The following is a 115,343-nucleotide window of genomic DNA, read 5'->3' on the forward strand; positions in this document are numbered from 1 at the left end:
CGCCCTTTTCCTTCAGGCGGATAGCTTCCTCAACCGCGATCTCGTCGAACGGGTTCATGCTCATCTTGACGTTCGCCAGGTCGACGCCCGTCCCATCCGCCTTCACTCGTGGCTTCACATTGTAATCGATAACCCGCTTCACGGGCACAAGGATCTTCATGTCCGTCTCCTCAACAATGGTCGGACCATTAATTTGCAATTTGCCGCTGTCAATAGCATTCGGTCTGGCCATTGCACCTTTTGAAAGGCGGGCTATAGATTTTTTCGATCCTAGCCGGAGTGAATGACATGGTCTCGTCCCCCTCACCAAAGCCGAGCTTTGAACCCATCAAGACACGGCGGGCTTTCGAGGTAATTTGCGAGCAGATCCGGATGCAGCTGGCCTCCGGGACGCTCAAGGCTGGGGACAAGTTGCCTGCCGAACGCGAACTGGCGGTCGAGTTTCAGGTCAGCCGTAGCGCGCTTCGCGAAGCGCTGCGCAGCCTGGAGGTCGCCGGTATCATCCGCAATGTGAAAGGTGCGAAGGGTGGGGCCTTCGTCCAGACGGCGGAGCCCGACCGGATCATGCAGGCGATGCAGGATTATGTGCATCTGGGCGACATCTCTCTGGGCGAACTGACCGAGGCCAGGCTGGCGTTGCAGGATATCATCATCCGGCTGGCGTGCGAGCGCGCGACGGAGGCGGACCTCGCCGACCTGGAAGCGGTCGCCGAGCGGACGAAACGGGAAACCAGCGTAGAGGCGCGTTACCAGTGCGCGGTCCAATATTATGGCGTGCTGGCGCGGGCGACCAAGAACCGGATCTTCGGCATCTTCGTTGATTCCCTGTCGGCGATCCTGCACGAATTCGTCCAGGGTCCGGATTATGAGACGTTGCAGCAGTCGCTCATCGAATCGCGCTTCAAACTGGTGCGGCACTTGCGGGCCAGGGATGAGGCGGCGGCGGTGGCGGAAATGCGCAAGCATTTGGAACGGGTGCACCGGCATGTCCGCAAGAACAGCAAGGCCGCCCAGGGCTGAGGGCCGGTCCTTTCACTATCGAACGCAACAGCAAAGTGGACAGCTGCAACGATTGACGTCTGGTTTCCATCATGCAATAGGTCGGACCATTAAATATTCAGTCCTATAAGTGGGTGAGGCGATGACGGACGGGTCCGAAGCGGTGACTATTGGCGCGCTCGACGGGGTGCGGGTGCTGGATTTCACCAGCGTCATGGCGGGCCCGTTCGCCACCCGGATGCTTGCCGACCTCGGGGCAGAGGTCATCAAGGTAGAGTCGCTCGAAGGCGACCAGGTCCGTGCGCGGCCGCCCAAACGCGATGGGTTCAGCGCCTATTTCGGTACGCTCAACGCGGGTAAGCAGTCGATCGCCTGTAACCTCAAATCGCCGGACATCATCGCCCTCATCAAGGAACTGATCGCGACCTGCGACATACTGGTCGAGAATTTCCGGCCCGGTGTGATGGCGCGGTTCGGGCTGGACTTTGCGGCGTTGCGAGAGGCCAATCCGCGGCTCATCTACTGCTCGATCTCCGGTTATGGACAGACCGGGCCGAAGGCACTGTTCCCAGCCTATGCGCCGGTGATCCATGCTGCCAGCGGTTTCGACATGGTCAACCTGCGTTATCAGGACGGAGCGGATCGGCCTGCGACCAGCGGCGTATTCATTGCCGACGTGTTGGGAGGCACCCACGCTTTCGGTGCGATCCAGGCTGCGCTTTACCAGCGAGAGAAGACGGGGCAGGGACAGCATATCGACCTGTCCATGCTGGAAGCGATGGTGGGGATGCTGGTGTTCGAGACGCAGGAGGCGCAGTTTCCAGGTGATGCACGTCGGCCGCTCTATACGCCGCTCAAGACCAGCGACGGCTTCATCATGGTCGCGCCGACATCGCCGCGCAATTTCGAGCAATTGTCGGAGGCGGTCGGCCATCCCGAATGGCGCGACGATCCACGGTTCCGCACCAATGCCGACCGCAACGCCAATTGGTCGACGCTGCTGGGGTTGACCGAATTGTGGACGCAGGAGCGGAGCGCGGCAGAGGCCGAGACGATCCTGACGCGCCATGGCGTGCCCTGCGCCCGCTATCGGGATATCGGCGAACTGCTGGATGACCCCCAACTGGAAGCGCGGGGGGCGTTCGCTCGGGTGCAGGATGGCGCGGGCGCCTTCAAGGTTCCCAACCCTCCCTTCCGCATGAGCGGATCGCGGGTCGAGGCGCGGGACCATGTCGCGCCATTGGGCGCGGACGGCGCGAATGTGCTGGCAGCGCTGGGAGTGAGCGCGGACGCGGTAGCAGCGCTGCAGGAGCGTGGCGACCTGGGGTGAGGCGCAGTCGCGACGGGGCGGCCGCAGGCCACTGTGACCAATATGGGGGCGACTAAAGGTCCTTCAGATCACGATCCATCGATGCGCCATCGAAAGGAATCACTATCACCTTGCTCCCATGACCATTATCGCCGGTTTGGCTCTCTTTTGACGTGTCGACGACTGCAAAGCTCATCGCGATTACGTGTCCATTTTCCATGACCACGGCTGGGCGTTCCAATTTATTCCAGGTGTTGATGGTCCCGTCGGCATACCGGATGAATTTTGAATTTGGCTCATAAGCCAGGCCTTGGAAGCGCCAGTCCACAATGCCATCGCGTGAGATAAGGTGGTAAGCGCGTCGGCTACTCCAGTGATTGACGACGACATGGTACCATCCGCCGCTATACCATATCACAGGGTCTTCATAGGCGCGCATCTCGGTCTGCGGGATGCCGGCGATGCCACGATAGATGCTGTCGCCCATGACTTTGTAGGGGCCCAATACCCCGTTCTTGCTGATGAGAATTTGTCCTGAACGCTGGATGATCATGAAGCGCCCATCCGGGCGTGCGATCAGGCTCAAATTCGACGCTTTCCATGTCGCCTTGGAGGCAGTGTCCAGTCGATCGCCCGGCGTCTTCAGCGATGTGAAAGCGCTCTGGTCCACAATGATGCTGCCCAGATTTTTCCAAGGACCGTCGATGTTCCTGGACACGAACACATCACCATTTCTCGTTTCGCTGACCACGACCGCATAGCGTTTGTCCGGCAATTGCAAGGCAATGACATTATGACCTTTGCCGCCCTCATCATCGGGCCAGATAAGGCCCCTGTCCCTGTAGGGGCCGTACAGCCTATCGCTGATCGCAGACACAGCGAGCGAACCGCCCCATGCCATATGCCCAAGTGACTGATCCCATCGGCTTGCGAACATTCTGTATTTGCCATCAGGTCCCTTAAGGATTTGGCCGTCCCAATAGTTCCATCGGGCCAGGGTCGCGTCTTCCAGGCCGTTCGACGGATCGCGTGGGCCGACTTCGGCAGCGCCCCAAGCCGATCGAGACAAGGACGCATTTGGCAGGGGTCTGAAGTAGGAGATGAACGGCCTGGGCCCCAAAACCAGAAAATTGCCCGGCGATCCAGTGCTGGGTTCGGCGGAAGAGAAGGATGTGGCTTGGGACGCCGGCAGGGCCGCCGACATTAGGAGCGTCAATACTCCAATAGCATTTTGGGCCCGAGGCAGCACATTTGTCTCCCGTCACCGCTTTGCAAACTTACGCTAACGCCGGCCGTCATTTATATCAATATGAAATGAAGTTTCACTATGCGGGATTGCGACAATCACCACTGTCGGAAGCCCCAATTCCTTCTCTTAGCAGTCAGGTGTGTGTCCCTCAAAATTATGGTTTTGAAGACGAGGTCCGGGCGACCGGTCTCAAGCATTATGAGAAGGGACGGTCGGCCGCATTTCCGTGCGCTGAGCGAATGTTCAATTCGAAATGGCACAGCGCGCGTATGATCAGATATATGGCGGCGAGGCGGGTTCCGGTAAATTGGTGGCTCCGCGGCAGATTTGGGCAACGCCGAAATAGAAGGCTCGCGGTTTGACGCCTAAGCCGGGTACAGCTACCGGCGGAACCATGATCGTTCTGCTTTCTCCCGCGAAGACGCTTGACTTCGAGCGTGCGTTGCCGCCGCTTGCTGTCACGAAGCCCCATTTTGCCGAGGAAGCGCAGAATCTCGCCAGATCCGCCGCCAACCTCTCGCAAAAGCGGTTGGCAGAGTTGATGCATATCTCCCCGCGCCTTGCCAAACTCAACGCAGACCGCTTCCGCGACTTCGCCGACCTGCCTGAGAGACAGGCGCTCTATGCCTTTGCAGGCGACGTCTACTCGGGTTTTGAGGTGGACACGCTGGATGAGCCTGGGGTCGCCTTTGCTCAGAACCATGTGCGAATGCTGTCGGGCCTTTACGGGCTGCTCCGCCCGCTGGATGCGATCCGTCCCTATCGTCTGGAAATGGGCACCCGCTGGGCGCCGCGTCACAAGAAGCTGACCGACTGGTGGGGCGACCGGATCGCCACGCTGTTGCGCGCGCAGGTGGCGGACGAGGGATCGGGCGTGGTGCTCAATCTGGCGAGCCAGGAATATTTCGCCGCCGTCGAGAACAGGCTGGAGGGATTGCGCGTGATCCATGTCGAGTTCCGCGAGCCGGGCCCGAACGGTCCGCGCTTTGTGAGCTTCAACGCGAAAAGGGCACGGGGCATGATGGCGCGGTGGATGTGCGAACATCACATCACCGACGTGGAGGCCATGCGCGGCTTTGACAGCGACGGATATCGGTTCGACCCGGACGAAAGCGAGCGCGACCGTTGGCGCTTCACCCGATCATGAGCGGTGCGATCGAAGCGTCAGCCATCGTCGTCGGTGCATCTGGCGGCATAGGTGCGGCTTGCGAGGCCGCGCTGATCGAGGAGGGGGCATTCCGGGTCGTCCACGGTTTTGCGCGGTCACGGAAAGGGCCGCTGCATCTCGATCTCCTCGACGAGGCGAGTATTGCCGCAGCGGCCGCCTATGTTGCGAGTGGCCCCGCGCCCACCCTTGTCATCGTTGCAACCGGTCTATTGCACAAGGAAAGCCACGGTCCAGAAAAGGCGCTGTCAAACCTCGACCCGGCCTGGCTTGCCGAAGTCTATGCGGTGAACGCGATCGGGCCGGCGCTCGTCGCCAAACATTTTCTGCCACTCATGCCCAAAGGCAGACGGGGGGTTTTCGCGGCGCTGTCGGCGCGCGTTGGCTCCATCAGCGACAATCGGCTCGGTGGATGGCATGGCTACCGCGCGTCGAAGGCGTCACTTAACATGCTGGTGCGCAATTTCGCGATTGAGGAGCGCCGCCGCAATGACCGCGCGATCGTTGTGGCGCTGCATCCTGGCACCGTTGATACCGGCTTGTCCCGACCCTTTCAGGCCAATGTCCAGCCTGGACGCCTGTTCGATCCCGAGCGTGCCGCGTTGCAACTGCTCGACGTTGTCGAAGGGCTGAAGGTGTCCGATAGCGGGAAACTGTTCGACTATGAGGGGAATGAAATCCCGTTTTAGTGGCGCTCGTACAAAGCTTGCCTATCATGGACGTTGTCGGGCACGCTTGTAGTCAAGTAGGCGAAATATCTCATACAGGGGACGAAGCTCGACGTGCCAGCGTCGACGTGACGATGGTTTCTTCGCGTCTGCGTGAAAAACCTCCCATGCGCGAACCTGCAGTCTTGGCCGACTGTGCTATGGGAATTGAGCCTCCGGCTTTTGGGTTGACGAGATCATGGCGTTAATTGACGCGCGACGTCCGCAGCCGCTGGCGTTGCTGGGCTGTGACGGCATCTCCGCTCCCTTTGCGTTCAAATGCACTGCCTGCCCTCACTCGAAAGGCGACCGGAGGTCCAGACCCAGCGCATCTTCGTCAGCCGTCGCCGCCGCCAGCTCGGCCCGGGCAGCCGCGATTCGTGCATTCGCCTCAATCAGCTTTACTTCGACACTGGTTGCGCTCTCCTCGCGCTGGTTCACCAGGAAGAAGTCACTCGACCCCAGGTCGAAGCGCCGCCGCTCGGCACTCGCCAAACGCTGAGCCAGCGTGCGTTCCCGTTCGGCTGCATCGACAAGCTGGCTGGCTGTTTCCACCTCTATGCCGATGGACGTAACCTCGGCCTGGATCTTTTCCGCCAGATATCGCTGCTTTACCGTGAGTTCGTCGATCTTCGCCTGGGTTTCAGCCAGCTTGCCTTTTGCCTTGCGGTTCTGGAGCGGTATCTTGAACGTCACGCCCACGATCATCTCGAGCGGTGTGCGGCTGTATCCCCCAAGCCCTTCGCGCCCGACATCCTTCGCGATCTCGCCTGTAAGGTCCAATCGCGGCTTCATGTCGTTGCGCGCCAACGCCAGCTTGACCGTTGCCTTGTCGATTTCCTTCAGCAGAACGGCGAAATCGGGGCGACCCGCCAGATTGAAGGCCGGATCGGTCCTCACCCTACCGAATGCGTTTGCAGCTTCGGGCAGTCGCCCTTCTTCAACCAGGATAGGCAGCCCCTGCTCGTCGCGATAGAAGAGCGATAGTTTCACCGCCGCAGCGCGAAAGGCTTGCCGCGCCTCGATAACGAAGGCCTGCCGCTTGACCAGGCTTGCCTCATTCTCGATCAGCAATATGTCCGGCTTGGCGCCCATCTTGACCTGGCGCTGGATTCCATGGGTCCGATCCTGCGCCAGCGCCAGCAGCGCCTGATAGGCTTTGAGCTTCAATCCCGCCGCCACCCACTTCTGATAGGCGTCGATCGCGCGCGCCTGAACGCCGATGCTGGTGGCCTTCGTTTCAAACCGGGTGATGTCGATGTCGTTGGCGGCCAGCCGATAATCCGACCGGCGTGCATCGATCAGGCGGTCGCGCAGCAGCGAATAGAGCGCGCCGACCTTCACCTCTCCCAGCCGATTGGTGTAGGCCTTGTCTTCATAAACCGGGAACTCCCCGCTAGAGGCTCGATAGTGCCCGTAGACATAGCCGCCATTATCCATGAAGGGCTGCTCGGCCTTTCCGGTCAATTCCGTTCCGTCATAATAGCCAGCGATCCGGCTGCGTCCTTCCACCGCAAAGACGGTGTCGAACGCCCCCTGCGTGGTCAACGCTCGCGCTTCAGCCTGGCGATTGCGCGCCAGCGCCGCGATAATGTCTGGCGCGAAACGGGCAGACGATTGCAGAACCGCCTCTAGCGTCAAGGAACTGCGCAGACTTGACGGTGCTATCGATGCCGCCGGACTTTCCTGCCCGTGCACGGCAGATGCGGCTGTAACAATCAACAGCGCTCCGACGCCGATGCTGATGCGCATCATCACTTTTTCTTCTTTTCGATCGAGCTCTCGGTCTTCCCCCCTTGCTTCTGAGCGGCCTGATCCTGCCCGAAATTTAGAGGAAAATCGTTGAGCTGGCGCCATAATTCATATCCAACGGTCACATTCTCGCCCTGAATCCAGCCCAGCACCTTGCTGCCTTGGCGCAGGAAGCGTCGATCCGGCCACACGGGTTTGCCGGGCCTGGGTTCGACCAGCACGCGGAACAGTCCATCGGCGCGGGGTGTCGGATCGACCGACACTACCTGACCATCATAAATGCCCACCGCAAAGGCGGGCCAGCCGCTGAACTGAACCGCGGGAAATCCTTCGAATTCGAGGCGCACCGGGCGGCGTTGATCGACCAGCGGGATGTCCCGGCCATCGACATAGAGTTCGACTGCGCGCTCGATCTGTTCGGGGGCGATCATCGCCAGCACGGTCCCTGCGGAAATCAATGCGCCGCCCGCCGCGGCGTTGAGTTCCAGCACCCGCCCGTCCCGTGGCGCGGTAACGACCTGCGCCGACTGTCGCCTTTGCCGAACCTCGATCTGCTTCAGCTTCGCCCGCGCCTCAGCCAGCTTGGCGTTGGCATCGGCGACCTTGATCTGGGTCTGCTCATAGTCCCGCCGCGCGGCGAGCCCTTCGGCGTAAAGCTGTCCGGTGCGCCCTACATCGATCGATGCGACCGCGCGGGATTGCTCGATCGCCGCGATCTGCGCCTCGACTTCCGCTTTCTCGGCGGCCAGGCGCTCAAGAAAGTTGGGATCGACGTCGACAACCTGAACGATGGGATCACCGGCCTTCACCAGCGCACCATCTTGTACGAAAAAGCGTTCGACGCGACCATCAACCAGCGATGACACCTGCTGTGGTCGATCATCGGGGTCGAGCGCGATAACCTGCCCGCTACCCTGCGCGGTTTGACGCCATGGCACGAACAGGATGGCAAACGCCACGCAAATTCCCAGCAGGATGAGCCATGCCACAACCACGGTTGCCCGTGGCGGCTTCAGGCTTGCAAGCGATCGGAAATGTGTGAGCTGCGGCGGTTCGATCGTCACGCCTCTGGCTCCTTCCGCGCAAGGAAGCGCACCAGCCCATCCTGATCCGCGAAACGGTGCTGCTCCCGCACGCCCAACCAATAACATGCGTCGAGATCCAGCGCTTCGGGGCGACCGGTAAACAGCAGGACGGTCGTTCCATGTTCCCGCAACATCCTGAGCGACGCGCGCAACGGTTCGGCCGGCATCATGTCGTAAAGTTGCGATAGCAACAGGACCTTTGGGCGGCCGAGCAAGGCATTGGCCAGCTTCAATTGCATAACCTCCACGATCGACAGCGGCGAGCCCGAGCTGGCTAGTTGCGTATCCAGCCCGTCGGTCAGGCTCGACACGCGCGCAGCGAGGCCAACCAGGTCAAGCGTGCGTATGATCATTGCGCCGTCAGCATTGCGGCCTGCCGCCAGATTGAGATATTCTCGGATGGTGACGTCGACGATCGTGGGTCGGTTCAGCACCATCACGGCGGAGCGCAGAAGATACATGTCGAAGCTGCCAAGTTCGCTTCCTCCGATTGACAACAATCCTCTCTCGGGGCTTGCATGACGTTTGAGGAGAAGCGCGATCTGGTTTTCGACGCCCGGCTCTGCCACGATCACGACCTGCTCGCCGCTGTGGATCGCGAAGTCGAAATGCGATCCGGCCAGTTGCACGGCGCGAAACCGCACCGATCCATTCGGTGGAGCCTGTCCGCTGAGCCCGGCGGGTTCCTGCGGAATGGCAAAAATCTGGGACAATTCTTCCGAACTCGCGATCAGATCGTAGAAGGTGTCGAGATACCAGCCCAGCTGATAAATGCCGTAGAAGACGCCGGACAGGATAAGTTCGGCCGCCACTAGCTGACCGATTGAAAGCTGCCCCGCCAGGATGAGATTGCCCCCCAGCGCCAGCAGCGCCGCAGCAGCGAGCGCGTAGACGAGGAAATAACCTAGCGCCTGCGCGAAGCTGTACCGGAAATAGCGACGATGTGCCTTGATATAGTTGGCCGTAACCGCCTCGGACCGATCCATGGCAAAATCAAGATGTCGCGCGGATTTGTAGAAGCCATTTGACGCGCCAACGCTCTCCAGCCAGTGCGCGGCTTCATGCTTGGCGTGCGACACGCCGACGGCACCTGTGATCGCGCCCTGGCGCCAGACCAGCCAGATCAGCAGACATGCCGCCACCAGGATGATGTTGAACGCCAGGAAGAAAGGATGATAGAAACTCGTCACCATCAGGCCGACGGCCCCCTGCAGGATGATGGTGAAAGCGCCGATCACCAGGCTGGGTACCGCCTTCTGGACGACCACCATGTCGAAATAACGGTTGAACAGACTGCCGCGGCTTTCATCTGCGAAGAAGGGATTTTGCGCATGCACGGCGCGCACGGTGACCTCCGCTACCACTCGGGCGAAGATGCGACGCTCGAACATGGCCAGCAGGTAGATGCGCAGCGCGCTGAGGCCCGCGACGAGCAATAACAGGGTGAGCAGCACGCCTGATAAAATCCAGAGCGGCGCCACCAAGGCGGTGCGAGCCACAGAATTGATCAGCAACTGCACTGAAATGGGTGTCGCCAGCGATAGCAGAGTGATCGCCAAGGTGTAGACGATGCCTACATTCACATAGGCCTTGTCGGGCCCCACTATCTCCGCGAGCCACGCGGCAGCCTGCCGCAGACCCAGACGCTCCCCAGCCAATTTGGACCTCATGGATATGTGCCTTTCCGGCGGTATAATCGGACCGGGTTGCAAGACAAGTTCTGACTGTTGCGTTGCAACATAAATTCACAAAGCCGTAACGTGCTTAGGGCTTCTTTCCGTTCTGCGGCATGACAGCGTCTGGCGCTGTGACCCCTCGGCGATTTCGAAACCACAATCGTCGCCTGGCGGAAACATCCGGCCAGATTAGATGGCTCAATCGAAAGCTGCCCGTCTGTTCCTGAGGAGAATCAAGCGCAACTGAGCGGTTCAAAATGTCAAGGGTTGGGGTGCTTGCATATGACAGCCTTCCATGCGGGAATTCGCGGCCTGAGCACCAGCCTTGGGTGGATTTCAGCATTGGCTAGTTTGAAGCGAGCCGCAGGTGGCGAAGGAATGACGCAACATGTGTGGGGTTTGATGCGCTTGGGGATCCCGGCGACCTCGGCCGCCTCCTGGACCATAGGGTGTAGGAGGCGGGTAGTGATCGGGTCAGCCATATTCTGGCGAGGAACAGCCAGCCATAAGGGAGCAGGGCTCTGCATTTTCCTGGCTTCGCGCCACCACATCCGCAGCAGTTCGAACAACTGCGGGGAGAGCATGGCATCGCCGTTCTTGCCGCTTTGCTCAGTTCGAGCGGTTCATCTGAACATGACGACCAGCGTGCAAGCCTAGCGCCACAGTTTTTATGCGAACTTCGGCCGGGACATGACCAGCGAAATGCCAGTAAGGGCATGAGTCAGAACTGCATTTTGACCTGCCCCCCCAGCGCCAGCGCATCATTGATTTCGCGATAGGCGAAGGCACCGGGATCTATAATATATTGCACATCTGGCCGGATGCTGAGCCAACTGCGCAATTGGATACCATAGCTCAATTCGATGGCGGTCTCGCCTACCGGTAGTGCGGTATAGCTGCCGGGAATATTCTGCTCATCAACCACTGCTGCTCGGCGCAGTCGCGGATTTACCTGCGCATGCACGATGCCGATCGAAATGCTGTCTGCATCCCGATCGGAGAAGGTTCCGGTCTTGACCAAGCCAGCCGCATACCAATGTGTGATTTGCGCTGAGGCTTTTGGATTGGCGGTAAACTGGCCAAAGACCGAAAGTCCGCGATTGCCCGTTCCTGCCCGCATTATCATCTGGTCGGCCAGGATATAAAGGCCATAGCGACCGCGTAACGAGCCTTGCCCGCCAGGCCGGCCCGTACGCGAACTGTCGTAATAAACGCCTAACTTGTAATGACCCGGCAGCACGCGACTGTCGGCCGCGATGCCAGGATCATATTCCAGCTCCAGTGGCAACAGCACACCGGTCGTGCCGCCGGCGAAGGGGCGAAAGGCATTGTCGGGATCGTTAAGGCGTGGGTTGACCTGATAGACGCCTGCGCGCAGCGTCAGGTCGTGCCGGATGCGATAGCGCACGGCGGCTCCCCAGCGGGCATTGGGATAGTTATACCAGCCACTATTGCCAGATTCCGAGAGCGGATGGGCGCAGAAGGCCGCGTTGATGAGATTGCAGCCGAGAAGCATGCCGCCCAGATCATTTCCCATGGCGAAATAACCTAGGCGCAGGTTGAACCGGCCATTGTCGATATTCTGTTCGTAGCTGAATTCTGAGAGACGAGTATAATTTCCTCCCGCTGCCTCTTGTATCGGCAGGCGGTTGCCAACGAAATCGGACGAGATCCCGACGCCGCGCCGGTCGTTCAACGTGACATGCATGATCCCACCCGATAGGCCCAGGATATGGTCCATATCGAAATCGAGGCCTGCGCGCAGCTGCTGGGTGTAGGCACTACCCCGCTTCTGGCCTCCATCCACCGCCGTGAACGCCTCGCCCACATAATCGACGCGAACAGTCACGCCCGCCTGCTTCAATCCTGTACGCAGTTCGCCCCAGTCACCAGTAAGCGTCTCGCGGACCGGGGCCGCCGCCTTTTCCACTGCTGGCATCATTTGCTGCGCGCCGGCTGCAGTGGAAGGCAGGAAGAAAAGCGGTCCTGCCACGATAAGGTGGGCGAACGGATGAACGATCTGGGCCAAAAGACCTTCCTTTCCGCACGCCCATCGGTATGCGGCAATATGACTTATGAAATTATGGGGCGGATCGGTACCAGGCCGCTCTGCCACCGTTCAGGGCAGCGCGTAAGCGATTACATAGTCGCCCCTGTCGGGTGACTGGCGCGCGCCGCCTGCCGTCACAACCACATATTGCTTGCCGCTTCTGGGCGACTTGTAGCTCATCGGTCCACCTTGGCTGCCAACCGGCAGACGTGCTTTCCAGATTTCCGCTCCGCTCGCGGCGTTGTAGGCGCGCAGATAGAAATCCTGCGTACCGGCGATGAAAACCAGCCCACCTTGGGTAGCCAGCGTCCCACCCAGAGTGGGCATCCCGATCGGGATCGGGAGGCCCATGCGGATGCCCATCGGCCCGGTGTCGCGCACCGTTCCTACAGGAACCTGCCATTTTATAGCTCGGCTCTTGAGGTCGATCGCTGTCAGAGTACCATAAGGCGGCGCCTGGCAGGGTATGCCAAGCGCAGACAGAAAGCGGTCCTTGACTACGGAATAGGGTGTGCCCTTCAGTGGGACACTGCCCATTCCGGTGTTGATCGCTTCGCCGGCGCTGCCCGACTGGCCGCGTTGCGCCGCTGTTTGCGGGAACATCTGCACCCATAGGCCAAGGCGCATGTCGTTGATAAAGACAGTGCCGGTGGTCGGATCGGTCGAAAGGCCGCCCCAGTTCATGCCCCCGAGCGATCCGGGGAAGCTCAGCGACTTGTCCGTGCCGGGCGCGGTGAACAGGCCCTCATAGCGCATACCCTTGAACGCGATGCGGCAGAGCAACTGGTCGAAGGGGGTGGCTCCCCACATGTCGGCTTCGGTCAAGGGGCCGACGCCGATCTGCGGCATCTCGATCGACTTGGGTTGTGTCAGCGAATAGGGTTCGCCCTTGATGTCGGCGGCCTTTACCTGAACTTCGTCAACTCGGGTCAGTGGTTTGCCGGTGCTGCGGTCGAGGACGTAGACTTGCCCCGCCTTCGTGCCGAAAATCAATGCGGGGACTTTGCGCTTCTCATCGAGTGGAAAGTCGACGAAGCTGGGCTGCATCGGCAAGTCGAAGTCCCACAGGTCGTTATGCACAGTCTGGAAATGCCATTTTTCCCGGCCGGTGGTCGCGTCAAGCGCCAGCATTGAGGCGCCATATTCATGGTCAAGCGCGCTGCGCGTTACGCCATAGAGATCGACCGAGGAACTACCCACCGGCATGAATACCGTATTGGATAGAGGGTCGTAGGACATCGCGGCCCAGACGTTGGGCGTCGAGCGAGTATAGGTAGTACCGGCCAGTGGCATACCCGTGATAGCGGGATTGCCGGGATCAAAGGCCCAGCGCAGCTTGCCAGTGATAACATCAAAGCCGCGTATCACGCCGCCAGGCATGTCGACTTGAACGTTGTCAGCGACGCGACCGCCGATGACGACTGTGGTGCCAGCTAGGGTCGGCGCGGAGGTTAGCTGATATTGCGGATCCGGCGCGTTGCCCAGGCCTGCCTTCAGATCGACGACGCCATTGTTGCCGAAGTCGGCGCAATATTTTCCGGTATCGGCGTCGAGCGCGATCAGGCGGGCGTCGATCGTGTTCATCAGGATGCGGCGTCGGCATTCGGCGCCAGTTGGGACCGTAACGGGCGTGACTGGTGTCGCGCCGGGCAGACTGGGCTGGATCGGCGACGTGCTGGCATCGAAATAGGCAAGACCACGGCAACGCATCCAGACCGAAGCCTTGGCATTGACGAGCGTCTTCCACTTTTCACGGCCGGTGTCGACATCGAGTGCGATGACGTTATTATGCGGGGTGCAGATGAAGAGCGTATCGCCAACTTGCAATGGGGTATTCTGGTCCTCCGCGCCGTTCCCGTCGCTCAACGCCACGTCGCCGGTACGGTATGTCCAAGCAACCTTCAACCTGTTCACATTGTCGCGAGTGATCTGATCCAACGCGACGAAGCGACTGCCGCCCGATGTGTTGCCATAGGCCGTCCAGTCCTTTTGCTCCTGACTCGGATTTACCGGTATCAGGGGTTCAGGCTTGCCGACGAAGGAAACGGTCGGATGCGCCGTGAACATGCCGGCGATGCCGCCTGCCGAACACATTCCGAACAGCGCAGCCACCATCAAGGCAGGTCGCCAGACGGACGCCGAGCCACCCTTGTGCCGCAGTAGCGGATAGGACAATGCAATGATGGTCGCGGCGACTCCCATCGCTAGCAGGCGGGAAATCAGCGGCCAGAAGGTGAAACCCACCTCCCATAGTGCCCAGAGGATAGTGATGAGGAACGTGGCGCCAAACAGCCAGGCGCCGCTTGGTTTGCGCGATGCGATAAGGAGGCCTGAACCGATCAGAGCGAGACCGGCGACCAAGAAATAAGGGCTGCCGCCTAAACCAAGGAGCTTTACCCCGCCGACCGTGAAAAACAATCCGGCGGCCAGAATCACTATTCCCAATAGAAGCAGCCAACCGCTAACGAACGGCTGGTCGTGCATTTTCGTGCCTGACACGCGGCACCTCCTTCATCTCTTATGGTCGTCGGAGAGCGCCGCTGTAAGGTCGCATGGCAACTAAGTTGCCGGACTGCCGCGGCCGCGACGTTGTGTACTATATAGTACATTTTATCGCTTTTTCAAGTTCGCTCAGATTCGTGCCGAAGTCGGTCGCTTAGCGGAATCTCGTACAAGAGATGCGCTGGCGGCGCTCGAGTTCGCTTTTCACGGCCGGGAGATGATAGAGGTCGGTATGCGTTACCGAAATCCGATGAGGAGGAGCGCGGCTTTGCGGCCATGCGCAACCGCCAAGCCGAGGAGATTGGTATCTGTGCTAAAGCCGAGGTCAGACAAGGCGATCGTCGGTCGACAGCTGTGGCCAGGCAGTTGCCGCATCGGCCAGATGATTCGCGCTATCACTGTCGCGGAATCGGATGATGAAGTATATTCGACATCTCCCACGATCCGCATAACCGCGTCTCGTGTGATCGGGCGCTTGCCAACGCTATGGCGCTGATGATCTCGGGTGTACCGCGACGCTCAGCTTCGCGGCAAACGTGGCGATGTCTTTTCGGGTTGTATGCGGCGTGGGGCGTGCGTGGCGAACGCCGTGCCAGATCGTACAACCTGGCCGATCAAACGGTCCTGATCCCCCGCGAGGCCGCGATCCGTCAACCCAAGCGGACCCCCGCGCATACGTCATGCTCGGTCGTTACGTTGGTGAAATCAGACGTGCGGTCGGGAGGGCGTTTGTACCCTCCCGACCGGCCCTTATCGCAATAATTCCCGCGCGATCGTGTTCTTCTGAATCTCAGATGATCCTTCGTAAATCCGCGTGATGCGGATGTCGCGATAGAGGCGTTCGATCGCGAAGCCGCGACAATAGCCAGAGCCCCCGAAGATCTGGACCGCGGTGTCGACAGTGCGGCTGCCGGCTTCGGTCGCAAAGAGTTTCGCCATGGAGGCGAGTTCACGCTTCTTTTCACCCTGGTCGTAACGCCAGCAGGCGTCGAGCAGGATAAGGCGGGCGGCGCGCATGTCCGTCGCCATGGTCGCGATATAGTGGCGGATCGCCTGGAAATCGGAGATGACGCCGCCGAAGGCAGGGCGCTGCCTCGATTCCTCAATCGCCAGTTCGAGCGCATATTCACCCATGCCGATCGCGGTCGCACCGACATTCATGCGGCCCTCGTTCAATCCTTCGAGTGCATAGTGGAACCCGCGGCCGAGTTCACCGATCAGGGCGTCGGGGCCGACCTGGCATTCGTCGAAGGTCAGTTCATAGACGCCCGGCGTCGCGGTGCCCATCAGTTCGATCGTGCCAGTGACGGCGAAGCCCGGCGTATCGGCGGGCATCAGGAAGGCGGAGATGCCGCCGCGCGGCCCGGCCGCCTTGTCTGTATAGGCGTAGACGATGACATATTTGGCATTCTTGCCATTGGAAATATAGGTTTTCGAGCCGTTGATGACCCAGCCGTCGGCATTGCGGACGGCGGTTGTGCGCATTGAGCCCGGATCGGAACCGCTATTGGGTTCGGTCAGCGCAAAGGCGATCGGGATTTCTCCGGTGCACATGCCGGGCAGTAGCGCTTCCTTCTGCGCGTCCGAGCCATGATAAATGATATTCTTCGCGCCCGGCCCCATCAACGGGCGCAGTTCGGTCCAGAATTGGGGGGGGAGGCGGGCAAGTTCGATCTGCACCGCCGCCTGGGCGAGGGCGCCAAGGCCTAGGCCACCATATTGTTCGGGCAGTGCCATGCCGAAATAGCCGTTGTCGACCAGGGTTTGGCGGACGATCGGCGGGACTTTGCCGGTCGCCTGAAATTCCGCTTCATGGGGCAGCAGATCGCGCACGATGGCGCGTGTGACGTCGCAAAATTCCTTGATGTCGTCGGGCAGTTCAAAGTCCACGAGGTGCCTCCTTCTTATTGGAATCCCTGGCGCGCTCTCCGCGCTCCTCCACATTGGTCCTACCATTACCATAATGGTCAGTCCATTGAATTTTTCGCCATTCATAGCTGCGACGGCGTCTGTCCTTTGGGGAATCTGTCCTGTAGAGGTGGCACCGCCCGGCGACACGCAGGTCGCGGGGGGAGGGTAACAAGAGTAAGCCGCATGGCGACCGATCCATTCGACCTCAATCTGCGCCACCTGCGCGCGCTGCTGGCGATCCGCGAGCATGGCAGCATCACGGCTGCTGCGGACGTGGTCAGCCTGTCTCAACCGGCACTGACGCAGGGCCTCGCCAAGCTGGAGCGGCAGTTTGGCTACACATTTTTCGAGCGGCGGTCGGGGGGCATGGTGCCAACGCCCATGGGCGAAATCGTGATCGAGCGGGCCCGCGCGGCACTCGATCATCTGTCGCAGGCGGCCAAGGGGCTGTCGGGCGTTTTTCACTATCCCGAACGTCTGATGACGATGACGCAGCTTCGCGCTTTCCTGGCGCTGGCGGAGGCGGGCAGTTTTGCCGCGGCGGCGCATGGCAGTACCTTGTCGCAGACTGCGGTGCACCGTGCGGTCGGCGACCTGGAACAGATGATCGGTGGCAAGCTGGTCGAGCGGCGGGGGCGGGCGGTGTGGCTCAATCCGGCAGGCAAGCGGCTGGCGCGCGGCACCCGGCTGGCGGTGGCGGAGATCGTGGCGGCGCTGGCGGATATTGGACGGGACAGCGGTAGCGGGAGCGAATTGATCGCGTTCGGCGCGCTGCCATTGGCGCGGCCCTATCTGGTTCCGGCGGCCATGGCGCGAATGGCGCGCAGCGATCCGCGCGCGGCGTTCAAGGTGCTAGAGGGCAGCTGGCGCGAACTGGTCGAGCCGCTGCGCGATGGGGTGATCGACATGGTGGTCGGCGCGCTGCGGCCGTTCGAGATTGCCGACCTGTATCAAATGCCCTTGTCGGAGGACCGGCTGGTCATCGCGGCGGGGAGCCAGCATCCGCTGGCCGGAGTGGCGCGGCCGACGATGGCGCAGCTCGCGTCCTATCCCTGGATCGTGGCCCCGGCCAATTCGCCGCTGCGCGAGCAATGGGAGAAATTGTTCGGCGATGAAAGCGTGCCGGCGACCCCGATCGAGTGCGGGTCGGTGATGATTATCGGTCGGCTGCTGACCGAAGGGGATTTTCTGACCCTGTTGTCGCCCGATCAGGTTGCGCTCCAGATCCGCAGCGGGTTGCTGGCGCAGATTGGCCCGCCGTTGGAGGACAGCAAGCGCGTGGTGGGGATCACGACGCGACGCAGTTGGCGCCCGACCGCTACCCAGCGCCGTTTCCTCGACATGCTTAGCGAAGCGGCGAAGGGCGAGCGGGTTGCGGGTGGACCGCCCGATTTGCGAGAATCGGGCTGGGTCTGATGCGGGCCTACTCGCGGTCGGAGGCCTGAAGCGCCGCGATCCGGAGCTTTAGCCGGTCCGCCAGTGATGGCCGGATCGGCTGCCCAGCGAGCAATTTGCGCCACGTATTGTAGCTGATGCCGAAACGGGCGTTGAGCGCCTCGTCGGTGCGCCCGGTGGTCAGGCGCTGCATCTGGAGAAGCATTTCCTCGTCGAGGTGCACGGCGGTGTTGCGGATCTGCTGCATCTTGCGCGCCTTCAGTCCAAATTGATCCAGACCGCCTTGGTCTCCAGATAATCCTCGATATGATGCGGCCCGGATTCGCGGCCGAAGCCGCTCATGCCATAGCCGCCGAAGGGGACGCCGGGATCGAGCATCTGGTAGCAATTGACCCAGACCGACCCGGCGCGGATGCCGCGCGCCATGCGGTGTGCTGTGGCCAGGTCGCGGGTCCACACCCCACTGCCCAGGCCGAATTCGGTGGCGTTGGCCCGGGCGAGCACTTCTTCCACGGTCTCGAAACGGAAGGCGGAGAGAACTGGGCCGAAAATCTCCTCGCGCGCGATAGTCATGTCGTCGGCGACATGGGTAAAGATGGTGGGTTCGATGAAATAGCCGCCGTCATAGCCTGCGCCACTCATGCGGGTGCCGCCGGTGAGCGGGCGTGCACCCTCCATGTTGGCGCCTGCGATGAAGGCGAGGATCTTGTCCATCTGGGGCGCGGACACGACCGGTCCCATCTGCGTGGTGGGATCGAGCGGGTCGCCGACCTTGATGGTCCGGGTGAAGGCGGCAAGGCGCTCCATGAATTCGTCGTGAATCGCGCTTTGCACGAACAGGCGGGTGCCCGCGCTGCAAATCTGCCCCGCATTGGCGAACACCGCCATCGCGGCGGCGGGCACCGCTTTGTCGAGATCGGCGTCGGCAAAGACAATGTTGGGCGACTTGCCGCCCAGTTCGACGGTGACGCGCTTCATCGATGCGGCGGCGGCGTGGAGGATCTTTTCGCCGACGCCGGTAGAGCCTGTGAACGCGATCTTGTCGACGCCGGGATGAGCGGAAAGGGCCGCACCCGCGTCGCCCAGGCCGGTCAGGATATTGACGACGCCGTCGGGAACTCCCGCTTCCAGGCACAATTCGCCGAAGCGTAGCGCTGAGAGGGGCGTTTGTTCGGCGGGTTTCATGACCAGGGTGCAGCCGGACGCGAGGACGGGGCCGGCCTTCCACACGGACATGCCGATCGGACCGTTCCAGGGGTTGATCGCGGCGACGACGCCAATCGGTTCCTTGAGCGTGTGGGATAGGACGTCGCCGGGCGCGCCGTTGGGTAGGGTTTCGCCCGCGATCAGCGTCGCCTGCCCGGCATAATATCGCAACAACGCACCGGCGCGCGCCTTCCCCATAATGGTACGGCTGTAGGGTGCGCCGAGGTCCAGCGTGTCGAGCATCGCCAGTTCTTCGAAATGCTCCTCCACAAGATCGGCGAGGCGCAGCATGATACGCTGGCGTTCCACCGCCTTCATCCGGCCCCACGGACCGGCGAGCGCGGCGCGGGCGGCTTTCACTGCGCGGTCCACATCCTCCGCGCCCCCATGCGCGATCGTGGCGAGCAGTTCGCCAGTGGCGGGGTTGCGGGTTTCGAACCGCTTGCCCGACAGGGCGGGTACGCGCCGCCCGTCGATCAGCATGTCGTGTTCGAGCGTTTCGAGCAGGATGGGGCGGGGCGGGATGGTGAGCTGCATCATGAAGGACTCTTTCAAGCGGCGATGTTGGATGTGACGGCGTCTTCAAGAATGAAGCGGGCGGCGCGCTCGGCGATCATCATGGTAGGCGCGGAGGTGTTGCCGCTGATAATCTCCGGCATGACCGAGGCGTCGACGACCCGGAGGCCGGACACGCCGCGCACGCGCAGGCGGCCGTCGACCACGGCCATGGGATCGCTGTCTGGCCCCATCTTGGCCGTGCCGGTCGGGTGATAGGCGGTGTTGACGATCTTGCGCAGGGCGTCGTCGATCTCCGCGTCGCTTTGATGCTGGATGCCTGGTTCGATCTCCGCCCCGGTCATGGCGGCCAGCGCGGGTTGGGCGAAGATGCGGCGACATTCGCGGAAACCGGCGATCAGCGTTAGCATGTCATAGGGATCGGCGAAGAAATTGGGATCGATCACCGGCTTCTCCTCCGGCCGGTTGCTGGCTAGGCGCACCGATCCCGCGCTTTTGGGACGCAGCAACTGGATGAGGCCCATATAGCCGTGGCGGCGGGGGATCGAACGGGCATCGAGCTTCAGCCCAGCAAGGAAAGTGATCTGGATGTCGGGTCGACCGCTGCCGTCGGTACAGAGGAACCCCCCGGCCTCGGCGACATTGGACGCCAGCATCCCCTCGCGGTTCAGCAGATATTTGATCGGGCTTGCCAGGATACGGGGCAGCACCTTGGCCGATACGGCGTATGATTCGGCGGATGGATTTTCCATCGCGACATGGACGGTCGGATGATCCTGCAAATGCTGGCCGACGCCGGGCAGGTGGTGGACGACGTCGATGCCCATCTCGCGCAGATGATCCTGCGGGCCAATCCCTGAGAGCATCAGCAACTGGGGCGAATTGGTGGCGCCGGCGCAAAGGATGATTTCCCGCTTGGCGAAGATGGTGCTGCGCGCGCCGTCCTTCTCTATCTCCAGACCGACCGCATGGCCGCGGTCGAACAGGATGCGGCGGACCATGGTTTCATCAAGGACGGTGAGGTTGGCCCGCTTGAGCGCGGGATGGAGGAAGGCGCGGGCGCTCGACAGGCGTGTGCCGTTGCGCTGGTTCAGGTCATAGCGGCCAAAGCCATCCTGCCGATCGCCCGCGAAATCATCATTGCGGCGATGGCCTGCCTGTTCGGCGGCGTCTACGATGGCGGTGCTGACCGGGTTCCAGCTTTTGGGCTTCTGGACATCCAGTTCGCCGCCCTTGCCGTGCCAGGGCGTGTCGGGACCGGCGTAATTTTCGACCGCCTTGAAGGCGGGCAGGACGTCGTCATAGGCCCAGCCGTCATTGCCCGCTTCAGCCCAGGCGTCATAATCCGCCTTCTGTCCGCGAATATAGACGCCGCCATTGATGGCGCTGCATCCGCCCAGCAGCTTGCCGCGTGGGAAATTTATAGTGCGGTTGTTGACCGCCGCGTTACCGATGAGTGCTTGCTTCCAGTTGTATTTTTCGTGCGGTAGCAGGAAGATGTTGCCGACCGGCATGGCCGTCTTGATGTTGACCGGCCATTTCCGGTCTGACGGCCCCGCCTCTATCAGGGCGACGCTGTTGGCGGGATCGGCGGACAGGCGGTTGGCCATCAGGCTGCCGGCCGATCCAGAGCCGATGACGATATAGTCGAAAGCATTCATCACAGCGCATCCTTGCGGCCGAGCGCGGGCACATGGCCCCGCACGGCGATGAAACCCAAAGCGTTGATGAGCATCAGGGCGGCGAGCGCGCCGAAGAAGCCGAGATTGCCCCAGTCGATAAGCAGCGCGCCCGCGACCGCGCTGACGATGGCGCCGATCCGGCCCGCCGCGCCCATGAGGCCGAGGCCGCGTGCACGAAGTCCGGTGGGGAAGGCATGGGCGCCGACCGCGAACATGGCGGACTGGGCAGCGCTGGCGAAGAGGCCGAGCGCGCCAAGGCAGGTGAGGACGGCGGCTTCGTTACGGCCGCCACTGATCGGCAGCAGGGCGAGGGTGGCGCAGACGGCGGCGCCGACGGTCGCCATCAGGATCAGCACCGGGCGCGATCCGAAGCGGATGATGGCCAACGACGCGATCATCGCGCCGATCGTGCCACCCATGTTGAAGCTGGTGAGACCAAGGCTTGCCGTCTGGAGGCCGAACCCCGCGCTGTTGAGCATCGTGGGCGCCCAGTTGAACATCAGATAGATCATGAACATGCCCGAAAACATCGCCACCGACAGCGCCAGCGTGTCACGCAGCAGCGCCGGCGCGAACAGGTTGCGCATCGGTTCGTAGCGGAGGGCTTCCCCGACGGCGAGGGGCAGATGGGCGGCGGACGCGGGATCGGGATGGCCGATGCGGCGCAGGATGCAGTCGAGTTCGGCGGCACGATCCGGGCGTTCGGCGAGGTAGCGAGGCGATTCGGGCAGCACGAACCAGAGCCAGGTGACAAAGATCATCGTCACGGTCCCGCCGATATAGAAGAGCCAGCGCCAGCCAAGGCCTGGCAGGATGAGCGCGGCGGCGACCCCGCCTAATATGCCGCCGATGGACACGCACACGACGCCGAAGGTGACGGCGACGCTGCGCCAGCGGACGGGCGTAAATTCCGCGATCATGGCGCTGGCAGTGCCGGGGACGCCGCCCAGCCCCACGCCCGCCAGCGTCTTAAGGGCGGCGATCTGCCACAGCGCGCCGGAAAAGCCGGTCGCCAGGGTCGCAATGCCGAAGATGGCGACGCCGATGATGAGCGCGCCGCGCCGTCCGAAGCGGTCGCCGACCCAGCCCGATGTCAACGTGCCGACGGCCATGCCGACGAAGCCGAGCGCAAATACCGATCCCAATGCCTCGCGTCCGATGCCCCATTCCTTGAGAAGCGACGGCGCTGCAAGGCCTAGCATCTGGTTGTCGAGGCCGTCGAGAACGACGGTCGCGGCTATCATCAGTACCGCCCAGATCTGATAGGACGACAGGGGTATGTCGTCCAACATGCCCCTTGATCCCGCCGGACTGCTGCTGCCTTCTATCGTGGCGACCGCCAAGACATTCTCCTCATTTTTCGGGCCGTTTGCGGCCACTTCATTCATTTGCCGGCGGGAAACTGAAAAACCGGAATATCCCAATCAAATGTCGAGGACGAGGTTTGCCGTCTTTGATCCCGAACAGCAGACCATGATGGAACGGTTGGCCGCCTTATCATCGTCACTCAGAAAATGGTCGCGATGGTCTGGGATGCCGTCGAGCACCTTCACTTCGCATGTGCCGCAAATCCCCTCGGAACAGGCGAAGCCGACATTGATCCCGGCGCTGAGCAGCGCGTCTAGCATCGTTTCGCCTTCCTCGACCGCGATGGTTTTGCCGCTCTTGGCGAGTTCCAGCGTGTAGCCGCCCTCGGTCGCCATTTCGGTTTCGGCCGAGAAATATTCGATATGTGCGTGCCCCTTGGGCCGACCGGCATTGAGGGCGACGAACGCATCGAGCATCCCTGACGGGCCGCAGCAATAAAGATGGGCGTCGGCAGGCGCAGCGTCGCAGATGCCCTTCAGGTCGAGGCGGCGACCGCCGGGGATACCGTCATAGGCGATTTCGACTTGGGGATACTCGGACAGGCGATCGACATAGGCGGCGCGCTCCGGGGAGGCTGCAACATAATGCAGCTCCCAGCTTTTGCCCAGCTTTTCGAGGCGAGCGATCATCGGCAGCATCGGCGTGATGCCGATCCCGCCGCCGATCATCACGGTGTGGCTGGCATCCTCCACCATCGGGAAATTATTCTTCGGCTCGGTGATGTCCAGGATCTGGCCGACCTGCCATTTTTCATGGATGTGGCGCGATCCGCCGCGGCCGTCGATCGCGTGATGGACGGCGATCTCATAATAGCTGCGGATTGCGGGGTCGTTGACCAGCGAGTAGCTGCGGGCCAAGCCAGGCGAAAGCTGGACATCGACATGGGCACCCGGATCGAAGGCCGGCATCAGCCCGGCATCGACGGGTTCGAGGATGTAGCTGTTGATGCCTTCGGCTTCCCAGCGAATATTCTTCAGTCGTGCGCGCATCGCCCTCTCCGTCCGGTGCGATGCGTCTCTTGGCAGGGCCGGGGCGCCATGGATCGGCGCGCCGGACAAACCGCAATGCGTTTCGTCACCTCTATCATCCTTGTCCGAGGCACCGGGGCATGGATCGCCCCGGCGCTTGCTTGCATGTCACTCAGCCACTTCGACCTTGTCGGGCCAGCGGACCGCCTTGGCCAGCGCCGCTTCATAGGCGTTGGCGAGGGTATCGTTGGGGTTGTGCAGGAACGATCCTGCGCGCGCCCGGTAAAAGATGCTGGGGTCTTCGATCCCCGGCGGCAGCGTGCCCTTGTTTGCCAGTGCGCGCGCGGCCATCAGCACGCGCCGGCGGACGCGGGCGATCATCTGGTCGGTCGGGGCCAGATTTTCAAAGCTGTGGTCGGTGATCGGCCCCATGCTCTCGGTTACGGCCTGGTCCTGCATGGTGATGTTGGGAATGCCGGTGAACTGGGTGCCGTTGCGCTGGGATTCGCGGTCGATCGCCCAGTCGTTCGCCTGGCTATCGGGTGAGCGCCAGCGCCCGAACCAGTCTGTCGTGTTGGGCGCATATGCGAGCGGCGCGAACAGAGGCGTGCCGTCCTTGAGCGTCGATGTGTAGGCCGGATTGCCGGCATCGACGCCGCAGGTGATGTCGAACAGCATCGAATGTTCGTCGTCCATCGGTACCCAGGCGCGGGCAATGGCACGGGTGGCAAAGCGGTTGTTGGGCGTCTGCGTCCAGAAGGGGAACATATAATGGGCGACGCGCCAGCTCATCTGCCCGTCGTCGTTCGGGCGATAGCCGCCATACATGACACCCCAGTCGGCCTGCGCGACTTCATAATCGGGCGCGCGGTTGAGCACGGTCGGACGCATCGGATGATCCTCGTCCAGATCCTCCGCGTCGATCGATCCGACATGGAGGAAGCCGACATGGCTGGTGTCGATGTCGCCTTCCAGGGCCTGGAGCCAGTTGCAGTCGCGTTGCAGGCACCAGATTTCCGCGTCCGGGTGCATCGTTGCCTCGATTTCGGGCAGCGGCGGCGGGGTGGACTGGTTTTCGCCCATGTAAACCCATATCAGGCCATTGGCTTCGTGTGTCTTGTACGCCTTGGCATGGACTTTTTCCTTGAAGTCCATACGGGCGGGGACGGAGGGCATATCGACGCACTTTCCATCCACATCGAACTTCCAGCCATGATAGACGCAGCGTATACCGTTTTCTTCGTTGCGGCCGATGAACAAAGACGCACAACGATGCGGACATCTATGATCCATGATGCCCACCCGGCCGCTGCTGTCGCGGAAGGCTATCAGCTTTTCGCACAGGATCATCAGGCGGAGCGGATCGCCATCGGCCTTCACTTCGGAGGACAAGCAGGCGGGCAGCCAATATTGGCGCATCATCGTGCCCATGACCGTGCCCGGTCCCACCCTGGTCATGTCGGCGCTATCAGTGGACTGCATGAGTTTTTCAGCCTCTTCCTTGCTTCTTGTTGTCAGCGTGGCTTGAATCGAGCCAGTGCCATTCCCTGAGTTCTAGCTAGAGGCTCATGACCCGCCGCCCCAATCGGAATGTGGTCAGACCATTCAATAACCGGGACGATACTATTGCGCCGGCGGGCTTTTTGCTGCTTCACGCTCCTCAGGCGGCATCAAGCCGTGTCGTTAAGGGAGAGTCCGGGAAATGCTTTTCAGCTTCAAAACATCCTGCGCGCTAGGGGCGATGGCTGCGGCGATGGCCGCCATGCCCGCCATCGCGCAGACCGACCAGGCAACGCCCCAGGAGGCTGCCCAGCAGGGCAACCTGCTCCCGGAGGATATTGTCGTCACCGCCGAACGGCGCGAATCGACCGTACGTGAAGTGCCGTTCTCGATCGCAGCTTTCGGCGGCGAGTTGCTGAGAGAGGCGCAGGTCTACAGTCCCGCCGCGCTGACCCAGCAGATGCCCGGCATCACCGTTAACACCGCCGACAAGTCGCTCTCGATCGTTGCGATCCGCGGCAATGTGTCGACCTTCCGCACCGCCACGCTGGACACGCCGGTCGCCTATTTCATGGACGACGTCTATTATGTGTTCAACAATGATCTTAATGCCAATTTCTTCGATACCAATCGGGTCGAAGTGCTGCGCGGGCCCCAGGGAACGCTGTTTGGGCGTAACGTGGTGGGCGGCGCCATCGCGGTCATTACCAACAATCCGGAGTTCAAGGAAGATTATTACGCTCAACTGACCGGCGGGAATGGCGGATATTTGCGGACCGAAGGCATGATCAATGCCACGCTGGTAGACGACAAGATCGCCGGCCGTTTCGCCTTCAGCACGGAACATAATGACGGCCTGATCGACACACCGAACCAGTCGGGCAGCTACGGTAAGTCGGACAGCTATTCGGCGCGCGGCAAGGTGCTGTTCCAGCCCACCGACACGCTCAAGATCATTCTGTCGGGCGACTATAGCTACACCAAGGGCAATGGAGGCGCGATCCAGCTGGGTATCGGCGGCAATCGGGTGATCCCGGACACCTTTGGCGATTTCAGCGACGACAAATGGACCAACAATGACTTCGTGCCCTCACCCTATCGGCAGCGTCTGCGCGGCGGCTATCTGCGCGGAGATCTGGACCTGCTGGGCGGCACGCTGACGTCGATCACGGGCTATCGCATGAACGACAGCCGCGCGATCAATGACGACGTGCCGGTCGGCACCGAAGTGCCGGTGTTCGACCGCCGCCAAGTGGTGAAGAACCGCAGCTTCACGCAAGAAGTCCGTTTCGCGTCTGCGCCCGGTCGCTTTTCTTATGTAATCGGTGCCTATTTCCTGTCGGCAGACGTTTCGACCACCAACATCTTCTTCTACAGCCCTCTACCCGGTTCGGCCGTCAACGCCAGCGTGCGGCGCAACCCGGACGTGACCAACATCACCCGCGTTCAGGAAGGCAATGTCCGCAGCCTGGCCGTGTTCGGTGAGGCAACCTTCGAGATCACCGACACGCTGGCCGTCGTGGCCGGTGGCCGTTACACGTCGGACCGCAAGAAGATCGACTATCACGCCTTCTCGACGACGGACGCAGGTGCGATCCCTGGGTTCGGCTTCCCCGGTGAAGTGTTTGCGTCGGGCGGCAAGACCTGGGATGCCTTCACCCCGCGCTTCACGATCAAGTTCGAGCCGATGGACAAGATCAACATGTATGCGACTTATGCCAAGGGCTTCAAGTCGGGCGGCTTCGTCGACAATGCGTATCGGAATCCGACCATCCCGCTGGAGCCCGAAAAAGCCGAAAATTACGAAATTGGCGCCAAGTCGCGCCTGTTCGACAACAAGCTCGACCTGAATATCGCGCTTTTCAAGCAGACGACTAAGAATCTCCAGAATTTCTCCGGCGCCGGCGGCATTGCGCATACCTATAACGGCACGCTCAAGATGAAGGGGCTCGAGGTCGAATCCGTTATCCGTCCGGTCGAGGATTTGCGCCTGACCGCCAATTACACGCATCTGGTGGGCAAATATACAGACCTGCGCGATCCCCTTGTGAATCTCGACTATTCGGGCAATCCGGCCAAGTTTGCGCCGCGCGACAGCTTCACCGTTGGTGCGGCCTATACCGGCCGTTTGGCCAATGGCGCGACGCTGACGCCGCAGGCGGACTTCAACTTCTCGACCCGGATATCGACCGACGACGCCAACACGCTGCGCCTGTACGACAATCTGCACAGCGATACGCGGGGTCGGACGCTCAACGCGCGGTTGAATTACGAGACGGCGGACGGGCGTTTTCAGATCGGCCTGTGGGGCAAGAACCTGACCAACAACTACCAGATCGTGAATGCGGATGACATCACGGCCTTCCTCGCGGTGCCCGGCAACGGCACCACCTATTGGAAGATCTTCACCAACACGCCGCGGACCTACGGCCTGACGCTGTCGTTCCGCCACTAATGCCCTTGGGCGGGGATGGCGATGCCTTCCCCGCCTTTTCCTCTGCCAATTTCAGGACCGATATATGACCGATCAATTCACCCTTCCCGCCAATGGCAGTTTTTCCTTTGCAGGGCGCACCGCGCTGGTGACGGGCGGCGGGCGCGGCGTTGGGGAGGCGGTGGCGCGCGAAATTCATGCCGGCGGCGGGCGCGTGGCGGTGAGCGACGTGGATATCGAGGTTGCACAGGCGGTGGCGGCGTCGCTTGATCCGTCGGGTGAGACGGCGATCGCGCTGGTGCTGGATGTGCGGGAAAAGGATCATTTCCTTGCCGCGCGGGATAAAATTGCGGGCCTGTGGGGCAAGGTCGATATCGTCGTGAACAATGCAGGCTTCGGCAAGCGCACGCCGACGCAGGATATTAGCCCGGAAGAATTTGATGCGATCGCCCAGATCAACATGCGTAGCGTGTTTCTGAGCTGCCAGATTTTTTCCGAACATATGCGGGAGAATGGCTATGGGCGGATCGTCAACATCACCTCGCTAGCCGGGCAGAATGGTGGGACGGTGGCGTCCCCCCATTATGCTGCGTCGAAGGCGGGAGCGATCATGCTGACCAAATATTTCGCCCGCTATCTGGCCGGAACGGGCGTGACGGTGAACGCCATCGCGCCAGGACCGATCGACACCGCCAAAGCGCGGCTTTCCGCAGAGCAGATCGCGCGGGTTGAGAACGAGGTGCCGGTAGGACGCTTCATGGCAGTGGGCGAGATTGCGGCTGCGACCGCGCTGCTGGCATCGGATCGCGGCGGCTTTTTCGTGGGCGCGACACTGGACATGAATGGCGGGTTGTATTTGCGGTGATCCCGCTTTGCTGTATCCAGTTCCCGCTTTTCTTATGGCGTTACGGGATTGCGATTGGCGCTGGCGCGCCGCCTATCCATAATCGCCCCCAACAATAGTGTAGCGCCGGCGCCATCAGCCGCCCGGCCGGACAATGGAGAGCAGCATGTTCATTTATAATGCATGGTATGTGGCCGCCTTCGCCGCCGATATCGAACCGGGCAAGACGCTGGGGCGCAAATATCTGAACAAGGCGGTCGTGCTGTTCCGCACGGAGAGCGGCGAGATCGCCGCTCTGGAGGACAGGTGCAGCCATCGCGCCATGCCGCTGTCCGCTGGGCATGTCGACGGCAACGTCATCCGCTGCTGCTATCATGGCGTTGAGTTCGATGGGAAGGGCACCTGCACCCGCATCCCCAATCAGGCCCGTATCCCCGCCGCCGCCAATGTCCGCCATTATCCGGTGGTGGAGAAGGATCATCTGATCTGGATATGGATGGGTGAACCAGCGCTGGCGGACCCGTCGATCATTGTCGATAGCCCGGAGCATAACGACCCCGAATGGTCCTGGCGCCCCTACAATTTCCCGGTGAAGGCCAACTGGCAGCTAATCATCGACAATATCATGGACCTGACCCATGTCCCTTATATCCATGCGCGCACGATCGGCGGGAACCCGGAGCAGCATTATAATGCCGACACCAAGGTCGAGTTCGACGGCCGCAAGGTGACACTGCTGCGCAAGATGCCCAATTCTATCCCGCCAAAATCCTATGTTGATGCAGGCGGGTTCAAGGGCCGGGTGGATCGCTGGCAGGAGGTGCGGTTCGAGCCGGGCATCGGCATGACCTGCCGGGTAAACGCGGGCGGCTGCGACGTCGGCACCGGGGCCTATGAAGGCAAGCGCGATAATGGTTTCATGCTGGCCAACAATCATTTCATCACGCCGGAAACGGAGACGACCAGCCATTATCTGTGGACCATCTGCACCACCGCGCCCAGGGACAGCGGGGTCCCCGACACGCTGTTCGACCAGTTTTTCGACACCATCACGGAGGATGAGGAAACGCTGCAAGCACAACAGGCCCGGATCGACGACGAGCCTGAGCGACCCTTCATCGGCATCGCCAGTGATGGGGCGGTCAACCAAGCCAGGCGCCTGTTGAGCGCAATGCAGGAAGCCGAGGAAGGCGGTAAGGTCGCGGCCTGAGCGACGCGACCCTGCGTATCTCTTTAACATAGCAGCTTGGTCCGGCCATGGCCGGCGCCTGATGGATTTGGTACGCAATTCATACCGCCGGGCAGGAGCACTGCGCCGCTGTATCGCCCGCCTTGACATTAATGATATGGGTGGCGCCCAGGTTAGGCGCCATGGCGTGGTACAACTTCAGCGGATCGGCGACGATGATCACGCCGGCGCCCGGTGCCTTCCCTGCCATGGCGGCGCTCAGGCCTACCAGACCGCCACCGGTGGGCAGGATGGTTCCGCCGGCCTGAGCCTCAGCGCGTTCATTGCAGCGGCATCTCCGGTCAGGATGCCGCAGCCAAGCGGGTCCATTGGCGCGCTGGCGCATACCTTCACCACATTGCGGGCAGCATTGGTCCCGCACGGCGATGTCGTTACGATACGATCCCGTAGCGATAATCCATACGCGTACTTCGTCTGGGCGCAATTCGCTCAACGTGAACCGCGCGACGGGCTGCAACCCTGATACAATGGCGACGGCTGGTGTCTAAGATGCAGCAGCACAGCGTGCCGGACTTTATCGCCCGCGGCAAGACGAGTGGCGCGCACCTCGTCACAAGTGGCGGGACGGGCGACCGGGTTGGCTATTTCGTCGAGTCAACGATCTTCGCCAATCCCGACTCAATATGATAGGATTGAAATAATAAGCGTGGATTGATATATGAATGATCCATAGATTTCACTATGGAGCTAGCGATGCTGAACGGCAGAAGAATTCTTATCACCGGAGCGGCCAGGGGCCTGGGTGCGGCTTTCGCCGAGGCCTGCATCGCCGCCAATGCCAGTGTCATCGTAGCAGATGTCGATGCGGAGCGCGGGGAAGAAACGGCTCTCCGACTTAGCGGGCAAGGGGACGCGCGCTTTTTTCATGTCGATGTCGCAGACGCCGGATCGATCGTCATGCTCGCGTCTCAGGTCAGTGAACAATTCGGTTCGATCGATGGACTTCTGAACAACGCCGCTTTGGCCACTGGTATTGGCGGCAAGACGTTCGAGGAGATCGACATCGAAACCTGGGACCGGGTTATGTCGATCAATGTTCGGGGAACTTGGTTGATGACCAAGGCTTTTGCGCCATTGCTCCGGCGGTCAAAGGTCGGCGGGCGCGTGCTTAATCTGGCTTCGGACACCGCTTTATGGGGTGCTCCGCGCCTGCTCCATTATGTGGCCAGCAAGGGTGCCGTAATCAGCATGACGCGCTCCTTGTCGCGGGAACTTGGCGGGGATGGCATTACCGTCAACGCGTTGGCGCCTGGACTGGTTCGTGTCGAAGCGACGGACTATGTGCCGCAGGAGCGCAAGGAGCTTTACGTCAACGGTGCAGCCATTCAGCGTCCGCATATGCCAGCCGATACAGTCGGCGCAGCAATATTTCTTTTAAGCGACTCGGCGGGCTTCATTTCCGGTCAGATCCTGCCGATCAACGGCGGATTCATCTCCGCCTGATTGGTTCCATTGCGCTCTATTCCGCTCATTTTCAACGGGAAATGAGCGGAATAAAATCTCGGTTCGACATTTCGCGTGAACCCGATTGACAGGATGAGCATTTTGCGGTTTGATCCACCATGAAACTAGCAGTTGAAATATAAAACATGTAGCAAGGGGTTAGGTTGATGGTGGTGCTTAAGAAATCGGTATTCCTCTGGACTGTCGCGGGCCTCCCGCTGGCGGCTGCGCTCGCTTCCCCCGCCTGCGCGCAGGGTGCGTCGGCCGAGCAGGGCGGTCTGGGCGAAATTGTCGTGACCGCGCAGAAGCGTTCGGAAAGCTCGCAGAAGACCGCGGCCGCGCTGGAAGTCTACACGCCCGATCAACTGCGCAAGAGCGGCGTGACAGACGTGTCGGGCCTGACCACCGTGTCACCCAGCCTCAACATCGGCGCCAGCAGTGGCGCTGCCTTCCTTTCGGTGCGCGGCGTCGCCAGCCGCGATTTCACTGAGATTGGTGACTCCGCGATCGCCGTCAGCATCGACGATCAGTATCTCCAGCGTCCGACCGGCATCAATGCCAGCTTCTACGACCTGGAGCGCATCGAAGTGCTGCGCGGCCCGCAGGGCACGCTCTATGGTCGCAACGCCACGGGCGGCGCGGTCAACATCATTTCCAAGAAGCCGGTTGACCATGAGGAAGGCTATGTCGCCATCGACGCCGGCAATTACGACACGATCAATGTCGACGGCGCGGTCAACATGCCGGTCACCGACGGTGTCGCGATGCGCGCGTCGTTCGTCAGCCGCTACAATGAAGGCTATCGTGACAATGGCCCGGCGGGTCGAGGCGACAGCACCAATGTGAAGGGGGGGCGCCTGTCCTTCCTGCTGAAGCCCACCGATCGCATGAAAGTGCTTTTGAGCGCCGATTATATGGACATCGGCGGCACGGGGGCGGTCTATGACGGCGTGAAGCTGACCACCGTCAACGGCGTCGTGACGACGCGTCCCAAGACCGACGCTTATGACGCGACCCATTTCGACCTGAACACCCGCGGCATCATGGACACGCAGAATCTGCGGCTCCTTGGCCGGATCGATTATGATCTCGATTTCGCAACGCTGACCTATATCGGCGGTTTCGTGCGCCAGGATTTGTACAACAAATGGGACAATGATGGGCAGGTGGATAAGGCGTTCATCTATACTCGGGATGAACTTTCCAAGGACATCAGTCATGAACTGCGGATCGCGTCGAATAACAGTCGCGGCCTGATCTGGCAGGCGGGTCTCTATTATTTCAAGGAAGACCTGAAGCTCGCCAATTTCTTTGATCTGGCGCCACTGGGTACGCCCATCAATGTCCGTGAATATCATTATGATGTGGACACCAAGTCCTATGCTGCGTTCGGCCAGCTGTCCTATGACCTGACCGACGCCCTACGCGTGTCGGCGGGCATCCGCTACACCAAGGACAAGAAGAGCCGGGTCGGTGATTCCTATGTCGGTTCGCTGACCCAGGACGTAACCGATGGCGTGGCGGAACGCACTTACGCCACCGACGACACACATGAGTCGTGGAAGAAGGTGACCTGGCATGGCGGTCTGGAATATCGCCTGAGCAACGCCAACATGCTCTATGCCAAGATCGACAGCGGCTACAAGTCGGGCGGTTTCAACAATTTCGGGCTTGGCAGCTATGATCCCGAAACGCTGATCGCCTATGAAGTAGGATCGAAGAACCGCTTTTTCAACGATGCGCTGCAATTCAACCTCAGTGGCTTCCTATATGACTATAAGGACCAGCAGGTTTCGCAGCTGATCGGTGCCAATACGGTGGTCGTCAACGCGGGCAAGTCGCGCATTTGGGGCATCGAGCCGGAATTCGTCGTCGCCCCGACGCGCGATGACCGGATCGACTTGTCGGTCACCTATCTGAACGCCGAGTTTACCGATCTTTGTACTGCCGTGTCGGCGGCTGGTGTCTGCACGACCTCCTATTCCGGCAACACGCTGGTGCAGTCGCCGAAATGGTCGATTAATGCCGGCTATCAGCACATCTTCCATGTGCTGGGGGGCGAGCTGACGGCGCGGGCGCAGACGCAATATCGGTCGATGCAGTGGATGACCTTCCTCAATCGCGCGACCGAGCGGCAGGATGCCTATACCCGCACCGACCTCAGCCTGGAATATCGCCCTGACGGCACCGATCTGTCGGTTCAGGTTTATGTCCGTAACCTCGAGAACAGCGTCGTCCTGACCGAAGCGTCGCAGAGCGGCCTTTACGGTGCGATCCGCAGCCAATATGCGCCGCCGCGAACCTATGGCGCGCGGTTGACCTTCCGCTGGTAAGATTAGGCGGGGTGGGAGCCTACCCGTTATGCTCCGCCCCGTTTCCAGCGCTGACTTTTTCGAGGTTCCCATGCCCAGCTTCCTTCGTGCGACATCTGCCATTTTTCTGGTGCTCTTCGGGTCGCAAGTCGAAGCGCGGGAGGCGCAACCCGTGCTGCAAAGCCGGGTTGCGTCCATTTTGTCGGCAGATGGCCTGAAATTCAGGGATCTCAACAAGAATGGCCAACTGGACCCTTATGAAGACTGGCGGCTCACGGCGGAGCGGCGGGCGAGCGACCTGACCGACCGGATGACGGTCGAGGAAAAGGTGGGCCTCATGATGTTCGCTTCGTTGTCCGGTTTTGCCGGGCCGGGAGGCGAAGTCATGGAGAAACTGGCACCGCCACCCCCGGGGGTTCTTAAATCCCCGGTCAATGTGCCTGGCGTTCCGGGCTTCGACCGCGTGGACAAGCCTTCGCCGCGTGCGCTCATCCTGGGCAAGCATGTCCGCTGGCTGGCGACTGCACCTGTCGGGTCGCCCGCCGATGCGGCGCGCTGGTCCAACGGCATTCAGGAAATGGCGGAGCAGGACCGCCTGGGTATTCCTGTCGTGATCGGGTCCGACCCCACGCACACGACCAACCGTATGCCAGGAGGGGCCTTGCCGCCGCCGGATCGGATCAAGCCCATGTCGAGTTGGCCCGACCAGATCGGCTTTGGCGCCATCGGCGATCCGCAGGTCGTAGAGAAGTTCGGCAGGATTGCGGCGGCGGAATCCCGCGCGCTGGGCTATCGCGTCGTCATCAATCCGATGGCCGATACGGTGACCGAGCCACGCTGGAACCGCATTCCGGGCACTTTCGGCGAGGACGCCGACCTCAACGCCCGCCTGACCGCTGCTTTCATCAAGGGATTTCAGGGCGAGCGGATCGGCAGGGACAGTGTCCTGACCGTGGTCAAGCATTTCCCCGGTGATGGCCCGGTGGACGACGGGCTAGACCCGCACAACCCCTATGGCAAGAATTTCCAATATCCCGCCGGGCTGCAGGCTCTGCATCTCAAACCCTTTGCCGCCGCGATCGAGGCGGGCACGGCGTCGATGATGACGGCCTATGGCGTGCCTACTGGGCTGGACACGGTTGCGAGCAGCTTTTCCAAGGCGGTCGTAACCGATTTGCTCCGCAGCAAGATGGGCTATGACGGCATCGTCGTCAGCGACTGGCTGCACGCCATGCCGTGGGGCGTGGAGCATCTGACCAAGCAGGAGCGCGAGGAGCGGATGGTGGCCGCCGGCGTCGACCAGTTCGGCGGCGAGCATGAAACCAGCTATATCGTCTCGTCGGTCAAGGCTGGGCGGGTGAGCGAAGCGCGTATCGATCAGTCTGCGCGCCGTATCCTCACGCCCATGTTTGCCCTTGGCCTGTTTGAAAATCCCTATGTCGACGTCGAACAGGCGGGCCATATCGTCAACGCGCCCGATTTCGTGGCGGCGGCGAATGATGCCCAGCGGCGCGCTGTCGTCCTTTTGAAGAACCGGCGCGGCGTGCTGCCGCTCAAGCCGGGCGCGAAGCTGCTGCTCAAGGGGTTCGCCAAGACGCCCGCCGTCTTCGATGGACGCATCGTGACCGATGCGAAGGCAGCCGACGTGATCATCGTCAAAGTGAACGCGCCCTATGTGGTGAACAAGAGCGGCGAGGCCTTCTTCAAGGAAACCCACGAAGGGCCGCTGGTGTTTGCCGGAGCCGACAATGCGGCCGAACTGACGATGATCCGCGAGGCTGCGGCAACGAAGAAGCCGGTGATCGTGGTCATGAGCATGGAACGCCCGGCCGTTCTGTCCGAATTTCTGGACAAGATCGACGGAATGGTCGCGACTTTCGGATCCGACGACGCCGCCGTCGCCGATGTGCTTTCCGGCAAGTTCGATCCCACGGGCAAGCTGCCGTTCGACCTTCCCGCCGATCAATCCTCCGTCGAAACCCAGAAGGAAGACGCGCCGCACGACTTCGCGCGGACGCTTTTCCATCAGGGATTCGGCCTTTCCTACACTCAGCATCAGAAAAAGGGGCGATAGTCCGACATGCAGAATTTAGCCGCCGTCATGGATGACAACGCGGGTGCGGAACAGGCGGTCGAGCAGTCCACCGTTGGCGACGTGATCGTCCGTCTGCTGGAACATTGGGGCATCAGCCACGCCTTTGGCGTCATCAGCATCCATAATATGCCCATCCTCGATCCGCTGGGGGAACGCGGCAACATCCGCTTCATCCCGGCGCGGGGCGAGGCAGGCGGCCTCAACATGGCCGACGCCCATGCGCGCGTCACTGGCAATCTGGGCGTTGCCTTCACCAGTACCGGGACGGCGGCGGGCAATGCCGCGGGCGCCATGGTCGAGGCGCTGACCGCCGGCTCGCCGGTGATGCACATCACCGGGCAGGTGAAGCTGGAGCATCTGGACCGCAACCGCGCCTATATCCACGAAGCGCCCGCGCAGATGGACATGCTGCGCGCCGTGTCGAAGGCCGCCTATCGCATCACCTCGCCCGACCAGCTGGTCGCGACGATGGTGGAGGCGGCGGAAAATGCCCTGTCCGCGCCGACCGGGCCGGTCAGCATCGAAATCCCGTGGGATGTGCAGGGCATGGCGATGGCTGTGCCTGCGGAGCTGCCCGCGCTGCAACCGCGCCGTCCCGCGCCGCTGGAGGCGGACATCGATGCGCTGTTCGAAAGGCTGGCGAAGGCGCGCCGCCCGTTCCTGATGCTGGGCGGCGGCGCACGTGGCGCGGAGGAAGAGGCCAGGGCGCTCGCCGACCTTGGCATCCCCGTCGTCACCACGACCCAGGGGCGCGGCATCCTGTCCGAACTTCATCCCATGTCGCTGGGCGCGTTCAATTGCACGCCACAGATCCAGGCGCTTTATGACAGCGCTGACCTGATGATCGTCGCCGGGTCGCGCCTGCGCGGCAACGAAACCTGGACCTACAAGCTGCGCCTGCCCCGTCCGCTGGCGGTGATTGACGTCGATGCGACGGCCGACGGCCGGACCTATGAGAATGACCAGTTCCTCCATGGTGACGTGAAGGCCGTGCTGGCAGGGCTGGTCGCTCGCGCGCAGGGCAGGCTCGACATCGACACCGCGCTGGCGAGCGAGATCGCTGTGGCCCGCGATGAGATGCAGGCTGCGCTGCGCAAGGGACTGGGCGCCTATGACGCGCTGGTCGATGCGCTTCAGGCGCGGATGCCGGCCGATGCGGCATGGGTACGCGACGTAACCGTGTCGAACAGCACCTGGGGTAACCGCTATCTGCGCGTCGGCCACAGCCGCGCGGGCGTCCACGCCGTGGGCGGCGGCATCGGCCAGGGCCTGCCCATGGGCATCGGCGCGGCGCTCGGATCGCAGGACGGCGCGGTCGTGCTGTCGGGCGACGGCGGCCTTAACCTTTGCCTGGGCGAACTGGCGACTATGGCGGAAGAACAGCCCAACATGGTCCTCGTGCTGATGAACGATGCGGGCTATGGCGTCATCCGCAACATTCAGGACGTCGACTATGGCGGCCGCAAGCATTTTTCCAACATCCTGGTTCCCGACTTTGGCGGGATCGCGGCTTCCCTGGGCCTGCGGCATGAAAAGGTGACGTCGGTGGAAGATTTCGGCGCTGCGTTCGACCGCGCGAAACTGGCGGGCGGCGCGGCCATCGTGGAGGTCGACATGGTCGCGATCGGCCCTTATCCTGTCCGCTTCGCCGGTCCGCCCAAGCTGGAGAAGTGACCATGGCAGCGCGCGCGCCCATCCGGATTGCCTTCATCGGTGACGGCGGCATTTCGCGGTCCGTCCGCGAAACACTGGCGGAAACCGGGACGCCCTTCACCGTCTCAGCGATCCTGTCGCATCGGACCGAGGGGCAGGGCATCGAGCAGGGCGTCGGCACGCTGGCGGCGTTGTTGGAAACCCGGCCCGACCTGGTCGTGGAATGTGCCGGCCATGGCGCGGTCATCGCCCATGCCGCCACGATCCTGGAGGCGGGTGTTCCGCTGATGATCGTGTCGATCGGATCGCTGGCCGATGCCGACCTGCTGGCCCGGCTGCGACAGGCAGCCGAAGCGGGGAACAGCCGTATCATCCTGGCGGCCGGCGCGATGGCGGGGATCGACGCCCTGTCGGCGGCGCGACTCGGCGGCCTCAGCCGAGTGGTCTATCGCGGTCGCAAGCCCCCGGCAGCCTGGTGCGGCACACCTGCGGAACAATTGTTCGATCTGGATAATCTGGACATGCCCAAGATTTTCTATCGTGGCTCAGCGCGAGAGGCGGCGCTCACCTATCCCAAAAACTCCAATGTCGCGGCGACCATCGCCTTGGCCGGCATTGGCTTCGACCGGACCGAAGTGGAACTGGTCGCCGACCCAACGGTGGAAAAGAACATTCATGAACTGATGTTCGAGGGCGAAGACGGCCGCTTCGACATCACCATCTGTGGCGCCCCGTCCAAAGCCAATCCCAAGACGTCGGCCTTGACCGCGCACAGCATCGCGCGCCTGATTGCTGGCATGGCGTCGCCCATCGTCATCTGAAACGGACTCAAGCGCAAATGATGGATTTTTCGGAAATCTTCGTCGGCGGCCAATGGCGTGCTGGCGGCGGCGGCCAGGCCGACAGCATCAATCCCGCAGACGGATCGCTGGTAGCGCGTCATGGCGTCGCCAGCGTCGCGGATGTGGCGGAGGCGGTCGAGGCGGGACAGCGGGCGGTCGCCGACCCGGAATGGCGCACCATGCTGCCCCATGTTCGCGCACGGTTGCTCCACCGGATCGGCGACGCCATCGAAGCGCAGGCCGAGCACATCGCCGCTTTGCAAACCGCAGATACCGGAAAGACGCTGACCGAAACCAGGGCGCTGGCTCTGTCGGCAGCTGGCACATTTCGTTATACCGCTGCGGCGCTCGAAACGCTGGACGATGCGCTGACCACGCCGCGCGGTCCTTATCTCACCATGTCGGTGCATGAACCGATCGGCATTGTCGGGGCGATTACCCCTTGGAATTCTCCTATCGCCAGCGATGCGCAAAAGGTCGCACCGGCGCTGGCGGCGGGCAATGCCGTGCTGCTGAAACCCGCCGAATGGACGTCGCTTGTCTCGCTCAAATTCGCGCGCATCGTAGAAGAGGCGGGCCTGCCGCGAGGGCTTCTGTCGGTGCTGCCCGGGCCGGGTGCGACCGTGGGGGATGCTATCGTCCGTCATCCCGGCGTGGGCAAGATCAGTTTCACTGGCGGCACAGTGACCGGCAAGCGCATTGCCGCTATCGCAGGTGGAAAGCTGATGCCGGTATCCTTGGAGCTGGGTGGCAAGTCGCCCACCATCGTCCTGCCCGACGCCGACATTGATCATGCCATCGCGGGCATACTGTTCGGCATCTTCAGTTCAACGGGGCAATCCTGCATCGCCGGATCGCGGCTGTTCGTGCACCGGTCCATATATCCCGATTTCATGGCGCGGCTGGTGGCGGCGACGCAGGCCCTGCGCGTCGGGCGCGGCACGGACGGCAGCACGCAGGTCGGGCCGCTGGTTGCCTTCGCGCATCGCGACAAGGTCGCCGCCCATGTCGAGGCGGCGAAGGCGGCTGGCGCCACCCTGCTGTGCGGTGGTCAGGCACCGCAGGGTGAGGGCTATGACAAGGGCGCCTTCTATCTGCCCACGATCCTGGCCGATGTCGATCATGGCGCGGCTATCTGTCAGGAGGAGGTGTTCGGGCCGGTATTGGTCGCTATCGCTTTTGATGACGAGGAGCATCTGATCGCGCAGGCCAATAACAGCGTTTATGGCCTGGCGTGTGGTATCTGGACCCGCGATTTCGCGAAAGCCTATGCGCTCGCTCGCCGGATCGCAGCCGGCACGGTCTGGATCAACACCTACAAGCAATTCAGCATTTCGACGCCCTTTGGCGGCGTCAGGGAAAGCGGCCTTGGCCGGGAAAAGGGGCGAGAGGGAATCCGCGCCTACATGCAGCAAAAGAGCCTCTACTGGGGCCTGAACGACCAACCTTTGCCTTGGGCCACGCCCAAAACTGCTCTATAGCCCGCCTGATTTTGTAGATGAACAGGGGTTTTGCAGGAATGGACTCTGAGGACGCGAAGGCTGATCTGGACGAGCGGTATATCGTGCCTGGTCTTCAGCGAGGGCTCCAGATGCTGCAGACCTTCACCCGCGACCGCCAGCAGCAGACTGTCGCGGATATGGCCAAGGCTGTAGGAGTAACCCGTTCAACGGCATTCCGGATCGTCTATACGCTGGAGGCCCTGGGATTTCTGCGTCGGCTGCCCGACACGCATCGCTATCATTTGGGTAGCCGGGTGCTCGAGCTTGGCTACAGCTTTCTGGCCGGTAAGGATCTGATCGAGATCGCCAATCCCGTGCTGAAGCATTTGCGCGACGAAACCCAGGCATCGTCTCATCTGGCCATCCGCGAAGGTCGGGACGTTGTCTATGTCGCTCGGTTTCAGGGCAATACCAGCCTGATCAGCGCCATGACGGTGGGTTCGCGACTGCCCGCCCATGCGACGGCGCCCGGCCGAGTGATGTTGACGGGCTTGCCGCTGGCGGAAGTCGTGACCCTGTATGGGGATTATGACTTCGAAACTTACACCCCGCAGACGCCCAAGAGCATGGGCGAATTGGTCAGCCTGGTCGAGCAGGACCGGAAGCAGGGTAGCGTAGTAAGCTGGGGTTTCTATGAACCAGACGTTGCCAGCACCGCTGCACCGGTCTTCAACGCGGCCGGAAAGATGGAGGCCGCCGTGTCAGTCGCGTGCCCGATCAAGACCTATGACCGCGAGGCCTTCGAAGTGCGTGTCCGCCGCAAGGTGGAGGAGGCCGCTGCGGAAATCTCGCGGGCGCTGGGCTATCGCGCCGATGAGGCGGCCTGAAGCCTAGAACTGATCGATCTGCGCCTTCAGGTTTTCGAGAAAGCTGAGCATGGAGGCGGCGGGGTCACTCGCCTTCTGGTGCAACACGGTGATGCCCCAATGTTCCAGCACGGTGTCCTGAACCGGATCTTCGCGCGCAGTGAAGACGAATGACGCCGGGCGATCCCGCTCCCGCCCGGACTCGCGCCATGTCTGCCATAGTTTGTACAGCGTCATGCGGATGTTGAGGTCCGATACGCTGTAACCGATGAATAACAGGGTGCGGCCAAAAGTATCGGCTTTGAACTTGATGTCGAGCGGCGTTTCGGAAATCAGCCGTTTGAAATAGTCGGTTTCGGCCAGGACCAGGGACTCATCGTCGTCGAAGTCGCCATGAAACTTCACGATTTGGGGAAGGCCGTTGTCGGCGTTCACAATGTCACTGGTGTTGGCGACCTTCACAAAATCACGTTGCGCCAGCCGATAGGCGATTTCCAGATTATTGTCGTAATTGGTGGTGTAGATGATCGGAAAATCAAGTTCCACGATGATGTCATGGATGCGCGATTCGCGCACTCGTTCCGCCGAGACGGTCCAGGTGCGGTCCATCCAACTGCGCAGCGGACCAATGCTGCCATGTTTGAGCCGGTAATATTCGGCCAGCGTCTGATAGGTCCAAGCCGGCTTCTCGGCATAGGGTAAGTCGAGGTCCGCTCGCATATGGTCTATCAATTCCGACCAGGATGGAAGGCCCACGCTCATCGAAACGCCAGCGCCGGCAAACAGGATGGCGCGCCGATCCTTGACTGCTTTGGCCAGCTTTTCCATCGTTGATGTCATGCCAGTGCCTTTTTCGACCTGTGCATGGTCGGAACGAAGCGAACGGGATAGGGGGCAAGCCGGCTGAGCAGCAGGCACGCCATCGCCATCGCGGCTGAGCCGGCGATCATTGGCGCCTGATAGCCGCCGGTAAGATCGCGGCCGAAGCCGAACAGGGCCGGCCCGGCCGAAGCCCCGATCAGGAAGATGGCGAGCAGGTCGCCATATATCGCGCCGAAGCAGCGCTGACCGAAATAGCGCGAGATGAAGAGGGCGATCACGTCGCTTTCTGCGCCGAAGCCAAGGCCGATGGTCAGGGCCACCAGCGCCAGCAGGCCGACTGAATGGGTGTCGCCTACAAAGGCCGCCAGGATGAATCCCGCTGCGGACATGGCGAAGAAGCAGATCGCAACGCGCGGGACGAAGAAGTGGTCTGCCAGAGCGCCCACAAGCACGCGGCCGAAGATGGTGGACAGGCCATAGGTCGACGCGACAATTGCCGCCTGCGCGGTCGGCAATCCGCGATCGAGCGCCAGCAGGGCGATATGGGGCACTACTCCGGTCAGTGCCATCGACGCCAGCAGGATCGCGCTCGCCATGAGCCAAAAACTTCCGGTGCGTCGCGCTTCCGACAGGCTGAGGCCGTCGCCGTCCCCCTGTTTCGCAACAGCGTTCATATTGGGATGCGATAGCAGCAAATTCAGTAGGAAGGGAACGATAAGCAACGCGGCCATGGCGCACAGCGCCGGGCGCCAATCCATGACCGCAAGCAGTTGGGCGACCAGCAACGGAATGACCGTATAGCCAAGGCCAAGGCCAGCCGCCGCGATGCCGACAGCCAGCCCGCGGCGCTGGATGAACCAGCCGGTGATCAGCTTGGTATAGCTGATGCTCTGCGTGCCAACCGTGAGCGCGCCCCAGAGAAATGTCAGGCCATAGAACGCAAACAGCGACCCGCCGGTCAGCGAAAGGCCGAGAAATCCGGTCGCCAGCATGATCAGCGAGGGAAAGAGGACGGTCCTGACGCCCAGCCGGTCGATCAGCTGGCCGGTAAAGGATGATGCCAGCACGCCAGCAATATTGAAAAAGGTGAGACTCAGCATGATGGCGCCGCGACCCCAGCCGAAGCTGTCCGCCAGATGCGGTGCGAACAGACCTAGAGACCCGAAGATCATCGGCCCGGGACTGAATGCCAGCCCAACAACGGCTGCAAGAAGCACGCGCCAGCCCGGAAAGGACAGAGAGGATTCGCGGACGGGATAGGAACTATTCATGGGGCTGCTGCTCATAAATCAGATGCCAGTTTTATCGATTGGGTGCGAGAGCAGCAGATCGCCAGATCGCGATTTGGTGCGTGGGAGCTTGAGGTGCGAACCGGGATCCCGTCGAGTCGCTACGCGATCACGCCGGCGATCGAGGGCCGTGGCGCCATGTAAAAAGCGCGTAGCGTAGAGCATGGCCGGACGCCAAGGCGAGAAATCTGCGCCTACCTCAGCCATTTCGTGGCCATCGGAAATGCCGGTTTCGCTCATCTGGTCCACTCAACCTTCAGTTCACAATTGATCCGATGTCTCATATGCGAACTATCCACATTCCGTTGTCAAGCTGCATATGGCTGCGTTCGAATGATATGGCCAAAAAAAATCGATGTTGACCCGGTTTGCCAAAAAGGCATAGGATCATTTTTGGCACATCGTTTCATATATAAAGCGAGGGTAGAGTGTCGGAGTTTAATTCTTTCCTGATCTTGCCAAGCTGCGAAGCGGCCAAGGGCGGCGGCCGCTACATCGAGGAGCCTACGAGGGTTGAGAATATCGTGTTCCAGACCCGCCCCGGAGCGCTGACCGCGTTCGAGGATCGGTTCGCGGATGCGTTAATGTCGGTTTTTGCCGAAGGACATGACGAGCTGGAAAGCGTGGCGGCTGGGCTCAACAGTAAGGGCAGTACCGACCCGCAGGGGGCGTCCTGGTCTGCCGATAGTCTCGCACGAATATTGTCGGTGCTGGGTAAGGCTGTGTTTGCAACCGTCGAAGAGGAACGGGTCCGTGGCTAAGGAAAAGATCGTTCCTACCGCTGAGCAGCGGCTCAATGCCGGGCTTCGTAACCTCTGGTATCCCGTGGCGGCTAGCTGGATGGTAGCCAAGGCGCCGGTCGGTTTGATCCGATTGGGCGAGAGGATCGTGCTCTGGCGCGACGAGGGTGGGCAGGTTCATGCGGTTGAGGATCGCTGCCCGCATCGCGGCGCTCGCCTGTCCATGGGGTGGAATCTGGGCGAGCGGGTGGCTTGCTGGTATCATGGCGTAGAAGTCGATGGCGAAGGGCGGATGGCGCGCGTTCCCGCGCTCGCCAAATGCGGCATTGAGGGCCGCAAGTTCAATATCGCCTATCCGGTCATCGAAAAGGCCGGCGCGATCTTCCTCTGGTTTGGTGACGAGGGGGTCGAGCCGAGGCCGCTGACGCTTCCCGAAGAGATTGACAGCGAAGAATGGGGCCAGATCCTGTGCACTGCGCACTGGAACTGCAATTATCGCTACGCCGCTGAAAATGTGATGGACCCGATGCACGGCGCCTATCTTCATGCTGTGTCGCACTCCATGGCCGAAGGGGACAAGACCGCGACCATGCAGGCTCGCGCGACAGACCATGGATTCATCTTCGAGAAGACCAACCAGTCCGGAGTGAATTTCGACTGGACCGAATTCGGCGACACCGGTGCCCACTGGCAGCGCCTGTCCATCCCCTACCGCAAGTCAGCGGGGCCGGGCGGTTCCTTCAGCATCGTGGGCATGGTCGTACCGGTCGATGAGACCAGCTGCCGCGTTTTCTTTTGGCGCTGCCGCAAAGTACAGGGTTGGCAGCGCGACGCGTGGCGCTTTCTCTATCGTGCCCGGCTGGAGGGGCTTCACTGGGACGTGCTGGAACAGGACCGACTGATCCTCGAGGGCATGAAGGACGATGCGCGCGATCATGAGGCGCTCTACGCCCATGATGCGGGCTTGGTCCGCCTGCGTCGTTTGATGCAAGCGGAAGCGAAGAAGCAGGTTGAGGCCTTGGCGTTCAAGGCGGAAACGGTCGTCTGATGTCGGTGCCGGGCCTTGCGCGGGGGATCGCGGTGTTGCGCCTGTTCAGGCGCGATCGCGCCATGCTGTCACCAGCCGAGATCTGCTCGGAACTCGACCTGCCTCGTTCGACGGTTCATCGCCTGCTGACGGAGCTGATCGATCTCGGTCTCATCCGTCGCGAATGTGACGGCCGCTACGCTTTGGACAGCGGCGTCCTGACGTTGGGATTCGAGTATCTGGCGTCCAACGACCTTGTCGCCCTGTCGGCGCCCATCCTCGAAGAACTCCGCGACCGCACCAACTGGTCCACCCATCTGGCGGTGCGCCAAGGGACACGGGCGCTCTATCTCAGCCGCTACCCCGCACAGGCTGCGGTAACGCGTAATGTGGTGGTGGGCAGTTCCCTGCCCGCCCATGCGACGGTGATGGGACGGGTGCTACTGTCAGACCTGGAGCCGACGGAATTGCAGACGCTCTACGCCGATGGCGCATCGCTGGGCGGGGGACAGGGGGTGCCGGCGTCGCTGAGCGAATTACAGCGGATGATCGATGTCGACAGGAACAAGGGCTACGCGGCGGCGGACGGCTTTTTCGAAAGTGGCGTGATCGCGATCGCCGCGCCGGTCCGGGATATGTCCCTGAAGGTCGTGGCGGCCATCAACGCCATTCATGCGGGTGTTGCAGGTGAGAACATGACGGCGATGGCGTCTGCAGTTGTCGCCGCGGCGAATGCCATTTCCAGATTATTGGGCGCGCCGGCGCAGATGCCGGTGGTCCCCCATGCTTTCGAAGGAGAAGAAGCGTGACGATTACGGGCGTCGATGCCGTCCTGTTCGGTGTCGAGGAGTTTGAAGAAGCCCAGCGCTTTCTGCTGGATTGGGGCCTGTCGGCTACCGATGAAACCGATGGGATGGCCCATTTCCGGACCCGCGATGGCACGCAGGTTGTGGTCGCGCGGGCGGATGACCCTTCGCTGCCCCCGGCGATGCAGGACGGGCCGACGCTCCGCCAAGTGATTTGGGGCGTGGAGAAGGCCGCCGACATCGATGAACTGGCCGCGCGACTAGGTGGCGACGGCGTGCGCGAGGGCGATGCGCTATCCGTCATCGATCCCAACGGACTGTCCCATGCCTTCCGCGTGACTCGCCGCGCGGCGGTGATGGCCGACCCGCAGGATGTGAATGGTCCCGGCCTTGCCCGTCGGGTGGACGCGCGCTCGACCATCTACGAGCAGGCGCTGCCGATCTCGGTGGGGCATGTCGTGTTGTTTGTCGATGATCTCGACAAGACGCTGTCCTTCTTCCTCGACCGGCTGGGCTTCACCGTCAGCGACAGCTATCCGGGCCACGCCGCGTTTCTGCGCGCCCGCACGCCGGGCAGCCATCACGACGCCTTCGTTCTGCGCCGTCCCGGTAAGCCTGGACTGAACCATGTCGCCTTCACCGTCAGCAATATCCATGAAGTATTCGGGGGGGGGCTGGCGATGAGCCGCAAGGGATGGACGACCGACATTGGACCCGGCCGCCACCCGATTTCATCCGCCTATTTCTGGTATTTCAAAAGCCCGTTCGGCGGCTCGCTCGAATATTATGCCGACGATGACTATTGCACCGAGGCATGGGAACCGCGCGAATATGAGCGTTTGCCCGAACTGTTCGCCGAATGGGCGATCGCAGGCGGCATAGACGGCAATACCCGCCGCCAGGCGCGCGCCGCCTGACCCGAATTTCCGATAACAGGAGCGATCAATGACCGACGCCGTGGTCTCCGACCAGTCCAACAGCATAATCCCAGAAGGCAAGACGCTGCAGCAATGGATCGACAGCCGCCTTGCCCGCTATGAAACGCGCAAGCTGGACTGGGACGCCCTCAAGTTCCAGGCCGATTTCGATCCTAAGTACAAGCGCGCGCAGATGCGTTATGTTGGTACCGGCGCCACCGGCGTGGCTTCCGACACCAATACCGTCGCCGCCGAACATTTCACCTTCTCCACCATGGTGCTTCCGGCCGGGTGCGAAGGGCCGCTCCATCTGCATGACGATGTCGAAGAAGTCTTCTTCATCCTCAAGGGCAACAAGGTGAAGCTGATGTTCGAAAGCGAGGGCGAATATTATGAAACCTATGTGCGCGAACGCGATCTGGTTTCGGTCCCCGCCGGCGTCTATCGCGGGCTGGTGAACGAAGGCATTGAGGAAGCGCTGATGATCGTGTGCCTTGGTACGAACGTCCCCGAAACGCCGACCTATCCGCCCGATCATCCGCTGTCCAAGATCAAGCGTCCCAAGCCTGCCGTCGTCGAAGGCTGATGTCCCTTTATCTGGAGCCGTCGCTGCGCAGCGCCCGCATTTCCGGGCGGGTTCAGGCGTGGCGCGAGGCGGGTGAGGGGCCTGCGCTCCCGCTCGTCCTGCTGCACGGCATCGGTTCCAACGCCCGCGCCTGGGCCGGTCAGTTTGCCGGTTTCTCGCAAGAGCGGCGCGTGGTGGCCTGGAATGCGCCGGGCTATGCGGGCAGCGATCCGCTGTCGAACTTCTGGCCGCTGTCCAGCGATTATGCTGACGCGCTGGGCGCGTTGCTCGATCATCTTGCAATCAAGCGGTGTGTGCTGGTGGGACAGTCGCTGGGCGCGGTCATGGCGACCGCCTTCGCGCTGGCCGCGCCGGAACGCGTGGCCGCAATGACGCTGACCAGCCCTGCGAGCGGTTATGCCGTGCCGGTGGGCGGGGTCTTGCCCGAAGGCGTGGCGAAACGCATTGCCGACATCGAAGCGCTAGGCCCGGAAGGATTGGCGGTGGCCCGCTACTCGCGGTTGCTGGCCCCAGGCGCGAGCGCGCAGGCACACGCCATCGTCCGGTCCGCCATGGCAGAGGTCGTGCCCCAGGGCTATGCTCAGGCCGTGCGCCTGCTGGCGTCGGCCGATCTTCCCTCTGCCGTGACCGCACTGCGGGTGCCGACCATGACGCTGTGGGGTAGCGAAGATGTGGTGACGCCGCCCGCCGGTTGTGCGCGGGTCGCTGCCGCTACTCCTGGCGGCCGGTTCGAGAGTATCGAAGGCGGCGGCCATGCGGTCGCGACCGAGCGGCCGGAAGCATTCAATCAGACACTGCGCCGCGTCCTTGATGAGGCTGACGCGGCCGAGGGGGTAGCATGGAACTGAAGCTGGAAGACCGCGTCGCGATCGTGACTGGGGGATCATCGGGGATCGGACTGGAAACAGTTCGGCTGTTGCTGGCCGATGGTGCGTATGTCGTAAGCTGCGCCCGCCGCGCAGAGGGGCTGGAGCAGGCCCGTGCGATTCTGGCGGCGCAGGGCGCGCCGGTCGATCGACTCGTGTCGCAACCCTGCGACGTACTGGATGAGGCCTCCGTCGAGCGCCTCACTGAAACCGTGCGGACGCGGTTCGGTCGAGCCGACATCCTCGTCAACAATGCGGGACAGGCGCGGCTCAGCACCTTCGCCTCGACGTTGGACGCTGATTGGGAAGCGGAACTCAACCTCAAATTCTTCAGCGTGATCCGGCCGACCCGGGCTTTCCTGCCGCTTCTGCGCGAAAGCGATGCCGCGGCGATCGTGGTTGTGAACTCGCTGCTGGCGCGCCAGCCCGAGCCCCATATGGTCTGCACCTCTGCCGCGCGGGCGGGTGTCCAGAATTTGGTAAAGTCGCTGAGCGTCGAACTGGCGCCTGCGATCCGCGTTAACGCGATCCTGCTGGGCACGGTCAACAGCGGGCAATGGGAACGGCGTTTCAAGGAGCGGGCCAAGCCCGGCCAGTCGATGGAAGATTGGCTGGTCGAATTGGCACGTGAAAAGCACATACCGCTGGGTCGCTTCGGAAAGCCGGAAGAGGCGGCGGCGGCGATCCTGTTCCTGGCGTCACCGGTGGCGGGCTTCATCACTGGCGCCGCGCTGGAGGTAGCCGGGGGGGTGTCGCGCTTCGCATGATCTTGCCCCTGTTCTCCCGCTGCGCCTTTGCTGCCTGCGCCACGCTGTTTCTGATGGGGGCGAGTCCGCCCCCGCCTGAGCCGTTCGTTTATCTGCTGCCCGCGCCCAAGGAAGCAATCGTTTTTGCACCGCTACTGCTGGCCGACGCGAATGGCGCCTATGCTCGCGAGGGGCTGGCCGTCCGGTTCGAACGGGTTGCAGGCGGCGGCATGAAGGTCGGTGAGGCGCTCGGCGGCGGCAAGGGCGACGCCGGGGGCGCCCTGGGCGATACCGCGATGATCCTGCGTGCCAGAGGCATACCGGTCCGGGGCGTCGCGCTGCTCGGCCGTCATTCGTTTCTGACTTGGATGAGCGTGCAGGGCTTGGCTATCAATGCGGCTTCGCTTCGCGGCCAGGCGATCGGCGTCCCTTCGCAGCAGGATGTGTCCTATTATGCGTTGGAAGCGCTACTGCGCCAGGTCGGTCTGACCCCCGACGATGTGGAGGTGCGCGTCGCTGTGCCAGATGATCTGATCGCCGCAATGGGGCGTGGCGAACTGAAGGCCATGATCGGGACGGTCGATTGGGGCGTGAAAGCCGAACGAGCTGGCGTTGTCCTCGATTACCAGTCACTCGATGCCTATTATCCCGCGTTGGCCCAGGCGGTCATGGCGGCCGATGGGCAAATCGCTAATCGGCCCAAGGCGCTTCAGGCTTTCACCCATGCAACGTTGCAGTCGCTGCACGCGATTGCGCGCGATCCTGCGGGAGCAGCGCGGCGTTATGTCGATCTGGTGCCCGGTTCAGGTTATGATAAAGTCGAGGTCGAACGGATATTCTGGCTACTATCGCGCTTCGTTTACGGCGTAGATGCTGGAAAGTTCGATCCGCGCACAATGGAGCGGGCCGCAAAGGCTGCGTCTGCCGAAGGACTGATCCCGCCACGGGGCAAGGCAACCGACAGCTTCACCAACAGATTCTCCCGCATCTCACACGCTACACGTTAATTGTGGTGCGACAATTTGACCTGCTTACCGAAATTTCCTCATTTTTGATTTAGAGCGGTTTCGAAATTCACGCTGATAGCGCCAATCTGCGGATCATGAGCATGGCAGCGGCGGCGTGGAGGAATGCAGCGGCGGACTTGAGGGTTGCCTCGACGTCCTTGGCGAGCCGGAGATTTCGGTTGATCCATGCTAAGAAGCGTTCAACGAGCCAGCGCCTTGGCAGGACGACGAAGCCGGTCTGCCCGGTGATTTTGCTGACGATTTCAACGGTGATGCTGGTAGCTTGCGTGGCGCGCTCACGACGCCGGTGGAAAGCACGGCGGCAGCATCCGCCAGGGCAAGCTACCATACAAAAGATAAAAGATGGCTTCGACGATCCGGCGCATCTTCCATTTGCGTGACCGGCCGGCCGGTCGGTGCAGGTGGAGGCAAAAGAGGCTCGAACAGCGCCCACTTGGCGTCGGCTGAATATGTTGGCAATGACAGCCCGCTTAGCGGATGCAGCGTGCGATTGGTATCGGTCCACATCGTTGATCCTTGGTGGTTTAGCAAAAAAAACCTGAATCAACTATCGGCCAAGCCATCAAGCTAACCTGCTGATACCACTAACCTTAGTTTCGGATCGGGCACTCAGGATCCCGCAAACGCCCAGACTGCCGACAGCAGGCGGGGGAGACATTGTGCTCAGTCTGGTGTTGCGCGACAAGGCCGGCAAGACTGGCATTCCCGCAATTTCACGACCACCAGCCCCCGGGCAGCGCAAGTCGTCGTTAACGTTTTGTTAGAGGTTTTGCAGGGACTGTATCCGGGCGCGTATCGAGTTGATCGTACCAAGATTTGATCTTCCGCTCATGGAGGAAAGGTGATGGCAGTCGATAAATTGGCAGTCAAGTTGGACCGGGGGCGGCAGTCACGCTATGTTCCGGCTTTAGGGCTTATTTGCCTCAAAACGATGAACGCCGAGCGGTAATCGTCGGCGATATTCTGCAGGTGGCTAATTGCTGGAGGATAGCCGACGCTGCCCCTTCGGTCGTCCAGTGCATCTGAGTGCGATAGGATTGGAATCCCGGATTATGGCGGTCTGGGGCAACGTTCGCAGGGTTCGCTTCACTCGCATTGTTCATCCGTTTTAGATTATTCAGGATAATATGACGGCGTTTACACCATTGGCAGGCCTCATCGGAACGCTGTGCTTCGAGCACGATGCTGCCGTATTGCAACATTGAGAGCGATGGCCCTCTAGCCGTTCATGCGCCTGTCGCTCCGGCTTAGCGCTCGTCAATCAGGCTTCTGCGACCGCGAACCTTTGAACTTTTCACTTTTAAGGCGTAGTCTTTTCTCATGCGGAACCGAGCATCCCAACCTGGCCGCCCCCCTTTGACGGTGGAAGGCGGACTTACAAGCGGGGGATGGGGGCGTTGAACTTTTACTTTACACGCTTCGAGCATCGGCGCCCACCTGATCCGCTTCCCCGCTCGGCTGTCGTGGAAAAAATATGGCAGGGGCTGGCAATCGTAAGCCTTCTGCTTGGCGCGCGCTACATGGTCTGGCGCTGGACGGAGTCGCTCAACTGGGATGCGTTGTGGTTCGCCATTCCGCTGGTGGTAGCCGAGAGCTGTGCCTATTTTGGTTTGGCGCTGTTTACACTGAACCTCTGGAAAACCCGTGATTATCCGATGCGAGAGCCGCCTGATCGGATTGGCCAGTGCATCGTCGGAGATGCAGCGGATGATCGTCCTGTCACAGTCGATGTGTTCATAGCGACCTATAATGAAGAAGAAGAATTGGTTCGCCTGAGCATCCGCGATGCCAAGGCGATGCGCTATCCGCATCCGATCGTTTTGCATATCCACGTGCTGGACGATGGCCGTCGTGCAACCATGCGCTCGGTCGCGAAAGAAGAGGGCGTGGGATATATCAGCCGCGACAATAATATGGGTTTTAAGGCGGGCAATCTGCGAAATGCCATGGAGCAGACCAGCGGCGATTTCATTTTGATCTGCGATGCCGACACTCGGCCGTTCCCCACGCTGCTGGAGCGCACGCTCGGCTATTTTCGTGATCCCGATGTTGCATTCGTCCAGACACCGCAATGGTTCTACGACTTGCCCGAAGGCGAAACGCTGCGCCAATGGCTGGGGCATCGGATCGGGGCGGCTGGCCGCTGGGTGGGCGGCACGATCGAATGGCTGTTTGGCGAAATCCGCATCGGCGAAGACCCGTTCGCCAATGATCCAGGCATGTTCTACGATATCATCCAGCGCCGGCGGAATCCCTATAATGCTGCCTTCTGCTGTGGCGCTGCGTCTCTTCACCGGCGCGAAGCGGTGATGTTCGTCGCGCTGCGCGCCTATGGCGACGCCATCGCCAGGGCCAGCGGCGAAACTCGATCCCGACTGGCACGCCTCACCCGGCGAAAGGCCAGTTCAGAAGGGCAGGCGCTTGCGCGTTGGCAGGCGGCGCAGGCTGAGGAACTGACACCCTACAAATTCCATGTGTCCGAAGATATTTATACGTCGATCGTTCTGCATCAGGACCGTCATCGTCGCTGGAAATCGGTGTTGCACCCGCACATCGAATCCAAGATGCTTTCGCCCCAAGATTTGCTGACCTGGACGATCCAGCGCTTCAAATATGCAGGCGGCAGCCTGGACATTTTCTTCCACGACAATCCGGTGACAGCACCTGGCATGTCGCTCGGTCAACGGCTGATGTATTTGACCACCTTCTGGTCTTATCTGGGCGCTGTCTGGAACCTGGCCTTCCTGGTTGCACCGTTGATCTACATGTTTTTCGGCATTGCGCCCGTCAGCGCCTACACCGGCGATTTCTTCGGCCATGCCCTGCCCTTTCTGATCGCAAATGAATTGGCGTTTATGGCCGGCACTTGGGGCATGTCAGGCTATAAAGGCAAGGTCAGCTATCTAGCATCCTTCCCCATCTCCCTGCGGGCGCTCTGGGCGGTGCTGCGCAAGCAGAAGATCAAGTTCCCGGTGACCCCAAAGGAAAGGCAGGATGGCAATTTCCTGCATCTTGTCTGGCCCCAAGCAGCCATAATCGTCGCAACCCTGGTGGGCTTTTGCTGGTCGGGCATCGCGTTTTGGTTGGGTTTGGGTAACTATAGCCTTGGCGGCCTGATCGCCAACGGGCTGTGGGGCCTCAATAATATCCTGGCAATGTGGGTCATGGTGCGTGCCGCCTTCTGGAAGCCGGAGCAGGGTGCATGAGTTGGCGCGAAGGTCTACGCAAGGGGCGCAGCCATTTGTTGTTCGCCCTCATATTGGCGGTGGCGGGGACGCTTATCGTCCATATCGAAGACAATAATCTGGAGCGGGAGACGGGCCATCGTCCAGTCGCGCGGGCAGGCGTGCCGACGGTGAAGGGTAGGATTACGCCACCTGTTACTGCACTTTCTGCCAAACAAACCCCAGCGCCCGACACGGCGCGTCCGACAATCGATGATGCGGCGCAGTTCAAGGCCTATGTGCAAGTCGGCGCATTTCGGGATCGCCACCGTGCTGAACAAGCCGGCGCCAGCGCCTTGCGTAGCTTAAACGGCCAGCCTGCGCTGGCGGTGCGCGTCAAACCGTTCGCCAAGATTTTCCGGGCGGAACTGGGACCGATAGATCCATCCGCCGCAAAACGCCTTTGCGCGCGCTTGCTCGCGCTTGGTCATGAATGCCGACCGATCATGCCGCGCTCGGCTAAGGACTAAAGAATTTTACCAAAGTAAGATGGTTGACCCCATTTTGGCTATGATAGTCGATGCAGTCGATACAGGATTGAATGATACCGATACCGCGTCCGCTCTCTCCCTCCAGCGAAAAAGGGCGACAGGCCGACAGCAGGCCTTTCTGCATGGGCGCTCCGTCATCGCTAAGCTTCAGAGTCACCGCGCCATCCTCTAGTCGCACTTGGAGATGGATCACGCCGTCGCTCCGTCCGGCATAGCCGTGGAGAACGATATTGTTTGCGGCCTCCACCAAGGCGAGTTCCAGGTCGATCAAAGCAGCATCGGGAATATGTCCATCTCCGCAGCGATGCTTGAGGTGGGTCGTGAGATTATGCACCTTCTCCAGCCGACCGGGACAACTGAAACCCGGAGGGTCAAGCACGGAGAGCCGCCTTGCCCTCTTCCACTCCGTCGGTCAGCCGAAACACGGTGTCGAGGCGGGTCAGTTCGAACAGGCGCCGCACCGATGGCTGCGCGCCCGCGACGGCCAGGGCGCCATCTTTTCCGAGCATTTTGAGTAGCGAGACCAACACGCCCAGGCCGGTGCTATCCATGAAACTGACACGGCGCAGGTCCAACAACACCTTGCGCGCTGCGCCGTCGATATGTGCTTGCAGATCGGCCTTGAAGGCAGGCGCCGCAGCAGCGTCCAGCCGTTCGGCTCCAACCTCGATGATCGCCAGGTCACCGTCCATGCTAATCGCCGTCACCCGTCTCCACTCCTTCTATTATTTCCAACGCGAGCAAGGAAATATCGTCCTCAAAACCTGCGCGGCCCCGACGTGCGCTCAATTTCGCTTCCACACTGCGCACTATCGTAGCGATCGGTTCGTCCGCGGCCATCGCCAACAGGTCGCATAATCCTTCCAATTCCAGCGCACTGCCGTCCCGGTCGCAACATTCGGTTACACCGTCAGAATATAGAACCAGTCGCGCTTGGGGGGGAAGCACGAAGTGGGACGGTTCGAATTCGGCATCGTCGAACCAACCTAGCGGAAATGCTCCCGGCACGGCCATTGCCTTGATCCTGCCAGGCTGCAGCAGCAATGGGGGTGGGTGTCCGGCGCGAATGATCCAGCCTTCCCGTGAATGGGGGAAGAGCAGTCCGCAAATCAGCGTTGCATAGCTTTCCGAGTTCTGGCTCGCGATTTCGCGATTGAGATCGACTATCGCGCGGGCCATCGCGGCGGGTGAGTCGGGGGCAAGTTGCGCCAGTCGATGGTGGATGTGAAAGGAGGCCAGGGCAGCTGGAACGCCATGGCCCTGCACGTCGGCCAGGAAGAACAGGCGTCCGCAGTTGCGTAGCGGAAGAACGCCGATCGTGTCGCCACTGATATGTTGAGCCGGGCGATAGGCCCAGGCCACTCGCAGGCCGTCCGCCATCTCCCATTCGGGCAGCAGCCGGCGATGCAGAGCCGCTGCGGCATCAAGATCGCCCTGCACGCGCCGATACGCATTGCGCGTGCGCGTGTGCGCGGCCGCCAGATGGTGATTGCGGCGCTGGAGCCGGTGATGCAGCATGACGTTGCGCCGCGCCGATGCCATCGCAAGTTCGAGTTGAAGTCGGTCGAGAGGCTTGAAAAGGAAGTCATCGACGCCAGCCTCCAACGCCGCGCGCACCGTTTCGGAATCCCCTCGCGCGGTTGTCATGACGACATGGAGGAAACGATCCTGACTGTGCAACGATCGGACGCGCTGCACCAGAGCAATGCCATCCATCCCCGGCATCTGCCAGTCGGTGATGAACATGTCGAACAATTGTATGTCCAGTAAGGCCAGGGCCTGCGCCGCGTCAGGGACGCCTGTTACCGAACAGTTCAGCGTTTCCAATTCCCAAGTGATATAGTCGAGAAACAGATCATCATCATCGACCACTAATATGTTAAGCGGACGGTCAATCCCTCGCGGGCTGGATATGTTCGCCAATGGGGCTGTCTCCTTGCTCGAAAATTCGGTTCGGTCCCAGCCATTGGCACGACGTTGCGAACAGGCGTAGCCGCTTGACCTTGCTCAAGAAACGGTTAATCGAACTTAGCGGAAAATTAATCTGTCGCATCGCAACATGACCACGTTATGCTTTTTTGCGAAGCGGGCGGATTGCTCGCTCGAACGCGGAGCCAAGATGTGACGATACGGCCCATTTTATGCGGAATGACGCTGTTGTTTTCGAGCGGCGTCGCGGAAGCTCAGGACCGCGGGGTGATTTACGCTGGCGGCAGTGCAGGGGATGGCGCTGGCGGCTATGCTGGCGGCCTCGTAGCCTTGCCCGGCGACTCGTTGGGTCATGGGCTTGCGGTTCGTGCCGGCGTCAACGGCGGCACCTATAGGTATAGAGCCAGCGAACGCATCGAAGCGACTTACCTGGGTGCCGAGATTGCGCTGGTATACCAGTTTTCGGGCGATTGGGGCTGGGCTAACCTCTCGGCCGGTCCGCGCATCACCGATACCGATCTAGACCCGGATGATCCGGGCAACAAGTTGCGGGGCACCCGCTTCGATGCCGGGCTCCAGTCCGATGGCGCGCTGGGTAATGACTGGCGGCTCGGCTGGTTCGGATCCTGGGGCGTACGCAACGAATCCTATATCGCGCAGCTTCGGCTGACACGACTGCTGGATGAAGGAAGCCAGACCCGGGTGGGTCTTGAGGGCATTTTACAGGGCGATCCCACCTACAAGCGCGGCAGCCTGGGTGGACATGTTTCCACCGCTCTCGGTAGCAACTGGCAGGGACAGGTTTCGATTGGCGCCAGCGAGCAGGCTGGGCGAAAGGCCAAGCCCTATGCGTCGTTGGGCGTCAGCCGGGTCTTCTAGGGCCGTTCTGCGATGGCCAAAGGTCGCATCGTCCCGATCGGCCTTTTGTCGGGAATCCTGGCATTGATCGGGTGTATGCCGGCGGGTCAGCCCGCGGTGTCTGGGCCGCCGCCATCATTGCTGGAACTGTCCGCAGGTTATCGTCTCGCCTGGTCGGATGAATTCGATCAGGGCGCGGCGTCTGATTTCCTCAACTGGAGCTATGATGCCCATCGCAACCGCAAGAGCTGGTATAATGGCGAGGCACAAACTTATACTCGCCACCGCGTGCGGAACCTTCGCATTGAGGACGGCCGCTCGTTGATCGACGCTCATGCGCTACCGCTCAACCGCACCAACTATCATTATTGGGGCGGAGTGGCCTATAGTCCCGGCCGACTGATGCTCTGCGGTCATCGGAGTTGGATGCGCGGCCATCAGCACGCGCCGGCGCATGTCCTGCGTTCGGGCGGTCGATCTGCGTTTGATCCGATACATCCATGTGTCTCATCCTCAATCGGGCGATCCAGCGACTGGGGGGTGGGATCAAGGGCATCGACGCCGCCGCCCGCCAACGCTGCTGGCTCGGCCGTGTTCGCGTCTGCGAGGAGGAGAGACCATGATCGCGCGCGCTGATTGGCGACGATGGGCCGTAATCGCGGCCGTCTTTGGCGTTGCGCTGCTGATCGTCGGCGTTGCGGTCATGCTGGTTGCCCAATCCAACGAGAGCAGGAATATGCAGCAGGAGGTCGAACTGTCGCACCGTCGGCGCGCACTTCTCCAGACCGTGCTCTCGGAACATCAAGACATGGAAACCGGCCAGAGAGGCTACATTCTTTCCGGCCAGCGCAGCTTCCTCGAGCCTTATGACGACGCGCGACGTCATATCGGCATCAGCCTTAACGAACTCGAGCGATTGCCTGCCGCGCCGGGTGCTCGGGCGGATATGGCGCTGCTCCGTCGACTCTCCAAGCAGAAGCTGGCGTTCGCGACGCGCACCATAGCCCTTCGCCGCAAGGGCAATGTGACGGAGGCTCAGTCCGCTGTGAGTGCTGGCGAAGGTAAGATTGTCATGGACCAAATCCGCGCCGAGATAGGCCGACAGCGCACCGCGGAGGAACAACGATTGACGCGCGTCACGGCACAATCGCGACTGGCGCAGGACAGGCTCCGGCTTAACAGCCTCTTGCTGCTTGGTATCCTGACCCTGTTGTTGATCATCGCTGGGTTGATCATTCTGCATACGCTGCGTGCAAGAAAGCAGGCGTTTGAGAGACTGGACGACATCTCCCGCCGACGGCAGGCGATACTCGACGGCGCCATGGACGCTATTTTCATCCTCAATCCGAGTGGTAGCATCGAGGCCACCAACCGCGCCGCTACGCGCATCTACGGTTACACCTTCCAGGACATGCTTCGACGCGATATCGGCATGCTCTTCGCCGACCCACCCCCGAACGGTCAGGTTGCGGCCTATCTACGGAGCATGCGTCTGGTAGAGGGTGAGCCGGGCCATATGCAGGAAATTATCGGCAGACGCAGCGACGGCACGGTGTTTCCCACTGACGTGGCGGTAACGGCCATATCACTGCGGGACGGAACACATTATGTCGCGGTGGCGCGGGATATATCCGAACACAAGCGTGCCGAGCGAATGAAAGCAGAGTTCGTCGCCAGCGTCAGCCATGAACTGCGCACTCCCCTCACCTCGATCGCGGGATCATTGGGTCTGCTGATTGGCGGGGCGGGCGGGATGCTGCCCGACAAGGCGCAGCGGCTGATCGTGATCGCTCGGGACAATGCGGAACGTCTGGTGCGCCTGATCAACGATATATTGGACATCGAAAAAATAGATTCTGGCCGCATGACCTTCGCAAATCGCTATGTCGATCTGGCCGTCATCCTGCGCGAGGCAGTCCAGTCGAACCAGGGCTATGCCGACAAATATGGCGTTATGCTCCACATGCAGAGCTTGCCTGACGCTGCGGTCGTCTGGGCCGATCCCGACCGCCTCATGCAGGTGTTCGCCAATCTCATCTCCAATGCTGTAAAATTCTCGCCGGCCGGTGAAGCGGTGGACATCGTCGTCCGGACGGAACATAGCCGTCACCGGATCAGCGTCTGCGACAAGGGGCGCGGAATCGACGCCGCATTTCGGTCACGCATCTTCAATCGTTTTGCACAGGCTGACGCCTCCGATTCGCGCGAAAAGAGCGGCACCGGGTTAGGGTTGAGCATCGTCAAGGAAATCGTCACTCGGCTTGGAGGCGCGGTGAGTTTCGAGTCCGAGCCGGGTGAAGGCACGCAATTTCACGTCGATCTGCCTGCAGCACAGCCCGACGAAACCAACGGGGCGGTGGACCGGCTCCTAATCTGCGAACGCAATGTGCACGTGGCTGGGCAGATGGCTGAAGCGCTTGCAGATACCGGCTTGGCGTGTGACGTCGTCAACAGCACTGCGCAGGCGATGAAGGCGGCGCAGGAACGACGATATCGGGTCATATTGGTTGACAGCAATCTGCCAAGTGGCGGCGGCATCGCTCTCGTCCGCAGTTTGCGGCAGGTTGATGGCTTGGAAGCCGTTCCTATCCTCATGATCTCGGCAGACAATCGACATGGCGGGATAGAAGCAGAAGCGTTACGTATCGTCGATTGGCTACAAAAGCCCTTGCCGCTGGACCGGCTGGTCGCGTCCGTCGGTCATTTGCTGGAGGGCGAGCGTCGGACCGAGCTTCCCCACGTGCTGCATGTCGATGACGATCCTGATGTTCTGCGTCTCGTGGCTGCAGCGCTCGAAGGGCAGGCGGATCTCATCTCGGTGGACAGCATCGGCACCGCGCGAGCAGTTCTTGCTGCTGGCAGTTTTGACTTGGCGATACTCGACTTGGGCTTGGCGGACGGCTCTGGATTAGACCTGCTGCCGGACCTGCGCCGTCCCGGGGCGTTGCCAGTCCCGGTCATCATTTTTTCGGCGCAAGACGCCGACCCGGCCGTTGCAGCAACGGTCGAGGCCTATCTCACAAAGTCGCGCACGCCTATTGAACGCCTGACTGCGACGGTGCAGCATCTTTGGCAACAGGCCGGACCAAGGATCGGCACATGATTCGCATTCTCTATGTCGACGACGAACCGGATCTTCGCGAGATAGCTGAGATTGCGCTCGGTCTTGACCCTGAACTTGACGTCAGATTGTCTTCGTCGGGCTTGGAAGCGATTGCCATCGCCCGTGATTGGCAACCGGCGCTTATCCTGCTGGACTTCATGATGCCGATAATGGACGGTCCGGCCACTCTTCATGCGTTGCGCGACCAGGCGGCGACCGCAAATATTCCGATCGTCTTCATTACCGCTCGCAGTTCGGAAAAGGATATCGAACATTTGCTGGCCCAGGGTGCTGTCGGCGTGCTGGCCAAGCCTTTTGATCCTATGGCGCTTGCGGCAGAGGCCAGGCAATTTTTATGACCGGCGTCGATGTACGGCTGGAGCAGCTTCGCCTCCGCTTTCTGGCTAGATGCCAGGCGGACTTGGTAAATATCCGAAATCCATCCCTGCCTATGGAAGACCTTCAGAAAATTGCCCATCGCATTGCAGGCATGGCCGGCACAGTAGGTTTAGGCACGCTCGGCGACGCGGCGTTCGCTCTCGACCAAGAATTCCGACATGGCAAAGAAGGTCACGCAGCGCAACGGGTACTGGCAGAGCGCTTTGCTGATGCCTTGGAAATCACCTTGGAAAGACACAGTCCGAAGGCATAATCTCGGTACGATTGTGTTGTGGATTTGTAACGGTTTTGCGCCGGTCGCTTGAGAGTTTAAGGCTCGTTCGAGGAGACCGACGATGCGATCAAACAGAGTGATATGGGGGTGCGCCTGCAAAATCCGCCGCATGGCTGCATTTTCCATTCCGATCGCGGCAGCCAATATTGCTCCTACGCCTATCAAAAGAAGCTGCAGGCCTATGGCCTGCGTCCATCACTGAGCGGAAAAGGTAATTGCTACGACAACTCTGCGGTCGAGACCTTCTTCAAATTCCTGAAGGCAGAAATGATCTGGCGGCAGCGCTCGCCAATCCGGCGGCAAGCTGAAGCTGCCATCTTCCAGTACATCAACGGCTTCTACAAGTCCCGGCGGCGCCATTTACACCTCGGTAGTATCAGCCCGCTCGCCTTTGAGGCCAAGGTGGCAAAATGAAATAGGCGACCGGCGCAAAACCGTTACAGGTCCAGTCCGGGACTTAAACTCGCTCGCGCGCAAGCGCGTATCGCGTTCGAGACGCTGCTTCCAGCCATGCGGAACATCGTCGTTGAAACCGACAGCGTCGAATGGCTCCAGAATGATTTTCTACGAGGGGCCGTGACCATTGACCTGCGGTTCAAGCCTCATGGCGACGGCGTCACTTTTCGCGGAATCGGTCGCTGCCACCGCGGATCGACGCCGGAATAATTGGAGACCGCCCAGCCACACCACGTGTCTTGAGCCACGACCTCAGAAAACAGCGCGACTTGAAATTATGCTAGGACGCGCTTTCCGAGCCGCACCACCGGTTCAAGTCGCCGTCACTCGATCGCAATGATCCAGTCATCAAACTGACCATCGGTCAAACTAGATGGCCCTGTCCATGGGCGATCATCCACTCGAACAGACGCATATGCGATCGCGGCCACTGTGGGCGGGATGGAGCAGCCTGCTCGCGCAGGTCGAGCGGCTGACCCGGCGCGCCGATAGCGAGGATTTGTTGCACGATGCCTATGTCCGCATGGCGGCCCGTGCCGACCGGCCCGACAATGAGGAAGCCTTTCTGGTTCGTGCGGCGTTCAATCGCGCGCGCGACTGCTATCGCCGGGAAAGGATACGCGGGCCAGCGACCGGGGACGACGCGATCGCGCTGCTTCGCGACGGCGCGCCGTTGCAGGACGAGGTCCTGATGGCGCAGGCGCGGCTCCAGCGCGTGTCGGAGGGGATAGACCGCCTGCCGCCCCGGACGCGCGAGATATTCCTGCTCCAGCGGATCGACAATCTCAAATATCGCGAGATTGCCGAGCGGCTGGAAATCAGCCAGAGCGCGGTCGAGAAACATATGGCCAGGGCCATGACATTCCTGGGCGAATGGACGAAGGATTGGTGAGGCCCGATATGTCCGGTGAGCGCCCCTTACCCCGGACCGCCGCCGAGTGGATTGCAAGGCTGAATGCGGACGGACGGACGGCGGAAGACGAGCAGGCCTTTCGCGCTTGGCTCGCCTCCGATGCCGTCCATGCGGCCGATTTCGAGCGGGCGACCGATATCTGGGCACTGGTGCCCGGCATCGACGCAGCATCTCGTCCGGCGGCGCCGCCGCGTTCATTGTCTCGACGGCGGATGCTGGCCGCCTGTGCCGGAACGCTGGTTGTGGGTGGGAGCGGCGTCGCCGTGATGCAGACGGCCATGGCTGGCACACGCTATCGTACCGGCATTGGCGAGCAGCGCCGGCTGACACTGGCGGAAGGGTCGGCGCTGTTCCTGGACACCGATACCGATGTGCGCGTGCTGGCCAGTGCCAGCCGGCGGCGCCTATGGCTGGAACGGGGGCGCGTTGCGTTGACCGTCAGGCCGGCGGCCGCGCCCTTTACGATCGATGCCGGCAGGAGCCGCTTCGTGGCGCGCAGCGGCCGGTTCGACGTGCGGCGTGATATGGATGACAGACTGGCTATGACGGCGCTGGCAGGACAGGCTGAGGTGGCGATCGGCGGCGGGCAACGCAGCCTGTCATCCGGGCAGCGCATCCGCGCTAATGCGGCCGATGTCGTGGAGGTCGATCGACCGGATGTCGAAGCAACTCAAGCCTGGCTGAGCGGCCGGGCCGCCTTTCATGATGATCGGCTCGATGCCGTGGCGGCGGAGGCCAATCGCTACAGCCTGATCCGGCTGGTGATCGCCGATCCGCACACCGCCACCCTGCGGGTAAGCGGCATGTACCGGATGGGCGATAATGTCGCGCTTGGCCAGGCGCTGGCGCAACTGCTGTCCGTGCCGGTTCGTCAGGTCGATGATCGAGTGCTGCTGGGCGGCTGAAAAAATCTGCCATGGCTGGGGTGGGGTAAAATCCTGCTGGCGCGTCGGGGAGGCGCGGCGCCTTCTGCCGCTGTCCACGGGGGATGATCGTGACCGTTTCTTCTTCGCGCACTTTGCGCCGTTCTCTGGTGCTGGGCGCCGCTCTTGCCGCCTTCTGCGCCGTCCCGGTCCAGGCGCAGCAGCGCCAGGCGTCCGTCCAGATCGCCGCGCAGCCGCTTGCGCCCGCGCTGGAAGCACTGGCCCGCCAGACCGGCACCGACATATTGTTCGCGCCGCAACTCGTCGCGGGCATGAGCGGTCCTTCGCTGAGCGGCCGGATGGACGCGATGGCGGCGGTCGAACGGCTGATCCAGGGCAAGCCGCTGGCGGTGCGGCGGCAGGGTAATGGCGCGCTGCTGATCGTGGCGGCGCCGGTCCAGCCGCAGGAGACGGTGGCCGCGGGCGGCGCGGAGGTCGCGCCCGACATCATCGTCACCGGCTATGCCGCCAGCCTGTCCGGCGCGCTGGCCGAAAAGCGCAAGGCCACCAATGTGGTCGATGTGGTCAAGGCCGAGGATATCGGCAAATTCCCCGCCCAGAACATCGCCGAAGCGCTGCAGCGCGTGCCGGGCGTGTCGATCGTGCGCGATCGCGGCGAGGGCGTGTTCGTCCGTATCCGCGGTTTGGGCGCCAATTTCCAGGTCGTCACCCTCAATGGTCGGTCGGCCGCGGTGAACGAGAATGTGCGCGACAGCGGCCAGAGCGGGCGCCAGTTCCGCTTCGACACGCTGCCGTCCGAACTCATGTCGGCGGTGGAAGTCATCAAGAGCCCGCGCGCGGACCTGGCCGAAGGCGGGATCGGCGGCATCGTCAACCTGCAGACCTTCCGCCCGATCGACCTCAAGAAGCCGGTGCTGGCGCTGTCCGCCACCGCCAGTTCGCCGCGCCTGGCTGACACGGTCGATCCGCGCCTGTCGGGCATGGCCAGCTGGGTCAATGGCGAGGGCACGTTCGGCGCGCTGATCGCGGCGGTCTATGACGAGCGCACCACGCGGCAGGACCGCGTCACCGGCGTCGGCTGGGCTGACGGGCGGATCGACGCCGATGGCGACGGCACGCTGGACAGCGACACCATATTGGTGCCGACCAGCACGCGCCCGACGCTGGAACGCGAAAAACGCGATCGCATCGGCCTCAACGGCGCGATCCAGTGGAAGCCCGACGACCGGTTCGAGCTGAACGTCGATGGCCTGTGGAGCCGGCTCAACATCGATTATGACGAACTGACCTATTCGACCGATTTTTCCGCGACCACGCCGGGGGCGATCGTGCCGGGCACGGCGGTGATCGAAAATGGCGTGCTGACCGCCGCGACCGTGACCACATCGACCCAGATCGGCCGCGAGACGTCGCGGCTCGAATATGAGAATTGGCTGATCGGCGCGAACGCAAAATGGTCGGCCAATGGCTGGACGCTGGCCGCCGATGCGAGCCTGGGCCGGGCCTATTCCAACACACCCACGCCCATCTATCGCACCCGCCTGCTCGGCAGCGTCGGCCAGGTCGCCTTCGACTATGGCAAGGTGGGCGAAAGGTTGCCGAACCTGGAGTTCCTGACGGCCGACCTGACGGAATCGACCACGTTGCCGGGGCGCCGGATCGAATATCGCGTCAATGACTCGCTCGATCGCCAGCGCGCGGCGACCTTCGACGTGACGCGCGAACTGAGCGGCGTGGTGCAGGCGCTGCGCTTCGGCGCCAAATATGAAAAGCGCGACCGCACCTATAACCGCCGCGACATCAATTTCACCAGCGGCATCGCCGGCCAGCGCTTCGACGACAGCTATTTCGAAGCTTTCCCGGTCGATGATTTCCTCAGTGGCGTGGGCGGCAGCCTGCCGACCATCTGGGTCATGCCCGACCCCGACCGTTTCCTGGACGCGGCAACCGGCAAGCAGGCGCTGCTCGATGCGCCGCTGACCCGTGGCGACCGGCGCAACAGCTATGCCATCGAGGAACGGATCATCGGCGGCTATGGCATGGCGGAATTCAGCTTCCCCCTGGGCGGCGTGACCATCCGGGGCGATACTGGCCTGCGTTATGCCCATACCCGCCAGACATCGTCGGGCTATGCCGATAATGGCAGCGCGGCGCTGCCGGTCAGCTATGAGCGCAATTATGGCAATCTGCTGCCCTCGCTCAACCTGGTCGCCGAATTCACGTCGGACCTGCAGATGCATCTGGCTGCGTCCAAGGTCATCACCCGGCCGTCGCTGGCCGACCTTGCGCCGCGCCTGACGATCAATTCCAACCCGACGGTGCTGACGGCGGTAGGCGGCAATCCCGAGCTGCGGCCGTTCGAGGCTTGGCAATATGACGGCACGGTCGAATGGTATTTCGCGCCGGGCAGCGCGCTGATCGGTGGCGCCTTCTACAAGGATATCACGACCTTCGTCTTCCAGCAGACCCGCAATTTCGACCTGGACGGGCAGGTCTATCGCCTGACCGCGCCGCAAAATGGCGGCAATGCCTATGTCGCGGGGATCGAGATCGCCTATCAGCAGCTGTTCAAGATGCTGCCGGCGCCGTTCGACGGCCTCGGCTTCCAGGCCAATTATACCCATACCAAGAGCAAGGGCACCTATGCCCTGTCCGACGGCACCACCTTCCGCGACGACCTGACCGATGTGGCTGGCGACAGCTTCAACCTGACCGCCTTCTACGAGAAGGGGCCCGTCGGCGCGAGGGCCAGCTATAGCTGGCGCGGCAAGGTGCTGCGCGATGTCGGCGGCGCTGGGCTGGCGGCGAATAATGACGCGGCGTTCGGCAGCCTGGACTTCGACATTTCCTACAAGGTCACGCCCAATGTCACATTGGTGGTGCAGGGCATCAACGTGGCCGGCGGCGTCCAGTGGCAATATGTCCGGGACGATCGCTTCGCGGGCTACACCGATTATGGCACCACGCTGATGGCCGGCGTGCGGGCCCGTTTCTGAACGGAAGGACGGCAATGACGATGCGATCGATCGGGATCATGCTGGCGGCGGGCACAATGCTCGCCGCCGCTCCGGCGCAGGCCCAGGACAAGGCAAAGGACGGGGTCGCGCCACAGCGGGCGCGCAACATCATCCTGTTCCTGGGCGACGCTGGCGGCGTACCGACGCTCAATGCCGCGGGAATCATGGCCCATGACCGCCCGCAATCGCTGTTCATCCACTCCATGCCCCATGTCGGCCTGTCCGACACATCGGCGCTCGACAATTGGGTGACGGATTCGGCGGCCGGAATGACGGCGATCATGACCGGTCACAAGACCAATAGCGGCATGGTGTCGGCGCTGCCGGGGGCGGATGGAGCGATCACGCCGGTCAAGAGCTTCCTCGAATATGCCGAGCAGCGCGGTCTTTCCACCGGCGTCGTCACCAATATGCCGATCTGGGACGCCACCCCTGCCGCCTGCTTTGCCCATGTCGCCAGTCGCAAGGACAAGGACCAGATCTTCCGCCAGATGTTGGCGCCCCGCTTCGGCAACGGCGTCGACATATTGATTGGCAAGGGGCACGCAGATGCGGTCGCGTCCTTCGCCAAAGATGGCACCACGCCGCAACAGGCCTTCGCCGAAGCCGGCTACCGCTTTGGCAATGATACGGTGCTGGTAAAGGAAGCCGGCCGGGCGGCGGTGCTGCGCGACGTAGAGTATGCCCCGATCCCGGCGGTCGAGGCGACAATCGGCGAGTTGGCGCGCAATCCCAAGGGCTATTTCCTGATGGTCGAATGGGACATGCACACCGACAAGCCGGAAAACGGCCTGAAGCATGTGCTCGAGATGGACGATATGATCCGCCGGGTGAGCGCGATCGCTGGCGAGGATACGCTGATCCTGTTCACCGCCGATCATAGTTTTGGCCTGCGTATGAACAGCGGCAAGCGCAACGCGCCGATGGGCCAGCAATATGCGGCCGCCGCCGCCAAGCCGGACGCAACGGTCGCAAGCAATGCGATTATCGGCGTGGAGGACAATCACACCGGTGAGGAGGTGATCGCCGCCGCCGCCGGGCCGCGCGCCGATCAGGTCCATGGCTTCTTCCCCAACACCCGCCTGTTCGACGTCATGCTGACGGCGATGGGCTGGAACAAGGAAGATTGATCCTAGACGGCATGATCATCCAATGGGGCCACGCGCTTCCCTGCACGATTTTTCAAGGGGGCTGATGTCCCAAACCAATGCCGGTGCCAAGGGCAGGTCAGTCGGTAAAACGGACGGCCTGCGCTTGACGATCGACAATAGGGGGATTCGCACCGCGAGCGAAACCGGGCGTCATATGGAGTAGATCGCGAACGTTGGCAAAGCGGCGAGGCGACCGGCGGGTTTTGATCAGGGCCGGCCATCCTTCCGCTGCCTTGGCCGCGGGCATCCTGTCACCACACCGACCGTATCCGCCACGCACGGTGTCCCGTTGGTCGAACGGCTCGCCGCCGTTGGACGTCAACCCATGACCTGCGCGGCGGCGACGCGACCGGCGATCTTGCCCAGCGTCGTCGCGGTCAGAAGCCCGTTGCCCGCGATATAGCCCGCCGCGTCCGACCCTGACACGCCCCGTGCCGCGCCGCCCCCGGCGAACAGGTTGGGGAAGGGCGTCCCGTCGGCGCGCAGGACGCGCGCGTCCCGGTCGACCTCCAGCCCGCCCTGCGTGTGGTAGAGCGCGCCCGTGACTTTGACGGCATAGAAGGGGGCGGCGAGCATAGGCCGGTCGGTCAGGAACTGGCGGCCGAAGCGGTCGGGGTGTCCTGTGGCGCGGGATGCTTCGGCTTCGCCGAAGCTGGCGGCGAGCGCGCCCACGGGCAGCCGGCATGCGGTCGCCAGTTGCGCAATGTCCTGCCCCATGAGGATGGCGCCAGCGGCGATCGCTTGCTGGAAATCCTCGAACTGGGTCATCACGTCGTAACAGCGCTGGTCGAACACGGTCCAGGCGACGTGATCGGGCTGGGCGATGATCTTGACCGCCTGTTCGGAATAGCCCTTCGATTCGTCGGAGAAGCGTTCGCCGCGCACATTGACCTGAAAGCCGCCTTCAAGGATCGCGGGCCAGTTGATCGTAACCGCATGGCCGACCGCCAGCCCGCCATGGCCCTGATAGGCGGCGACGTCGCCGATCGCGGCGCCCAGGTCCAGTCCCCAGAGGATGGCGTCGCCCTTGTTGCCCGGATGGCCGTTGAAGACCGCGCCGTCGAGTTCGGGAATGTAGCGCGCCACCATGTCGACGTTGCCGGCAAAACCGCAGCAGGCCAGAATGAGAGCGCGGCAACCGATCGCCTCCATGCTGCCATCGGGTCGTTCGATGCCGACGCCGGTCATGACCTCTCCATCGGTGTAGAGCGTCGTGACGACCGCGTCGGTCAGGATATCCGCGCCGGCCGCGACCGCGCTTTCCTCCAGCTTCGCCATCAGTTCGGCGCCCGACCGGTGCGGCATTCCATACATGCGCCGGACGCTGTGGCCCGGATAGGTGAAGCCGTCCACCAGCGTCAGGGGCAGGCCGTGACCGTCCTTCAGCCATGCCACCGTCTCCGCCGACTGCGCGGCCAGATGGTCGACGATCACCGGGTCGGCCCGTCCCCTGGCCTTGGCCTGGATGTCCGCCGCGAAGAGGGCGGGGCTGTCCTCTATGCCTTGCGCCGCCTGTTCGGGCGTGCCGGCGGCGGGGATGAGGCCCGTGGACATGGAAGTCGTGCCCCATGGCTTGGGATCGCGCTCGACCACCAGCACCTCCGCGCCGCCATCCCGCGCCGATAGCGCGGCGCTGAGGCCGCAGCCGCCACCGCCTACGATGAGGACGGGCATGATGAAATCGAAATCGTCGGCGCGACGCTGTTGGATCGGCATGTCTGTTATCCGCTGGAAAAATGGATGGCGCAGGCCTAGCCGAACGCGGAGCGGCTTGCAGGCGGGCCGGCCAGTTTGATCGCCCTGCGAATAGCGCGAAAGGGATGAAGGACCGTGGCCGGCTTTGCGATAGTAAGGAGGCAAGGCTTCGGGTCAGGACAAGGGACGAGATATGCTGCTGAACAGGGCGCGCGCGATCGAGGTGATGGAACGGCACGGGCTGGACGGCCTGGTCGCGGCCTTCCCGGAGAATATCTATTATCTGAGCGATTATTGGGGACCTATGTTCCTCATGTCGCGCAACTACACGCTCTACGCGTTCCTGCCGCGCGATCCCGAACTGCCCGCCGCGCTCATCATGCCGGGAACGGGCGTCTATCATCTGGAGCATGTGCCGACATGGATGCCCAACGTGTCGACCTACATCACCCGGATCAAGCCCGGCCAGCCCATCCCGCCGCGCGATTTCGAGTTCACCACCGAGGAAATAGACGAGGGTGACCGCGTCGTTACGCCACAGAGCGCGCAGGGTCAGCGGCTTACCCCTTATCCGATCCGCGAGGGTGTGGAGATGGCGCCGCGCGATCAGCAATTGCTTGCCCGCTATGCGATGCACAGCAGCAACCCCGAAATCACCGCCACACGCGCGCTGAAGGCCGCGATCGAGGCGGCGGGGCTGGGCAAGGGGCGCATCGGGTTCGACGATCCGCGCGTGCTGGGCTGGCTCAATGCCGTGGGCCTGCCGGATCTGGGCGGGGTGGATGCGCTCAACATCTTCAAGGAAATCCGCATGGTGAAGAGCCCTGCGGAAATCGATTTGCTGCGCACCGCAGGGCAGATGAGCGAAAATGCGATCAACGCAGTGATCGCCGCGATCGAGCCGGGGATGCCGCTGGACGATATCGGCCGCATTCACGCCCGCGCCATGATCGAGCAGGGCGGCAAGTCGGAATGGATCATCGCCAATGTGCGCGGTCTTGCCACCGGCGTGGTCGAGGCGGGCGAACTGATGAAGCTCGATTCCGTCGGCAGCTACAAGGAATATCGCGGCGATGTCGGCCGCACGGTGATCTGCGGCGAACCGACCAGGGAAATGCTGGACCGCAATGTCGCCGTGACGCGCGCGCTCCAGATCGCCTATGAGAATATCCGGCCGGGCAAGACGTTCAAGGAGATCGTCGACCTGACTCTGAAGGCGGTGCATGATGAAGGCTTCCCCGGCTTCGTGATTGCCGGGCCCCACTCGGTCGGCCTGGAGCATACCGATCATCCTGTGTCGGTGGGCGACCAGATGCCCGGCCATCATGAGTTGCGCTTCCTGGAGAATATGGTCTTCACGCTGGACATGCCGTACCATGAGTTCGGATGGGGCACGTCCCATGTCGAGGACATGATGCTGGTCACGAAGGACGGGTGCGAGGCGCTGACGTCGATGGATACATCGCTTCGGGTCAAGCCCATCCGGGCGACGGCGGCGTAAGGCGGATTGACGACCATGGCACAGCCTTGATGATAGGCGATTCGCCTGTGGGCAGGACTGCGCCTGCGATCGGACGGGGCCGTAAAGTGACAAAGACGCCGCAAAAGACCGGCTGACATGTCACCTTATGTCGCCTTTGGCTGCGGCATAAGCGTGCACGCGGGCAGCCGTCGGACGATACGCTGTCATCCGACAGTCTGGAGCAGATGAAATCCTACATTGGAAGGTTTTTTTGCGCTGCCGCGCGGCGGCCTATCAGGTCGATTGCCTCGGCCTCGCCGACGACTTCGGCAATCTTTGCTGCCATATCGAAGAGATTCTGTTCCTGGGGGCGGACGTCCCGGTCCCCGCACGCCTCGCGCACGACGAAGGGGGCAAAGCCGTGGCACAGCGCGTCGAGGGCGGTGGCGCGGACGCAGCCGGAGGTGGAAAAGCCGGTGATGAGCAGCGTGTCGAATCCGGCGGCATGAAGGGTCGAGGCCAGCGGGGTGCCGAAGAAGGCCGATGGATATTGTTTGGAGAGGACGAGGTCGCCCGGCAGTGGCTGAAGCGCGGGCGGGAAGGCGCCCGCCGGCGATCCGCGCTCGAACGCTTTGAGGGCAGGCACCTTGCGGAAGAAAAGGCCGCCGTCGATGCCGCCCGGCTGATAGACGACATTGGTGAAGATGACCGGCACGCCCGCGGCGCGGGCCGCCGCGGCCAGGCGGACGTTGGACGCCAGCGCGTCCTCCACCCCGGCATAGAGCGGCGAGGTGGGGTCGAGATAGGCCATCACCACGTCCACGATCAGCAGTGCGGGACGCTGACCGAAGGCGAGCTTGCCGCCGAAGCCGGCGGTGGTGTAATCGGCGGCGAGATCGGGCTGTTCAGGCGTCATAGCGTTTTCCAAGGTCGATGAGGTCGGATGCGCCCAGCAGGGCGTTCATGTCGGAAAGCCGGGCGATGTCGGCCGACAGACTGGCGGTGCCGCGCTCGCGCGCCAGCGTATCGAGCCAGCGCGGCCCCTGCGCGGCGAGGCCGTGCAGCAGCAGCAGGGGATGCAGCGCGATGGCGAAGCCCAGCTGTTCGAGCGCCGCGCCATTGTCCACCGGCGTCACTCCGCCTTCGACCAGATTATGGACCAGCGGCACGCGCCCGGCGAAACGGCCGGCGATCCCTGCCAGCTCTGAAAGGGTGCGGGGGCCTTCGATGAAGATGAGGTCTGCGCCCGCGTCCAGATAGGCTTCTGCGCGCTCGATTGCGGCATCATAGCCTTCGACCGCCAGCGCATCGGTGCGGGCGATGACCAGCATGTCCTGCCGCGCGTCGAGTGCCGCCCTGATCCGACCGACCGACTCGGCGAGCGGCACGACGGTCTTGCCCGCCATATGGCCGCAGCGCTTGGGGAAGCCCTGATCCTCGATCTGCACCGCGCTGGCGCCCGCGCGTTCGAAGGCGCGCAGTGACCGTTGCAGGGTCAGCGCATTGCCAAAGCCGGTGTCCGCGTCGACGATCAGCGGGATCGCGATGCGATCGCGGATGACCGCGACCGCTTGCGCCACTTCGCTCGCCGTGACCAGCCCCATGTCCGGGCTGCCGTAGCGCCCCATCGACAGCGCCCCGCCCGACAGGAAGGCGATGGGAAAGCCGGCACGCTCGACGAGCAGCGCGGTAAGGCCGTCCCAGCAGCCGGGCACGCTATGCAATCGCCGCCCGTCGGGGCCTGCGTGCAACAGGCCCTTCAGTGCGGCGACATGCTCCCTATGGTTCATCCGAGCTGGCCGGGGATGTGGCTTTCATGATTCTGAAGATACCAGTCGGCGATCTCTTCCCGCGTGGCCCACCAGACGCCGGGCAGGGACTTGGCATGTTCGATGAACTCGCGCAGCGCCCGGATGCGATGGGCGCGGCCCGACACATGGGGGTGGAGGCCAAGATTCATGATGCGGCCGGTCTTCGCGCCCTCTTCGTAAAGGACGTCCAGTTCCTCGATCAGCACGTCGCGATATTCGTCGGTCGTGTAATTCTTGCGCGTGATGAAGGTGAAATCGTTGATTTCGTTGGAATAGGGCACCGACACGATGGGCCCGTGCGGCGTGCGCAGCAGATAGGGCTGATCGTCGTTCATAATGTCGCAGTAGAAGGTGCAGCCATATTCGGCGAGAATGTCCGCCGTCTGCAGCGTGCCGCGCAGCGAGGAGGAGAGCCAGCCCTTGGACTTGCGGCCGGTGAATTTTTCGAACTGGTCGAGCGTGCGCAGCACGATCTCGCGCTCCTTGGCCGGATCGCCCGCGAAATTGGTGAGCAGTTCGCCCTGTTCCCAATTATGGGTCAGCAATTCCCAGCCGCGTTCCAGCACGGCGTCGGTCATCGCCTTGCGCCGGTCGAAGGTGACGGCGTTGGTGGTGCAACTGGCTTTGACGCCGAGTTCGTCGAACAGGTCTATGAGGCGCCACAGGCCGACGCGCTGGCCATATTCGCGCCAGGTGTAATTGGGGAAGTCGGGCGTGTTGCCCGGCAGGATGTCCGGCAGGATCGACGGGCCGCCGGCATAATAGGGCTTGTCGGTGTCCTTGGTGAGATCCCAGGTTTCAAGGTTGAAGGTCAGGATGAGGGCGACGCGGGCGCCATTGGGCCATTTGAGCGGCTGGCGCTGGGGCAGCGGGATATAATCATAGTCCATGTGAGCGACCTTTCTTTTTAGAAGCGGCTGAGCAGCGCGCCGAAACCATCCATCTGATCGTTCAGTCCCATGCTGCGCAGGGCGTGCCAATAGGTGGCGGTATTGATGGCGATGACCGGCTTTTCCAGCCAGAATTCCGCCATGGCGGCCACTTCGGCGAAGGCGAGGTTGGTGCCGGCCTGGATGATCGCGTCTACGCCCTCGCTCACGGCGATGGCGGTGCGCTTGAGTTTCTGCTTGTCCTCATGCGCGATCATCATGGGGGAAGGGGATTTAAGGCCCTCTATATGGACGACCTCATAGCCCTGGTCCTCGAAGAATTTCTTGACGTTGGCGTCGCCGACCGGGGCGTAGGGGGTGAGGATGCCGATTTTGCGGATTGGGCCGGTTTCACTTTCATAGGCCTTGATCGCGGCGTCCACGGCGGTCGATCCCATGATGACGGGGATGCCGCCGGTCCGCTCCAGCATCTTGCGGTGCAGCCGCTCGGCCCCTTCCGCGCCGTCCCAGAAGGTTTCGGCCGACATGCCCATGATGACGCAGCCCGGTTCCATCGACATGGACACGTCGACGGCATCGAAGGTGGCGGCGCGGATATTTTCCAGCATCACCATGAAGCTGTCGTCATCGCTCACCCTGGTATCGGGGATGGCGATGCGCGAGAAATGATTGGTGACGCCGCGCGGGCGCATGGCGGCATATTCCGGCTCCACGCTGGTGTTGGTCGACGGCGCGACCACCGCGAACTTCATGCGATACCCCAGGGAATCCACCACGGCCTGTCCTTTTCATGCAATGTCTGTCGAACGCCATAGTGCGGAGCCGGCAGGCGGCGGGCCATCGGCAGGGCGCGCATTTATCGACAGGCGGATAGATTGCACCGATCCCGGCGCGGCGGCGGGCGGTAGCTGGCACACAGTCGGTCATCGCAGGAAACAGGGAGCAGGTCATGGCGGCCTATATCGTTGCAACCGTTCGGGTGACCGACGCCGAAAAATTCGCGGCCTATGGCAAGGGCATCGCCGGACTGTCCGAACAATTTGGCGGAGAGTCGATCGCCAAGGGGCCGGTCGCCGAATGGCTGGAGGGCGAGGGCCCGGCGGGCGAACGGGTCGTCGTCAGCCGTTACCCCGATGCGGACGCCGCGCGCGCCTATATCGCCAGCGCCCAATATCAGGCAGCTGCCGCGCTGCGCGCCGGTGCGGGCGAGGTGGTAATGCGCCTGCTCGTCGACCCGGCCTGACCGCACCCAATCCCCTTATCGCAGGACCCAAGAACATGACGAAGAAGACGCGCGTCCTCATCGCGGGCGCCGGCCCGGTCGGCACCGTCGCGGCCTATCGCCTGGCGCAGATGGGCATCGATGTCATCCTCATCGAACCCAACAGCCATTGCCCCGAAGACATGCGGGCGTCGACGCTTCATCCGCCCAGCCTGGACATGCTGGAAGAATTGGGCGTGCTGGACGAACTGATCGCCGACGGGCTGAAGGCGCCGGTCTATCAGTATCGCAACCGGCGCAGCGGCAGCGTCATCGCCCTCGACATGACCGAGATCGGCGATGTCGTGCGCCATCCCTTCCGCCTGCAATGCGAACAGTTCAAGCTCGCCCGGCTGCTGGCCGGTCGACTGGCGACGCACGATCATGGCCAGATCCTCTTTGGCCATCGCCTGCTGTCCTTCGAGCAGGACAGCGATGGCGTCACCTGCCATGTCGAAAGCCCGATGGCGGTCGAGACGATCCGGTGCGACTATCTGATCGGCGCGGACGGCGCGAGTTCGACCGTGCGCAAATGGACCGGCATCGCCTTTGAGGGCTTTACCTACCCCGAACGCTTCCTGACGTTGTCGACCGACTATCCGGTCGAGGCCCATTATGAAGGGCTGGCCAATGTCAGCTACATGTCGGACGCGGCGGAGTGGTGCGTGCTGCTGCGCGTGCCGGGCCTGTGGCGCGTGTTGGTGCCCTCGCATGAGCAGGAAAGCGACGCCAGCCTGCTGTCCGACGCGAAGAAGACGGCCGTGTTCAACGGGCTGGTGCCCGATGGCGCGGCGGTTCAGACCCATCATCGCACGCTGTATCGCGTGCACCAACGGGTCGCCGCCAGCTTCCGCCATGGCCGGGTGCTGCTGGCGGGGGATGCCGCGCACCTCAACAACCCGCTGGGCGGCTTCGGCATGAACTCGGGCATCCATGATGCCTGGAACCTGACGGGCAAGCTGCGCGACATCCTGCTGGACGGCGGCCATGCTGACGCGCTTCTTGACCATTATGACCGGCAGCGGCGCACCGTCGCCAAGGAATTCGTGCAGGCCCAGACCATACGCAACAAGGCGGCGATGGAAGCCGATCCGGGTTCGGCCAAGAGCGCGCAGGAAATCCATATGGAAAAGCTGGCCGCCGACCCGGCGCTGCGGCACGAATATATGCTGCAGCAAGCCATGGTCCGGTCGATCGAACGGCAAGCCGAAATTCTCTGACGGTCAGCCTGCCGGCGCCGTCATTCCGATGGCGCCGGCGGATTGGTCATTTCCTCGCCGATCCGCCGGGCCGCCGCCTTGAGCGGTTCGAGGCATTGCGCCAGCGCATCCGACATTTTGAGCGCGGTCGCGAAGAAGGCCAGGGTCAGCGTTCCCGCGACATGGCCATGCGCCATGATCGGCACAGCGATCGAGGAGGTCTTTCCCGGATTGCGGGTGAAGGTGTTGTAGGCGCGGGTCGCATGGCCGTCGCGCAGGATCTGCTCGGCCAGCCCCTCCTTCTCGAACAGGTCGATCACATGGTTGGTGATCTTGTCGGGCATCAGCTTGAGCGCGTCGAGCAGGCCCTGCCGCTCGTCATCCGGCAGATAGGACAGGTAGACGAGGCCCGCGGCACATTCAAGGACCGGCAGCGCATAGCCGGGATAGTAACTGTTGAAGGTGAGCGTCGTCAGCGAATGGGTGGAATCGCGGATGATCATCGAATGGCCGACATGGCTGGCGAGCGAGATCGGCCAGCCCAGCTTGCGGGTTAATTCCACGATGTGCGGGCGCGAGAACTGGACCAGTTCGGCATGGCCCTGAAAACCATGCGCGAGCGTCTGGACGAGCGCAGTCGGCCGGTAATTTTTTCGCGATGGCTCGCGTTCCACCAGCCCTTCATGCACCAACGTCTGCACCAGTCGGCACGCGGTGGGATAAGGAACATTGGAGGTGCGCGCGATCTCCATCATCGAAATCGTGCCGCCTCGATTGATAGCCTGCAACACGGCAATGCCGCGGCTGAGGGATCGTATCGGAACGCCTTTTTCCATGACGGGATGATGACAGATATAGGGCCGTATGCAACGGCATTTTATCCGACAGGCGGTTAAATATGGGGAAGCGCGGCCTCCACCAGGGCGTCGCCGCGCGCGAACCACAGGTCGTTGCGAGATGCCATGCGGGCCAGCAGATCCTCGAACGCGCCCATGCGATAGGGCAGGCCCATGATATAGGGCGTGACATGGAGCGGCAGCATCCGACCACCGCCATGCGCCGCCGATTCCGCAGATAGCCAGTCCAGCGCGTCGACAACCTGCTGCGCATAGCTGTCGGCCGAATTCTGCTGCACGGTGATGATCTGGCGATCCGACAGTTCATGGTTGAGGGGCAGGTTGACGATGTCGCCCGCCGTCGTGGCGAAGCGATAGGGCAACTCGTCATTGGCCCAGTCGCACATGTAGGTCAGGCCCGCTTCCTTCAGCAGCCGGGGCGTGGCGAAGCTTTGCGACCGGGCGATCGACAGCCAGCCCGTGGGGCGGGTGCCTGCGACCCGTTCGATCGCGTCGAGCGAGCGGGCGATGAGGTCGCGTTCCTCGGCTTCGGGCAGGCCGGTCGCGATCGTGCCGTTCATGTCGGTCGAATGAGCGATGATCTCATGCCCGGCCGCGACGATGTCCCGGACGATCGAGGGATAGCGTTGGGCGATGGCGCCGTTGCAGGCGATCGACACCTGCGCGCCGACCTTCGCGAAGGCGTCAAGCATCCGGTAGAAGCCGACTCGTGTGCCATATTCGCGCGACGTATAGTGGCGATAGTCCGGATAGGCGGTCTGCATATGGCCGGGCGCGCGGAAGGGTTTGTCTTCGGCCAGGATCGGGAACCATTCCAGGCTGACGACGAACCAGGCGGCGACGGCCCTGCCGGTCGGCCAGGTGATCGGGGGGCGATCGAACAGGCTGGACCAGGGGTAGAGGTCATGGTCCATGCCCTTGCGGCGCATGGCATAGGACAGATAATCGGGGTCGAGCGCCATCAGCGGGCCTCCGTCGCGTAGCGTGCGGCGTCGGCCGCAGCATCGTCATAATGATGGGCGAGATAATGGTCGGCGATGTCGCCGCTGCGCGTGATCCAGGCGCGGCCGTCCGCCGCGATGTGGCGCAGCACCTCCTGAAAGGCGCCGATCCGGTGCGGCTGGCCAATCAGATAGGCGTGGAGCGGGATGCACATCACGGTGCCCGATGTCGCGCCTTCCTGCGCGAGCCGGTCGAACTGACGGATCAGCGTGTCGGCATAGTCGCGCGGCGACATGTTGTAGACGAAGAAGCCATAATGGTCGTTCACCTCCAGGCTGTAAGGCATGGAAATGAGCCTGCCGCTCTTGACATGGACCGGCCCCGGTTGGTCGTCATGATAGAGATCGCAGGTGTAGGTCAGGCCATATTCGGCGATCAGGTCCAGCGTGCGCGGCGTGTGGGTGAGGGCCGGGGCGAGCCAGCCCTTGATCGTCTGGCCGGTCGCGTCGCGGACGGTGCGGATCGCATCCTCGATCAGCGCGCGTTCCTGAGCTTCGTCCATGCCGTAGCTGTAGCGGGTGTTGTAGACGCCATGGCTGAAGAATTCCCAGCCGAGCGCGTTCACCTGGTCGATGATCTCCGGGCAATGCTGGCACATGGCGACCGAGAGGGACACCGATCCCTTGAACCCGTGGCGCTCCATCACCTCGGCCAGGCGATAATGGCCCACGCGGTTGCCATGGTCGCGATGGCTGTAGCCGACAACGTCGGGATGCGGCTTTGTCCAGCTCTTGCGGTGCGGGTTGGCGGGCGGATCAAGCTCGTAAAACTCGATATTGGGCGATACCCAGACCGCCACCGTCTTGCCGCCCGGCCATTGCACCTTGGCCCGGTCGCGATAGGGGCGGAAATCGTAGAGCCCCGGATCCATTTCCCCCTCGCGCATCAGCGGGCCTCCAGCCAGTCGATGACGGCCTGCACCGGCTCCACATCGGCATATTTGATCTGGAGGTCGGTCAGGTTGGCGAAATGATAGCTTTCATGCTTGTCCGCGCATGTCTCGATCGGCACGATCGCGCGGAAGCCGTAGGACAGCGCATCGACGGCGGTGGCGCGCACGCAGCCCGACGTGCTGCCTCCGGTCACGACGACCGTGTCGACCTTATGCCAGCGCAGATAGGAGTTGAGCGGCGTTTCGAAAAAGGCCGAGGGCATCCGCTTGGTATATTGCAGGTCGTCGGGCTCGATCTGGCATCGGGGATCGAAGGCGTGGCGCTCGCTGCCATATTTGATGTTCTGGAGCGAATCCTCCGTGTTGGTGCGGGTGCCCCAGACGCCTGCGTCGCCCGCATCGTCCTTGTAGCCGACCCGGCTCCAGATGACGGGCATTCCCTTGGCGCGGGCGAGGCGGGAGATGCTGTTGGTGTATTCGATCTGGCGCGGGTCGGTTTCATAGGCGGTCTTGAACATGTCGATCCGCGTATAGGCCTGCTGAAAATCGACGTTCACGATCGCGAGCTTTTCGCCGAAGCCGAATTTCCGGCGCGCCGGGTTGGCCATCACTTCCTCGAACAAGTCGCGCGCAGTGCGGCCATCGCTGACCATTTTCGTGCCGATGATGCTCATGCGATTGCCTCCTTCATGGTCGCGGGCTGGAAACCGAGCGGGACGCCCGCATCGGGAATGAAACCGAACATCTCCTCGTTCGGCAGGGCGTCGCGCACGATCGTGCGGACGGCGGTGAGGGCGGCGATGTCGATGCCGGTGCGCAGGCCCATGGCTTCGAGCATGAAGACCAGATCCTCCGTCACGATATTGCCCGACGCGCCGGGCGCGAACGGGCAGCCGCCAAGGCCGCCGAGCGAGGAATCGAGCGTGGTCAGCCCGCATTCGATCGCGGCGAGCGCGTTGGCGAGGCCGAGACCGCGTGTATTGTGGAGGTGGATGCCGGTCAGCGCGTCCTTGCCCACGGCGTCATGGACCAGCTTGACGAGGCGACGGACGGCGGACGGATCGGCATAGCCGGTCGTGTCGGACAGGCCGACCTCGTCGCAGCCTGCCGCCATCAGGCTTTGCGCGAGGCGCGCGATCTGCGCGTCGGGGATCGGGCCTTCGAGCGTGCAGCCGAAGGCGGTGGACAGGCTGCCTTCGAAATGCGGGCGCTGATCGGGCGCGAGCGCGGTGATCATGCGGGCGATGCTCCTTGCTTCGTCGACCACCTGCTCATGCGTGCGCCGCAGATTGGCGAGCGAATGGGTTTCGGAGACGGAGAGCGGCAGGGTGATCTTGTGCGCGCCCGCCGCGATCGCCGCCTCTGCCCCGCGTGCGTTCGGCACCAGCACCGCGACGGTCAGCCCCTCTATCGTGCGGGCATGGGCGACCAGTTCGGCCGTGTCGGCCAGCTGGGGCAGGATTTTGGCGGGGACGAAGCTGCCCACCTCTATCTCGCGCACGCCGGCTTCCGCTTCCGCGTCGATCCACGCCTTCTTGGCGGCCAGTGGCATGATGGATTGCACGCTTTGCAGGCCGTCGCGCGGCCCCACTTCGCTGACGAGAATGTCGATGGGGGAAGATATGCTCATGGCAGGACAGCACCGCAACCGCGCCCGGCCGTCCATTCGCCGGCCCGCCTTTATCCACTGTGCGGATAGTTGCCAATCGCAGCCGCCTCCAAACGGCGGAGCCACTTATTCAGGGGTCAGGAACAGCCGGGACGGACCGGACGATCGCGACAATGAGGAGTGCGCCATGGCGCCGGACGATCTGCCGCTCAGCGGCATCAAGGTTGTGGAATTCACCCATATGGTCATGGGGCCGTCGATCGGCGTGATCCTGGCCGACCTGGGGGCGGAAGTGGTGAAGATCGAGCCGATCGGCGGCGATCAGACCCGGCGGCTTCTGGGGTCGGGCGCGGGCTATTTCCCGATGTTCAACCGCAACAAGAGCAGCATTTGCCTGGATCTGAAAGCGCCCGAAGGGCTGGCGGCGGCGCGGGCGCTCGCGGTGCAGGCCGATGTCCTGATCGAAAATTTCCGTCCCGGCACGCTGGCGCGGCTGGGGTTGTCGCGCGAGGCGCTGGCTACGGAGAATCCCGGCCTCGTCTATTGTTCGGCCAAGGGGTTTCTGGGCGGTCCCTATGAGAAGCGGACCGCGCTCGACGAGGTGACGCAGATGATGGGCGGCCTTGCCTATATGACTGGCCCGCCCGGCCGGCCGCTGCGCGCCGGGTCGTCGGTGATCGACATTACCGGCGGCATGTTCGGCGTGATCGGTATCCTCGCGGCGCTGCAAAAGCGGCACCGCACGGGCGCGGGCGGGGACGTCAAATGCTCGCTTTACGAAACCACGGCTTTCCTGGTCGGCCAGCATATGGCGCAGATGGCGGTTACCGGAAAGGCGGCGCAGCCCATGCCGGTCCGGGTGTCGGCCTGGGCGATCTACGACGTGTTCGACACCAAAATGGAGGGCGAGCAACTGTTCGTCGGCGTCGTCAGCGACGGCCAGTGGGTCACATTCTGCCAGGCGTTCGGGCTGGACGCGCTGGGGGCGAATCCGGACTATGCGGTCAACAATCAGCGGGTGCTGGCGCGCGAGGTCATCCTGCCGCAGGTCCGCGCCCTGTTCGGGGCGATGGAGCGCGCCGAGTTGGTCGCGACGCTGGAGAGGATCGGACTGCCCTTCGCGCCGATCACCCGGCCGGACGAACTGTTCGACGATCCCCATCTCAACGCCGGGGGCCTTGTCGACGTGACGCTGGCGGACGGGACCGCGACGAAGCTGCCGACGCTGCCGCTGGAGCTGGACGGCGAACGGATGCAGGCCGGGCGCGACATTCCGCGCATCGGCGAGGATACCGACCGGCTGCTGGAACGGGCGGGCTATAGCGGGTCCGATATCGCGCGGCTCCGTGCCGCCGCCATCGTCGCATGAGCGGGACGGATATGGCGCGCACGCTGTTCGACAAGATATGGGACCAGCATCTGATCGCCGACCTGGGCGATGGCACGGGCCTGTTAGCGATCGACCGCATCCTGTTGCATGAACGCACGGGGGGCGTCGCCTTGCAGAGCCTGGCGGAGGCGGGGCGCAAGCCGGTGATGCCGCGCCAGACCTTCGTGACGATGGACCATGTCGTCGACACGCTGCCCGGTCGGACCGACCGCACCATCATGCCCACGGGGCGCGATTTCATCGTCGCCACGCGGACGGCGGCGCGCGACGCGGGGCTGACGCTGTTCGACCTGGGCGATCCGGGGCAGGGGATCGTCCATGTCATATCGCCCGAACAGGCGATCGTGCTGCCGGGCGTGACGCTGGTCTGTCCCGACAGCCACACCTGTTCGCAGGGCGCGCTGGGCGCGCTGGCGTGGGGCATCGGGTCGACCGAGGCGGAACATGCGCTGGCGACCGGCACGCTGCGCGCGAAGAAGCCCAGGCGGATGCGGATCACCATCGACGGTGAACTGGCGACCGGGGTGACGGCCAAGGACCTGGCGCTCCATATCCTGCAACGCATCGGGTCCGCCGGCGCCAAGGGCCATGTGGTGGAATATGCCGGGGCGGCGGTCCGGGCGCTCGACGTCGAGGCGCGGCTAACGCTGTGCAACATGGCGACCGAATTATCGGCTTTTTCCGGCATCATCGCGCCGGACGAGACGGCCTTCGCCTATCTCAAGGGGCGGACCTATGCGCCGACCGGCGCCCAATGGGATGTGGCCATCGCCCATTGGCGGGGGCTGGCGGGGGATTCGGACGCGTTGTTCGACCGCGACATCCTGCTCGACGCATCGGAGGTCGCGCCGATGTTGAGTTGGGGAACCAGCCCGCAGCAGGCGGTGCCGATCGCTGACGCGGTTCCCCTGTTCGAGCATGTGGCGGGTCGGGACAGCCGCGAGGCCTATGACCGGGCGCTGACCTATATGAACCTCAAGCCCGGCCAGTCGCTGCTGGGCCTGCCGATCGACGCCGCCTTCATCGGGTCATGTACCAACAGCCGCATATCCGACCTGCGCCGCGCGGCGGCGCTGCTGCGCGGGCACAAGGTCGCGCCCGGCGTTCGCGCCATCTGCGTCCCCGGATCGACGGCGGTAAAGGCGCAGGCGGAGGCCGAGGGGCTGGATCGGATCTTTCGCGATGCCGGGTTCGAATGGCGCGAGTCGGGCTGTTCAATGTGCTTCTTTGCCGGGGGCGAGAGTTTCGGGCGGCAGGAGCGGGTGGTGACATCGACCAACCGCAATTTCGAAAGCCGCCAGGGACCGGAAACCCGATCGCACCTGGCGTCGCCCGAAACCGTCGTCGCGTCGGCGATTGCCGGCGCCATCGCCGATCCCCGCCAGGTGAGCCACGCATGACGCCCTTCACCGAACTGACCGCCGTCGCAATGCCGTTGCTGCGCGACAATATCGACACCGACGCGATCATCCCGTCGCGCGAGATGAAGTCGGTGTCCAAGACGGGCCTGGCCGACGGCCTGTTCGCGGGCTGGCGCTACCTGTCCGTGGGCGGCCGGGACCGCAATCCCGACTTCATCCTGAACGATCCGGCCTTCGCCGCCGCGCAAATTCTGTTGGGTGGGGCCAATTTCGGCTGCGGGTCGAGCCGGGAACATGCGGCCTGGGCGTTGGCGGAATATGGGTTCCGGGCCATCGTCGCCCCCAGTTTCAACCCGATCTTCCGCGGCAATTGCGTGCGCAACGGGATCGTGCCGGTTGAACTGCCCGCCGACATCATCGCGATGATCGCCGCGGCGGTCGTCGCCAAGCCGGACATTGCATTGCCGACTGTCAACCTGGCCAATGGCTGGGTCGGGATGCCCGATGGCCGGGCCTGGCCCTTTGCGCTGGAGGAAGAGGCCCGCACCATGTTGTTGGAAGGGCTGGATGCGATCGAACTGACGCTCAAGCAGGCGACGCGGATCGTCGCCTTCCGTGACCATGACCGCGCGTTGCGGCCCTGGGTCTATCTGTAGCATGGGGGCGCTATCCGACAGGCGATAATATCCCAGCCTGATCGCGCGTTGCCGGAGACATCATGCTTTTCTCGCCGCTTCACCTTATAGCGGATGCGTGTAACCGGCCATGAATCATCCCTTCCAACCCGATCCGTCCGCAGCGCAGAGCCTGGAAGCCGCTCCGCCCATGCCGCTCAAGCTCTATATCGGCTGGAGTCTCGGCACGCTGGGGCTGACCAGCTTCATGGTCGGCAGCTACCTGCTGCTGCGCTTCATGACCGATTATATGGCGGTTCCGCCGGCGATCGCCGGGCTGGTCTTCGCCCTGGCCAAAATCTATGACGGCGTGGCCGATCCGATCTTCGGGTCGATCAGCGACCGGACGCGATCGCGCTGGGGTCGCCGTCGCCCCTATCTGTTCGCGGGCGCCTTCGCCTGTGGGTTGACCTTCATGCTCGCCTTCAACGCGCCGATCGTCACCAGCCAGGCGGGCGCGGTTTCGTTGCTGGCCGTGCTGCTGGTACTCCACGCTACGTCCTACGCCGTTTTCGCGGTGCCCTATATGGCGATGCCGGCGGAAATGACCGACCGGCCGCACGAACGATCCAAGCTGATGTCCTTCCGGGTGGTCAACGGGTCGCTGGGCAATCTGATGGGCGGCTGGGCTACCGCCACGCTGATCGCCTTTTTCGGCGGCGGGCTGGCGGGGCACCGGGCGATGGGGATCGTCATCGGCCTTGGCATCTTCGCGGTACTGATGGCCTGTTTCTGGCTGACCCGCGATGCGCGGCTTCGGGTCTATGATCCGCGCGGCCATGTGCCCTATCGCCAGCAATTGCGCAGCGCGATGCGCAACCGGCCCTTCATGATCCTTCAGGGGGCAAAGTTGATGCTGCTGAGCGCGGCCGCGCTGCATACCGCATCGGCCGCCTTCTTCGTCCAGCGCCGACTGGAGATGTCGGATGCCTGGCTGGGCACCATTTACGGCACGCTCACGATCGGCACGGTGATCGCACAACCCTTCTGGCTGGCCATGGCGCGCCGCTATGGGAAACGATCGACCTATACGTTCGGCGGCCTGTTCACGGCATTGATCTGGTTCGCCTGGCTGCCATGGGGGCCGGGAACGCCGGGTTGGATCATCGTCGTCATCGGCCTGGCCGCCGGACTTGGCAATGGCGGCATCGTCATGGTCAGCCAGTCGATGCTGCCGGACGCCATCGAATATCAGTATCTGAGCACCGGACAACGGATAGAAGGCAGCTTTGCGGGCCTCTACATCATGGTCGAGAAACTGGGACAGGCGATCGGCGCATCGCTCGTCGGCCTGCTGCTGGGCCTGTTCGGCTATATCGAGGCCCATGGCGGCACCGAAGTGGTGCAGCCCAAAAGCGCGATAACCGGAATAACACTTTGTTATTGCGTCTTTTCAACGGTATTTCTGCTGATCAGTGTGCTGGTCATGCGCTTCTATCCGCTGGACGAACGCACTATGACATTGCGCGGGCCTGCGGCTCGAAATGATCGCACTGCGGATAATTAAGAGAAACGCCTATATCGCAGCTTGCACGATAGCCAAGCTTACCCCGTGGCCGACGAAAGGTAAAAGCCGGTCGGACAATTAATAGTCGCAAGACAAATCCTGTGCAGGACAGGGTTTTCAAAAATATTAGGGGCCGGGAATGAAAAATACGCGTCAAATCAAAAGCGTTATTGCTGTCTTGCTTGCAGGTGTCGCTCTGCCGACTGTTGCTTTTTCTCAAACTGAGCCAGTCGATGAGCAGTCCGGTGTTGGTGAAATCGTCGTTACTGCGCGTAAGTCTAAGGAAACCTTGACCGATGTTCCGGTTGCGATCACGGCCCTGACCGGCGACGCACTGGATAAGCGCGGTATCACCGACGTCCAGGATCTTGCCGCCTTCACGCCCGGCTTTCGTTTTCAGAACCAGTCGGTCGGCCGCAACGACCGTGGCTACAAGCAATATAATATGCGCGGCATGGTACCGAACAATGCGTCGTCCGTCCGCCAGAACGTCACCATCTTCGTCGATGGCGCGCCGGTCAGCGGCGGCAACATCGCCGGTGTCACCGATGTCGAGCGGGTCGAAGTCGTCAAGGGACCGCAGAGCGCCTTTTTCGGGCGCGGCACTTTTGCCGGCGCTGTCAACTTCATCACGCGCGAGCCCGGCTTTGACTGGGGCGGCACCGTCAGCGCCCAATATGAGCGCTTTAACAGCTATGACCTCAACGCCAGCGTCGAGGGCGGCATCATCGCCGACAAGCTGGCATTCCGCTTGAGCGGGCGGGCTTATCATACCGATGGCCAGTACAAGGATTCGGTCTATTCCGACACGCGGCTGGGCCGACGCAACACCAAGTCGATCAGCCTCAGCCTGCTCGCCCAGCCGACCGAAAATCTGAAAATCCGTTTGTTCGGCGTCTATTGGAACGACAGCGACGGCCTGCCCGCCAATGCGCGCTACGGACAGGATCAATATAATTGCAATGCTGCGGGCGGCGCCACGAACAATTATATCTGCGGCGAACTGGGCAGCGTGCCGATGGGCAGCGCCACCTGGGCGCAATATATCGAGCCGACCGCCTATACCGCGCTCCAGAACGGGACGCTGCTGCACAAGAAGGGCTTTCTGGACCATCTGGGCCTGGAGCGCGACGCGCGGCAATTCCGCCTTTCCGCGGACTGGAACCTGGGCGACTTCACCGTCAGCGCGCTTGGCTCCTACGGCCTCAACAAATGGGGCTTCCTCCAGACCCAGTTCGGTGCGGACCTGCGCGGCATTCCCAATGTCGCGGCGACCGCCGCCAACGGTCGGCTGGGCTATGTCTATTCGCTGACCGAAGGCAATACGCGGGACGAGGACAAATATGTCGAATTGCGCGTACAGTCCCCGCAGGACAAGCCGCTGAAGTTCCTTCTGGGCGTCAACTATCAGAATCTGGAATATGACAATCTGACGACGTCATACGGCACCACCGGCTATGTCCTGGCGACGCCGCGCGGATTGTCGGAAGCAAATACCTACAGCGCCTTCGGGTCGCTGACCTATGACATCATGGACAACCTGTCGATCTCGGCCGAGGGTCGCTACCAGATCGACAAGCAGTCGCAGACGACCTTCTCGACGACGACCTCCTATCTCGCCCATACGTTCAAGGCGTTCACGCCGCGCTTCATCGTGCAGTTCAAGCCCGATACGCGCTCGTCCATCTATGCTTCCTATTCGCGGGGCAATCGCGCCGGCGCGTTCAACAGCGTCTATTATGCGCAAAATGATTTCGTGAAGGCGCAGATCGACGCCGCATCGCCGGTCCAGGGGGTGATCCCGGAAGAAAAGCTGTGGATGGGCGAACTCGGTTACAAGGCGCAGTTGTTCGACAATCGCGTGCGGATCCTGGCTGCCGCCTATTATGGCAAATGGACCGATCGCGGCATCCCCAGCGCCATCCCGATCTATACCGATGCCGCGGCGCAGGCGACCGGCGTCACCAACGGAACGGTGGTCATCACCGCGCCGGGCGGCCGGGTCGAGGTCAAGGGCATCGAGTTGGAGACGACCTTCAAGGCGACCGACAATCTGCTGCTCGAAGGCACGTTCAACATCGCCGACACGAAAATCCTGAACACCTATAGTTCGGATGCCTTCGCCCTGACCGGCAATGGAACCCCCTATGGCACGCAACTGCCCTTCTATCCCAAGATCACGGGGACCGCGTCTGCCACCTACAGCCGGCAGATCGGCATCTTCGACGCCTATGTGCGCGGCGATGTGATCTATACCGGCAAACAGTATGAAACCGAAGCGAACCTGGCCTATACGGCGCCGGCTGCGACGGTAAATCTGCGCGTCGGCGCGGAATGGGACGGCAAGCGGATCGAGCTGTTCGGGACCAACATCTTCAACAACAAGACGCCGACCAGCCTGGCGCGGGGTACCTACGCCACCTATACTGCCGCGGGCATAGCGACCACCCGCAACGCCATCACGGTGTCACTGCCTGATCGGCCGAGCTACGGCATCAAGCTCAGCACCAAATTCTGATCGGACGAGGGGCCGGAGCACTGCTCCGGCCCTTTTTCCATGGGGACATATATGATCCGAAGAATGCGGGGTTTCCGCTCTCTGCTCCTGCTTTTGGCCGGTCTTGCCCTGACGGGCGCCGCGCCGGTCCAGCCGGGGGCGGTCGACTATCCCCTAGCGCCACAGGCGCCGCAGCCCTATCCGGCGCTGACCTTCACGCTCGACGGGGGTGTGCGCGGGATCGCTGATCTGACCTACGCCACGCAATATGGCTATCGGCCGTTGCGGCTCGACCTTTATCTCCCGCCCGCCGATCGTCCCGTGCCCAGGACCGGGCGGCCGGTGATCGTCTATGTCCATGGCGGGGGCTGGGTGATCGGCAACAAGCGGCAGCCGGATTTTCACGGCCATTTCCTGCAAACCATGGCGGCACTGGCGCGGCGGGGCTATATCGTTGCCTCGATCGAGCACAGGTTGCGCGAAGAGGCAGGGTTTCCGGCAGCGACGCAGGATGCCAAGTCGGCGATCATGTGGCTGCGCAAGAATGCGGCGAACTATGATATCGACGTCAACCGGTTTGCCATCTGGGGGGGGTCGTCGGGTGGCAATATTTCCGGCAATGTAGCGGTCAGCTGTGGCGTCAAGGCGCTCGATCCGGTCTTTTCCGTTTACACACCCAAAGGCGCAACCCCGCCGCCCGATCCGCTGGCCGGCTATTCCAACTGCGTCCAGGCCGCCGTCGCCTGGTACGGGGTGTTCGACTTCAAATCGCTCAGGGCGCAAGCCATCCCTGGCGGCGACGCGAATTTCGACGAGCCGACATCGGCCGCGTCGCGCTATCTGGGATGTGCCATCCAGTCGTGCCCGGCCGACATTATGAAGGCCGCCAACTCGGTCGCATTGGTCGATGCCGGTGATCCGCCGATGCTGTTGGTCCACGGGACGGGGGATACCAATATTCCCTATGGCCAGTCGGTGGAAATGGACAAGGCACTCAAGGGCGCGGGCGTTTCCTCCAGGCTCCTGCTGATCCCGCATTCGCTCCACGGTTTTCGGGCCAAGACCGACGATCAGTCCGCAGCGGACATGCGCGCGGCGCTGGAGGCGACGTTCACCTTTTTTGACGAGACCATAGGCAAAGGTGGGCGCTGAGCCTGCCCGAAAATTGTGGCTCAGCGGGACAGGGGGGGCGTCCCGCTAGTCGGACTGGTGCCGGCTGGCAATGGGTGCGGACGGTCGCTGCGCTTCATGGCCGACGCGGCGGGATACTGACTGTCGTGCGCGAGCCTTTCGGTCAGGAACCCGCTCGTTCACGCAACGATGCGACCAAGGCCGCGAGCGCCCGGATTTCTGCTCCGGCCCGGTCCAGCGCAGTGTTCAACGCGGCCAGTTCTTCAGGGAGCGGCCCTGGTTGGTCGGGCAAGACGGTCTGTCTGGCGAGGCCCTCATTGTCCGCCGGGAACATGAGTACCGGCAGGATGAACTGATCGATATAGCGCTCCAAGGCGTCACGCCCGCGCGGCCCGTCGGCGGCGAGATACAGGAAATTGCGCATCTGCCATTCCGAAAGTTCGGCCAGTTCCAGCGTGGCGGGAATGACTTTTGCCGCCCGCGCATTTTCGAACAGCGCCTGAAAAGAGGCATCGACCAGTTCCTGATAGACAGGCCGCACGATCCGAAGATTATAAGGTGACAGGCCGCCACCAAATGTGCGGGCAAGCAGCGGATAGCGCGGCAGAGCCTCGATCGCATGGATCATGCCTGCCTTGATTCGCGCGGGAAAGCTCTTCTCGCTCGCGACCGCAGCTTCGGTCTCCGCGACAAAAGGGGCGGCATGGCGGCGCAGGATCGTGCCTATAATCGCCTCTCGACCACCCACGCGGCGGTACAATGTCGCCCGCGAGATATCCGCCGCGCGCGCGATGTCGTCGATCGTGACCTTGTCGACGCCCAGGTCAAGTATGACCGCCTCGGCGGCATCGAGAATGGTCTCGATGCCGCCGATGGTGCCGCCCGCTTCTCCGTCCGACCCGGTGTTCACGCTGGTCTGATCAGCGAACCTCGTAGATGTCATAAACCAACACGCCCATATTTGCTGCGCGGCCCTTCGCAATCGCCTGCACCTTGTTCAACCAGGCATAGCGAGGATCGGCCGTCTCAAACAGAGGCGCAACGATAATGGGCGAATTTCCGGCCTTTCCATAATCCGACCGTCCTTCGTACCGCACATAGATCAGGGCGCCGTCGTCGGTCTCCAGCGTCGTGCGGACATCGACCTGTAACGTGCCGTCGGGCGAAACGACGGCCCAGTCGCCGGATGGCTGCGACAACTGGCTTGCCTTCAGGCGCTCGCCTTCCCACCGCGCATCCTCCACATCGACGATCATCCGCATCCCGCGGGGCGTTCCCGGCATGACGGCCGGGATGCCCAGCTTCAGAGTGGCGCGCGCGATCGGCACGAGCTGGATGCCGTCGTCGCGATTCTCGACAACGGTCGGCTGGACGGCCGCCGCCGCCGCCGAAGCTGCGGCCGCGATCGAGGCGCTATTATTCTGGGATGCATACATGGCTATATCGGCGCTGTCGCCCAAGCGCGGTCCAGGGGTAAAGCGGACCGGCATATGCTTGATACCATTGGTGAAGTTGGATCGTAGACGGCGTACCGGCCCATCGAGTTGCAGGTCGTTCAGGCGCATGATCGATTCCGTGAACATGGCGTTCAGCTCGGCCTTGGCCAGCATACTGCCGAGACATCGATGGATGCCACCGCTCGCGCCGAAGGCGAGATGTTTGGCGGCGGCGTTCGCGCGGCGGATGTCGAAACTGTCAGGGTCGGGGAATACTGTTTCATCCCGGTTGCCCGAGACATACCATAGCATCACGCGTTCGCCCTGCCGGATGGTCTGGCCATGCAGCTCGTGATCGCGCGTGGCCTTGCGTGCAAAGCCGAGGGCCGGGGTGGTCCAGCGCAGCATTTCCTCCACGGCATTGGGAATCAGGGCGGGATCGGCGCGCAGTTCCGCCATCACATCGGGCCGGGCGATCAGCTCCGCCATGCCGTGCAGATATTGGGTGCGGGTGGTTTCGTTGCCCGCCGTAGCCAGCACGATGAAGGTGGCACCCATTTCCATATCGGTAAGCTGGCGCCCGTCGCGCACGGCATTGGCGATCATCGAAAAGACATCGTCGGTCGGCTTCGCTCGCCGCCGCCGGGTCACTCGACGGGCATAGGACATCATCTGGAAGCCGCCCAGCGTCGCGCGCTGATGGTCCGACAGTTCGGGATCGAGCTGCCCGAACATCGCATTGGCCCATTCGAACAACTTGGGCCGGTCATGCGCGGGCACACCCAATATGTCGGCGACGACCTCGATCGGGGTATAGGCGGCGACGTCATGCAGGTCGCAGGCGCCTGTCTCGATCACCGCATCGATCGCGTTGCGGGCGTAAACCTTCATCGACTCCTCAAGCCGCTTCACCGCCTTGGGCACGAAAGCGTCGCGGATCGAGCCGCGCAGGAAGCCATGCTGGGGCGGGTCGGTCAGGATGATCGAATTGTCGATCGTATTGGCCAGTTGCGCTTCGGACGTGTCCATCGGACTGACATTGGTGCGCGAGGTGAAGCCCTCGACATCCTTTTCGATAGCGGTGATGTCGGCGTAGCGCACGACATTCCAGAAGCCGCCATCGCTCGCTCGCGGCGAGAAGGTGAGCGGCGCCTGTTCGCGCAGGAACCGGAAATAATCGAAGGGAACCGCCTCGATGAAGGAATCGGGGTTGGTGAGATCGACGTCGCCAATGTTCATATATGCCTCATGATCGAGAAACGGTCTTGCTCATCATATCAGGTAAGTGATACATAATTCAATATCGTATCAATCATAGCCGGCGAAGTCGGTAAAAATGCTGGAGCAGAAGGTGAAATGACCGAGTTGGATGATGGCCAGGCGGCGATGAAGGGCGTGTTTGAAGCGCAACGCGCGCATCTTCCCGTGCTCAAGCGATCGTCTGCGGCAGATCGAGTCGATCGGCTCTCGCGGTTGCGCGCGAGCATCATCGCCCATGCCGACGCGATTGATCGCGCCCTGCACGACGATCTGCGCAAGGCGCTGGCCGGCATCACCAATTCCGAAATCCAGTCGGTGCTGCACGACATCGACGAGGCTATCGAGCAATTGCAGGGCTGGATGGCGGATGAAGTGATCGAGCCCTCGCCGAAATTCGCGGGCAACCGCACCTTCATCCGTTATGAGCCCAGAGGAAGCGTGCTGTTGCTGGGCCCCTGGAATTTCCCCTTCGCGCTGGTCTTCTCCCCCCTCGTGCCCATCATCGCGGCGGGCAACAGCTGCATCATCAAGCCCAATGAATTGCAGCCCGCGACCTCCGAGATTGTCGCGAAGATCGTCTCAGACTGTTTCGATGTGCGCGAAGTAGCAGTCTTCCAAGGCGGTGTCTCGGTGGCCGAGGCGCTGCAGGAACTGCCCTTTGACCACATCTTCTTCACTGGCAGTCCCGCCGTGGGCAAGCGGGTCATGGCCGCGGCTGCCCGGCATTTATCGTCGGTAACGCTGGAACTGGGCGGAAAATGTCCTGCCGTCATCGGGCCGGGCTATGATCTGACCGACGCGGCGGGCAAATGCGTTGGCGCCCGGTTCACCAATGCCGGCCAATTGTGCCTGGCGGTCGATCATGTCTGGGTGCCCCGTGCGCAGGTGCCACATTTCGTTGCGATCGCGTCCGCCATTATCGACAAGATATTCTATGTCGATGGAGCGCTCCAGCGCGACCGACTGTCTCGTCTGGTCGATGCGCGCAATTTCGACCGGGTCATGGCCTATATCGACGATGCGACGGCACGCGGCGCGCATATTGCCAGGGGGGGAAACGGTGATCGCGATGAACTGACCATCCATCCCACCCTATTGGTGGATGTTCCCATGGATGCGCGCATCATGCAGGATGAAATTTTCGGCCCGTTGCTGCCGGTCATCGGCTATGACGACCCGGACCAGATCGTCGCGCAGATCGATAAGACCGGAAAGCCGCTGGCGACCTATATCTTCAGCAACGAGGCAAGCTTTGTCGACGATCTGCTGATGCGGACGACATCGGGCGGCGTTACCGTCAATCATGTCGTCATGCATTATCTTGAAACCCGCCTGCCTTTCGGCGGCGTCAACGGCAGCGGCATCGGGCGCTACAAGGGCGTTCACGGTTTTCGAGAGCTGTCGCACGCCCGATCGGTGTTCGTGAGCAATCCCGACGCGATCCGTTAGGGGATATTGGAAAACCCCCTTTTTGGTCAGGGATCGGCGCCCGGTGTTCGATATCAGCGCAGCCTGGGCGCCAGTCTAAGAGCCGCTGGCATGTTCGGGGGTGGTCGTTCGCAAACCCATCGCGGTCAGTGCGCGCAGGACATCGGTCCGCTCATCCAGCCGGAACGTCCCGCTTATCGCCATTTGTCCATCCGATGGATTGGCCAGGGTGATATCATTCGCAAAATAGCGGTTCATTCGTTCGAGGACGACCGCAGCGGGTTGATTGTCGAACGTGATCCGCCCGTCGCGCCATTCATTTTGCGCAGCCGCATCAATGTTTGCCAGGCGGTAGGAACCGGACGTCGGAAGCGTAAGGGCATCGTTGGGCTTGAGGTCGATGGCGGCGGCGCGCGCGGTCTGGACGCGAACGGCGCCTTCAACAAGGATCACGACGGTAGCGCTGCCGTCGGTTCCAACCGAAAAGGCCGTTCCCAGATCCATGATGCGATTACCCGACGCCATCACGACGAAGGGATGTGCGCTGTCGTGGACGACCTTGAAAAAGGCGCGCCCTCGGATCAGGGCGACCCTTCGTTCGCCGGTCCAGGCAGGCACTTCGAGGGCGGTCTGCGCGTCCAGCGTCACCGCCGAACCATCAGCCAGCCGGAAGGTGCGCGGGGCGGCCGCGCCATTGGTCAGCATCTGGGACGCGGCGACGGGCGTGGCCGGATGCTGATGGAACGCAAACCAGCCGCCGATGCCGATCGCGGCCAGGAGGCTGGCCGCGAGCGCGGTGATGAGCGGCGCCCTGATGCGACGGCGCAACGGCACCACGGTGGCGTCGCCGAGGCGGCTGCGGGCGCCCGCCAGCATGGCCTGGAGCGCGGGATCGGCCGCAGCCCCGTCCAGGTCGGCCCAGAAGCGAGCGACTTCACCCTCCGCCGTCCCATCGCCAGCGGCCGGATCGGCGCGCGCCCGGACAAAAGCGGCGATCGCATCGTCCCGATCGTCAGCCATTGGCTTCGCCTTCGTCATTCATCAGAAACCGCAATGCCTTCATCATATGTTTTTCCACGGCGCTGACCGACAGGCCCATGGCCTGCGCAATGTCGCGATAGCTCATCTGGTCGAAGCGATTGAGCAGGAATATGTCCCGCGTCCGTTCGGGCAGCATGGCGATCCTCTGGCTGACGGTCAGAACCTGTTGCTTGCCCATGAGGACGCGTTCGGGCGTCACCTCCTCAACCGGATGGTCAAATTCCGTAAGCTCCTGGTGCCGGTCCGCCAGCCGGACGCTCGCCCGGCGGTGGCGATCAGCCAGGACGCTGCGAGCTGTCTGGAACATGTAGGACCGGACATTGTCGATCGGCTTCTGCCCCTCGTCGCGGCCGCACAGGCGGAGCCAGATGTCCTGGACAACGTCGTCGATGTCGCTGCTGTTGCGCAGTTGGCCGCTGAGCCAGTTGCGCAGCGCAGGGACATGCGGTGCGAAATCGGCTTCCAGACTGTTCAACCTGTCGCGAACCAATGATCGGCCTCTCGCGCCTGCGGACGGGCGGATCCCGTCGAAGAGCAGGCGTCGTATTGCAGCGCGCAGGACTATTCGATAACGCAGGGCGAAGGCAAGCGGGGTGCCGATTTCAATATCGATGATGCAAGACGTTTCATGTCGCATGGCACTGGCCCTTACCCTGGGGGCGATCGTGACCGGGCCAGCCGTGGCCGAGGCGGCGCCTGCGCGACAGCAACGGGAAGCGCTTGGCGGCGCGTTGCGGCGGCTGGCGTTGCACAAGAACGGGTCCATCCTCTTTCGTCCCGAAATGGTCGCGGGCCGGACCGCGCCGCCAGCGGCTGTCGGAAATATGCCGCTGGAGCAGGCATTGGGCGTGCTGCTGGCGGGATCGGGCCTGCGTCACCGCCGGATCGGGCGAAATACCTTCCTGATCGAACGGAGGCCAGCCGAGCGCCGTGACGCCCCGCCTGCGCCCGCCGCACCCGACGAGCGCCAGCCCATCGTCGTGACCGCGCTGCGCCGCCCGATGCTGCTGGGCGACACGCCGGCCAGCATCGTGGCGATCACCCGCGGCGACATGCGGCGCAGCGGCGCCACCGACCTTGGCGATATCGCCACGCTCGCGCCGAGCCTGACGCTCACCAATCTGGGTACGGGGCTCGACCGGCTGTCCATGCGCGGCGTCTATGGCGCGGGGGAGGCGAGCGTCGGCCTTTATTATGGCGACACGCCCGTCGCGGGGCCGAGTGGGTCCACGTCAGATCCCGGTTTCATGACGCCCAATCTGCTCATGGTCGATGTCGACCGGGTCGAGGTGCTGCGTGGCCCGCAGGGCACGCTCTATGGCGCGGGATCGCTTGCCGGGACGGTTCGCATCCTGTTCGCCCAGCCCGCGCTCGACAAGATGGAAGGGCGCATCGAATCGTCGTCCGGCTTCCGGTCCAATGGCGACCCCGACCTGTTCACGTCCGCGTGGATGAACGTGCCGATCCTGGCGGACCGGATCGCCGCACGCGCCCTTCTCTATCGTCGCACGCGGGGTGGCACGATTGACAATCCGGCGCTGAAGGGGCGCGACCTGGACGATCGGGTGGAAACCGGCGGGCGGCTGGCCCTGCGCTTCGCGGACGGGAATGGCTGGCGGCTGACACTGGGCGCGGCCTATCAGCGCAGCCGTTATCGGGACGCAGGCCAGGCCAGCCTCGTCGCTGGGCAGGATGAAACCACGCGCCCGGTGCGCCTTCCCTTTCGCGGCATTTTCGCAATGGCGTCGGCGGCTCTGCATGGCGAAACCGATCTCGCGACCGTCGACCTGTCGGTGTCCCGCTACCGATGGACAACGCGGCGAACCTTCAACCTGACCAACGTTCTCCTGTCGCAGAAGGACAATAGGACCGATTGCGCCAACCTCTTCGGGCGTTCGGCGCCGGCCTGTTCGGATGCCGAACTGGCACGGTGGAACGGCTATATCGACGCCCATGTTCCCGCCATCCTCGACCAGCCGCTCAAGGTCGGCGCGACGACGGCCGAACTGCGCCTGTCCAACACCGGGCGTTTGAGCTGGACGGCAGGCGCCTTTTTCAGCCGGCGCCGGGACGAGGGGTCGAGCGCGGTGCGGCAGGCCGAACGCGCCACCGGCCTGACGCTGGACCAACCCGCCTTCGGCCTTCGCCGCTTTTCGGGGCGGCTGGATCAGTTCGCGGGCTATGTCGATGCCAGCTGGAGCCTGTCCGACAAGCTGGACGTGACCGGCGGCGGTCGGTTCTTCCACTATCGTCGCTCGGCCGCTGGCGAGACGGTCATCCGCAATATCGTGACCGAACCCTATGACGCAGCCTATGGGTTCAGCGACCGCTACAGTGCGTCGGGAACCGTCACGCGCCTGCGCGCGGACTATCGCCCGCTGAGTGGCGTGCTGCTCTACGGCCAGTTCGCCAGCGGCTTCCGGCCCGGCGGCATAAACATCATACCGGGGCTCGACCCGCGGCTCGCTGTTTACCGCGACGACCGCATCGCGAGCATCGAGGCGGGCTCGCGCCTCTCGCTGCTGGACGCAGCGATGGAAATCGACCTGGCCGCCTATCGGCAGCGCTGGACCGACATGCAATATGCCGCCGCCAGCCGCAACGGCGCCTTCGCGCTCATCACCAACATCGGCAATGCCCGGATCAAGGGCGCGGAAATCGGGCTGACGATCAGGCCGGCAGCCAGCCTCACCGCACGACTGCAAGCCACCTATACCGACGCCCGCCTGTCATCGGACCAGATTACCGATCTGGCGACGACGCCCGGACGGACCGGGGACAAGCTGCCCTATGTTGCACCCTGGGTGCTGTCCGGGTCGATCATGCACAGCTGGTCGCTGTCCTCCGCAACCCGGCTGAGAGCGGACGTCACCGGACGGTATCTGGGCCGCCATCATTCCGCATTCCGGCGGGACGATCCCAACGACCTGTCGATCGGAGGAACGGGCACCGTCGACGCGCGCCTCTCGATCGAAACCGGGCGATGGGACGCGTCGCTGTTCATCGACAATCTGACCGATGCGCGTGGGCGCATCTGGGCCAGCAGCGGGTCGTTCGAAACCGGCGCGGTCAGCCGGAATCCGGCCCGGACGGCAGGCGTCGCGCTGGCCGCAAACTTCTAGCAAACGCACCGCACAAATTTTTGCGCGCTGCGGTGAGGTGGCTGCGCGGCGTCGCGTCTTCAGCCCCAGGACGGCAGCGTTCAGGCAAGATCGGATCGGAAAACACGCGCAATCGCAGGCGATTGCGCCGCCGGGATGGCTTTGCGTCGCGCCGACACGTCCACGTCAAATCATCGTCAGGAAGAACAAGAGGCAAAAGCTCACAAAGGGGACATCATGCGTAGCCTAATTCTGAAGAACGGCCTCCGTGGCGCGGCCACCTGTGCCATGATCGCCATCGTCGCCTCGCCTGCCATCGCCCAGTCCGCGCCGCAGGCTGCAAGCGAAGATGGCGGCGAAATCGTCGTGACCGCACTGCGTCGCAGCTCGACGCTTCAGGAAGCGCCACTCAGCATCGCCGCGATCAGTGGCGAGGGGCTGGTCAAGATGGGCGCTACGGGCCTCCAGGATTATTTCCGCGCGATTCCCAACCTCAACCTCAGTCAGGGGCAGATCGGGTCGAGCCGGATCAGCATCCGCGGCATCAACGCCGCAGGCGAAGCGACCGTGGGCCTCTATTTCGACGAAGTGCCCATCACCGGCCCCAGCGGCACGACCCAGGACGCGGGCAACAATGCCGCCGACCTCAACCTGTTCGACGTCGAGCGCGTGGAAGTGCTGCGTGGACCGCAGGGCACGCTCTATGGCTCCTCCTCGATGGCTGGCACGCTGCGGTTGATCTTCAACAAGCCCGACGCGGGCAAGCGCGAAGCGGCGATGGAAAGCCAGATCACCACGACCAAGGGCGGGTCGATGGGCTATTTCATGAAGGCCATGATCAACGAACCCCTGATCGAAGATGTGCTGGCGCTGCGCGTGTCCGCCTATCAGGAGAAGCGTCCGGGCTATATCGACAACGTCACCTTCGGCACCAAGAATGTCAATGACAGCACATCGAAGGGCATCCGCGCGCTGCTGGCCTTCACCCCGCGTCCCGACATGACCCTGACCGGCACCGTCATCTACCAGGAAACGGAGGCCGACGACCAGCAGGGATGGTATGAAGCGGCTGGCCGTTACAAGGCGCAATCGCCGCTGCAATTGCCGTTCAACAGCAAGCTGCAACTGTATAATCTGGCCTACGATTGGGAACTGCCGGGCGTCACGCTGACCGCGACGGGCTCCTTGTACAGATATGATATCCTGCGCACGCTGGATTTCACCCCGCCAGTCAACGCGCTGTCGCAGAGTCCGGCCGCGTGCCGCAGCTATTTCTCGCTCGCCAGCGCTTGCTCCAGCGCTCAGTTGACCGCGTACCGCAATGCCGGGCTGAACAGCCTGCCCGCGATCGGCTACCAGCCCGCCTATCTCAAGGCCAAGACGGCGGAAGTGCGCGCGACGTCGACCAACAAGGGGCCGTTCAACTGGGCGATCGGCGCCTTCTACGAAAAGCGCGAAGATTATATCGACAGCCATGTCTCGCTGGCCGATCCGCTGACCGGAGCGACCTATCTGCCGCTTCAGGATCTCAGCTACCGTTATGTCTCGACCGAGCTGACGCAGAAGGCGGCCTTTGGCGAGGTGTCGCTCGAACCTTTGAGCGGCCTGACCTTCACCGCCGGCGCGCGCTACTATGACTATACCAAGACGACCGCAGGCGAAGCGACGCTGGCCAGCCCGCTGACCGCGTCCGCGGTCACTCCTTACAGCGCGGTGACCGCCAAGGCGAAGGGCTGGATCGAGAAGTTCAACGTCAATTACAAGTTCTCGCGCGACGTCATGGCTTATGTGACGGCATCCAAGGGCTTCCGGCCGGGCGGGGCGAACAATATCCCAAGCCTGCCGGGCGGCCTGGTTATCTATGCGCCCGACAGCCTCTGGAATTACGAAGCGGGCGTAAAGTCGACCCTGTTCGACAATCTCGTCACCTTCAACCTGGCCCTGTTCCAGATCGACTGGAAGAATATCCAGACGGCGGCGCGCACCGCGGATGGGCTGTTTTCCTTCATCACCAATGCCGGCAAGGCCCGCATCCGCGGCGGTGAGGCTGACCTGACCGTGCGTCCGCTCCAGGGCCTTTCGCTTACGCTGGCGGCGGGCTATTCGGACGCGAAACTGACCGAGGATCAGAGCAATTCGGCGCTTCAGGTGACGGGGTCGACGGGCCTGAAGGGCGATCGCCTGCCCAACGTCCCGAAATGGAGCGCATCGGCAACGGCATCCTATTCCTGGCCTCTGTTCGCCGATTATGATGGCCTGCTCCGCGCCGACTATGCCTATACCGGCGACATGGCGAACGGCTTTGGCCCCACTACCAATCCCTATTATGAAAGCTACGGTAACTATAGTTCGGTGAACCTGCGCACCGGCATCGAGCGCAAGGATCGGGGCATCTATCTGTTCGTACAGAATCTGACCAACGAAGTCGGACTGACGGGCGCCGCGAGCGGCCTCGGCTACGATCGGCTGGTGTACAGCATTCCGCCCCGCACCATCGGCATCAACACGCGCGTCAGCTTCTGATGGGGCAGATCGCTGGCGGCACTGATGCCGCTGGCTCTGACCGCTCCGGCCTTTGCTGCACATTGCGGATGCAGGGTAGCAAATGCCGGAGTCCGGCCGCCAGGCTGGCCGTTTCGCCAGCCATGAACATCATGATTCACAAGAGGTCAAAGCCGATGAAAACCCATATTTCATTCCTGCCCGCCGCCCTGGCGCTCGCGCTCAGCCCCGCCGCTGCCCAGGCGGGCGCATTCGACGCGCAGAAGGCGAAAGCGCAGATCGACGCGACGCTGGATCGGGACTATCCCGGCCTGGAAGCGCTCTACAAGGATATCCACGCCCATCCCGAAACGGCGTTCCATGAAGTTCGCACGGCCAAATTGCTGGCCGACCGGATGCGCAAGCTCGGCTTCACGGTGACGGAAGGCGTCGGCAAGACCGGCATCGTCGCGCTCTATCGCAACGGGGACGGGCCGACCATCCTGGTCCGCACCGAACTCGACGGCCTGGCGATGCAGGAAAAGACAGGGCTGCCCTATGCCAGCAAATATCAGGAAATAGTGGACGGCAAGCCGCAGCCGACAGCACATAGCTGCGGTCATGACGCCCACATGACCTGGTGGGTCGGCACGGCGCAGGCGCTGCTGGCGATGAAGGATCATTGGAAGGGCACGCTGATGTTTGTCGGCCAGCCGGCCGAAGAGACGGTGGGCGGTGCGAAGGCGATGCTCGACGACAAGCTGTTCGAGCGTTTCCCCAAGCCCGACATCGGCTTCGCCGCGCATGTCGGCCCGTTTCCGGCCGGCAGCATCAAGCTGAAGGAAGGCGTCAGCACCTCCGCCTCCGACGCGCTGGAAATCATCTTCAAGGGGCGCGGCGGCCATGGCTCCATGCCGTCGGCGACGATCGACCCGGTGGTCATGGGCGCGCATTTCGTTTCCGATGTCCAGACGGTCATCAGCCGCGAGAAGGATGCCGGTGCGTTCGGCGTGATTACCGTTGGAGCCTTCAATGCGGGGACGGTGGGCAACATCATCCCGGATTCGGCAAACCTGAAACTGTCGCTGCGGTCCTTCTCGGCGGCCAATCGCACAATACTGAACGATGGCGTGCGCCGCACGGCAAAGGCGGTGTCGGACATGGCGGGCGCGCCCGCGCCGGAGATCAACTATCTCAGCGGCACCGCGGCCGTGGTCAACGATCCCGCGATGATCCGCCGCCTGGGCGCCATCCTGACGCCCATCTGGGGCGACAAGGTGGAAGTCGCGCCCGCCAGCGCGCCGGGCGGGGCGGCGAGCGAGGACTTTTCCGTCTTCATCGATGCGGGGGTGCCATCGGTCATGATCGCTATCGGATCATTCTCCCCAGACATGATCGCTGACTACGAGAAGCGCGGCGCACCACTGCCGGTCAATCACTCCCCCTATTTCGCGCCCGATCCCGTCTCGGCAATCCGCACGGGGGTGACGGTCCTGACTCTCTCCGTGCTGGATGCTGCGCAGCCGAAATAGGCAGTACGGTCATCCGGAAAAGCTGATCTATGCGGAGGCGGAATGCCGCCTCCGCACGCGGGCCGGCGCGCCCGTGCGTGGGAGTGACATCATGGACCATCTGCTTGGCGATCTGCCCGCGCCTGCGCGTGCCCGCAGTACGCGCGCTCTGGGCTTGGCCGACCTGTTCGCGGTCGGTATCGGACCATCCAGTTCTCACACCGTCGGACCGATGCGTGCGGCCTGGCGCTTTGCCGAATTTCTGGCGCGTTCGTACCTGCGCCCGGCACGGATCGAATGCACGCTCTTCGGCTCGCTGGCGTTGACCGGCAGGGGGCATTTGAGCGATGTCGGCGTACTGCTGGGGCTTTCCGGCTGGACACCCGATTGCGTCGACCCTGACGAGATTGCGAACATCGTCGCAACGATCCGGCGGGGTAAATGCCTGGCGCTGGGTGGCCGGCAATCGGTCGCCTTTTGCGAGAGCAGCGATCTGCGCTTTGATCCCCAGTTCCTGCCCGAACATCCCAACGGCCTGCGTTTCATCGCCTGGTTGCCGGACGGCACGACGATCGAGAAACGCTATTTCTCGATCGGCGGCGGGGCGGTGATCGGCGAGGCCGACGAGGGCGCCGCCCGTCCCGTGACGCTGCGCTTTCCCTTTTCGTCCGGGGCAGACCTGCTGGAAATCGGCCGCAGGACCGGCCTTGGCCCTGGGGATATCGTCCGGGAGAATGAAAGCGCCTGGCGTTCCGCAGAAGAGAGCGATGCTCTTGCCGGCCATATTCTGGCAGTCATGGACTCCTGCATTGATCGAGGATTGCGGGCCGAAGGGCTGTTGCCCGGCGGGCTGCGCGTGCCCCGGCGTGCGGGCGCAATCTACAAGGATCTTCAGCGGCAGAAAGCCATATCCGATCCCGCAGCCGCATTCGAATGGACGAGCCTGTGGGCGCTGGCCGTCAACGAAGAAAATGCCGCCGGCGGCCGCGTCGTCACCGCGCCCACCAATGGCGCAGCCGGGGTCCTGCCCGCGGTCATCCGCTATTATCGCCATTTCATTACCGGAGCGGACGATCGCGGCGCCCGATACATGCTGTATACCGCGGCGGCGATCGGGATGCTCTACAAGATGAATGCCTCCATCTCGGCGGCGGAGATGGGGTGCCAAGGCGAAGTCGGAGTTGCCTGTTCCATGGCGGCGGCGGCGCTGGCGGCCGCTATGGGCGGTTCCAACGCACAGATCGAAAATGCTGCGGAAATCGGCATGGAGCATAATCTTGGCCTGACCTGCGATCCCATCGGGGGCCTCGTCCAGATTCCCTGCATCGAACGCAATACCATGGGCGCGGTCAAGGCGATCAACGCCGCCTATCTCGCGTTGCGCGGCAATGGCGCCCACCATGTCAGCCTGGACGCGGTGATCGAAACGATGCGCCAGACAGGCGAAGACATGAAATCCCAGTATAAGGAGACCAGTCTGGGTGGCCTCGCCGTCAATGCCGCCGTATGTTAGGAACCGGCATCTGAAGTTCGTCACGCGATCCGTATCGGTATTGTCCGAACTCCAGGGTCTATAGGTGCTGTATTCTTACTGCTGCATATTGATTGAAATCTCTATCAAAGACATCTCAAGCGGCACCAGTGCCCGGAACGAACGTGCCGCGGTCGTCCAAGGGCTATCGGTTCATGGGCCTCAGATGACCGGGTAACATGCGCTTGCCGAAAGTGGCACGCTGATCGATCCGGCTCCGGTGAACAGGGTGAAAGTCCCGTTGCCGCTTACCTGCTTCCCGCAGGCCGGTTCTGTCAGGGTGAAGGCCAGGCCCGCAATCGCCGGGCCCTGATATAGCGTCTTGGCATAGGTATCGAGATTGGCGCTGGTGCATGTCCCCGATATGTTGACCGCGAGACACCGCGCGGCCTGCTCGGTGGCTGCATGGAGGCTGATGACGGCGCCCAGCAGAAAGGACAGGTAAATGGTGGAGAAAACGGTCGTCAGGAAGAGCGGCAGGACGAGAGCGAACTCGGCGGCCGTCGCTCCGGACTCCGTCCGTGCGAAAATGCGCAGGAAATGGGCAAGACGAGGCAACAGGTTGGTCATTTGAGGCGCATCCATGCGGTCTGCTGGATATTCGTCGACAACGCGGACATGATGGTCAATCCGGGTGCGAACGGAACATAGGTGTAGCTGGCCGTTACCGAGATATAGTCGCCCGGCGCCTGGGTGCTTCCGGTGACGACCGTGCTGCAATCAGCGGGCGGCGTGGCGTCGATTGCCGCGACCAGTTGCAGGCCGCCGCTATCATCCGCGCAATAATAGGCTTCGGTCGGCGTATTGAGCGTAACCGACGATCCCAGCGATGTGGCCTGCGCCGCCGCCGCCATGTCCGTGGACAAGGTGGCGCTGCAATTGCCAGTGGGATAGGTGGCGGGCAGCTTTGCGTCGGGGCACAGGTTGCGCACCTTGCCCACCGCCGCCTGCGCCGCCAATTCGGTCTGCATTCGTGAAAAGATATAGACGCACAGGTCCATGATGTTCAGCGAAACGAACCCGATGATCGGGAAGCACAGCGCCATTTCGACCGCGACACTGCCGCGTCGGTGGGCACGGAACCGCCGGAACAGGGGAAGCAACCCTGTCATTGCACCAGCCTCGTCACCGTGGAGCCGCCCGAGGACGGCGGGTCGAGCCCGGCCGTCTCGCAGCCGCTGTTATTGGCGAAAATAGTGCCCGTCCCGTTCACCAGGATCGTGTAGGAGATCAGCATGAAGCAGGAAGAGCCGTTGGAACTCTTGTTCACTATGCCGCTGAATGTCACGTCCGCCTTGGGCAGGTAGACAAGGCCGGTGATCTCCCACGCGGGACTGTTGCCGGTGTAGGTGAAGCTGGTTCCGCTGGTCAGCGCGGGGTCCTGATACATGGCGATGCCCGACCAGGGGCCGGAAGTAGGTGCCTGGATATCGATCTTGCCGGAAGTCGAACCTGAATTATCGGTGGGATAATGAAGATAGCTCCCCGCCGTGCCGGAAAAGACGATCGTTGCCGTTGCTCCGCTCGCCGTCTTGATCGTCCTGCCGTTGAGGTCGAGCACTCCGTTACGGATGATGATGGTCGTCTCGCTGCCGGTAAGCGTCACGTCGCCGGTCAATTGAATGTCGCCGCATAGTTGCTGATTGCCGGTCCAACTCTTCGAGCCGGAAAGCTGGTTAGTCGTTGGAACGGTCCAGGTGCCGCGCACTTTCGCACCCTGCGGATAGGAACTGCATGTGTCCGCCGGGATGTTGGACTTGAGAGCGTCATAGGGGTCGGGTGGCGCTGTCACACCGGACGTCTGGGTTTCCCCGCATCCGCTGTTGGTCAGGACGGCATCGCCAAAATCGGCGCCCAGGTCATGCCCGTTGCAGGTCGCGCCGCCGTTCGACAGGATGCTGCATCCTTGCAGGTCGGGCTTGGGGCCGCCATTGCTGGTGAAGGAATTATAGGCAGTCGACAATGACCACAGACAATAATTATGGCCCGCTCCCGATGATGTAGCGATCGCGGCCACCGGAATGATCTGACCCCGGCCCGTTCCGTAGGTCGTGTTGCCCTGGAATCCGATCAAGGCGGAAAAACTGACGGGTACGACAGTCGAGATCGCCGTCTGGTAGCAGGTGGCTCCCACTGCCGTACCCGTCGGGCAGGTCACGATCGTCGTTGCCACCGACGCGCCGTTGGTGCCGTTGACATAGCCGAACTTGGCAGCGGTCGCCGCGGCTTCGGCCTGGTATCCGCTGCCTGTGCCGCTGCTGTTGTTATTGACAGCGGCGGCTATGGCGGCCGCATCGGCTGCATTTTGCATGGAGCGCTGGAAATAATACCATTGGCCCTGCTCGACCCCGATGGCGATGGCGCCTGAAATGGGAAGCAACAGAAGCGCCATCATCGGGCTCACCGCCCCGCTTCGACAGCGCAAAAAAGCCATCATGGTCCGCATCATCAAAGCGAGCAGACCAGTCATGCGATGGGACTTGTCATCGTGCGTGGCTGCGAAGTCGATCATGATCCATATCCCATGCTCGCCAGGGCGATCGCGCCCACCGCAATCGCCACGCCATACGGAATGCCGTCCATCCCCTGGCTTTGCCGTCGCAGGGGAAGTCCCCGCATCCGGCGCACCGCGAAACACACCGCCAGCAGCAGGAGTCCGCTGAAGCTGACCAGCACGAACAGCCGCCACGCGTCCGCCAGGGGGAACCATGCCGCGACGGCCGCGTAGAATTTCGCATCGCCTCCGCCGACCGCCTTCAGTGCGAACAGCGCCATGCCCACCGCCAGTGCGGCGAATGCGTGAAGCAAGTGATCGCCCGCCACCCAAGCTCCTTGCAGATAGGCGGTTGCGGCGATTGCGAGCAGGAAGGTGAGGAGGCAAAGCCAGTTCGGAATCCGGCGCGTGCTGACGTCGCTCCAGGACGCGAACGCGCCGCTCAGCAACAGGATAAGCTGAGGCAGGGAAAGAAGGGCGATCATCGCGCCCGCTCCATGGACCGGGTGGCCGGAAGGCGTGGTGTGGCGGCGCTGGCCAATGCGGTGCCGTCTGTACCGGCGGGGGTGGATCGGGCGATCGGAGCGGCCTGCGTCGGCGCGGTGATGATCTTGACCGTCAGACCGGGGTTGGCGCCGATGGGCCGGGATGGCGTTGCGACGTTGGCGACAAGCGCGGATCTGTAGAGCGGCGCGGCCTGCGCGGGTGCGGTGATGATCTTGACTTCCAGTCTGGAGATTCGCTCCAGTCGACCCGGGAGAGCCGGCGGCGCAGGAATCCTGACGGCGGCGGCGCGCATCGCATCCCTCTCTCGTGTCAGTTCCATCGCACGCTCCCGCGCTTCCCGCGCTTGAACGATGATCGCCAGGTTATTGGCATAGCGGGTATCGGCGGGATCGAGCGACGCGGCTTCGGACAGATAGCGTTCGGCCAGGTCCAGGCGCCCGATCCGTGCATAGCCGATGCCGAGCGCGTTGATCGCAGGTGCGACCGGCTCGCCGCGGCCAAGCGCGCGCTGCAATATCGCGATGGCCGCACCCGGCTGTCCGTCTGCCAGCAGCCGCCGTCCTTCCTGGGTGTCGGCATCTCCGGTGGGAAGGGGGGCGGTCACGATGGCGGGTGGCTTCGCAGCGGGCCGATGGCCGAAAAGGGGCAGCCGGATCAGCGAGCAGCCGCTCAGCGCGCCAGCCAGCGCCAGACCGGCGATGATTTTCGGAAGAGGAGCGTTACTATTCATCTGCTGCCCTGCATTGCTGGCAAGAGTTGACGGGCGATCTGCACGGAAGCCGGGAGCATCAGCACGCCGATCATGACCGGCAACATGCAGGTGACGAGCGGGATGGAGATCAGCACCGGGATTCGATGCGCTTTCTCCTCCGCCCGCATACGGCGTTTTTCGCGCATTTCGGCGGCATAGACCCGCAGTGTTGCGGCGATGCTGGAACCCAGCTTGTCGGACTGGATCAGCAGGGCGGCGAAGGAGCGGATTTCCTCCACGCCTGTCGCCTGGGCCATCCGGCGCAGCGCGGTTTCTCGCGAAGCACCGGCCCGCAACTGCATCGTCGCGGTCGTCAGCATCCGCGCGACCAGGGGCTGCGAGTTCACCATTTCCCGGCCGACCCGATCGATCGCGGCCTCCAGTCCCAGACCGGCTTCGACGCATACGAGCATCAGGTCCAGGCTGTCGGGAAACCCGTTTATGATCGCTTCGCGCCGCCGGTCGGCCTTTGCCCGTACCACCAGAGCGGGCAGATAAAGCCCGGCCACCGCAGAAATGGACCCGAACAGGTATAGCTTCGTGAAGGAAAGCGAGCTGCCGGCCATCAGGGTGATCATGACAAGCGCCGTCGGCAGCAGGATGACCAGTATGAGGCGAATGAGCGTGAAGAGACGGGGTGCGGCAGGAGATTCAAATCCGGCCGCCACCATTCGCTCGCGCAGCACGTCCGACTTGGTGTCGGCCAGGTTCAACCCGGCGCGCTCGATCCGGTCGATCATTCGGGTGAGAGCGTCGTTCTGGCGCCCCAGCAGCGTTGGCGCGCTGACCTGCCCGCCGCTGCCTATCGCGATGGACCGCAATTCACGGCGGACGCCGCTGCGCTGGGATTGGACCCGGATCGCGACCAGGCAAAGGCTGACCACGACCAGAAACAGCCCGCCCAGAATGGCGACGCGCAGGAAGGGGTTGGAGGCGATGAGGTCGATCATGCTACACCTTGAGGTCCGTTAGTCGGCGGATCGAAAAGACCCCGATCGCATAGAGCCCGATCAGCATGGGGAAGCCGATGGTGAAGATCGGGTCCTGAGCGACATCCAGATAGAAGCCGGGGTTGTAGGTAAACAACACGGTGAAGGCGAACACGGGAAGCACCGTCAGCATCCAGCCCGTCATGCGCCCTTCGGAACTCAGCGCACGGACCTTGAGGAACAGATTGGCCCTGTCGCGGATCACGCGCGCAAGATTTTCCAGGATTTCCGCCAAATTTCCGCCGGTTTCGGACTGGACCGCCACGCACACGACGAACATGCGGATATCTTCCAGATCCCATCGTTCGGCCATGCCGAACAGCGCGTCGTTCAATTCCGCGCCATAGGAGACTTCATCTGCGACCAGGCCGAATTCGCTGCCGATCGGGTCCTGCATTTCCTGGGTGATCAAATCTATGGCAGACGCGATCGGATGCCCTGCGCGCAGCGACCGGATGAAGATGTCGAGCGCATTGGGGAATTGATCCTGCATCCGCTTGCGCCGCCGCTGCGCGCGGTGGCTGATGACCATCAGCGGCAGGCCCGCGCCCATGATGACGGACATGATCGCGATCAGTTGCACCACGCCGATAGTCAGGCTGAAACGTCCGGCCACCAGCAGAAACATCAGGACGAACAACGTGATCGACGCAATTCCCGATCCGACGAGCAGGTTGCGCGCGCTCATCGAAATGCCGGACATCATCACCATGCGGATCAGGCCGACATGGCGCCGCTGCCACCAGGGTGCATCCGGCGCGACCGTGGGCGGCGCATTCTTGAGCAGCGCGGTGCGGACCGCGTCGCGATCCTGCCCCGTTCGCAGCATGGACATTCGCCGGTTCACCGTGCCCAGTTCGGCCCGCCGATTGAGGATGATGCTCATCACGAGTTGCGACAGCAGGAAGACGGTCGCGAAAACCGCGATCAGAATCGCCAGGCGGAGCAGGAGCGGGGTCATGGCATGTCGAACTGCGTCGTCGGGCGGAACACGGACGGATCGATTTCAATGCCGTGCGCCGCCAGGATGTTCATGAATTTGGGCCGGATGCCGGTCGCCTCGAAATGGCCGGCGACCCGACCGTCCGCATCGCGGCCGGCCATCTTGAAGCGGAAAATATCCTGCATGGTGATGACCTCGCCCTCCATCCCCGTCACTTCGGATAGGGAGAGTATCTTGCGGCGCCCGTCACTCAGGCGCCCTACTTGCAGCACGACGTTGATCGCGCTTGCGATCTGGCTGCGCGTGGATCGCGCGGAGATGTCGATGCCGCTCATGCCGACCATCTGCTCGATCCGCGACAGGGCATCGCGCGACGTGTTGGCGTGGACGGTGGTCATCGACCCGTCATGGCCGGTGTTCATCGCCTGCAGCATGTCGAATGCCTCGCCCGACCGGCACTCGCCCAGGATTATCCGGTCAGGCCGCATCCGCAATGCGTTCTTGACGAGATCGCGCTGGGTCACTTCACCGCGGCCCTCGATATTGGGCGGGCGGGTTTCCAGGCGCGCGACATGATCCTGCTGCAACTGCAACTCGGCCGAATCCTCGATCGTCACGATCCGCTCGCGTTCGTCGATATGGGATGACAGCGCGTTCAGCATGGTGGTCTTGCCCGAACCGGTGCCGCCCGAGATGATGATGTTGAGCCGCGCGGCGACGATCGCCTTCAGCACGGTCGCCATGGACGCGGGAATGCTGCCCAGCTCGATCATCCGTTCCATGCTGATCGGCTTTTTGGAAAATTTGCGGATCGACAGCAGCGATCCGTCGATTGCCAGTGGCGCCACGATCGCGTTCACGCGCGATCCGTCGGCCAGCCGGGCGTCCACGAACGGAGAGGATTCGTCGATACGCCGACCTACTGCGGTGACGATCTTCTGGATGATGCGCAGCAGGTGGCGCTCATCCTGGAACCGGGTGGCGGTGCGCTCCAACAGGCCATAACGCTCGACGAACACGGATTCGCAGCCATTGACCAATATGTCGGTGATCGTCTCGTCCTTCAGCAACGGCTCGAGCGGCCCGAGGCCGAGCAGTTCGTCGAGCACGTCGTTGCACAGCAGCGCCCGCTCGTTGCGATTGAGGACTTCGCCTTCCGCTTGCAGCAGTTCGGCCACGATTTCCGACACGTCCTTGACGATCTGCTCGCGCGACATCTTGTCGAGCAGGGCCAGGTTGATCCGGTCAAGCAGCAGCCGGTGAATCTTCACCTTGAGCGCGATCATCCGGTCGGAGAAGGAAGGCTCCGCCGGTACGGCGGCGAGCGCGGCGGCCGGCGGCGGTCCGTCGACCTCGACCGGCTCCGGCGTGATGAGCTGCTCGCTCTTGCGGACATTCCACATGGTCAGCCTCCCCGATTGAGCGGACCGCTGCGTAGCAGAGCGGCAAGTTTGGTGATGTCGGTGGCGAAACGGCTTTTCGGACGAACGGCGTTGACCAGCTGGCCCTGATTCTGCGCGGCGCTCACAAGCGGCTCTTCCAGCGCCAGCGACGCCAGGACGGGGTGCGACAATGTCCGCGCGACATCGCTCAGGTCGATGGTGCTGAACAGTCGCCTCTCAACCCGGTTCGCGACGATGTGGACCGCGCTATCCTCGATCCCGACCGACCGGAACAGATCCAGCCGGCGCTTGGCCTGCCGCAGGCTCGGCAGGGAGAGTTCGACCACCATCAGGATCGCATCCGATTCCGCGGCGGCCGACAGCGTCCAGCTCGTCCAGTCCGCCGGTAGATCAAGCACCACCATCCCATATTGCTGGCGGAAAAGCTGGATCACCTTGAGCAGCTGGTCGGTGTCGATCTGCTCCAGCGGCATGATCGTGTCGGGCGCGGCGACCACCGACAGCTGTTCCCCTGCGCCGATCACCACGGACTTCAACAGCTCTTCGTCGAGCCGCCCGTGCGCCTCCAGCAGGTCGTTGAGCCGGCCATTGGGTGCAAGGCCGAGATAGTCGGTGACAGTGCCGAACTGGACATCCAGATCCGCCACCAGCGCGCCCTTGCCGCTCGTGTCGCTGGCCGCCAGCGCACCTGCCAGATGCGTGGCGACGGTGGTCGCGCCGCATCCGCCGACCGATCGCACCACCGACAGCAGCGGCGCGAGCGTCGTTGGCGGGCGCGTGTCGCCATCGCGCCGGGCCATGGCGTCCAGCGTCGCCTGCAAAACTTCCTGCGGATCGAACGGCAGCGACACGACGTCGGCCACACCTTCGCGCACGATGGTGCGAATGAGCGAGACGGTGGCGTCGCGAACGGCGGCGATCACGATCAGGCCCGGCCGTTCTTCGGCGACGCGCGTCAGCCGCTGCATCGATGCGCTGCTGCCCGGATCGACCTCCAGTACCAGCAGCCGTGCCCGGCCGAGTTGCGCTCCGCCCAGCGGTTCGTCGCTGTCCAGGGGCAGGGCCAACACCCCCGACAGGCCGCCATCCTCGATCACGGCCGTGAGCGGCGCGATCTCGCGGGGCGACGCCACGATCAGGACTCGCGGTCCTTCGCCGGGCGCGGCGTGCTTCATCTGGTCAGCGGGAAAGTCGGGCGCACCCATATACCCTCTCCATCCTTGCCATCAATTGCCCGCCGCCGAAGCGGCGATCGTTGCGACATTGGATATCTTGGCGTTGACTGGCCGCTTCACCTTGTCGGTGCGATAGCGGGTGATCGCCTGCTCGGCATGTTCGCCGTTGGTTTCGGGCAGGGGCGTGTCATAGACCGGCAGAGGATTGACCACCTGCGCGGCCATTGTCTGGCGGTTGGCCTCCCCGAAATTGGTCGGCCCTCCCATGTAGGGAACACCGCCATGCGGTTCCGCGCAGGCCGACAGCGCGCAGGCTGATCCGATCATGAGCAACAGGCGGGGGCGTTCAATAGGCATAGCCGTCTTCCTTGGGCTTGGCGGGCTTGGTCGCCGCTGCGGTGCCGGGGTCGGGCGTGAAGCCTGACGTGGGCGCCGGATCGACGGCTTCGGTCGGTGCGCCGTTGGGCACCACCGGCAGCGGGCGATAGGGCTGGCCGAAGAGGAACGCGTCCGATTCGCGCGGGTCGGCGACGCGATCGGTGGGCAGGCGCACCTGGTCGGGCCGGATGGGCTGGACCAGATGCGGCGTCACCACGATCAGCAGTTCGGTTTCGCCCTTCTGATAATTGGTGGAGCGAAACAGCGCGCCGATCACCGGCAAAGCGCCCAGTAGCGGAAGCTGGCGGATCGCCGTCTGGTAATCGTTGCGCAGCAGACCGGCGATCGCGAAGCTTTCGCCGTCCCGCATCTCCAGCGTCGTGCTGGCGCGCCGGGTGCGCAGGCCCGGAATGCTGATATTGCCGACATCCAGCGATACGGTCGGATCGATCTCGCTCACCTCCGGCTCGACGATGATGCTGATCGTCCGGTCGCTCAGCACGGTCGGGGTAAAGCCCAGGCTGACGCCGAAAGGCTTGAACTCGACCGAGATCGCGGCGTCTCCACCCGTTCCGTTCTGCGCGACCGGCACCGGGAATTCACCCCCGGCCAGGAAGGACGCGCGTTCGCCGGAAAGCGCGACGAGCGTCGGCTGGGCCAGCGTCTTCGACAGGCCGCGCTTTTCCAGCGCGTTCAATATGCCGTCGATCCTGACCCCGCCCAGGCTGAACACCGACCGGAAAATGCCGAACGTGTCGGTGATCGACCGCAGTTGCAGCAATCCTTGGCCCGTGTCCGGATCGGGCACGATCTGCGCCCCGCTGCCGGTGACGGCGTTGAAATTGTTGCCGCCGGACTGGAGGAAGCTGTTCAGGCCGATCTCCTTCCCGGCCGACCTTTGCACTTCGGCAAAGCGCACCTCCAGCATCACCTGCTGGCTGGAACCCATGGAGATCATGTTGATCACCTTGTCGCCGGCATAGGATTGCGCCAGCTGCACCGCGCGCGCCGATGACGCCGCGCTGTTGACGATGCCGGTCAGGACGATCGAGTCGTTGGAAATGCGCGCATTGATCTGGTCGCCGGGGATCAGCTCCCGCATCTGGCGCGTCAGCGCCTCGATATCCGGTCCGATGGCGACGTCCATGATCGACATCACCCGCCCGCCCGAGTCATAGAGCGTCAGGCTGGTGGTCCCCATCTTCTTGCCCAGCACATAGATGGAGCGGTCGGTCAGCGGCAGCACGTCGGCAATGTCGGCATTGCCAACCATCGCCTTTGCGATCGGACGGTCGGCGCTGACCACCTGGCTCTTGTTGACCGGAATGTCGAGCGTTCCGGCATGGAGCGCCGCCGGCATCACGGTTTCGGCCTGGGTTGCAAGCGGAATGCCCGGCGCTGTGAGGGCGAGCGCCAGCGCGGCGGCGCGGGGCAGGTTAGTAACCATGTTGCACCTCGTAATCGCTGGGGTTGCTGCCGCGAACGACCGTCATCGTCGGCCCGGCGCGGCGTGGCGCGGGCGCCGGGCGCTGCGCCATCTGGCGGAACAGGGCAGGCATGGCCGATGCTGCGGGCGGCGTGGCGCCTCCGGTGCGGCGGGGCATGTAGATGTTGGTGGTCGACAGGTGCCGTGGCAGCACCGTCGGCATCGCCGTCTGCTGTGCGTCGGCGACGTTGCGCAGCGCCAGGCTGAGCTGGCCGAGCTGGATCGACAGCGCCAGTTTCTGCGCCTGCCGCGCATCGACCTGAAGGGTCGCGCTCTTGGCGATTGCCGCCTTGGTCTGGCTGGAATCGGCGACCTGGTCGATCCCCAGCACCGGCACCGCCTCGACCACGACATCGGTCATCTTGTCGTTGGCGCCCGCGCCGTCACCGGGTATGGGGCGCGTCAGCAGCACATCGACCACATCGCCGGGGCGGACGAAGCCGCCGACGCCCGACACGTCGTTGATGGGGATGGCGTAGGCCAGCTTGCCGACCGGGACCGTGGTCGACAGCGTGGCGCGACCGTCGCTGCCCGAAATCTTCGATGCGAGCAAAGGCTCGCCGGCCACGACCGGACGCAGCGCGACGCGCTTCGTCTTGGTCAACTGCTCGATGTCGGTAAAGGCGCCCGTCGGCACCGATTGCGCGGGCCAGTTCACCATCCGCACATTCTGCGGCCCCAGCTGGGCTCCGAACGGCAAATCCTGGCTGGCGACTACAAGGCGGACAAGTCTTTGCGCCTCGGCGGACTTTTCCTGCTGCTTTTCATAGCCGGAAAAATAGGCATTGCCCAGAACGACCGCTCCAAGTCCGAAGGAAACGGCCACGGCGACTACGATGATATTGCGCCCCTGCATGGCACCCCCCACGCGAAAGCTTCAGAATACTGGCCGGGACCCAAGTCCCGGCCAATAAATTTCGGATTTTAAGACCTTAACAGGAGCCAGCCGCACCCTTCTGGGTGATGCAAGTACCTGCCGAGTTCATGGCGGTCGTGATCGAGCTGCCCAGGGCGATGGAAGCAGCGGCGATGCCCGAGCCGACAATGGCGAGGATCAGGGCATATTCGGCGGCCGAAGCGCCGGCATCGTCACGAACGAAGTCACGGATGAACTTGATCATCTATCATACTCCCAAAAATACAGTCAGTCATCTTGACGATGCCTGAATTGCTGCAATGCATCATAGATGGGAGACCCGGTATGGAAATGCAGGCACCCACCCCCCTAACCGCCATCATCTCACTATTTGCACATGTCTGCATGAAGATTTGAACATGCAAACGGAGATAGTAAGCGGTACTGAGCCATCCGGCCAAGTTGTCTAGAAATCCGCCTCTCCGGTCGATTCGTCAACTAACCCTTAAACGTTACCCAAAATTGCCATAAATCTTTTCGATTCTTCTCAACGCACTGAGAAACGACAAAATAGGCGGTGGCTCTCCGCTATCATGTCTCAATTAGGGACATGGAGCCGAAGGGGCAGTATTGCGTGAGGCAAAAGCCGGTGATGCGGAGGGTGTAGACTTGAGGCGAAATGAATATTTGCTTTTTTAATTGAAAATAGGAGTGAATCGCATTTAAGGAAGTGGAGGAAGGTTAAGGCGCACCTCGGCCGCCATATTGCGCCGAAGCGGCCGGTGGATGCCGGTCCGGTCCGCCATCCACCGACAGCCGTCAAACTGTCTATTTCGCTGTCGGATTGACCGGAGCGCCCGATATGCGGACCTCCCGACCCCTCAGCGTCACTCCACCATGATCTGCGGCTGGGGCAGCACCACGCCGACCGATTTGGCATAGGCGTCCCATGCCTGTTCGAGGGCAGCCCTGCGTGCTGGCTCCCGGTGCGACAGGTCGGTCGTCTCGCCGGGGTCCTGCGCAATGTTGAACAATCGCCAACTGCCGTCGCCCGGATCGGTGATCTTCCAGTCGCCCTGCCGCAGCGCGCGCGAACCGAACAATTCGGTGCCGATGCTCTCGTCCGCGGCGTGGACGACGTCGGCCTTGCCCGACAGCCAGGGTACCCAGCTCGTGCCGAGCCGAGGCTGGACGGCGCGGCCCTGGAACTCGCCCTTGGGGGCAGCGACGCCGGCGAGGTCGAGCAGCGTCGGGGTCACGTCCATGACGTTCAGATAGGGGTGCGCCACGGACCCCGGCCGGCTGACCACGGGGCCGCTCAGAAAGGCTGTCGTGCGCGTGCCGCCCTCGGTGGCGAAGGCCTTGTAGAGCCACGAGGGGGTGGTCGCCGCCTGCGCCCAGCCGGGTCCATAGCTGACATAGCTCGATGCCTTGCCCAGATTGTCGAGGCTATTGTCGGCCTTCGCCGCGTGCGTCCGGAACCGCGGATTTTTCGCATGGACCAGATCCATGCCTTCCGCGCCATTGTCCGCCAGGAACAGGATGATCGTATTGTCATACTCGCCGCTGGCCTTCAGCGCATCGATGACCCTGCCCACATTCTGGTCCATCCGGTCGACCATCGCCGCATAGACTTCCATGGAGCGGGACGCCGTCTGCCGTTCCTGCGCCGACAGTTCCTTCCAGGCGCGCGCATTGTCGAGCGAATGCTGCGCTGAGCTGGCCGGCACCAGACCGAGCGCCACCTGACGGGTCAGGCGCTCTGCGCGCAGCGCCTCATAGCCCGCATCATAGCGGCCGCGATATTTGGCCACTGTTTCGGGCGGAGCCTGCAATGGCCAGTGCGGCGCGGTGAAGGCCAGATAGGCGAAGAACGGCCGATCGTCACGCGTCGCCCGGAGCTGGTCGATCAGCTTCGTGGCGAAACCGTCGGATGAATAAAAGCCATCGGGCAATGCCGCCAATGTCTTGCCATCCTCCCGGTAGGTCGCGCCGGCCTTGGGATCGGTCGAAATGTCCGTACCGAAATGATTGCCCGCGCCTTGCAGCAGCGCGAAACTGTGTTGGAAGCCGCGCGCATGGGGGTCTTGCTCGGGCGTCAGGCCCAGATGCCATTTGCCGGAAAAGAGCGTGCGATAGCCGCCCGCGGACAGGATTTCGGGCAGGGCGGCGATGTCGGAGCGCAGATAGCCTTCATGCCCCGGCTTGCCGAGTTGATTGGGCGCCTGCATCTCCGCCATGGTGCCAAGGCCGGCGCGGTGATTGTCGGTGCCCGACAGCAGCATGGATCGGGTCGGGGAGCAGGTGGGCGCGGTGTGGAAGCCGGTGAAGCGGATGCCGCGCGTCGCGAGCTTGTCCAGATTGGGCGTCGAGATTTCGCCGCCGAACGCGCCCAGGTCGGAATAGCCGAGATCGTCGGCGACGATGACGAGGATGTTGGGACGCTTTTCCTGCGCCGCGGCGGGAGCGACGATCGCGCTGGTCAGGGCGAGGCTGGCAAACAAGGTACGGAATTTCATGAGGGTTGTCCCCTGAGAAAAGGGGGCCGCACCCGATCGGGGGTGCGGCCCAGACATGCCGAAGGTCAGGAATGCGAGGGGTCAGGCTGCTTCGGCAAGCTGCTGTGGTTCCTTCTTGAGGTTGCGGCTTTCGCGCCCGTCGATCGACACGGGAACGGTGCCGGCGATGGTGGCGCGCCGAAGCTGCCGGTGCTGCACGCCGAAGTCGGCGATGGCGCGATGCTGGGTGGCGCGATTGTCCCAGATGGCGACGTCGCCCGGCTGCCAGCGCCAGCGCACCGTATTTTCCGGCTTGATGACATGCTCCTGGAAGATGGCGAACAGGCGCTGGCTGTCCGCCTGGCTGAGGCCCGTGAACTGCTTGAAGAAATGGCCGAGCAGCAGGGAGCGCTCGCCGGTTTCGGGATGGACGCGAACCAGCGGATGCTCGGTTTCGTAGACGGTCGAGGCAAAGACTTCGCGGTGGCGCCGGATCGCCTCGTCATTGGCGTCGGTGTGGATGGTCGCATAGTCGTAAAGGTTGGTATGCACTGCCCAGAGCGTGTCCGCGAGCTGGCGCAACTGCTCGGGCAGTTCCTCATAGGCCGTCACCGTATTCGCCCAGAGCGTGTCGCCGCCCGCTTGCGGAATGACCAGCGCGCGCAGGATCGAGGCTTCGGGATAGGCGGGCACGAAGGTCACGTCCGTATGCCAGCTCGATGCCGCGCGGCCTTCCTTCGAATCCAGCTCCAGCAGATATTTGGAACCGGGAACCACAGGAACAGTAGGATGGGCGATAGGCTTGCCGAAGCGTTCGGCAAAGGCTTCCTGCGCGGCATCGTCCAGCTGGTGCTGGTCGCGGAAGAAGATCACCTTGTGTCGCAGCAGCGCGTCGCGGATCGCCGCCAACGTGGCGTCGTCCAGGTCTCCGCCAAGGGCGATGCCCCGGATTTCAGCGCCGATCCGGCCGGCCACGGGTACGATGTTGAGCGGACCGTCGGCGTCGGCAGCGTTGATGAAGCTCTGGGTGAGAATGGTCATGACAGTCTCCTTTCAGGGGTGGGTAGGGTCAGGCGGGGATCACGTCCGC

General features: G+C 62.7%; 98 protein-coding genes and 4 pseudogenes (1 of these 102 running past the window's edge). 49 read left to right on the plus strand and 53 right to left on the minus strand.

The window, feature by feature from the left end; all coding sequences use genetic code 11:
• A pseudogene (locus A7Q26_RS07655) lies at positions 1-160 on the minus strand (electron transfer flavoprotein subunit beta/FixA family protein); the annotation flags it as partial.
• Positions 161-288: 128 nt separating this feature from the next.
• Between A7Q26_RS07655 and A7Q26_RS07660 the strand changes: the two are divergent.
• The gene (locus tag A7Q26_RS07660) at positions 289-1,020 is read left to right on the plus strand and encodes a FadR/GntR family transcriptional regulator (RefSeq protein WP_066858805.1); all 732 of its coding nucleotides are present in this window, start codon (positions 289-291) and stop codon (positions 1,018-1,020) included.
• A 121-nt stretch (positions 1,021-1,141) separates the two neighbouring features.
• Positions 1,142-2,329 (plus strand): CaiB/BaiF CoA transferase family protein, encoded by a 1,188-nt coding sequence (locus A7Q26_RS07665; RefSeq protein WP_066858806.1) that lies wholly within the window; start codon positions 1,142-1,144, stop codon positions 2,327-2,329.
• A 52-nt stretch (positions 2,330-2,381) separates the two neighbouring features.
• Here the strand turns inward: A7Q26_RS07665 and A7Q26_RS07670 are convergent, their stop codons facing one another.
• Positions 2,382-3,512, minus strand: a complete 1,131-nt coding sequence (locus tag A7Q26_RS07670) for a glycoside hydrolase family protein (RefSeq protein ID WP_157102490.1) — start codon at positions 3,510-3,512, stop codon at positions 2,382-2,384.
• Positions 3,513-3,951: 439 nt separating this feature from the next.
• On the opposite strand from A7Q26_RS07670, the gene yaaA reads away from it, so the two are divergent.
• Positions 3,952-4,704, plus strand: a complete 753-nt coding sequence (yaaA, locus tag A7Q26_RS07675; RefSeq protein WP_066858808.1) for a peroxide stress protein YaaA — start codon at positions 3,952-3,954, stop codon at positions 4,702-4,704.
• On the plus strand, positions 4,701-5,411 hold the full coding sequence (locus tag A7Q26_RS07680) for an SDR family NAD(P)-dependent oxidoreductase (protein ID WP_066858809.1): 711 nt from the start codon (positions 4,701-4,703) through the stop codon (positions 5,409-5,411). The genes yaaA and A7Q26_RS07680 overlap by 4 nt, the downstream gene beginning before the upstream one ends.
• Positions 5,412-5,723: 312 nt before the next feature.
• Here A7Q26_RS07680 and A7Q26_RS07685 read toward each other — a convergent pair whose 3' ends face one another.
• The 6 genes from A7Q26_RS07685 to A7Q26_RS07715 all read right to left on the minus strand — a co-directional run bounded on the left by A7Q26_RS07685 (position 5,724) and on the right by A7Q26_RS07715 (position 16,384).
• Complete coding sequence (locus tag A7Q26_RS07685; RefSeq protein WP_084439051.1) at positions 5,724-7,181, minus strand: TolC family protein; 1,458 nt, start codon at positions 7,179-7,181, stop codon at positions 5,724-5,726.
• 2 nt (positions 7,182-7,183) lie between these two features.
• Entirely contained in the window at positions 7,184-8,245 is a 1,062-nt protein-coding gene (locus A7Q26_RS07690; protein ID WP_066858810.1) for an efflux RND transporter periplasmic adaptor subunit, read from the minus strand.
• Positions 8,242-9,924, minus strand: coding sequence for an ABC transporter ATP-binding protein (locus tag A7Q26_RS07695; protein WP_066859030.1), 1,683 nt, complete (start codon positions 9,922-9,924; stop codon positions 8,242-8,244). Before A7Q26_RS07695 ends, A7Q26_RS07690 begins: the two co-directional genes overlap by 4 nt.
• Before the next feature lie 739 nt (positions 9,925-10,663).
• On the minus strand, positions 10,664-12,058 hold the full coding sequence (locus A7Q26_RS07700; RefSeq protein ID WP_232313718.1) for a carbohydrate porin: 1,395 nt from the start codon (positions 12,056-12,058) through the stop codon (positions 10,664-10,666).
• A gap of 3 nt (positions 12,059-12,061) precedes the next feature.
• Positions 12,062-14,476, minus strand: a complete 2,415-nt coding sequence (locus A7Q26_RS07705; RefSeq protein WP_066858812.1) for a glucose/quinate/shikimate family membrane-bound PQQ-dependent dehydrogenase — start codon at positions 14,474-14,476, stop codon at positions 12,062-12,064.
• A 768-nt stretch (positions 14,477-15,244) separates the two neighbouring features.
• Positions 15,245-16,384 (minus strand): acyl-CoA dehydrogenase family protein, encoded by a 1,140-nt coding sequence (locus tag A7Q26_RS07715; protein ID WP_066858814.1) that lies wholly within the window; start codon positions 16,382-16,384, stop codon positions 15,245-15,247.
• Positions 16,385-16,588: 204 nt separating this feature from the next.
• Between A7Q26_RS07715 and A7Q26_RS07720 the strand changes: the two genes are divergently transcribed.
• The gene (locus A7Q26_RS07720; RefSeq protein ID WP_066858815.1) at positions 16,589-17,821 is read left to right on the plus strand and encodes a LysR family transcriptional regulator; all 1,233 of its coding nucleotides are present in this window, start codon (positions 16,589-16,591) and stop codon (positions 17,819-17,821) included.
• A gap of 7 nt (positions 17,822-17,828) precedes the next feature.
• Here the strand turns inward: A7Q26_RS07720 and A7Q26_RS07725 are convergent, their stop codons facing one another.
• The 6 genes from A7Q26_RS07725 to A7Q26_RS07750 all read right to left on the minus strand — a co-directional run bounded on the left by A7Q26_RS07725 (position 17,829) and on the right by A7Q26_RS07750 (position 25,022).
• The gene (locus A7Q26_RS07725; protein ID WP_066858816.1) at positions 17,829-18,047 is read right to left on the minus strand and encodes a hypothetical protein; all 219 of its coding nucleotides are present in this window, start codon (positions 18,045-18,047) and stop codon (positions 17,829-17,831) included.
• 11 nt (positions 18,048-18,058) lie between these two features.
• Positions 18,059-19,546, minus strand: coding sequence for an aldehyde dehydrogenase family protein (locus A7Q26_RS07730; protein WP_157102492.1), 1,488 nt, complete (start codon positions 19,544-19,546; stop codon positions 18,059-18,061).
• An 11-nt stretch (positions 19,547-19,557) separates the two neighbouring features.
• Positions 19,558-21,183: a GMC family oxidoreductase gene (locus A7Q26_RS07735; protein ID WP_066858817.1), complete on the minus strand. Its 1,626-nt coding sequence runs from the start codon at positions 21,181-21,183 to the stop codon at positions 19,558-19,560.
• Positions 21,183-22,547, minus strand: a complete 1,365-nt coding sequence (locus tag A7Q26_RS07740) for an MFS transporter (protein ID WP_232313719.1) — start codon at positions 22,545-22,547, stop codon at positions 21,183-21,185. The genes A7Q26_RS07735 and A7Q26_RS07740 overlap by 1 nt, the downstream gene beginning before the upstream one ends.
• 81 nt (positions 22,548-22,628) lie before the next feature.
• Positions 22,629-23,561: a PDR/VanB family oxidoreductase gene (locus A7Q26_RS07745; protein ID WP_066858819.1), complete on the minus strand. Its 933-nt coding sequence runs from the start codon at positions 23,559-23,561 to the stop codon at positions 22,629-22,631.
• 147 nt (positions 23,562-23,708) lie between these two features.
• Entirely contained in the window at positions 23,709-25,022 is a 1,314-nt protein-coding gene (locus A7Q26_RS07750) for a Rieske 2Fe-2S domain-containing protein (RefSeq protein WP_232313720.1), read from the minus strand.
• A 271-nt stretch (positions 25,023-25,293) separates the two neighbouring features.
• On the opposite strand from A7Q26_RS07750, the gene A7Q26_RS07755 reads away from it, so the two are divergent.
• The 3 genes from A7Q26_RS07755 (at position 25,294) to A7Q26_RS07765 (ending at position 29,528) form a co-directional block, all read left to right on the plus strand.
• Positions 25,294-27,495, plus strand: a complete 2,202-nt coding sequence (locus A7Q26_RS07755) for a TonB-dependent receptor (protein WP_232313722.1) — start codon at positions 25,294-25,296, stop codon at positions 27,493-27,495.
• Positions 27,496-27,559: 64 nt separating this feature from the next.
• A complete protein-coding gene (locus A7Q26_RS07760; protein ID WP_066858821.1) occupies positions 27,560-28,339 on the plus strand; it encodes an SDR family NAD(P)-dependent oxidoreductase in 780 nt (259 codons plus the stop codon).
• Between the two features lie 145 nt (positions 28,340-28,484).
• Complete coding sequence (locus tag A7Q26_RS07765) at positions 28,485-29,528, plus strand: aromatic ring-hydroxylating dioxygenase subunit alpha (RefSeq protein ID WP_066859033.1); 1,044 nt, start codon at positions 28,485-28,487, stop codon at positions 29,526-29,528.
• Positions 29,529-29,607: 79 nt separating this feature from the next.
• Here A7Q26_RS07765 and A7Q26_RS25110 read toward each other — a convergent pair whose 3' ends face one another.
• The gene (locus A7Q26_RS25110; protein WP_157102493.1) at positions 29,608-29,757 is read right to left on the minus strand and encodes a hypothetical protein; all 150 of its coding nucleotides are present in this window, start codon (positions 29,755-29,757) and stop codon (positions 29,608-29,610) included.
• A gap of 299 nt (positions 29,758-30,056) precedes the next feature.
• On the opposite strand from A7Q26_RS25110, the gene A7Q26_RS25840 reads away from it, so the two are divergent.
• The 8 genes from A7Q26_RS25840 to A7Q26_RS07805 all read left to right on the plus strand — a co-directional run bounded on the left by A7Q26_RS25840 (position 30,057) and on the right by A7Q26_RS07805 (position 40,241).
• A complete protein-coding gene (locus A7Q26_RS25840) occupies positions 30,057-30,194 on the plus strand; it encodes a hypothetical protein (RefSeq protein ID WP_232313732.1) in 138 nt (45 codons plus the stop codon).
• A gap of 66 nt (positions 30,195-30,260) precedes the next feature.
• Complete coding sequence (locus A7Q26_RS07775) at positions 30,261-31,010, plus strand: SDR family oxidoreductase (RefSeq protein WP_157102494.1); 750 nt, start codon at positions 30,261-30,263, stop codon at positions 31,008-31,010.
• A gap of 167 nt (positions 31,011-31,177) precedes the next feature.
• Positions 31,178-33,343 (plus strand): TonB-dependent receptor, encoded by a 2,166-nt coding sequence (locus A7Q26_RS07780; RefSeq protein ID WP_066858824.1) that lies wholly within the window; start codon positions 31,178-31,180, stop codon positions 33,341-33,343.
• 70 nt (positions 33,344-33,413) lie between these two features.
• The gene (locus tag A7Q26_RS07785; RefSeq protein WP_198162873.1) at positions 33,414-35,396 is read left to right on the plus strand and encodes a glycoside hydrolase family 3 protein; all 1,983 of its coding nucleotides are present in this window, start codon (positions 33,414-33,416) and stop codon (positions 35,394-35,396) included.
• Positions 35,397-35,402: 6 nt separating this feature from the next.
• Positions 35,403-37,091 carry a thiamine pyrophosphate-binding protein gene (locus A7Q26_RS07790; protein ID WP_198162874.1) on the plus strand — a complete coding sequence of 563 codons (1,689 nt, stop codon included), beginning with the start codon at positions 35,403-35,405 and terminating at the stop codon, positions 37,089-37,091.
• Positions 37,092-37,093: 2 nt separating this feature from the next.
• Positions 37,094-37,891, plus strand: coding sequence for an aspartate dehydrogenase (locus A7Q26_RS07795; protein ID WP_066858825.1), 798 nt, complete (start codon positions 37,094-37,096; stop codon positions 37,889-37,891).
• 17 nt (positions 37,892-37,908) lie between these two features.
• Positions 37,909-39,393: an aldehyde dehydrogenase gene (locus tag A7Q26_RS07800; RefSeq protein WP_232313723.1), complete on the plus strand. Its 1,485-nt coding sequence runs from the start codon at positions 37,909-37,911 to the stop codon at positions 39,391-39,393.
• 38 nt (positions 39,394-39,431) lie between these two features.
• Positions 39,432-40,241 (plus strand): IclR family transcriptional regulator, encoded by an 810-nt coding sequence (locus A7Q26_RS07805; RefSeq protein WP_066858826.1) that lies wholly within the window; start codon positions 39,432-39,434, stop codon positions 40,239-40,241.
• A gap of 3 nt (positions 40,242-40,244) precedes the next feature.
• Here the strand turns inward: A7Q26_RS07805 and A7Q26_RS07810 are convergent, their stop codons facing one another.
• The 3 genes from A7Q26_RS07810 to A7Q26_RS25120 are packed head-to-tail and all read right to left on the minus strand — an operon-like array spanning position 40,245 to position 42,571.
• Entirely contained in the window at positions 40,245-41,060 is an 816-nt protein-coding gene (locus tag A7Q26_RS07810; RefSeq protein WP_066858827.1) for an SIR2 family protein, read from the minus strand.
• Positions 41,057-42,313, minus strand: a complete 1,257-nt coding sequence (locus A7Q26_RS07815; RefSeq protein ID WP_066858828.1) for an MFS transporter — start codon at positions 42,311-42,313, stop codon at positions 41,057-41,059. The genes A7Q26_RS07810 and A7Q26_RS07815 overlap by 4 nt, the downstream gene beginning before the upstream one ends.
• Positions 42,314-42,331: 18 nt before the next feature.
• Positions 42,332-42,571: a hypothetical protein gene (locus A7Q26_RS25120; RefSeq protein WP_157102495.1), complete on the minus strand. Its 240-nt coding sequence runs from the start codon at positions 42,569-42,571 to the stop codon at positions 42,332-42,334.
• Positions 42,572-42,759: 188 nt separating this feature from the next.
• Between A7Q26_RS25120 and A7Q26_RS25845 the strand changes: the two genes are divergently transcribed.
• From A7Q26_RS25845 to A7Q26_RS07855, 8 genes are read left to right on the plus strand one after another with little or no spacing between them, the layout of a single operon-like run.
• Positions 42,760-43,092, plus strand: coding sequence for a recombinase-like helix-turn-helix domain-containing protein (locus A7Q26_RS25845; RefSeq protein WP_066858829.1), 333 nt, complete (start codon positions 42,760-42,762; stop codon positions 43,090-43,092).
• Positions 43,085-44,119: an aromatic ring-hydroxylating dioxygenase subunit alpha gene (locus A7Q26_RS07825; RefSeq protein ID WP_332308763.1), complete on the plus strand. Its 1,035-nt coding sequence runs from the start codon at positions 43,085-43,087 to the stop codon at positions 44,117-44,119. Before A7Q26_RS25845 ends, A7Q26_RS07825 begins: the two co-directional genes overlap by 8 nt.
• On the plus strand, positions 44,119-44,907 hold the full coding sequence (locus A7Q26_RS07830) for an IclR family transcriptional regulator (RefSeq protein WP_066858830.1): 789 nt from the start codon (positions 44,119-44,121) through the stop codon (positions 44,905-44,907). Before A7Q26_RS07825 ends, A7Q26_RS07830 begins: the two co-directional genes overlap by 1 nt.
• Positions 44,904-45,821 carry a VOC family protein gene (locus A7Q26_RS07835; protein ID WP_066858831.1) on the plus strand — a complete coding sequence of 306 codons (918 nt, stop codon included), beginning with the start codon at positions 44,904-44,906 and terminating at the stop codon, positions 45,819-45,821. The genes A7Q26_RS07830 and A7Q26_RS07835 overlap by 4 nt, the downstream gene beginning before the upstream one ends.
• 28 nt (positions 45,822-45,849) lie before the next feature.
• Positions 45,850-46,407 (plus strand): cupin domain-containing protein, encoded by a 558-nt coding sequence (locus tag A7Q26_RS07840; protein ID WP_066858832.1) that lies wholly within the window; start codon positions 45,850-45,852, stop codon positions 46,405-46,407.
• A complete protein-coding gene (locus tag A7Q26_RS07845; RefSeq protein ID WP_066858833.1) occupies positions 46,407-47,255 on the plus strand; it encodes an alpha/beta fold hydrolase in 849 nt (282 codons plus the stop codon). The genes A7Q26_RS07840 and A7Q26_RS07845 overlap by 1 nt, the downstream gene beginning before the upstream one ends.
• Positions 47,246-48,040, plus strand: a complete 795-nt coding sequence (locus A7Q26_RS07850; protein WP_066858834.1) for an SDR family oxidoreductase — start codon at positions 47,246-47,248, stop codon at positions 48,038-48,040. The genes A7Q26_RS07845 and A7Q26_RS07850 overlap by 10 nt, the downstream gene beginning before the upstream one ends.
• A complete protein-coding gene (locus tag A7Q26_RS07855; protein WP_066858835.1) occupies positions 48,037-49,026 on the plus strand; it encodes an ABC transporter substrate-binding protein in 990 nt (329 codons plus the stop codon). The genes A7Q26_RS07850 and A7Q26_RS07855 overlap by 4 nt, the downstream gene beginning before the upstream one ends.
• Before the next feature lie 67 nt (positions 49,027-49,093).
• Here A7Q26_RS07855 and A7Q26_RS26305 read toward each other — a convergent pair.
• Positions 49,094-49,261: pseudogene (locus tag A7Q26_RS26305) on the minus strand (IS5/IS1182 family transposase); the annotation flags it as partial.
• Positions 49,262-49,337: 76 nt separating this feature from the next.
• Positions 49,338-49,554, minus strand: a pseudogene (locus A7Q26_RS26215) (transposase); the annotation flags it as partial.
• Between the two features lie 890 nt (positions 49,555-50,444).
• Here A7Q26_RS26215 and A7Q26_RS07865 point away from each other — a divergent pair.
• Together A7Q26_RS07865 and A7Q26_RS07870 are read left to right on the plus strand one after the other, a co-directional pair.
• Positions 50,445-52,253 carry a glycosyltransferase gene (locus tag A7Q26_RS07865; protein WP_066858837.1) on the plus strand — a complete coding sequence of 603 codons (1,809 nt, stop codon included), beginning with the start codon at positions 50,445-50,447 and terminating at the stop codon, positions 52,251-52,253.
• The gene (locus tag A7Q26_RS07870) at positions 52,250-52,741 is read left to right on the plus strand and encodes an SPOR domain-containing protein (protein ID WP_066858838.1); all 492 of its coding nucleotides are present in this window, start codon (positions 52,250-52,252) and stop codon (positions 52,739-52,741) included. Before A7Q26_RS07865 ends, A7Q26_RS07870 begins: the two co-directional genes overlap by 4 nt.
• Here the strand turns inward: A7Q26_RS07870 and A7Q26_RS07875 are convergent.
• The 3 genes from A7Q26_RS07875 to A7Q26_RS07885 are packed head-to-tail and all read right to left on the minus strand — an operon-like array spanning position 52,731 to position 54,685.
• Positions 52,731-53,141, minus strand: coding sequence for an ATP-binding protein (locus tag A7Q26_RS07875; RefSeq protein ID WP_084439029.1), 411 nt, complete (start codon positions 53,139-53,141; stop codon positions 52,731-52,733). The two genes, A7Q26_RS07870 and A7Q26_RS07875, sit on opposite strands and share 11 nt — an antisense overlap.
• A complete protein-coding gene (locus A7Q26_RS07880; protein WP_066858840.1) occupies positions 53,134-53,454 on the minus strand; it encodes an STAS domain-containing protein in 321 nt (106 codons plus the stop codon). Before A7Q26_RS07880 ends, A7Q26_RS07875 begins: the two co-directional genes overlap by 8 nt.
• Position 53,455: 1 nt before the next feature.
• Positions 53,456-54,685 (minus strand): PP2C family protein-serine/threonine phosphatase, encoded by a 1,230-nt coding sequence (locus A7Q26_RS07885; RefSeq protein WP_232313724.1) that lies wholly within the window; start codon positions 54,683-54,685, stop codon positions 53,456-53,458.
• 198 nt (positions 54,686-54,883) lie between these two features.
• Here A7Q26_RS07885 and bcsS point away from each other — a divergent pair, with 198 nt between their 5' ends.
• The 9 genes and pseudogenes from bcsS to A7Q26_RS07935 all read left to right on the plus strand — a co-directional run bounded on the left by bcsS (position 54,884) and on the right by A7Q26_RS07935 (position 65,725).
• Entirely contained in the window at positions 54,884-55,570 is a 687-nt protein-coding gene (bcsS, locus tag A7Q26_RS07890) for a cellulose biosynthesis protein BcsS (protein WP_198162875.1), read from the plus strand.
• A 598-nt stretch (positions 55,571-56,168) separates the two neighbouring features.
• On the plus strand, positions 56,169-58,652 hold the full coding sequence (locus A7Q26_RS07900) for a CHASE3 domain-containing protein (RefSeq protein ID WP_066858843.1): 2,484 nt from the start codon (positions 56,169-56,171) through the stop codon (positions 58,650-58,652).
• Positions 58,649-59,011: a response regulator gene (locus A7Q26_RS07905; RefSeq protein WP_066858844.1), complete on the plus strand. Its 363-nt coding sequence runs from the start codon at positions 58,649-58,651 to the stop codon at positions 59,009-59,011. The genes A7Q26_RS07900 and A7Q26_RS07905 overlap by 4 nt, the downstream gene beginning before the upstream one ends.
• Positions 59,008-59,304: an Hpt domain-containing protein gene (locus A7Q26_RS07910; protein ID WP_066858845.1), complete on the plus strand. Its 297-nt coding sequence runs from the start codon at positions 59,008-59,010 to the stop codon at positions 59,302-59,304. Before A7Q26_RS07905 ends, A7Q26_RS07910 begins: the two co-directional genes overlap by 4 nt.
• Positions 59,305-59,382: 78 nt before the next feature.
• A pseudogene (locus A7Q26_RS07915) lies at positions 59,383-59,739 on the plus strand (IS3 family transposase); the annotation flags it as partial.
• A gap of 427 nt (positions 59,740-60,166) precedes the next feature.
• The gene (locus A7Q26_RS07920; RefSeq protein WP_066859039.1) at positions 60,167-60,673 is read left to right on the plus strand and encodes an RNA polymerase sigma factor; all 507 of its coding nucleotides are present in this window, start codon (positions 60,167-60,169) and stop codon (positions 60,671-60,673) included.
• Between the two features lie 8 nt (positions 60,674-60,681).
• A complete protein-coding gene (locus tag A7Q26_RS07925; RefSeq protein WP_066858846.1) occupies positions 60,682-61,599 on the plus strand; it encodes a FecR family protein in 918 nt (305 codons plus the stop codon).
• An 83-nt stretch (positions 61,600-61,682) separates the two neighbouring features.
• On the plus strand, positions 61,683-64,574 hold the full coding sequence (locus A7Q26_RS07930) for a TonB-dependent receptor (RefSeq protein WP_066858847.1): 2,892 nt from the start codon (positions 61,683-61,685) through the stop codon (positions 64,572-64,574).
• Between the two features lie 14 nt (positions 64,575-64,588).
• Positions 64,589-65,725 carry an alkaline phosphatase gene (locus A7Q26_RS07935; RefSeq protein WP_066858848.1) on the plus strand — a complete coding sequence of 379 codons (1,137 nt, stop codon included), beginning with the start codon at positions 64,589-64,591 and terminating at the stop codon, positions 65,723-65,725.
• A gap of 339 nt (positions 65,726-66,064) precedes the next feature.
• On the opposite strand, the gene A7Q26_RS07940 is transcribed toward A7Q26_RS07935, so the two are convergent.
• Complete coding sequence (locus A7Q26_RS07940; protein WP_066858849.1) at positions 66,065-67,462, minus strand: FAD-dependent oxidoreductase; 1,398 nt, start codon at positions 67,460-67,462, stop codon at positions 66,065-66,067.
• Between the two features lie 172 nt (positions 67,463-67,634).
• On the opposite strand from A7Q26_RS07940, the gene A7Q26_RS07945 reads away from it, so the two are divergent.
• Positions 67,635-68,942 carry a M24 family metallopeptidase gene (locus A7Q26_RS07945; protein WP_066858850.1) on the plus strand — a complete coding sequence of 436 codons (1,308 nt, stop codon included), beginning with the start codon at positions 67,635-67,637 and terminating at the stop codon, positions 68,940-68,942.
• A 214-nt stretch (positions 68,943-69,156) separates the two neighbouring features.
• Here the strand turns inward: A7Q26_RS07945 and A7Q26_RS07950 are convergent, their stop codons facing one another.
• The 4 genes from A7Q26_RS07950 to A7Q26_RS07965 are packed head-to-tail and all read right to left on the minus strand — an operon-like array spanning position 69,157 to position 72,380.
• The gene (locus A7Q26_RS07950) at positions 69,157-69,819 is read right to left on the minus strand and encodes an isochorismatase family protein (RefSeq protein ID WP_066858851.1); all 663 of its coding nucleotides are present in this window, start codon (positions 69,817-69,819) and stop codon (positions 69,157-69,159) included.
• Positions 69,809-70,693, minus strand: a complete 885-nt coding sequence (locus tag A7Q26_RS07955) for an isocitrate lyase/PEP mutase family protein (protein WP_066858852.1) — start codon at positions 70,691-70,693, stop codon at positions 69,809-69,811. The genes A7Q26_RS07950 and A7Q26_RS07955 overlap by 11 nt, the downstream gene beginning before the upstream one ends.
• Positions 70,690-71,604 carry a polysaccharide deacetylase gene (locus A7Q26_RS07960; RefSeq protein WP_066858853.1) on the minus strand — a complete coding sequence of 305 codons (915 nt, stop codon included), beginning with the start codon at positions 71,602-71,604 and terminating at the stop codon, positions 70,690-70,692. Before A7Q26_RS07960 ends, A7Q26_RS07955 begins: the two co-directional genes overlap by 4 nt.
• Positions 71,605-71,621: 17 nt before the next feature.
• Positions 71,622-72,380 (minus strand): maleate cis-trans isomerase family protein, encoded by a 759-nt coding sequence (locus A7Q26_RS07965; RefSeq protein ID WP_066858854.1) that lies wholly within the window; start codon positions 72,378-72,380, stop codon positions 71,622-71,624.
• A 173-nt stretch (positions 72,381-72,553) separates the two neighbouring features.
• Between A7Q26_RS07965 and A7Q26_RS07970 the strand changes: the two genes are divergently transcribed.
• Entirely contained in the window at positions 72,554-72,847 is a 294-nt protein-coding gene (locus tag A7Q26_RS07970) for a DUF1330 domain-containing protein (protein WP_066858855.1), read from the plus strand.
• Between the two features lie 35 nt (positions 72,848-72,882).
• Positions 72,883-74,085, plus strand: a complete 1,203-nt coding sequence (locus A7Q26_RS07975) for an FAD-dependent oxidoreductase (RefSeq protein ID WP_066858856.1) — start codon at positions 72,883-72,885, stop codon at positions 74,083-74,085.
• 20 nt (positions 74,086-74,105) lie between these two features.
• Here A7Q26_RS07975 and A7Q26_RS07980 read toward each other — a convergent pair whose 3' ends face one another.
• The 5 genes from A7Q26_RS07980 to A7Q26_RS08000 are packed head-to-tail and all read right to left on the minus strand — an operon-like array spanning position 74,106 to position 78,445.
• Positions 74,106-74,900, minus strand: a complete 795-nt coding sequence (locus A7Q26_RS07980) for a helix-turn-helix domain-containing protein (RefSeq protein ID WP_066858857.1) — start codon at positions 74,898-74,900, stop codon at positions 74,106-74,108.
• 56 nt (positions 74,901-74,956) lie between these two features.
• On the minus strand, positions 74,957-75,883 hold the full coding sequence (locus A7Q26_RS07985; protein ID WP_066858858.1) for a polysaccharide deacetylase family protein: 927 nt from the start codon (positions 75,881-75,883) through the stop codon (positions 74,957-74,959).
• Complete coding sequence (locus tag A7Q26_RS07990; RefSeq protein ID WP_066858859.1) at positions 75,883-76,809, minus strand: polysaccharide deacetylase family protein; 927 nt, start codon at positions 76,807-76,809, stop codon at positions 75,883-75,885. The genes A7Q26_RS07985 and A7Q26_RS07990 overlap by 1 nt, the downstream gene beginning before the upstream one ends.
• Complete coding sequence (locus tag A7Q26_RS07995; RefSeq protein WP_066858860.1) at positions 76,809-77,489, minus strand: isochorismatase family protein; 681 nt, start codon at positions 77,487-77,489, stop codon at positions 76,809-76,811. The genes A7Q26_RS07990 and A7Q26_RS07995 overlap by 1 nt, the downstream gene beginning before the upstream one ends.
• Complete coding sequence (locus A7Q26_RS08000; RefSeq protein WP_066858861.1) at positions 77,486-78,445, minus strand: hydroxymethylglutaryl-CoA lyase; 960 nt, start codon at positions 78,443-78,445, stop codon at positions 77,486-77,488. Before A7Q26_RS08000 ends, A7Q26_RS07995 begins: the two co-directional genes overlap by 4 nt.
• A gap of 166 nt (positions 78,446-78,611) precedes the next feature.
• Here A7Q26_RS08000 and A7Q26_RS08005 point away from each other — a divergent pair, with 166 nt between their 5' ends.
• The 6 genes from A7Q26_RS08005 (at position 78,612) to A7Q26_RS08030 (ending at position 87,005) form a co-directional block, all read left to right on the plus strand.
• A complete protein-coding gene (locus A7Q26_RS08005) occupies positions 78,612-79,793 on the plus strand; it encodes a CaiB/BaiF CoA transferase family protein (protein WP_066858862.1) in 1,182 nt (393 codons plus the stop codon).
• A gap of 11 nt (positions 79,794-79,804) precedes the next feature.
• Positions 79,805-81,214 (plus strand): 3-isopropylmalate dehydratase large subunit, encoded by a 1,410-nt coding sequence (locus A7Q26_RS08010; protein ID WP_066859040.1) that lies wholly within the window; start codon positions 79,805-79,807, stop codon positions 81,212-81,214.
• Positions 81,211-81,831, plus strand: coding sequence for a 3-isopropylmalate dehydratase small subunit (gene leuD / locus A7Q26_RS08015; RefSeq protein WP_066858863.1), 621 nt, complete (start codon positions 81,211-81,213; stop codon positions 81,829-81,831). Before A7Q26_RS08010 ends, leuD begins: the two co-directional genes overlap by 4 nt.
• A gap of 109 nt (positions 81,832-81,940) precedes the next feature.
• Complete coding sequence (locus tag A7Q26_RS08020) at positions 81,941-83,356, plus strand: MFS transporter (RefSeq protein WP_066858864.1); 1,416 nt, start codon at positions 81,941-81,943, stop codon at positions 83,354-83,356.
• A 289-nt stretch (positions 83,357-83,645) separates the two neighbouring features.
• Positions 83,646-85,874, plus strand: a complete 2,229-nt coding sequence (locus A7Q26_RS08025) for a TonB-dependent receptor (RefSeq protein ID WP_066858865.1) — start codon at positions 83,646-83,648, stop codon at positions 85,872-85,874.
• A gap of 51 nt (positions 85,875-85,925) precedes the next feature.
• The gene (locus A7Q26_RS08030; RefSeq protein ID WP_198162876.1) at positions 85,926-87,005 is read left to right on the plus strand and encodes an alpha/beta hydrolase; all 1,080 of its coding nucleotides are present in this window, start codon (positions 85,926-85,928) and stop codon (positions 87,003-87,005) included.
• A 142-nt stretch (positions 87,006-87,147) separates the two neighbouring features.
• Here A7Q26_RS08030 and A7Q26_RS08035 read toward each other — a convergent pair whose 3' ends face one another.
• Positions 87,148-87,927 (minus strand): TetR/AcrR family transcriptional regulator, encoded by a 780-nt coding sequence (locus A7Q26_RS08035; protein ID WP_084439034.1) that lies wholly within the window; start codon positions 87,925-87,927, stop codon positions 87,148-87,150.
• On the minus strand, positions 87,905-89,659 hold the full coding sequence (locus A7Q26_RS08040; protein ID WP_066858868.1) for a cytochrome P450: 1,755 nt from the start codon (positions 89,657-89,659) through the stop codon (positions 87,905-87,907). Before A7Q26_RS08040 ends, A7Q26_RS08035 begins: the two co-directional genes overlap by 23 nt.
• A gap of 117 nt (positions 89,660-89,776) precedes the next feature.
• On the opposite strand from A7Q26_RS08040, the gene A7Q26_RS08045 reads away from it, so the two are divergent.
• Complete coding sequence (locus tag A7Q26_RS08045; protein ID WP_066858869.1) at positions 89,777-91,129, plus strand: aldehyde dehydrogenase family protein; 1,353 nt, start codon at positions 89,777-89,779, stop codon at positions 91,127-91,129.
• 75 nt (positions 91,130-91,204) lie between these two features.
• Here A7Q26_RS08045 and A7Q26_RS08050 read toward each other — a convergent pair whose 3' ends face one another.
• Complete coding sequence (locus A7Q26_RS08050) at positions 91,205-92,128, minus strand: FecR family protein (RefSeq protein WP_066858870.1); 924 nt, start codon at positions 92,126-92,128, stop codon at positions 91,205-91,207.
• A complete protein-coding gene (locus A7Q26_RS08055; RefSeq protein WP_232313726.1) occupies positions 92,121-92,639 on the minus strand; it encodes an RNA polymerase sigma factor in 519 nt (172 codons plus the stop codon). Before A7Q26_RS08055 ends, A7Q26_RS08050 begins: the two co-directional genes overlap by 8 nt.
• A 145-nt stretch (positions 92,640-92,784) precedes the next feature.
• On the opposite strand from A7Q26_RS08055, the gene A7Q26_RS08060 reads away from it, so the two are divergent.
• The 4 genes from A7Q26_RS08060 (at position 92,785) to A7Q26_RS08075 (ending at position 100,755) form a co-directional block, all read left to right on the plus strand.
• Complete coding sequence (locus A7Q26_RS08060) at positions 92,785-95,271, plus strand: TonB-dependent receptor domain-containing protein (RefSeq protein ID WP_066858871.1); 2,487 nt, start codon at positions 92,785-92,787, stop codon at positions 95,269-95,271.
• Positions 95,272-95,487: 216 nt separating this feature from the next.
• On the plus strand, positions 95,488-97,773 hold the full coding sequence (locus tag A7Q26_RS08065; RefSeq protein ID WP_066858872.1) for a TonB-dependent receptor: 2,286 nt from the start codon (positions 95,488-95,490) through the stop codon (positions 97,771-97,773).
• Positions 97,774-97,928: 155 nt separating this feature from the next.
• Positions 97,929-99,263, plus strand: a complete 1,335-nt coding sequence (locus tag A7Q26_RS08070) for an amidohydrolase (RefSeq protein ID WP_066858873.1) — start codon at positions 97,929-97,931, stop codon at positions 99,261-99,263.
• 91 nt (positions 99,264-99,354) lie between these two features.
• Entirely contained in the window at positions 99,355-100,755 is a 1,401-nt protein-coding gene (locus A7Q26_RS08075) for an L-serine ammonia-lyase (RefSeq protein WP_066859042.1), read from the plus strand.
• A gap of 180 nt (positions 100,756-100,935) precedes the next feature.
• Here A7Q26_RS08075 and A7Q26_RS08080 read toward each other — a convergent pair whose 3' ends face one another.
• The 16 genes from A7Q26_RS08080 to A7Q26_RS08155 form a co-directional block, all read right to left on the minus strand.
• A complete protein-coding gene (locus A7Q26_RS08080) occupies positions 100,936-101,343 on the minus strand; it encodes a TadE/TadG family type IV pilus assembly protein (RefSeq protein ID WP_066858874.1) in 408 nt (135 codons plus the stop codon).
• On the minus strand, positions 101,340-101,885 hold the full coding sequence (locus A7Q26_RS08085; RefSeq protein ID WP_066858875.1) for a TadE/TadG family type IV pilus assembly protein: 546 nt from the start codon (positions 101,883-101,885) through the stop codon (positions 101,340-101,342). Before A7Q26_RS08085 ends, A7Q26_RS08080 begins: the two co-directional genes overlap by 4 nt.
• A complete protein-coding gene (locus A7Q26_RS08090) occupies positions 101,882-103,285 on the minus strand; it encodes a TadE/TadG family type IV pilus assembly protein (protein WP_066858876.1) in 1,404 nt (467 codons plus the stop codon). Before A7Q26_RS08090 ends, A7Q26_RS08085 begins: the two co-directional genes overlap by 4 nt.
• Positions 103,282-103,752, minus strand: a complete 471-nt coding sequence (locus tag A7Q26_RS08095; protein ID WP_066858877.1) for an A24 family peptidase — start codon at positions 103,750-103,752, stop codon at positions 103,282-103,284. The genes A7Q26_RS08090 and A7Q26_RS08095 overlap by 4 nt, the downstream gene beginning before the upstream one ends.
• On the minus strand, positions 103,749-104,504 hold the full coding sequence (locus tag A7Q26_RS08100; RefSeq protein ID WP_066858878.1) for a hypothetical protein: 756 nt from the start codon (positions 104,502-104,504) through the stop codon (positions 103,749-103,751). The genes A7Q26_RS08095 and A7Q26_RS08100 overlap by 4 nt, the downstream gene beginning before the upstream one ends.
• Positions 104,501-105,475, minus strand: coding sequence for a type II secretion system F family protein (locus A7Q26_RS08105; protein ID WP_066858879.1), 975 nt, complete (start codon positions 105,473-105,475; stop codon positions 104,501-104,503). Before A7Q26_RS08105 ends, A7Q26_RS08100 begins: the two co-directional genes overlap by 4 nt.
• Position 105,476: 1 nt before the next feature.
• Complete coding sequence (locus A7Q26_RS08110) at positions 105,477-106,475, minus strand: type II secretion system F family protein (protein WP_066858880.1); 999 nt, start codon at positions 106,473-106,475, stop codon at positions 105,477-105,479.
• On the minus strand, positions 106,472-107,860 hold the full coding sequence (locus A7Q26_RS08115; RefSeq protein ID WP_066858881.1) for a CpaF family protein: 1,389 nt from the start codon (positions 107,858-107,860) through the stop codon (positions 106,472-106,474). Before A7Q26_RS08115 ends, A7Q26_RS08110 begins: the two co-directional genes overlap by 4 nt.
• A 2-nt stretch (positions 107,861-107,862) precedes the next feature.
• A complete protein-coding gene (locus tag A7Q26_RS08120) occupies positions 107,863-109,065 on the minus strand; it encodes an AAA family ATPase (RefSeq protein ID WP_066858882.1) in 1,203 nt (400 codons plus the stop codon).
• A 21-nt stretch (positions 109,066-109,086) separates the two neighbouring features.
• Positions 109,087-109,392 carry a hypothetical protein gene (locus A7Q26_RS08125; protein ID WP_157102496.1) on the minus strand — a complete coding sequence of 102 codons (306 nt, stop codon included), beginning with the start codon at positions 109,390-109,392 and terminating at the stop codon, positions 109,087-109,089.
• On the minus strand, positions 109,382-110,860 hold the full coding sequence (locus A7Q26_RS08130; protein WP_066858883.1) for a type II and III secretion system protein family protein: 1,479 nt from the start codon (positions 110,858-110,860) through the stop codon (positions 109,382-109,384). The genes A7Q26_RS08125 and A7Q26_RS08130 overlap by 11 nt, the downstream gene beginning before the upstream one ends.
• A complete protein-coding gene (gene cpaB, locus A7Q26_RS08135; RefSeq protein ID WP_066858884.1) occupies positions 110,850-111,755 on the minus strand; it encodes a Flp pilus assembly protein CpaB in 906 nt (301 codons plus the stop codon). Before cpaB ends, A7Q26_RS08130 begins: the two co-directional genes overlap by 11 nt.
• 76 nt (positions 111,756-111,831) lie before the next feature.
• The gene (locus A7Q26_RS08140) at positions 111,832-112,020 is read right to left on the minus strand and encodes a Flp family type IVb pilin (RefSeq protein WP_066858885.1); all 189 of its coding nucleotides are present in this window, start codon (positions 112,018-112,020) and stop codon (positions 111,832-111,834) included.
• Positions 112,021-112,642: 622 nt separating this feature from the next.
• The gene (locus A7Q26_RS08145) at positions 112,643-114,274 is read right to left on the minus strand and encodes an arylsulfatase (RefSeq protein WP_066858886.1); all 1,632 of its coding nucleotides are present in this window, start codon (positions 114,272-114,274) and stop codon (positions 112,643-112,645) included.
• Positions 114,275-114,355: 81 nt separating this feature from the next.
• Positions 114,356-115,294 (minus strand): TauD/TfdA dioxygenase family protein, encoded by a 939-nt coding sequence (locus A7Q26_RS08150; RefSeq protein WP_066858887.1) that lies wholly within the window; start codon positions 115,292-115,294, stop codon positions 114,356-114,358.
• Positions 115,295-115,322: 28 nt separating this feature from the next.
• Positions 115,323-115,343 carry the 3' portion of an MFS transporter gene (locus A7Q26_RS08155; protein WP_066858888.1) on the minus strand. The gene runs 1,383 nt beyond the window's last position, so the window shows 21 of its 1,404 coding nt (coding positions 1,384-1,404); the start codon falls outside the window, past its right edge; it ends in the stop codon at positions 115,323-115,325.

Source organism: Sphingobium sp. TCM1 (assembly GCF_001650725.1).
Lineage (GTDB): Bacteria > Pseudomonadota > Alphaproteobacteria > Sphingomonadales > Sphingomonadaceae > Sphingobium.

Bases quoted from the DNA above. Each gene is read 5' to 3' on its own strand.
- A7Q26_RS07800 (WP_232313723.1), top strand. From the start codon at position 37,909: ATGATGGATTTTTCGGAAATCTTCGTCGGCGGCCAATGGCGTGCTGGC.
- A7Q26_RS07920 (WP_066859039.1), top strand. From the start codon at position 60,167: ATGGGCGATCATCCACTCGAACAGACGCATATGCGATCGCGGCCACTG.
- A7Q26_RS08065 (WP_066858872.1), top strand. From the start codon at position 95,488: ATGCGTAGCCTAATTCTGAAGAACGGCCTCCGTGGCGCGGCCACCTGT.
- A7Q26_RS07870 (WP_066858838.1), top strand. From the start codon at position 52,250: ATGAGTTGGCGCGAAGGTCTACGCAAGGGGCGCAGCCATTTGTTGTTC.
- A7Q26_RS07745 (WP_066858819.1), bottom strand. From the start codon at position 23,561: ATGCGCGCACGACTGAAGAATATTCGCTGGGAAGCCGAAGGCATCAAC.
- yaaA (WP_066858808.1), top strand. From the start codon at position 3,952: ATGATCGTTCTGCTTTCTCCCGCGAAGACGCTTGACTTCGAGCGTGCG.
- A7Q26_RS08130 (WP_066858883.1), bottom strand. From the start codon at position 110,860: ATGGTTACTAACCTGCCCCGCGCCGCCGCGCTGGCGCTCGCCCTCACA.
- A7Q26_RS07785 (WP_198162873.1), top strand. From the start codon at position 33,414: ATGCCCAGCTTCCTTCGTGCGACATCTGCCATTTTTCTGGTGCTCTTC.
- A7Q26_RS08000 (WP_066858861.1), bottom strand. From the start codon at position 78,445: ATGAGCATATCTTCCCCCATCGACATTCTCGTCAGCGAAGTGGGGCCG.
- A7Q26_RS07855 (WP_066858835.1), top strand. From the start codon at position 48,037: ATGATCTTGCCCCTGTTCTCCCGCTGCGCCTTTGCTGCCTGCGCCACG.
- A7Q26_RS07720 (WP_066858815.1), top strand. From the start codon at position 16,589: ATGGCGACCGATCCATTCGACCTCAATCTGCGCCACCTGCGCGCGCTG.
- A7Q26_RS07765 (WP_066859033.1), top strand. From the start codon at position 28,485: ATGTTCATTTATAATGCATGGTATGTGGCCGCCTTCGCCGCCGATATC.
- A7Q26_RS08030 (WP_198162876.1), top strand. From the start codon at position 85,926: ATGATCCGAAGAATGCGGGGTTTCCGCTCTCTGCTCCTGCTTTTGGCC.
- A7Q26_RS08100 (WP_066858878.1), bottom strand. From the start codon at position 104,504: ATGAATAGTAACGCTCCTCTTCCGAAAATCATCGCCGGTCTGGCGCTG.
- A7Q26_RS08040 (WP_066858868.1), bottom strand. From the start codon at position 89,659: ATGAACATTGGCGACGTCGATCTCACCAACCCCGATTCCTTCATCGAG.
- A7Q26_RS07705 (WP_066858812.1), bottom strand. From the start codon at position 14,476: ATGCACGACCAGCCGTTCGTTAGCGGTTGGCTGCTTCTATTGGGAATA.
- A7Q26_RS07760 (WP_066858821.1), top strand. From the start codon at position 27,560: ATGACCGATCAATTCACCCTTCCCGCCAATGGCAGTTTTTCCTTTGCA.
- A7Q26_RS25120 (WP_157102495.1), bottom strand. From the start codon at position 42,571: ATGAGCGAAACCGGCATTTCCGATGGCCACGAAATGGCTGAGGTAGGC.
- A7Q26_RS07985 (WP_066858858.1), bottom strand. From the start codon at position 75,883: ATGGCGCTCGACCCCGATTATCTGTCCTATGCCATGCGCCGCAAGGGC.
- A7Q26_RS07725 (WP_066858816.1), bottom strand. From the start codon at position 18,047: ATGCAGCAGATCCGCAACACCGCCGTGCACCTCGACGAGGAAATGCTT.
- A7Q26_RS08125 (WP_157102496.1), bottom strand. From the start codon at position 109,392: ATGCCTATTGAACGCCCCCGCCTGTTGCTCATGATCGGATCAGCCTGC.
- A7Q26_RS08115 (WP_066858881.1), bottom strand. From the start codon at position 107,860: ATGTGGAATGTCCGCAAGAGCGAGCAGCTCATCACGCCGGAGCCGGTC.
- A7Q26_RS25840 (WP_232313732.1), top strand. From the start codon at position 30,057: ATGCAGCAGCACAGCGTGCCGGACTTTATCGCCCGCGGCAAGACGAGT.
- A7Q26_RS07945 (WP_066858850.1), top strand. From the start codon at position 67,635: ATGCTGCTGAACAGGGCGCGCGCGATCGAGGTGATGGAACGGCACGGG.
- A7Q26_RS08060 (WP_066858871.1), top strand. From the start codon at position 92,785: ATGGCACTGGCCCTTACCCTGGGGGCGATCGTGACCGGGCCAGCCGTG.
- A7Q26_RS07950 (WP_066858851.1), bottom strand. From the start codon at position 69,819: ATGACGCCTGAACAGCCCGATCTCGCCGCCGATTACACCACCGCCGGC.
- A7Q26_RS07795 (WP_066858825.1), top strand. From the start codon at position 37,094: ATGGCAGCGCGCGCGCCCATCCGGATTGCCTTCATCGGTGACGGCGGC.
- A7Q26_RS07755 (WP_232313722.1), top strand. From the start codon at position 25,294: ATGGCCGCCATGCCCGCCATCGCGCAGACCGACCAGGCAACGCCCCAG.
- A7Q26_RS25110 (WP_157102493.1), bottom strand. From the start codon at position 29,757: ATGGCAGGGAAGGCACCGGGCGCCGGCGTGATCATCGTCGCCGATCCG.
- A7Q26_RS08090 (WP_066858876.1), bottom strand. From the start codon at position 103,285: ATGATCGACTTCGCAGCCACGCACGATGACAAGTCCCATCGCATGACT.
- leuD (WP_066858863.1), top strand. From the start codon at position 81,211: ATGACGCCCTTCACCGAACTGACCGCCGTCGCAATGCCGTTGCTGCGC.
- A7Q26_RS07685 (WP_084439051.1), bottom strand. From the start codon at position 7,181: ATGCGCATCAGCATCGGCGTCGGAGCGCTGTTGATTGTTACAGCCGCA.
- A7Q26_RS07930 (WP_066858847.1), top strand. From the start codon at position 61,683: ATGATCGTGACCGTTTCTTCTTCGCGCACTTTGCGCCGTTCTCTGGTG.
- A7Q26_RS08020 (WP_066858864.1), top strand. From the start codon at position 81,941: ATGAATCATCCCTTCCAACCCGATCCGTCCGCAGCGCAGAGCCTGGAA.
- A7Q26_RS07995 (WP_066858860.1), bottom strand. From the start codon at position 77,489: ATGAGCATCATCGGCACGAAAATGGTCAGCGATGGCCGCACTGCGCGC.
- A7Q26_RS07990 (WP_066858859.1), bottom strand. From the start codon at position 76,809: ATGCGCGAGGGGGAAATGGATCCGGGGCTCTACGATTTCCGCCCCTAT.
- A7Q26_RS08010 (WP_066859040.1), top strand. From the start codon at position 79,805: ATGGCGCGCACGCTGTTCGACAAGATATGGGACCAGCATCTGATCGCC.
- A7Q26_RS07660 (WP_066858805.1), top strand. From the start codon at position 289: ATGGTCTCGTCCCCCTCACCAAAGCCGAGCTTTGAACCCATCAAGACA.
- A7Q26_RS07735 (WP_066858817.1), bottom strand. From the start codon at position 21,183: ATGAATGCTTTCGACTATATCGTCATCGGCTCTGGATCGGCCGGCAGC.
- A7Q26_RS07680 (WP_066858809.1), top strand. From the start codon at position 4,701: ATGAGCGGTGCGATCGAAGCGTCAGCCATCGTCGTCGGTGCATCTGGC.
- A7Q26_RS08075 (WP_066859042.1), top strand. From the start codon at position 99,355: ATGGACCATCTGCTTGGCGATCTGCCCGCGCCTGCGCGTGCCCGCAGT.
- A7Q26_RS08070 (WP_066858873.1), top strand. From the start codon at position 97,929: ATGAAAACCCATATTTCATTCCTGCCCGCCGCCCTGGCGCTCGCGCTC.
- A7Q26_RS08080 (WP_066858874.1), bottom strand. From the start codon at position 101,343: ATGACCAACCTGTTGCCTCGTCTTGCCCATTTCCTGCGCATTTTCGCA.
- A7Q26_RS08120 (WP_066858882.1), bottom strand. From the start codon at position 109,065: ATGGGTGCGCCCGACTTTCCCGCTGACCAGATGAAGCACGCCGCGCCC.
- A7Q26_RS07780 (WP_066858824.1), top strand. From the start codon at position 31,178: ATGGTGGTGCTTAAGAAATCGGTATTCCTCTGGACTGTCGCGGGCCTC.
- A7Q26_RS07775 (WP_157102494.1), top strand. From the start codon at position 30,261: ATGCTGAACGGCAGAAGAATTCTTATCACCGGAGCGGCCAGGGGCCTG.
- A7Q26_RS07955 (WP_066858852.1), bottom strand. From the start codon at position 70,693: ATGAACCATAGGGAGCATGTCGCCGCACTGAAGGGCCTGTTGCACGCA.
- A7Q26_RS08035 (WP_084439034.1), bottom strand. From the start codon at position 87,927: ATGACATCTACGAGGTTCGCTGATCAGACCAGCGTGAACACCGGGTCG.
- A7Q26_RS07900 (WP_066858843.1), top strand. From the start codon at position 56,169: ATGATCGCGCGCGCTGATTGGCGACGATGGGCCGTAATCGCGGCCGTC.
- A7Q26_RS07805 (WP_066858826.1), top strand. From the start codon at position 39,432: ATGGACTCTGAGGACGCGAAGGCTGATCTGGACGAGCGGTATATCGTG.
- A7Q26_RS08005 (WP_066858862.1), top strand. From the start codon at position 78,612: ATGGCGCCGGACGATCTGCCGCTCAGCGGCATCAAGGTTGTGGAATTC.
- A7Q26_RS07850 (WP_066858834.1), top strand. From the start codon at position 47,246: ATGGAACTGAAGCTGGAAGACCGCGTCGCGATCGTGACTGGGGGATCA.
- A7Q26_RS07970 (WP_066858855.1), top strand. From the start codon at position 72,554: ATGGCGGCCTATATCGTTGCAACCGTTCGGGTGACCGACGCCGAAAAA.
- A7Q26_RS08110 (WP_066858880.1), bottom strand. From the start codon at position 106,475: ATGACCCCGCTCCTGCTCCGCCTGGCGATTCTGATCGCGGTTTTCGCG.
- A7Q26_RS07975 (WP_066858856.1), top strand. From the start codon at position 72,883: ATGACGAAGAAGACGCGCGTCCTCATCGCGGGCGCCGGCCCGGTCGGC.
- A7Q26_RS08105 (WP_066858879.1), bottom strand. From the start codon at position 105,475: ATGATCGACCTCATCGCCTCCAACCCCTTCCTGCGCGTCGCCATTCTG.
- A7Q26_RS07960 (WP_066858853.1), bottom strand. From the start codon at position 71,604: ATGGACTATGATTATATCCCGCTGCCCCAGCGCCAGCCGCTCAAATGG.
- A7Q26_RS07935 (WP_066858848.1), top strand. From the start codon at position 64,589: ATGACGATGCGATCGATCGGGATCATGCTGGCGGCGGGCACAATGCTC.
- A7Q26_RS08045 (WP_066858869.1), top strand. From the start codon at position 89,777: ATGACCGAGTTGGATGATGGCCAGGCGGCGATGAAGGGCGTGTTTGAA.
- A7Q26_RS08140 (WP_066858885.1), bottom strand. From the start codon at position 112,020: ATGATCAAGTTCATCCGTGACTTCGTTCGTGACGATGCCGGCGCTTCG.
- A7Q26_RS08095 (WP_066858877.1), bottom strand. From the start codon at position 103,752: ATGATCGCCCTTCTTTCCCTGCCTCAGCTTATCCTGTTGCTGAGCGGC.
- A7Q26_RS08050 (WP_066858870.1), bottom strand. From the start codon at position 92,128: ATGGCTGACGATCGGGACGATGCGATCGCCGCTTTTGTCCGGGCGCGC.
- A7Q26_RS07980 (WP_066858857.1), bottom strand. From the start codon at position 74,900: ATGGAAAAAGGCGTTCCGATACGATCCCTCAGCCGCGGCATTGCCGTG.
- A7Q26_RS08085 (WP_066858875.1), bottom strand. From the start codon at position 101,885: ATGACAGGGTTGCTTCCCCTGTTCCGGCGGTTCCGTGCCCACCGACGC.
- A7Q26_RS07925 (WP_066858846.1), top strand. From the start codon at position 60,682: ATGTCCGGTGAGCGCCCCTTACCCCGGACCGCCGCCGAGTGGATTGCA.
- A7Q26_RS08150 (WP_066858887.1), bottom strand. From the start codon at position 115,294: ATGACCATTCTCACCCAGAGCTTCATCAACGCTGCCGACGCCGACGGT.
- A7Q26_RS07905 (WP_066858844.1), top strand. From the start codon at position 58,649: ATGATTCGCATTCTCTATGTCGACGACGAACCGGATCTTCGCGAGATA.
- A7Q26_RS07750 (WP_232313720.1), bottom strand. From the start codon at position 25,022: ATGCAGTCCACTGATAGCGCCGACATGACCAGGGTGGGACCGGGCACG.
- A7Q26_RS07665 (WP_066858806.1), top strand. From the start codon at position 1,142: ATGACGGACGGGTCCGAAGCGGTGACTATTGGCGCGCTCGACGGGGTG.
- A7Q26_RS07810 (WP_066858827.1), bottom strand. From the start codon at position 41,060: ATGACATCAACGATGGAAAAGCTGGCCAAAGCAGTCAAGGATCGGCGC.
- cpaB (WP_066858884.1), bottom strand. From the start codon at position 111,755: ATGCAGGGGCGCAATATCATCGTAGTCGCCGTGGCCGTTTCCTTCGGA.
- A7Q26_RS07730 (WP_157102492.1), bottom strand. From the start codon at position 19,546: ATGATGCAGCTCACCATCCCGCCCCGCCCCATCCTGCTCGAAACGCTC.
- A7Q26_RS07670 (WP_157102490.1), bottom strand. From the start codon at position 3,512: ATGTCGGCGGCCCTGCCGGCGTCCCAAGCCACATCCTTCTCTTCCGCC.
- A7Q26_RS07880 (WP_066858840.1), bottom strand. From the start codon at position 53,454: ATGGACGGTGACCTGGCGATCATCGAGGTTGGAGCCGAACGGCTGGAC.
- A7Q26_RS07840 (WP_066858832.1), top strand. From the start codon at position 45,850: ATGACCGACGCCGTGGTCTCCGACCAGTCCAACAGCATAATCCCAGAA.
- A7Q26_RS07790 (WP_198162874.1), top strand. From the start codon at position 35,403: ATGCAGAATTTAGCCGCCGTCATGGATGACAACGCGGGTGCGGAACAG.
- A7Q26_RS07815 (WP_066858828.1), bottom strand. From the start codon at position 42,313: ATGAATAGTTCCTATCCCGTCCGCGAATCCTCTCTGTCCTTTCCGGGC.
- A7Q26_RS07940 (WP_066858849.1), bottom strand. From the start codon at position 67,462: ATGCCGATCCAACAGCGTCGCGCCGACGATTTCGATTTCATCATGCCC.
- A7Q26_RS07830 (WP_066858830.1), top strand. From the start codon at position 44,119: ATGTCGGTGCCGGGCCTTGCGCGGGGGATCGCGGTGTTGCGCCTGTTC.
- A7Q26_RS07910 (WP_066858845.1), top strand. From the start codon at position 59,008: ATGACCGGCGTCGATGTACGGCTGGAGCAGCTTCGCCTCCGCTTTCTG.
- A7Q26_RS08145 (WP_066858886.1), bottom strand. From the start codon at position 114,274: ATGAAATTCCGTACCTTGTTTGCCAGCCTCGCCCTGACCAGCGCGATC.
- A7Q26_RS07845 (WP_066858833.1), top strand. From the start codon at position 46,407: ATGTCCCTTTATCTGGAGCCGTCGCTGCGCAGCGCCCGCATTTCCGGG.